Raw genomic sequence first — 115,343 nt, 5'->3', positions numbered from 1 at the left:
TGTGATCGAGGCGCTGGACCGTCATCGGGGGCGCCGCGACGTTTACGTCGTAGGTGCGACCAATGTAGGCAAATCCACTTTGATCAACAGGCTGATTCGCGACTATAGCGATATGGAGCGTGAATTGACGACCTCCAGATATCCGGGCACGACGCTTGACGCCGTTAATATTCCGCTTGAAGACGGCAAAGCGATTATCGATACGCCGGGAATCGTGTATTCAAGCCGGATGACGGAAGTGGTGCCGCGCAGCTTCCTTGGCTCGCTGTTGCCGGACAAGCCGATCAAGCCGCTTGTTTATCAGCTCAATGAAAAACAAACGTTGTTTATTGGCAGTCTAGTCCGCTTCGATTTTGTCGAAGGAGATCGCCAATCGTTTACGCTTTACCTTTCCAACGCGCTTAACGTGCATCGGACGAAGCTGGAGAGAGCGGATGATTTGTACGCCAATCATCGCGGAGAGCTGCTGGGCGCTCCGACGCTTGCGGAGCTTACGGAAATTCCGGAATGGACGAGGCATTCGCTTCGCATTCGGCAAGGTGAGCGGCAGGACATTTTTATTTCGGGCTTAGGCTGGATTCAAGCAAACGGCATGCGCGGCGCCATGGTTGACGTCTATGCGCCAAAAGGCGTTAAAGTGATGCTGCGGGAATCCATGATTTAATTTCGAATAAAGAAACGCTAACGTTCGAGGGGGAACGATCTTGGCACTCACGTCGGCTATTCAAAAAATAGACAGCCATACCGTCTTGTATGGCGTAATCGGCGATCCAATCCGCCAATCGAAATCGCCTATCATGATGAACCGCGCATTTCGGGAGACGGGCGTGAACGGAGCATACGCCGCTTTTCATATTGCGGGGGACGCTTTGCCTTCCTTTATCGGCGGAGTTCGCGCTATGGGCATTCGCGGAGTAAATGTGACCATTCCGCATAAGCAGCGGGTCATGGAGCTTCTCGATGAGATCGATCCCGGCGCGCGAGTGATCGGAGCCGTCAATACGATCGTAAACGAAAACGGCCGATTGATTGGCTACAACACCGATGGGATCGGTTATGTCCGTTCTTTAAAGGAAGAAGCGGCTCCGGAGCTTGGGGGCAAAAGGATCGTCGTTATCGGAGCTGGAGGCGCGGCACGGGGGATCGTTTACGCGCTGCTCGGCGAGAATCCGGCCAGCATTGCGATTGCCAACCGCACCGTTGACCGTGCGGAGGAACTGGCCGCTTCTTTTGACAGCGGCGCCGCTGTCTTGACGGCAGCATCGGTCGATCAGCTTGCGGCATTATGTCAAGACGCCGATATCGTCATCAATACGACTTCGGTGGGTATGTTCCCCCATGCGGGCGACAGTCCGATGCCGGGACATTGGCTAAAGCCTGGAGCTATCGCAAGCGATTTGATCTACAATCCGCTCAAGACGGAGTTTTTGCGGCAGGCGGAAGCTCATGGCTGCAAGGCTCATGGCGGACTCGGCATGTTCATTTATCAAGGGGCTTACGCTTTTGAATATTGGACGGGCCGCCCCGCGCCGGTTTCCGCGATGAGGGAAGAAGTGTTGGCGGCCATGCAGGCCTAAAGGATTGGCTATTCATGCTTAGCTATGCTAATCCAAAGTTGTCCCGTTGCGGGGCACGCCAGCAAATATATAAGTTTTACGTACAATTGACGCATACGAAAGAAGGATGTTTATTTATGTTGACTGGTAAACAAAAAAGATATTTGCGCTCGCTCGCCCATCATTTGCAACCTGTGTTCCAAGTAGGCAAAGGCGGAACGAACGATCATTTGGTACGCCATATTGTAGAGGTAATCGAAAAGCGCGAGCTGATCAAGGTTTCCGTTTTGAACAATTGCTTGGACGATCCGAAGGAAATCGGCATCGAAGTGGCGGAAGCGGCGAATGCGGAGCTGGTTCAAGTAATCGGCAAAACGATTGTGCTTTACAAAGAGTCAAAAGACTACAAAACGATCGAGCTTCCAAGAAAATAAAGCTGGCGCGCCTTCAAAGCAAGGGAGGCGTGATGGCCGGTTCAGCCTAAGACCGGGGAGGCCTGTTGTGGGATGAAAAAAATCGGTATTATGGGCGGCACCTTCGATCCGATCCATATCGGCCATCTGACGGCTGCGGAGTCGGCTAGGGAAGCCTGCCGTCTGGATGAGGTTTGGTTTATTCCGGCTGCGGCTCCTCCTTTAAAAAATAAGACTCCGGGCGCAAGCGCAAGGAATCGGTACGAGATGACGCAGCTTGCAACCGAGGGCAATCCTTTTTTTAAAGCGCTCGATATGGAACTGCGCCGTGAGGGAGTCAGTTACTCCATAGATACGGTTCAGCAGCTTAAGGACGAGCATCCCGGTTGTTCATTTTCTTTCATTATAGGTTCCGACCGTGTGAACGATCTTCCAAAATGGCACCGGATTCGGGAGCTTGCGGACAGCGTCGACTTTATCGGGCTGGAGAGACCTTCCGATCCGTTGTCGACGGAGGGGCTCCCTTCTTATTTGAAAGAGCGGCTTCGATTGATCGATATGCCGCCTATTGGCATTTCTTCAACGGAGCTAAGGGAATGTCTCGCAACGGGAACATCGGTCCGGTACCTTGTACCGGATAGCGTCTACGCTTATATAAGGAGGAATCGCTTATATGGATCGGCAACAAATGATTGAACGCGTCAAGTCCGAAATGCCGGAGCGAAGATGGCGGCATACGGAAGGGGTCATGGCGACTTCGAGGGAACTCGCCGTTCGTTTTGGCGAAGATGCCGACCGCGCCGAGCTCGCGGCTATTTTGCATGATGTGGCCAAGTTTTGGCCGATTGCGCGTCAGGAGAGCATCATAACAGACAACGGGCTGGATCAGGATGTGCTGCGGTACGATAAAGAATTGTGGCATGCGCCTGTGGGGGCTTGGGTCGCCGAACACGAATACGGTGTCTCGGATGAAGGCGTACTGGATGCGATCCGGTTTCATACATCGGGGCGGCTGGGAATGTCGAAGCTGGAGAAAATCGTCTGGCTCGCGGATTATATCGAGCCCGGCCGCGATTTTCCGGGAGTAGACGCGATCCGCAAGCTTGCAGCCGAAAACTTGGATGAGGCGGTTGTTGCGGGTCTGACCGGGACCATCAGTTATTTGCTGACTAAAGGGCTGCGGATTTATCCGCTTTCGGTTGAGGCGCGCAACGGATTAATTGAAGAAATTAGAGGAAAATAAAGCTAAGAAAAATAGCAACGTAGATTCGTTTGCATTCGCAGACGTTTTAGGGAGGTTGGTCAAGAGATGGCAATTCAATCCGACGCATTAATGAAACTTGCGGTTACGGCCGCTGAAGATAAAAAAGCGATTGAGGTCGTGGCGTTAAATTTAAAAGAGGTATCGCTTGTTGCGGACTATTTTATTATTTGCAGCGGTAATTCCGACACCCAGGTACAGGCAATCGCCACCGAGGTGCGCAAGCAGGCGGAAATGAAAGGCGCGCGCGTTCGCGGCCTTGAAGGAATGGATACGGCTAGATGGGTGCTGATCGATTTGGGAGACGTTATCGTTCATGTTTTCCATAGGGAAGAACGCGAATATTACAATATTGAGCGTTTGTGGTCCGACGCTAAGGTTGTGGAATTGGCATGAGTTTGATCGCGGGGAAAACCTATACGCTCCAAGTAGCCAAGGAAGTGTCGCCTTACGGCTTCTTTTTGAGCGACGGCGAGTCGGAGGTATTGCTTCATTATACAGAGCTGGTAGGCTCGAAGCCTGGCGTCGGGAGCAAGGTCGACGTTTTTGTTTATTATGATTCGGAGGATCGGATAGCCGCAACGATGAAGGTTCCTCTTCTGCAGCTCGACGAGCTTGCGCGTTTGCGCGTCGTGGACGTTCATCCGAAGCTTGGCTGTTTTTTGGAAATGGGGCTAAGCCGTCATCTGCTTCTTCCTTTGTCGGAGCTGCCGGAGAGCATCGCTTATCGTCCGCTTGTCGGCGATGAGGTGTTCGTCATTATGAAGCATGACAAAATCGGCAGACTCGTTGCCAAAATCGCGTTTGAGGAAGAGCTTTCGCCGCTCGTATTCCCGGCGCCGGCTTCATGGCGCAACACATGGGTCGAGGGCTGGGTATCGAAGACGCTTCAAATCGGCTCGTTTGTCATTTTGGACGGCGGGGTAGTCGGCTTTGGCGTTTACGGTCTTATACCGAGCTCGGAAAGAACGAAACCGCTGAGGCTCGGAGAGCGGGTACGCGCCCGTGTGACGTATATGCGGGAAGACGGACGCGTCAATCTATCGATGGCCGAGCGCAAGGAAGTGGGTCGTGTGGAGGACGCCGACCGCATTTTAGCCTTTTTGAAGGAGCGTCCGGGCGGCGGTATGCCGTATTCCGACGAGACGGATGCCGATACGATCAAAAAGCGGTTCGGCATTAGCAAATCGGCGTTTAAGCGGGCAATCGGGAAGTTAATGAAGGAAGGGCTGGTCACGCAAAAGGGCAGCTGGACCTATTTGGCCAATCCTGAGGGAGCGGCAGGCGGCGCAGAAGGGACTGAAGCGGAGTGACCCAGTCATACGGACAATTCGCTCTGGTCTACGATCAGCTGATGGAGGAAATGCCTTATGCGGACTGGCTTTGTTTCGCCAGAGAAAGCTGGTCCACATACGGGATGCCATCAACCGTCGTCGACTTGGGCTGCGGCACTGGCAGCTTGTCCATTCCGCTGGCTCGATCCGGCTTTCACGTCTATGGCATCGATCTATCGGCGGATATGCTGTCCGTAGCGAGAAGCAAATGGGATGAGACGCCGCAGCAGGCCATCCGCCCGGGGGCGGGCTCGATCCGCTGGCTTCAGCAGGATATGCGGGGCTGGGAGCTTTCCGAGCCGGTAGACGCCGTCATATCGTTTTGCGATTGCTTCAATTATTTAACCGAGGAGAGCGATATCGAGGCGGCGTTTCGGGCTACGTTCGCAGCGCTTAAGGCGGGAGGCTCTTTTTTGTTCGATATGCATCCGCCCTCTCAGTTGATCCGCTATTCGGAGGAACAGCCTTTTGTGCTCGACGAGAAGGATATCGCTTACATTTGGACTTGCGACTTTGAGGAGGAGCGATGCCAAATCGAGCATCAGCTGACGATTTTTGCGCGGGGCTCTGAGGCTTTGTTTGGCAGGTTTGAAGAAGTTCATACGCAGCGGGCTTACGATCCCGACTGGATCGAAGAGGCGCTTCGCCGCGCCGGCTTCTCTACCGTAGACCGCTACGCCGATTTCCAACTGAAGGCGCCAGGAGCGGATAGCGAGCGGCTGTTTTTTGCGGCAATCAAATGATAATAGTGCGGAGGCTGTTATTTGCGATGAGTGTGGGTCGCGGATAAGAGCCTTTTTTTGTGCCTCGAAAAAAATAGATTTTTGCAGAAATGCGTTGAACCTTTGGCGGAGCGGGCCCTTTCTTCCTTCGGAGAGCATAATGCTCGCGCCTCGGTCAATAGGCTTTGCTGTCTATTCTCTAAGCGCATCCTTCAGACGGCTGTTCATCCCTGATGCTGCCGATATTCTTTTGGCTGCGGCGCTCTTCAGTTTCCTAATTTCTTCCTCTTGCAATAGGTTGTTCGACTCAAGTTTTTCAATATACTGCCTCAGTTCTGGAAGCTCATAACCTGCATCTTGAAACAGGCGAAGCAGCACTTCCCGAGCCTCGAAAGCTGTCATATTTTCCTTCATTTGGTCCTCCAATATATCAATAAAATGTCACTATCCCATCATAGCCTTATCTGTTAAAATAGTCGAGTGCGCCAAAAATATAGATTCATCGCATCCCCATATTTTTCATTGACGAGAACTATATCTTGATGTAAAATCAAGAACATCAACTACATATTGATGGATATAGTGGTTTCGAGCAATGGACATAGGATATTGTGATAAAGCGCGTCTGCCTGCTAGCAGCGGTCAGTAGCGCTTTTTGATTGCTAAAATTCAGTAGGGGAGCGGGCGTGCGGTGCTAGTTGTTTACGATTCAAAAACGGGCAATGTCAAACGTTTCATCAATAAACTGAATATGCGTGCAGTGCCGATTGACGAGAGGGCTGAGATGGACGAGCCCTTTGTTTTGGTGACTTACACAACAGGATTCGGACAAGTGCCGGAGAAGGTCAATTCCTTCCTCCAGACGAATCACGAGATGCTGCGCGGAGTGTCCGCAAGCGGCAACCGAAATTGGGGACAAGGCTTCGCGAAAAGCGCGGATACGATTGCCAAACAATACGACGTGCCCGTTATTTTAAAATTTGAATTGTCGGGTACGAATCAAGATACGGAACATTTTGTTGAGAGGGTGCGGGCCATTGAAGCATATTGAATTAAACAACGAGTTGATGCAGCGCGGGGCAGATGGTTTTTATCAACTGGAGAAAGACAAAGAGGCGGTACAAGCCTTTATGGCGGAAGTCGAAGAAAAAAGCGTCAAGTTCGCTTCCCTTCGCGAGAAGTTGGATTACCTCATTTCAAACGATTACTACGATAACGTCTTCGATAAATATACATACGATCAGGTTGAAGCGGTATTTAATCTGACGTTGAACAGCGACTTTCAGTTCCAGTCCTACATGGCAGCTTCCAAGTTTTACAAGGATTATGCGATGAAGACGAACAACAAGGCGCAATATTTGGAGCAATACGGGGATCGCGTAGCGATCGTAGCGCTTAATCTTGGCGAAGGAGACGCGGAGCGTGCGCTTCGCATCGCGGACGCGATGATCGAGCAGCGGCTGCAGCCGGCGACTCCGACGTTCCTGAACGCGGGCAAAAGCCGCCGCGGCGAGATGGTTTCCTGCTTCTTGCTGGAGATGGACGATTCTTTGAACTCCATCAACTACGTGCTCGGAACATGTATGCAGCTTTCGAAAATCGGCGGCGGCGTAGCCGTCAACCTGTCCAAGCTGCGCGGGCGCGGCGAGCCGATCAAAGGCGTGGAAGGCGCGGCAAAGGGCATTATGCCGGTACTGAAGCTGATGGAGGACGCGTTCTCCTATGCCGACCAAATGGGTCAGCGCAAAGGCTCCGGAGCAGGCTACTACAACATTTTTGGCTGGGATATTCTCGAGTTTTTGGATTGTAAAAAAATTAACGCCGACGAAAAGTCCCGGATTAAGACGTTGTCGATCGGCCTTATTATACCGAACAAATTTTATGAGCTGGCCGCAGGAAATAAGCCGCTTATGGTATTTGGACCGCATTCCGTTCATAAGGCGTACGGCATTCATTTGGACGACATGGACATGGACGCTATGTACGACGAGCTCGTTGCCAACGAGCAGGTAACGAAAAAAGCGGTTATGAACGCGCGCGATATGCTGACCAAAATCGCTTCGATTCAGCTGGAATCCGGTTATCCGTACATTATGAACAAATCGAACGCCAACAACGTTCACGCTTTGAAGGACATCGGCAATATCAAAATGTCCAACTTGTGTACGGAAATTTTCCAAATTCAAGAAACGTCCGAAATTAACGATTACGGCTTTGACGATGTGATCCGCCGCGACATTAGCTGCAATCTGGCTTCGCTGAACATTGTCAACGTCATGGAGCGCAAAAAGGTGAAGGACTCCGTCCATGTCGGCATCGAAGCGCTGACGACGGTTAGCGACCTGTCGAAAATCGACAACGCTCCGGGCGTGCGCAAAGCGAACGAGGAGCTTCATTCTGTCGGCCTTGGCGCGATGAACCTGAACGGCTACCTTGCGAAAAACAAAATCGCTTACGAAAGCGACGAAGCAAAAGATTTCGCCAATGCCTTCTTTATGATGATGAACTTCTACTCTCTTGAGAAGAGTATGGAAATCGCCAAGGAGCGCGGCGCGACGTTCAAAGACTTTGACCGTTCCGAATATGCGAAGGGCACTTACTTCACGCGTTACATCGAGACGGATTACCGTCCGGCAACAGACCGTGTGAAGGAGCTGTTCGAAGGCATTGACATTCCGTCCCCTCAGGACTGGGCGGAGTTGAAGGAAAAGGTACAGACTTACGGCTTGTACCATGCATACCGTCTGGCCATCGCGCCAACGCAAAGCATTTCCTACATTCAAAATGCGACTTCCAGCGTGATGCCGATTGTCGAGCATATCGAGACTCGGACCTATGCGAACTCGACCACTTATTATCCGATGCCTTACCTGTCGCAGGATAATTTCTTCTATTACAAGTCGGCGTACAATATTAACCAGTTCAAGCTGATTGATCTGATTGCCGAAATCGGACAGCATGTGGACCAAGGCATTTCCACTGTTCTGCACGTCAACAGCAACGTGACGACTCGTGAACTTGCACGCTTTTACGTCTACGCGGCTCAGAAAGGGCTTAAGTCTCTCTACTACACGAGAACAAAACGCCTTTCCGTTGAAGAATGTACGAGCTGCGCCGTTTAATAACGATACAATTTCGAAGAGATGTAGTGAAGAAGGAGCATGCCTACTATGAAAGCAGTTAACTGGAATCGCCCGGATGACGATTTTACGCTAACGTTCTGGCAGCAGAACGTGATGCAGTTTTGGACGGACGAAGAAATTCCGTTATCCGATGATAAAATGGACTGGATGCAAATGTCCGACGCCGAGCGCACGCTTTACAAAAACGTGCTTGGCGGTCTGACTTTGCTTGATACGATACAGGGCGGCGTCGGCATGCCGAAAATTTTGGAGCATGTAGACGGCTTGCAGCGCAAAGCGGTGCTCTCCTTCATGTCGATGATGGAGCAAATTCACGCCAAGTCTTACAGCAGTATTTTTACAACGCTTGCTTCGGGCGAAGAGATTGACGAAATTTTTAAATGGGTGGAAGAGAACCCGCAATTGCAGAAAAAAGCGTCGCTTATTTCCTCCTGGTATACCGGCATCAGCACGCCTAAAGAGCTGTATAAAGCGATGGCGGCGTCCGTTTTCCTGGAAAGCTATTTGTTCTACAGCGGCTTCTTCTATCCGCTTTATTTAGCCGGACAAGGCAAAATGACAAGCAGCGGTGAAATTATCGACCTCATTTTGCGCGACGAGAGCATTCACGGCTTGTATGTGGGCGTGCTCGCTCAGGAGCTGTTTGCAACTTTCAGCACGGAGGAGCAGGAACAGCTTAAAGTGGAGATTTACGCTCTGCTGATCGAGCTGTACGAAAACGAAGTGGCTTACACCGACCATCTATACAGCCCAATCGGGCTGGAAGAGGAAGTGAAGGCTTACGTTCGCTACAATGCCAACAAGGCGCTCATGAACCTTGGCCTCGACGCTCATTTCCCGGAGGAGCCGGTCAACCCGATCGTCTTCAACGGCATCAGCACTCATACGAAGCAGCATGACTTTTTCTCCAAAAAAGGCAACGGCTACGTTCGTACCATTCACGTGGAGCCGCTTAACGACGACGATTTTGTTTTCAACTTCTAAATCGACGGCTTGGTTCATACATTCAAACATGATCGCTCTCGACTATGCCTTGCGGCAAGGCCGGGGGCGATTTTTGCGAGTGGTGATGAACCGGCAGCCGATCGTAAGCTATATGTAGAGAGGATGGCATGCCATGAAGTCGATTGCGGTGAAAGAGCTGGCGGAGCGGTTCAAACTGGAAGTGCTGGCGGGAGCGGAGCATTTGGACAGGGAAATTGAAAAGGCGCGGGCGTATCGTCCGGGTCTGGAGTTTGTCGGGTTTTTCGACTTTTTTCCTCAGAAGCATGTACAGCTGCTCGGAAAAAAGGAAATCGCTTATCTTCACGGACGGTCGGAGGAGGAGCGCAACGCCCAAATTGGAAACCTTGTGAAATATCATCCGCCCTGTTTTATTGTCGCCTCCGGTCAGGAGGGGCTTGATATTTTGACTAGGCATTGCGAGGCGGAAGGCATCCCGCTGTTGCGGACGCAAGAGCCGACGATGTCCTTTCTCGCTATGCTGGACGGCTATCTCATCAAGGCGCTGGCGCCGGAAATCGCCGTTCACGGCGTTTGTTTGAATGTATCCGGCATCGGCATTTTGCTGCGTGGCAAATCCGGCGTCGGGAAAAGCGAAACCGCCCATACGCTGATCCGGCGGGGGCACCGGCTTGTCGCCGACGATATTATCGTCATTAAGAAGCTAAGCGCCCAGACGCTGCTTGGCAGCCACAACGAAAAAACAAAAGAGTTTTTGGCGCTGCGGAGCGTCGGCCTCATTAACGTTGTCCGCTTGTACGGACGGAAAGCTTTTCAAGATGAAACGCGGATCGCGCTGGATATCGAGCTGACGAAATGGCGCGACAACGACTTGAACAATGATTTGGAAATGGAGCCAACCTTCATCGATTATATGGGCGTCCAAATTCCGCATTTTGAAATTCAGCTCCAGCCGGGTCGCGACGTGGCCGGATTGATCGAAGCGGCGGCGAACAACTGGTATTTGAAACAGCAAGGCTACAGCGCAGTCGAAGATTTTATGAAGCGGCTGGAATGCGACTAAAGCGACTCCCCCCTGTGCAAGGACTACCTTTTTTATGGGAAAACATGTTACACTAAGAGCAGCAAGGCTCATCCTAACGTCTATCCATGCTTCCAATGCCAGTTTTGCGAGACAAAACGTTAAGGAGGACTAACCGATGGAAAATTGCTCAATTGTGACAAAGCCTGCTTTGCAGCTCGTTGGCATCAGTTATTGCGGCCCGTACTCGTCATTCCCGGACGAAGCGATTCGGCTTCAAACGGAATTTCTGGCCCGCAAGCACGAACTGAACGGTGCAGCCAGATCGACCGTCCTTTACAGCCCTTACTTTGGCAACGAGGCATTTGCAACCTATTGGGCCTGTTATGAGGTTCAGCATATTGAGGAGCTTCCGCAAGGAATGGTTCAATTGACGATCCCCGCGCATCGTTATGCGATGGTCGCCTGCTCCAACAAACGGATTGGCGAAGGCTATGAGCAGCTTAAAACGTGGATGAACGAACAGAAATTGCAGAAACATGATCAAGCGGTTTCCATTGAGCTTTTTTATATTGATGGGCAGCATTGGGAAGAGGAGCCGGTAGAGCTTCTTATTCCGCTTAAAGAATAGAGATGGAAAGAGCCTGGCGGAAGCGGGTTCTTTTTCTTTTGAAGGAGTCGGTTTCGACATGGAGCTTTATATAGTAGACGCTTTTACAAAAACGAGATTCAGCGGCAATCCCGCCGCCGTTTGCTTTGTCGAAGAAGACATAAGCGATCGTCATATGGCGCAAATCGCGGCGGAAATGAATTTGTCGGAAACGGCATTTCTGCAAAGGGAGCAGGATCACTACCGTCTAAGATGGTTTACGCCAAAAGTGGAGGTCGATCTTTGCGGCCACGCGACGCTAGGAGCGGCACATGCCTTATATGAAAGCGGAAGGCTGCGGCTACAGGACCGTGCGGAATTCATGACGAGAAGCGGGCTATTGACCGTCGTCCAGGGCGGAGAATGGTACACGATGGATTTTCCTTCGGAACCGCCTGCTGCTGTATCCGCTCCGAAGGAGCTGATTGAAGCGCTGGGCCTCATTCCGCGATATACGGGACGCAACCGGATGGACTTTTTGGTCGAGGTGGACAGTGTGGAGACGGTGCAAACGTTAAAGCCGGATTTTGCTTTGCTGAAGGGGCTTCAGGCGAGGGGCGTCATTGTAACGAGTGCAGCGGATCGAAAAGAAGCAGCGGACGAAGGCTTTGATTTTGTTTCCCGCGCCTTTTTCCCTGCGGTTGGCATAGATGAAGATCCCGTGACCGGCTCTGCGCATTGCGCGCTGGCTCCGTATTGGGGCAAGAGGCTGAGAAAGGATGAGCTGCAAGGCTATCAGGCTTCCAGCCGCGGGGGAACGGTTAAGATGAAGCTGGCTGGCGAGCGGGTCTACCTTTCTGGACAAGCTGTAACGGTGCTGAAAGGCAAGCTTGAAAGTTAACCGCTCGAAGGCAATCGGCTCATAATAGAGCGTGAAGCGTTCATCTTCTTTTTGCGCATATCGAAATACGGCAGCCCCAAAAAAGCTCCCTTCCAGCAGCAGGCGATCATGTTTCTTCTCGCCTAACTGTTAAGAGGGAGCTTTCTAGGTAAGTCAGTTGTGTGCGGTCTCCGGCAAACTTACCTTCGCAACATGTGAAGGTAATTAGCCCATTCCTTTCATGGAGGCGGGGATGGCTTTGTAGGATGTGACTTTGTTTTTTCCGGTTGTTTTGGAAAAATACATCGCTTCGTCAGCCTTTTTGATCATTTCCTGGACGGATGAGCAATCCTTTGTTGTACTGAAGCCTACGCTTATCGTTACAATCGTCTCTGTTTCGACGCGGCGCCTGATCGATTCCGCAACGATGTCGGGCTTCACCCGGTCCGTTCCGATACAAGCAAGCAGCTCCTCGCCGCCGTAGCGGCCTGCGGCGCCAATGCCGCTGGACTCTTCTTTAATAATTTCCGCTACCCGTTTCAGAACGCCATCCGCCTTATGATGTCCCTGCGTATCGTTTAATCGCTTGAAATTGTCTATGTCGCAAAAAATGACGGCGATGCCTTTGCTTCTCTCCAGCAGCCCTTCCGCCTTCAGATTGAAATGCCTGCGGTTGTACAAGCCGGTAAGTCCGTCGACGATGGACGATTGATAGGTGGACATAAGCCGCTCGATGACCCATTCAAACAAAAGCATAAACAAAAGGAAAAAATAAACGATCGGCAGCAGCACCGACAGCATCAACAGCCAAGATTGCGATCCATGGAACACGTAAGCATCTGCAATACGGACGAGCTCATACACAATAAAGACGATTAGACTGGCATAATATTTTGAATTCATGTCGGCGCTTCTTGTTGCCAGCAATATAATGAGAGTAACGACGATGGAATACACATCGAGAAGCGGGAACGCAAAGGCGCCGGGGTGCGTCCCGCCACTGTCAAACGGCTGAATGCCCACTTGAATAATAGCGAGCGCCACCGTCAGGAACGACATAATGGCGAACGGAACGATTCGAAGCCGGGCAGACCCGTACGTATACAATTTCATAAAAACAAAGTTTATAATAATAAAGGAAACGATATGCAGCACATTGGAAAATAAATAAATCCACGGCGAGAGGCTCCATCCCGGAAAGGCGAGCGCCACTAGCGCGCATTGTCTGGCAAAGACGAGCGAAATGCCCGTAATGAGCAGCCGGTACGTTTGTTTATTTCGATAGCTCACATAAAGCTTAATGGACATAAACAGCATCAGCGCAAGCACGACGATGACGGAGGAAGAAGAAAAAAGTTGTCCGTTTGGACCCGTTAACCATTGTATAATTGTCATAGGTTGACCACCAATATGTAGAAGTAGGGTTAAGCTTTACAGAAACATACGTTCTATTATATCATATTTCAGTGGAGAAGAAAGTTGAAATTACTTGCAAATCAAAGCGAATGACGCTTTAGAATCTTTCAGGAGTTGGGACGAATGAATATATTGCAAGCCTTGTTTTTTCCTCCGGACCAGCCGGGGGGCGTGTCGTCCATGGTCCCGTACATTCAAGAGCGTTTCCAAAAGATGGGCTGGGGGATGGAGCTGTTTTCCCTTCCCAAGCGCGTAAGGAACAAAGGTCAAGAAGAGGTTGTATTCCAAACCTTCGATCATAATGAATATATCGGCAATCCGCTCGTGGATAAGTATATACAAACTTATAAAGATTACGTTTGGTGGACGCGGATGCGTCTTCAGAAGCCTTACGATATTATTCACGCTCATCATCCGATCGCGGCTTTAGTGATGAAGCAGTTGTTCCCGGATACGCCGCTTGTCGTAACGGTGCATTCCAGTTACGAGCGCGAATTGATTTTGAACGGGAAAATAGAGGAGGGAGGGCCGGAACACCGTTTCCTCATCTCTATTTACAAGGAGCTAGAGGTCAAGGCCGATCGGATGATGACGGTGTCGGAATCGTTCCGGACTTACCTTGCGCCTTATATTCAATATCCTGAGAGCATCAAGGTCATTCCGAACGGCTTTGACGAAAAGCGATTTAAACCGATCGCACATGAAAACGAAGTCGCTCAGCTCATTTCCGTATGCCGGCTCGTGCCGGCAAAAGGCCTTGACGTGCTGCTCCATGCTTGCGCGGAGCTGAAGCAGCGGGGATACCCGTTTGTGCTTCATATGATAGGCGACGGCCCTATCCGCAAGGAGCTGGAGGAGCTCGCTCAAGAGCTGGGCTTGTATGATGATATTATTTTTTACGGCTATATGCTTCATCCCGAAGAGTTTATGCCCTTTTTTGATGTGTTCGTCCTGCCTTCGCGGGCGGAGGCGTTCGGTTCCGTATTTGCAGAGGCGGCACTTTGCTGGCTGGCGCTTGTCGGCACCAATGTAGGCGGCATCGCGGAGCAGATTGACGACGGAGTCAACGGACTGCTCGTACCGCCGGACGATGCTTTGGCGCTTGCGGACGCTTTGGAGAAAGTCGTATCCGACCCAACCTTTCGTTATCATTTGGCGCGTGCCGGCTGGGACAAAGCCAAAAAGGTTTATTCCTTGCAAAGAGTCATTTCCCAGCTGAAGAAGGTATACCAGGAGGCAAATGCCGGACGGAATGCCGAGTAATCGAATTTTGAAGGAGAGCGGGTGCCTTAGGTGAGTGTCTCATTTCGATTTATACACGCCGCCGACCTCCATTTGGACAGTCCGTTCCGGGGACTTGCGAAAGCGCCTGAAATTGTGAGAAAAGGACTCGCGGACGCCACCTTTGCGGCTTTGAACCGACTTACCGATATGGCCATTTTGCAAAGGGTAGATTTTATCGTCATAGCGGGTGATTTGTTTGATGAGGCGGACCGTTCGCTAAAAGCTCAAATTGCGCTGGTCAAGGAGTGGGAACGGCTGGCCGCCGCAGGAATAGCGGTTTTTGCCATCCACGGCAATCATGATCATTTGGGAGGGAGGAGAGCCCGGCTGGAGCTCCCTCCATCTGTACATATTTTCGGGGCGGCGGAGGTGTCTTCCTGCCCAGCCTTTACAAAAAGCGGCGAGCTGGCCGCATATATTTATGGAGTATCGTACGGGGAGCGCGCTGTGTCCCGCAATTTGGCTGCGGAATATATCACTTCGCCGGGGGGCCCTTACCATATTGCGCTGCTGCATGGCAATGTGGGCGGCCATCCGTCTCATGATCCGTATGCTCCATGTACGCTGGAGGAGCTGGTCAAAAGCGGCTTTCAGTATTGGGCATTAGGCCATATCCACAAACGAGAAGTTTTGCATGAATATCCTCATGTCGTCTATTCGGGCAATTTGCAAGGGAGGCATCCTAAGGAAACGGGAGCGAAAGGCTGCTATTTAGTCGATGTAGACCGCTCTGGAGCAACGAAGCTGCGTTTTTGCCCGCTCGATACGATTCGCTGGGAGGAAGAGACGATCTCGATAGACGGAATCGAGACGGAGCAGCAGCTTCTTCGCCATATGGACCGAGCGGTCGCCTTGAGGCTGCAAGCGGAGGAAGGCTGCTCCGTCATGCTCCGCATCCGCCTTGTTGGAAGAGGCGCATTGCATGAGGCGCTTCGGCAGACGGCGACGATCACAGCGCTGCTGGAAGGCTTGCAGCTGGAACACGAGCTGGCGGAGGGGCGCAATTGGATTTTTGTGTACGAGCTGCTAACGGAAACGGGTGCCGAAATCGATTGGGTTGGGCTCGCCGGAGAAGAAAGCTTCACCGGTGAATTGCTCAGAATGAGCTATAAGCTGGAGCAAGACGAAGAGGCGTGGCGGGGCTTTGCCCGGGAAGCTTTGCAAGATGCGATTGAACATGCGAGGGCAGGGCTGATCGGCAGGGAGAAGTGGGAGGAGCTACCCGAAAGGTGGCTGGAACAAGCAAGAGAGCTTACCATCAGTCTGCTTGCAAAAGAAGAACATACAGGCCGTCGGCCTTGAGTAGGGAGGCTATAGCGATGAAGCTGATGGAAGCTCATATAGACGGCTTTGGATCCATAAGTAACCGGCGCCTTGATTTGGACGCGCCGGTTATTGTCGTTTTTGGACCGAATGAAGCGGGAAAAAGCACTTTGTTCGGCTTTTTGCGAACGATGCTGTACGGTTTTGCAAGGCGCGCGAGCTCGGCGGATCGGCAGGAGCCTTTATATGGCGGCAGGCACGGAGGCAGTTTGATTTTAAAGGGGGCGGACGGAGCTTGTTTTGTGCTGCTTAGACATGCCGATGAAGCTGGAGGCAAGCCGCGAATTAGAAGGGTGTCGGAGGGAAGCGCCGAATTTGGGGCGGAAATGCCGCTTGAGCAGAGCAATTGGGAGCTGCGCTTCCTTGGCGGGATGAATGAGCGGCTGTTCCGGACGCTGTTTGCCATTACGCTGACGGATTTGCAAGAGGCAAGCGCTTTGTCGGGCGCAGAGCTCGGGAACCATCTTTATCAGGCGGGATGGGACGGCGGCAGAAGCATTGCAAAAGCGGAGAAGGAAATTTCGCAGGGGCTCGAAGCTATGTTTAAGCCGCGAGGAACGAACCAGACCATTAATTTGCAAATGAAAGAATTGGATTCGCTGGAGGCGGAGCTGCGGAAGCTTGGGGACGACATTGACGGCTATAACGAGCTGAAGAGAAAAGAAGAGATGGCGGAGCAGGCTTTAGCTCAAGTAAATGAACGGCTTCCCGAAACGCGGCGTCTGGCGGCATTGCTGCGGAAAGCGATTTTATTGCGTTCCGCATGGCTGAGAAGAGCTGTTTTGCTGGCCGAAAGAGAATCTATCGGGTATGCGGAACGTTTGCCGGCTGGGGCGGAGAGCATTTGGGCGGATGCCATTCGGCTCCGCGGGGAAATGAGCGAGCGTATAGATGTTTTGCTCGCGGAACGGCATCTTCTACAAAGGCAAAGAAATGACGTAAACGGAGACAGCGGTCTGATTGCGCTTGAGGCCGAGACGGAGTCTTTGCTGCTGGCATCGGAAAGAATGCGAGCCCTTCAAGATCAACGGCTGGAGTGGGAGAGTGAGCTTAGGGAGCTCGACGAGTCGATTGCATCGCTCATTACGGGAATTTCTCCGGAATGGACGGAACGCCAGCTTCGCGAGCTTGCGGTGACCATTGCCGACCGTGACTATGCCCGCCGGATGAAAGAAGAGGCATCGGCCGGGCGGAGCGCGGCTGACCGCCGTCAGGCGGAGCTTGAAGCCATTCGGGCTCAGGCGAAGGAATTGAAGCAGCGGCTGGAAGAAGCGGAGACGGCCTCACGGGAGTCGCAAGCGAGGTTCGAGAGCAGCCGCAGGGGACGAATGGGCTTCTTCATTCCGGAATCAAAAGCTTCGCTCTCCACTGCCTGGGATCTGCTGGACGAAGCATTAAGGCGGCTTGAGCTGGGACGAGCTGAGCGGGCAGCGCAAGGGGTAGCGGAAGGGGCGGCAAGCGATAGGGCGGCATCGTGGGCTATATGGGCTGGAATAGGCTTTGCCGGAGCCGCTGCTGCTCTGGGAACTGCCGCTATAGGCGGCTGGGCTGGCGATGCAGCGTCTATTTCCACCGCTGGCGCTATCTCCTTTGGCGGAGCTGCTGTCGTTTTTTTGGCGGCGGGGATTTGGAGGAGAGCTGCGGCGGATAAAGGAGCGGACAGAGCGACTAGAGGCAGAGGGAACGGACGTAGAAAAATGGGAGGGGCATCCTCCGAGCAATTTGGTGTAAGAGAGGCGTTAGAAGGCTTGCTTAGAGCGGATGAAAGCAAGCTGAGCGAGTGGCTGGAGTCGCTTCGGCGGGATGGAAACTCCGCTTCGGCATTAAGAGCGGTGCTTAGGACGGAAGTTCAAGAACGGCTGGAGGCTATGGCTTCTTATGAAGGATGCGAGGCTAGACGACTGGAATGCGAAAGCCGGTATTTCCGTATCCGCAAGGAGCTGGAGGAACGGCGCGAAATGGAAGGGGCTGAAGCGCTCAAGCGTGGGCTGGCTGCTGCGGATTGGGAGCATTGGCTTGCGGTACGAGCTCTTCCGGCGGGCATGTCCCCCGAATCCGCGCTAGAGTCGTTCGAGATCGCCGAAGCGGCTTTGGAAAAGCTTAAGCAGTACGACCGCATCAGCTTCCGATTGGAGGAGGCTAAGCGGGAGTGGACCGGGTACCGGGAGAAGACTGCGGAGCTTTGCGGGACATATGAGCAAGCCGTCCGGCTGTTAAATGATGATCCGGCGCTCGCTCTGCGATGGCTACAAGCTGAAATTCGGAGACATGCGGCGCTATTGGAAGAGGCCAAATCGATGGATGCCCGCCTTAACGTATTGACGTTGGAGCTAGAGTCTATGCAATTGCGCATGACGGAATGGAATCAAAAAATAAAAGGGATGATGGATGAAGCGCAAGTGACTGACGAAGGGCACTATTGGGAAGCGATTAAGCATCGCCGCCTGTTAACGGCTCTCGACCAAGAAAGGAATGCGCTGGACATTGAGCTGGCTGCCGGTACGGGAGAAGAAGGCGGATGGCTCCAGGTGGAAGCCTCGCTTCAGCGGTTTGACGGGGAGCAGTTGCAGGAACAATACGATAAGCGACTGGACGAGGAAACAGGGCTGATGGAGGAGCAGCGGGTGTTGCTGGAGCGCCGCGGAGAATTGCGGGGAGCACTCGAACGGTTGCAGCAAGAGGAGGCGCGGCGTGAACGGCTGATGAAGCGTGAATTAACGCTAGCCGGTCTGGATGCCTCCATGGAACGTTATGCCGTTCTCGCTATTGGCAAAGCACTCATCGATAAAACGAAGCGGATCTATGAAGAGGAGCGGCAGCCTGCCGTTTTGCGCAACGCTTCCCGCTATATACGCCATTTGACGCAAGGAAAATATATAAGGGTACACGCAAGCTCGAATCGTCAAGGGATCGAAGTGGAGAATAGGGACGGGCAATGGGTAGACAGCGGAAAGCTTAGTCGGGGAACGGCAGAGCAATTGTATTTGGCGATGCGGCTGGCGCTTGCAAAAGAATATAAGCCGGGAGCGAATATGCCTTTGCTTCTTGACGATCCTTTCGTAAATTTTGATGCAGACAGGCTAAAAGCCGCTATTAAATGGGTCGCGGAGCTGGCGGATGAGCGCCAAATCGTATTGTTTACTTGCCATGAGCATACTCGGGACATGCTGCTTGCCGCACGCGGCGATGCCAAGCTGGTCGACCTGAGCTCAGCCGCCGCGTTGTAGAGGAACAAATGAAAGAAGGCGAAATGGCTATAACCTGCGGTAAGCGACGCGTTTTCGAATCATAAGCACGAGCCAGCCAAGGCTGATCAGTCCAAACAACGGATAAAGCGTGGACAATAGCGGACCGAATCCAATTTGGCTCGCCAAATAGCAGATGACAAGCACGCCGAACGTCAGCAGCTCGCGCGACCATTTCAGCCGTTCTTGCAGCTGCAGGGTCAAGCCGTAAATGTCGGCGATTAGCGTTGTAAATATTTCTGCGAAAATAAGGAAGATGTAGATGAGCTGAACGTAATGTCCGAGCTGTCTGGCGATTCCGCCCATCGGAATGGCAAATTGCTGAATGCCCGGCATATGGACCGACAAAGCGATATGTCCGGCCAGCAGCATAAAACCGATGCCGATGCTGCCTACCCAAGAGCCGATTACGATCGTTTTTTTGTCGCGAATCTCGGCTCCTAGCGGTACAAGAACGGCTTGCGACAGCGAAAGGTTGAAGGCGGTATACAGAAAAGGGGACGCCCATGCGGCCCAAGGGGAAAAGTCGGTCGTAAGCGTAATAAATTTATTGGAACCCGGCGTTTGGAAAGTATCGATCATGACAAGCACGGTAAACAGCAGCATAACGGGGACGACGATGGCGTTGACGGCCAAAATCGATTTCATGCCTTTGCGCAGCAGAAAAAAGCTTGCGACAACGGTAATGAGGAGGCCTGTCTGATAGGAGATATTCCAATGCTCGTAAAAGATAGTGCCGGCACCCGCAAGCATGACGGCCGTTACTCCAAGCAAAATGACAAGCATAAAATGGCTGATAAGTCGGCCATATCGATCGCCAAACAGCGCTTTATTGAGATCCTCATATGACTTCGCACGAATTTCGCTTGCGATAAGCATCATTTTGGTACCAAGCCAAATGAACAGCACCGTAGACAAAGCGATCGTTGCGGTGCCCCAATAGCCGAATCTCGTAAAAAACTGCAAAATTTCCTGTCCGGTCGCAAAACCTGCGCCGACGATTGTGCCCATGTAGGTTGAAGCGATTTGAAATACCTGGCCTGTACGTTTTGACATCATACCGTCCTCCGATCCAACTGCCTTCTCTCTATGAAGGTATGTCGGGCGGAGGACAGGCATGACACAAATCTAGAAGTCAGCCATGAGCGAGCAGCTTCATGGACACGATTTCGTTTAATTCAGGATCGACATCCAGCTTTAACCTGGCCCCTTCCGCATCGTAGATTAGCAAGTATTCCGATTGTGAATCGGGCTTGCCGAGCTCGTCCACCGCTTTCTCCGGTTTATCCCCCACTTTCAGGCCGCTTAGGCCGGCTTTTATATGCGGATCGTACACTTCGACAAAATGAACGGCCCCCATTGAATTGATGCCAACTGCAAATCCTTTGTATTCCAACACTTGAATATTTCCTGTTTCTTCTTTTAGTGAATAGCGGTCAAGCTCTTTGCCAAATTCGGATTCGACATGATGATCGCTGTCCCCGATGGAAATGCCATGGAGCTGCGGTTCGCTTAAACTCCAACCGGTTTTGGCGCTACCCGGCTTTGCTGCGCCCTGCTTCTCCGGCTGACTGCTGGAATTTTCCGTAGAAGTGTCCTGCTCTCGGTCAATAGGGGGTGTGTGCGAGGGCAGCTCCTCCACATTCCCTTGGTCGATACTTTCCAAATAAGACTGCTGCGGGCTCCCCGGTTTTACTTCAGCTTTCTCATCCTCGATAGGATGGACGGAGTTGTCTTCTTTGCCGCATCCGGTCAATGCAATGGCCAGAAGAGCCGCTGCCGCCCAAAGCAGCATTTTGCCCCATACAGCTTTTGAACAGAGGTTCAAAGGATCGCCTCCAAATGAATTCATTCTATATAGTAGGACGCTTAGCTACAGTTAAAGTTGCTACCCTTTTTCCATTTTATTTTTATGTTTCCTTTTCTTTGATCTTCATCTGCCTAAAAAAGAATGTGGCAATATTCCGATAATTAGTGGGCCTGTTGCGCTTTTTGCCCGACCTATGGTACCTTATCGAAAAGGGATTTTTGGCGGAGGTTGTTTGAATGGAAAAGTTGAAGCAGCGCATATTGGAGCAATCGTCGGTCATATCTAGCGATGTTCTTCGAATGGATGCGATTATCAATCATCAGCTTGACCCGGCTCTTACGATGGAGATGGGCCATGAGTTTGCCAGCAGGTTCGCCGAACAATCCATCACAAAAGTGATTACGGTTGAATCTTCCGGCATTCCCGCAGCGTTTGCTACGGCTTATGTGCTAGGTGTGCCAATGGTGTTCGCACGGCGGAAGAAGACGCTCATCGCAGATCCTGATGTGTATGTGGAACGGGTGCCGTCTTTTACAAAAGGGATGGTCACGGATATTATGGTGTCCAAGCAATTTTTGACAAGCGAAGACCGCGTCCTATTTATCGACGATATTATTGCAAACGGCGATGCTGCGCGCGGGCTCATTAAAATTATTGAACGTTCTGGAGCGAAGCTTGAAGGCATCGGCATCGTGGTGGAGAAATCGTTCCAAGCCGGCGGCCGGACGCTGCGTGAACTGGGCATTCGGGTGGAGTCGCTCGTTAAAATTTCTTCGCTTGATAACGGGGAAATCGAATTTGAATAAGAAGTACCAGCAGGCTTTCTCTTTCCCGAGGCGAATTTATCGCTTATAATGGAGGAGAATTAGGCGAGGGGAGGCGTAAGGTCATGGAAAACTTGAACGCTGATTTTTTGAAAGCCAAACTAACCGACGCAAAAACTCATTTTGAGAGAGCGCTGGACTGCAAACATACGGAGTTTGATGACTTATACCCTTATATGATTGAACATCCGCAATTTTTCTGGTACAAACGTTACGTCGCTTGGTCCGAACTGCTCACCATTGTAAAATTGTGCGAAGAGCTATCTGCCGGATGGCAGGACGTCTTTACCGAAAAGCAAGCGGAATACATTGGAAAGCGCGTCATGTCTTCTCGTGTTTTGGATGAATGGTACGAGACAAATCGGGAGCATGTTGGAGGCTAATCGGCTTACATTCGATTATATGGGCATAGAAGAAGCCTCAATGAATCATGGAATGTGATCATTGAGGTTTTTTTGTATAATGGAGATTGGGACAATAAAAACAGAACGAAACTGCAAGGAGGTTTGGGCCGTAATGGTGACAGAGGAACAACTGGATCGTTTTCGCTTGTCGGGCGAAACGGTTAGAGTCGTGCGAGACGAGCTGGAGATCAATGACGTAGTCGGTATTGTCGTAGCTTGGGACGACGCTTCGGTCGTCATGCGCAAGCCGAGCAGGCGTGTCGTTAAGCTTAGCCGTACTTACCTTTATATGCCGGCTGCGGAAGAGCGGAAGCTTCCTCCGTCAGTCATCATTTCAATGGAGGAGTGACAGGATATGAAATGTCCAATTTGTAACGATGTGCGGATGAAAGCGGTTGTGAAGGACGGAGTCGAAATTGACTTGTGTCCGGAATGCAAGGGCGTATGGCTCGATAGAGGCGAACTGGAGAAGCTGCTGCAAGGGGTAAATGAAGTTCGTCAAGATTACGAGCGGATGGAACAGCACATGCAGCAAAATTCGGCTTTGTATGGCGGCGGGGCTCCTGCCTCCGGCACAGCATTTGGTCAAGCGCAGCCGTCCTCCGGCTACGGACAGCCGCCTTTTGGCAGCCAAGGATCGGGGCAGCAAGGTTATGGCAATCAAGGTTTTGGACAGCAGGGCCAAAGCAATCAGAGCTTCAGTCAGCCGGCACAGAATGGGCAAGCTTTCGGGCAGCCAAGCTATGGCCAGCCGCAGCAAGGCGGCTTTGGCGCTCCTCCGGCAAGCGGGCAAAACTATTCCCAGCCGCCTTCCGGATATAGCGGAAGCCAGTCGTCCAAGCCGGGCTATCCGCCCAACTATAATCAACCCGGCTACAACCAAAGCCATTCGCATTCGCAAAGCCACAATCAAGGCTATGGTTACAATAAACATCACAGCTCCTACAAGAAAAAGAAAACGGTTTTGGACATTTTCGGCGATTTATTCGAGTAAAGGTCGAATAAAGGAAAAAGCTCATTCGCAAAAGGCGATTTGCCTGCGGATGAGCTTTTTTCGTTCGGATGTTTTGGGCGAGAGAGGGGGCCGCTTAAGAGAACAGGCTGACGGCCCGTTTGCGCATGCCTTCCATCGGTCCCAGTTTGAATATGCCCAGCCATACGTTGGCGAACAGCAGTTGGACCATCGAGACGGCGATCCATACTCCAATAATTTGGATGGAATCCAGCTTTCCACCGAGACCGAGTCCCCAGCCGTAGAAAATAACGGTGCTCAGGATGTTTTGCAAGACGTAGCAGCTTAACGACATTTTGCCCGTTTGTTCCAGCCAGTTCCACAGTCTAAAATGCGGTTTCCATTCGAGGATGCGGGCAATGACAGCCAAATAGCCCATAGCGAGCAAAGGAGCAAACAGATAGCGTACAAATACGTCAAGCCCTGCAAGAGGAACAAAAGAAAGCAAAGTGAGCGGGAGCCCAAGTCCGATCCCCCATTTCATTAGCTTGCGGCGAATGCCACGCCCCTTTTCGTCATCGCCAAATGCCCCGTTTCTCATTAGCAGCACGCCGCACAGAAATAGCACAATGTTGAGCGGAAGGGCGAAAAACACTTCAAACCGCAGCACAAGGAAATTAGAAAGTCTAGCTTGAACCTGCTCGAACCAAGTTCCAGACGAATAAATGGCGCCAAAGTCGACTCCAGAGTCGTACGAAGCGTCTCCACCCGTATTGGCCAGCAAAAATATGCCCGCGAACAAGAGAGAAACAAGCAGCAGATGGATTCCTCCGACCCATTTGATCGTGCGGCGAATGGCCTTGTCACCCGCTCTTACAATAAACGCGACAATAATGGCCGCCAGCGCGTATCCCATCAAAATGTCGTATTCCATCACAAGCGTAAAGTGGATAAAGCCCTCCAGCATTAAAATAATCGATACCCATAAATAAGTGCCGGGCCACGGAGAGCCCTTTCGCAATGACTGCTGGTATTTCATTTCTAATCCAACACCGAACATGACCGACAGCAAGCCCAAAAATTTTCCGTTTACAAAAGTAAGGACTAGCGTTTGCAGGAATTTGTCCATCGATTCCCACCATTTGTTGACTTCGAACGCGACTACTTGGCTTGAATCCCCAATGTAAGCAAATATCCAGATGTTTGTACCGAGTGTGCCGAGAATTGCGAAGCCCCGTAAAATGTCCAACATACGAATACGGTTAACACTTCTCTCCATAATACTCTCTCCTTAGTATTTTCTCTCTTTTTTGGTACGTTGTATTAACAAAAACTAATTTAACACATTGTATTAAAAAAGACAATAGTCTATAATACAGCTATGCCAAAAATAGTTGATCACGAAAAACAACGCCAGCTCGTTGCTGAGGCTGCGCTTAGAGTTATTCAGAAGGGCGGACTCGATCAGGCGACCGTTCGCAATATTGCGGAGGAAGCCGGACTGTCGGTCGGTTCCATGCGTCATTATTTTTCCAGTCAGGCCGAGCTGTTCGGTTTTTGCATGAGGTTGTTTTTGAACCGGATTAACAAACGTGTGGAAGCGATGAACTACGACGGTCCTTTGCTGGATGTGCTGAAACATTTTATTTTGCAGTTTATGCCGGTGGACGAGGAACGTAGATTGGAAATGGAGGTTTGGTTTTCCTACAACATCAAGGTACTGCTTCATCCGGGTCTAAAGCCGTTAAGCGACGAAATGTACGATGGTTTGTTTAGAGCGGCGCAATTTGTGGTGGACATGCTGGATAGAAGGGGGCTGACAAAGTCCGGCCTTAATCTGGTAATGGAAACGGAGAAACTGTTTGCGCTTATTGACGGGCTTGCTCTTCATCATATTTTGCGTCCTGCGGATGTGACGGCCGCTTCAATAGAAGAAATCATCGCTCAACATTTGAAAGAGTTATGCGATCCGTCGAAGCTTTGAGTTATGGTGGAGCGCGACTGCTCCAAGCTGCGTTAGGGATAAGGGGAAGTGGGCACGGCGAGGCGATTCCCCCCTCGCGTCCTTTTTGAAAATAAAAGCATAAAAAAGAGGTTGCTCCGTCAGTCTAAAAGACTAAAGGAACAACCTCTTCTTTTGTTTGATGCGGTCGAGAGGACTCGAACCTCCACGGCTGTTACACCACTAGAACCTGAATCTAGCGCGTCTGCCAATTCCGCCACGACCGCAAATCAATTGTTGTGTCAACAAAAAATAATATATCACATGTTTCCATATTAGGTCAAGCTGAGTTTTGACGAAAGTGTAGGAGAAGTTTAATCGCTGCATCGTGCCCGTATAACGGATTAGATTTAATCCATCACTATTGCGTGGGAAATAAAGGATAGAAAAAGGCAGCTATGAAGATACTATCCCAATACTATTCTTAAACCGACAATGGAGGCCAAACGAATGAATACAAGAGACAACGGCGAATTAGAGAAAGGGAATGCCAAGCAACAACAATTGGACGCGTTCCGGGTTCCAAATGCCGGCGAGGCGTTGACGACCAATCAGGGGCTCAAGGTGGATGACGATGAGCATTCCTTAAAAGCAGGGGTTAGAGGCCCAACCATTATGGAAGATTTTCATTTCCGTGAAAAAATGACTCATTTCGATCACGAGCGAATTCCGGAGCGGGTTGTTCATGCGAGAGGATTTGGCGCTCACGGCGAGTTTCAATTATACGAATCGATGGCGGAATATACGAAGGCAAAATTTTTAACGGACACGTCGCTTGTCACGCCGGTATTTGTCCGATTTTCTACCGTGGCGGGCTCCCGCGGCTCAAGCGATACAGTACGCGACGTGCGGGGTTTTGCGGTCAAGTTTTATACAGAGGAAGGAAACTACGATTTGGTCGGCAACAATATGCCGGTATTTTTTATTCAGGATGCCGTCAAATTTCCTGACTTTATTCATGCTGTTAAGCCGGAGCCGCCAAACGAAATTCCGCAGGCATCTTCGGCGCATGATACGTTTTGGGATTTTGTTGGCGCAAATACAGAAAGCGCCCATATGATTATGTGGGTTATGTCGGGCCGGGCGCTGCCGCGAAGCTTCCGAATGATGGAGGGATTTGGCGTCCACACATTCCGTTTTATTAACGAAAAAGGGAAATCGCATTTTGTTAAATTCCATTGGAAGCCGAAGCTTGGCGTACATTCACTAGTTTGGGATGAAACGCAAAAGGTGGCGGGCAAAGACCCGGACTTTAACCGGCGCGACCTGTGGAATGCGATTGACCACGGAAATTACCCGGAGTATGAGCTTGGCGTGCAAATTTTGAAGGAAGAGGACGAGTTCAGCTTCGACTTTGACATTTTGGATGCGACCAAGCTGTGGCCCGAGGAGGTTGTTCCCGTTCGTATCATAGGCAAAATGACGCTGAACCGCAATACGGACAACTTTTTTGCGGAAACGGAGCAGGTTGCGTTCCACGTTGGCCACCTTGTGCCGGGGATCGATTTTACAAATGATCCGCTCCTGCAAGGAAGATTGTTTTCATATACCGATACGCAGCTGCTGCGCCTTGGGGGGCCGAACTTTACGGAAATTCCGATTAACCGGCCCATTGCTCCCGTTCATAACAACCAGCGCGACGGCATGCACCGGATGACGATCAATCCTGGACAAGTCAGCTATCATAAGAGCGGACTGGCGGGGAGCTATCCCGCTCCCGTATCCCAGCAGGAGGGCGCCTACCGCCATTACGAGGAGAAGGTCGAAGGCCGCAAAATTAAAGCAAGAAGCGCGAGCTTCGAGGATCATTTCAGCCAAGCGGCGATGTTCTGGCACAGCATGTCGGCGGCGGAGCAAAAGCAAATTGTCGACGCATTCCGGTTCGAGCTTGGCAAAGTGCTGTCTAAGGAAGTGCGGCAGCGGGTGGTCGATGTGTTCAGCCGGGTAGCGGAAGAGTTGGCCGAAGCGATTGCGGCCGGCATTGGGGCGACGGCAACGAAAGGGGTGGCGGCCCAGCCCAAGTTTCATTCTCCGGCTCTTAGCATGATGAATACCGTGAAGACGGCTGCCACTCGAAAAGCGGCCATTTTGCTAGGCAACGGATTTGCCGCGGTAGAGGTCAAAGCCCTGCAGCAATCGCTGAGCGAGGCAAAAGTGACGGCGGATATCGTTAGCATCACGCTTGTGCCGGTAAAAGGGGATGACGGATCTGTGCTGGAGCCGCAGCAATCGCTGCTTACTGCCGCATCCGTCCTATATGACGCAGTCTATATTCCAGGCGGACGGCAAAGTGTGGACGAGCTGCTCAGCGATGTGAAAGCGGCGGATTTTGTTAGGGAGGCATTCTTGCACTACAAAGCGATTGGCGCATCTGGTGAAGCAAGTCCATTGTTGGCTGCTGCGAAAATTATTGCTGCTTCGAGCGCAGGAGGCGATAGCGGAGTACAGCCTGGCGTTTTGCTTGCCGGAGGAGGCGGGCCGGACGCAGCTTTCGCCAAAACGTTTGTTGAGGCGATTGCCTCGCATCGATTCTGGGACCGAAATGTTCAACCCGTATAGTCCCTATTGTATAAAAAAGACGAGTAGTGTTCCTTTTACAAAGGGGCTGTGGCATAAGTAGGTGTGTTTGTTTGATGAGACCGCTCGCAAGCTTAAAACATATAAATCCGCAAGAAGGCCAGTTTTTTAAAAGTACCTATCTTCCGGGTCACCGTTTCGTTCATTCATCTCTGCATCGCCATTGCTGTTTTTGGTCTATGGCTACCTTCTTGAGCAGATGGATAGCAAGCGAAAGCCACTGACCTCAAGGCTTGCTTTCGCAACCCAATATCCAGAGGGGATCTGGGGTGCTCTAGTGGTTTCTGGAACAACTAAATGTTCAAAATGAGGCTCTGCGAGAGCTCTAATGGTTTCTGGAACAACTAAATGCTCAAAATGGGGCTCCGCGAGAGCTCTAGTGGTTTCTGGAACAACTAGATGCTCAAAACGGGGCTCCGCGAGAGCTCTAGTGGTTTCTGGAACAACTAAATGTTCAAAACGGGGCTCCGCGAGAGCTCTAGTGGTTTCTGGAACAACTAAATGTTCAAAAGGAGGCTCCGCGAGAGTTCTAGTGGTTTTTGGCACAACTAAATGTCCAAAAGGAGGCTCTGCGAGAGCTCTAGTGGTTTCTGGAACAACTAAATGTTCAAAACGGGGCTCCGCGAGAGCTCTAGTGGTTTCTGGAACAACTAAATGTTCAAAATGAGGTTCTGCGAGAGCTCTAGTGGTTTCTGGAACAACTAAATGCTCAAAACGGGGCTCCCCGAGAGTTCTAGTGGTTTTTGGCACAACTAAATGTTCAAAATGAGGCTCTGCGAGAGCTCTAGTGGTTTCTGGAACAACTAAATGTTCAAAACGGGGCTCCACGAGAGCTCTAGTGGTTTCTGGAACAACTAAATGTTCAAAATGAGGCTCTGCGAGAGCTCTAGTGGTTTCTGGAACAACTAAATGTTCAAAACGGGGCTCCACGAGAGCTCTAGTGGTTTCTGGAACAACTAAATGTCCAAAATGGGGCTCCGCGGAGCTCTAGTGGTTTCTGGAACAACTAAATGTTCAAAATGAGGCTCCGCGAGAGCTCTAGTGGTTTCTGGAACAACTAAATGTTCAAAATGAGGCTCTGCGAGAGCTCTAATGGTTTCTGGAACAACTAAATGTTCAAAAGGAGGCTCCGCGAGAGTTCTAGTGGTTTTTGGCACAACTAAATGCTCAAAATGGGACTCCGCGAGAGCTCTAGTGGTTTTTGGCACAACTATGGCTACCCTCAGTCATGGTTGTGCTTTTTCTCACCCAAAAGAGGAATTTGCAAGGGGTACCAAGTGACGAGCTAATCCCAAATTTAGAGCCAAAAAGCCTTCAAACCACCTCTATAGGTTTGAAGGCTTCTTTAAATAGGACACGAGGGAATAGAAAAACCAAAAAATGATTTTTGGGACAAACTCTTATTTTTAATTATCTCATAGACTCTTCTTTTTAAGTGTCTATTTATTGTTATTGCAATGGCTACGGTTAGAACTTGCGCTTTCGTCGCTTCTTATGTTTTTCGAATTTTGGGCTAATTAGCATCGTGGAAAATAATGCCCAGGCTATATCTGTTGCCGGAGTGAACGGTGCCAACACCATGTCTAAGCGTTGTCCGATAATACCCTCTTGCGCCTTGAACGGGACGATGTTGGGTTGGAAAGATAAGTCCTTCTCCTTGATTCAAAGCGATGACATGGCCTCTGCTTTGAGCACGCGGTTTTTGCTCGACGAGCAGAAATTCGCCGCCAGTATAATCCTTTTCTCGTTGATTCAGTGTAAACACGACTTGGAAAGGGAAATAAATGTCCCCATAGAGATCCCGGTGCAAACAATTGTAACCGTCCGAGCCATACTTTAGGATTAAAGGCGTAGAACGAGTTTGACCTGCCTGATGACATTGAAGCAAAAAATCAGATAAGGATTCCGGATATTTGGATGGTTGCCCCCATTGTTCTAACCACCGATTGGCTGCTTTGGCAAGCTCGGGATATAATTGATCACGCATTTGCCCAATCGAGGCGGGAAGCGGAGCATTGAAATACTTGTATTCCCCAATCCCGAATCCATACCGTTTCATATCGATCGTGCTGCGATAAAGCTGATCGTCTTCGTAACCGGCTATAAGTGATGAACATACATCGGGATCGATCAACCGGGGCAGCTTCGCATAGCCATTTTCATCAAGCGACTGATGCAAGGCTTGCCAATCCAATTGGGTCATAGACATGTTCCATTCTCCTTGAGCAAACGGGTGTCCCGTTCACTCCTCTGATTGCGATTTGACATGTTCAACAGCCTCCATTGTCATTTGTTTGTGCCATTGGCGATAGCCTTCCGGTGTAGTGCCTGTCATTTTTTTGAATAACGTAATGAAATAGGGCGCATTATTCAAACCAACGAGTTCCCCCACTTCTGGTATCGATTTCTCCGTTTCAATCAAAATTTGTTTAGCGTGATTGATCCGTACATGTTGAATAAACACAGTTGGCGTTACCCCTGCCACCTTCTTGAACGTCCGATGAAGATGATAAGGTGTGCCGTGACTTATTTCCGCGAGATGTTCCAAACTTAAATGATCGCGATAATTTCGAGTGATGTATTCCGTCACCGTTGCGATCCATTCCTCATGAGGCAAGCGCGTTCCGGTAGGCTTGCATCGTTTGCAAGGACGAAATTTCGTTAAGGCTTGCTCCGCTGATTTGTAAGTGCCAACATGCTCCCTTTTTGGAGGTCTGGACTTGCATGAAGGATAGCAAAAAATCCCTGTTGACCTGACTGCGTAAAAAAATTTGCCGTTGTAAGAAGCGTCGTTGTTAATAATGGCTTGCCATTGCTCCTCTGTCGCCGTTTCAGGCTCTTCCGGTTTTTTTCTAGAGCGGAGTATTGGCAAATCTAGCTCTTCATTTATATGGTTACGATGGGTCACGTTCGTTCACCTCTATCTATCAGTATATCCCGCCAAAAAGTGTCTGCGTTTTTTTGAGAACATAACAGCAAGATTGCAAAAGCCGCTTCATTAACGTTTCATGGCTCGAATCATTTCTTTTGCATGTTTGTCGACGCGATAGGATTCCAGCATTTTCTGCAACGCTTTATTGTAAGTCATGTCATCCAAATCGTTGTGATGCAAAAACGTTAGTGTTCGTTCGGGAAATTTTGTATAGGCGATTGAAATGGCCCACGCGACAGCCATTTTGGCATAATAGCCTTCATGACGAATGCGATTTAATAGTTGGAAAACTTTATCCAAATACGCTTCATCTAAATAATAATTAAGCAGCATCACTACACCGAAGCGTATATCGTATTCCTTTTCTGTTTCGAAGTAAGGCAATAGAAAGTCCCACACGCGCTGCTTATTTGAGCGAGTAAATTTTAATCCGGCACAAAAGCTGTCACAAAGGGACCAATTATCAATTTGCGGTACAAATTTTTCTATATAGTGCAATATCTCTTCGACATCGGTATTTACATAACCAATAATCATCCCCTGCAGCATGACTTCCTCAAAATAATCATTGATAGAGGGATCCAGATAAGCACGCCAATCGTCTTTGGCTATCTCTTTTGCCAGCTTTCGAAGCACGGGTAAACGAACTCCAAGCATATTATCGATATTTGGAATTAAAGCCGCGGAAAACGTTTTATAATTTTCATCTGCGAGTGCATGTAATTGTTCTCTGATCGATTTTTCCACGTATTCTCCTTTATAATTAACTGAATTTTAGTAAGGTTGATCGTAAGAATGCACTTTCCTAATGAAGCGGAGCCATTCTGCGATAATTTCTCGTTCATAATTTCAAGTATATTAATGTCGTTTGCTGAATGCACGATTTTGGAGATATAAGAGCAATATAACAAAATGGATCGAGATTATGGCTTGCTGGATGCACAAATTTGGAGAGAGGGAAGGGGATTTCACGGACCAATACTATGACGGTACATGCAAAAAAGCTCCCGAACTGTCGCAAGGACAAATTCGAGAGCTTGATATTTGTTAAGTTGGTGCGGTCGAGAGGACTCGAACCTCCACGGCTGTTACACCACTAGAACCTGAATCTAGCGCGTCTGCCAATTCCGCCACGACCGCACATCGAAGTGACGTTTCCTATAGTAGCATGCTGGGGACGCCAAGTCAAACGATCGGTTAAAGTTTTAATTTTCAGCCTATTTAACCCTCATAATATTGTCATTGTTTGGGAATAGTACTTGTGAATTCAAGAGGGAAAGCCTCGATTTCATTAGGAAATGGGTGTGAAAACAACGCTATGTTTAAGTTCACGAATGGTAAAATGCGACTCAAACCAGCCATCTTTGTTTTGTTTGCAATTGCTCTCTGGCTGGCTGGATCAATAGCGGCGCATGCCGAAGGTTCGGGGCGCACGCTTGCCATTGTCATCGACGATTTTGGCAACGGAATGACGGGAACGGAGGAAATGCTTAAGCTGCCGGTTCCCTTTACCGTGGCGGTTATGCCCTTTATGCCAACAACAAAAGAGGATGCCGAGGCGGCTTATCGGCTCGGTCACGATGTCATCGTCCATATGCCAATGGAGCCGAATAAAGGTTTGAAAAAATGGCTGGGGCCGGGAGCGCTGACCGCCGACCTGAGCGACGAAGAAATTCGGAAGCGAGTGGAAGCGGCCATCGACAACGTCCCGCATGCTATAGGGATGAATAATCATATGGGCTCCAAAATAACGGCGGACTCCCGAATTATGCGGATCGTGTTGACCGTGTGCAAAGAACGCGGCTTGTTTTATCTCGACAGCCGGACGACTCCACATTCAGTAGTTGCTGAGGTGTCGGCTGAAGTTGGCGTGCCGGCTCTTTACAACAATGTATTTTTAGACGATGTGTACACCGAACAGCATATTTCCAAACAAGTGGGGCTATTGCGCAAACATTTGGAAAAACACGAAAGCTGTATTACGATCGGCCATGTCGGGCCGCCCGGACTTAAGACGTCATCGGTGCTGAAGCAATCGATACCGGGGATGCAATCGGTGGCGAGCTTCGTCAAGCTGTCCGATATGGTGCGGTCATCAGCGGGCGATCCATTTATACTGCCGAATCCCTGAGGCAATCGCCCTGGCGATTTCGGTTTGCGAGGCCGGGTCGGTCAACATGGCCCGGTCATTTTCGTTGCTGATAAAACCCATTTCCACAATGACGGACGGTTCATCAACTCGTCTCAGCAAATAAAAAGGATTTCCAAGTCTCGGAAGCGCAAACGTATGCTGCTGCTGATTAAGGGCGTCTTGCAAGCAGAGCGCCAGCAGTGCGCTCTCTCCGGTATTTTGATGAAGGACAAGCGGCCCTCTTCTTGAGCTGTTTTTACCCCAGTTCACATGAAGGCTGACGAGCAGCTCGCTATTGATTTCTTCGGTAAGCTGGCCCCGCTGGGACAAGTCTTTGCGATGCCTCGATTTGGTTGCATGCCATCTGTTCTCTTCACTAAGCGCATAATCGCCTGTCCGGTTCATAACAGCCGGAATGCCGTAGCTTCTAAGCAATAAATAAAGCTTTCCGGCAATGGCCAGATTGATATCTTTCTCCAAAATCGTTCCATGCGTTGCTCCACCATCAATACCGCCGTGGCCTACGTCAATAATGACGGTTGTATGAGGGAGCGTCCAATTATGATCTTCTTCGTAGTAACCCTTTTGCCCAAATTGCTGGTCATGTGCGCTTTGTCGATTTATGCCTGAAGCCGAAGACTCTATAGCGGGCGAAGCTGCCGCAATTGTCGGCGCTGCCATCACTTCCGAAGCATTGCCAGAGCCTGTCGATGCCGACAGCACTAAAACCAGCATGGATGCAAACACATATCGTTTCAATAAAACCATAACCGCATCCTCCCGCAAAATAGTTGTTCGCCGAACTGCCAGCTTCCGTTAGCGTGGCTGTTTAGAGGAAAACTCATGCATGGTTACAGGCAAAAACATTGGGGAATGCTTATTGTACACAAGAAAAAACGGAGGTGTTCGGCAATGGCCGGAGGAAACGATTTGGTGAAATATATGACGGAGCAGCTTGTGCAATATATGGAAACCCCTTCTGAAATTCGGAAGAAGGCGCGCACGTCGGCCAAAGCCGCAAGGGAGCCTTGGCTGACGCGCTGGTTTGGATGGGGACCGGCAAGCTTTTTAATGTGGTGGAGAGGCAGAGGACGTACAACGCGTCAACGGTAAAACCGGCCCATTTCGACCAGCAGCTCAATGGGGATATAGCGGCGATCGGCGTTGTCCTCATCGGTATCCAGAGCTAGAAACAGCTCGCCGCTATCCCATTTGTCATACCCGACAACCGACCAAACTTGGGTCAAAGTGCCGCCGAAGCTGTCTACGGTGTAACGGATTTCTTTTTTGGATGAGATGGCTTGCAAAAGGGATGAATAATCGCCATTTTTAATAGATAAAGCGGGCTTAGTCAACCAAGGCATGCGTCCGTATGGATGGAATGAGGGTATCGTTTTGGATTGCAACAAACCGGCATGGAGGGAAGCGACTCCATGCTTATTTGCGCGAGGTTTGCCGCTAATAAGCCGGTTCCAATCGGGGGGCAAACCCTCCCCAGAATAGGCATCGGTATAAGTGACGCTTTTTTTGGATTCGATTTTCCAAGCGGCTTGCAAAGGATTCAAGTAGATGCGCTCGGCGCGGCTTGAGTCTTGTATCAGTTGAAGCTGCAGCAGGGACAGCTGCAGCGATTGTTCGTTGAACAAAGGATAGGCGCCAGTGCCGTATTCGCCCAAACGGTAGCCTCCGTCTTCTGCCGCATGAACGATTAAATAGCCGACGATCTTATCCCGCTGCTTAAGGAGAACAAGCCAGCTATGCGTTCCTGGTCCGAGCGGGGAGAGAGAAAGGTTAGCGGCTTTCCATTCCGCATAGGTGGATGAAGAGGATAGCTCGTCCACCCATAGTTTAGCTTGCCGCTCTACTTCGGACACGGCGGCTTCCACTTTGTCAGCTGCGGCATCTTGTACGGTTTTATCTTTCCGGGCTGTTTCTTCACTGTATGGCTTTGCTGCCGAGCTTGCATACGCCTCGTTTTGATGGGAGGCTGAACCGGCCCAAATGATAAGAGCGGCCAGCCCTGCTTTTACCCATATTCCCGTTCTCGAATTAAACATAAGCAATCACCTCAAAACAAGTGTAGCGGAGGGGCGGCAAAAAGGCTGTTGTTCCATGTCGCAAAGCATCCGTAGGACAAGCGCCTTTTTTGCCGTAAAGATGATTTTTTCGTCTAATGGTCTTCAATCGATGCCCTCTAGATGGAAAATGCCGCAATTAATGGCGGAAGCCGTCACACGAGGCTCGTATTGCCATCTGATTTCTTCTTTTCTTTGTTGATATTGCTCTTCAATGGCAGGTTTGTTTTCATCCGTGGCATGCTCCAGCAGCGGCGAGTAATATTGCTCTACCCGCTCAAGCTCATCTTGCAGCCTAGCAGCAGCTTCTTTGGCCCAACCGTAATCGTAGTTTTTAAGCTTGCGTTCCAAGGTGCTCTCCACGATGGTTTGCGCTTTTGCATACGATATGCCGTTTTTGGTCAAATGAATGTTGGAAGGCAGTCTTGGTGTCAGCTTCATAGCGAGCAGCCGGTCAAAAAAGCCGTCCACGCAATGTCCCGTTACAAGCGAAACGCCAAAGCTGAACAGTTCCTCCCGCTTCCGGTCGCATGCGAACTCCACTTTCATATTAACGCCGAGCCAGGCGGTGTAAGGGGTGGAGGCAAACGGATTGCTGCCGCGCTTATCCGGCTCTTGAAACAAATTGACAAATCCGCCTCTCGATTTGGCCGCACCAAACAGCTGATCCAGCTTGCGCGAGCCGAAGTATAAATCCTCTCTTGGAATTCGCGGCGCCTGGATGGAGCTGTTGATAAAACCGAAGGATCTGGAAAGCGCGGCATCGGCTGCCGCGGCTTGTCCGTCCTGCGGCACAGCGGCGGCTTGATTCAGACTGATCTCGTATTTCTCTTTGTCCGTTACGAGCAGATACGTCATCGTTTCCGGCTCCGTGCCGGCCCGGTCGACAAAGCTCCAATAGTAGGGCCGATTCGTCAGCTCCCTGTCTGCATCGGGCGATAATTTAACGGTAATATGGGCAGGAGACTTTTCCAAAATGGAGCATTCCGTCGCCTCCAAATATCGGCTTACATATTTATGCACTTGTTTCTCGTTCATGGTTTGTTCACCTCAACGGAATGGCCTAACCGATCCATCTTGACGAGAAGATCGGGCGCTGCGGAATAAGCGTTTGGTCCGTGCGATTGAACTGCGCTCCGGGCTTCGCTTAAGGAGCTGCCAAGGCGGCCGAGCTGCTGCTGCAAATCCTGTTCGCTGCCGGACTCCAGCATGGCGCGGGCAAGATGTTTCTCGAGCGATTCGCCGCCCTCGAATTTTTCCAAAATATGATCCAGCTCGCCGATGACCAGCTCAAACAAGTTGATTTTTTCATGAAGCAAATTAACGATATGCTCCTCAATCGTTCCAAGCGTGCACAGGTTGTAAATACGCACATCCTCCGTTTGTCCCAGCCGGTGAACGCGGCCAATCCGCTGCTCGACCCGCATTGGGTTCCACGGCAAATCAAAGTTGATCATATGGTGGCAAAATTGCAGATTAATGCCTTCGCCGCCCGCTTCCGTTGCGATCAGCACTTGCGCTCGTCCCCGGAACAGGTCCATCATCCAATCCTTTTTGCCGCGATTCATGCCGCCTCGATAGGGAACCGCTACAATATTGTGCGAACGGAAAAACTGCAGCAAATATTCTTGCGTAGCCCGATACTCGGTAAAGATGATGACTTTATCATCCATCTCGCGAATAAGCTCCATCGCTTTTTCGGCTTTCGTGTTCGCTTTGATGCCTTTAATTTTTTCGACGAGCCCCCAAATTTTCGCGCGGATGGGGGAATCCTCCTCTGTTTTTTTGAACAGATTGATCAGCGTCAAAAATACGGCGTCCCTGCTGCTGCAAACTTCCCGCTGCAGCGTAACGAGCGACAGCATGCTGCTGAAATCGCCGCCGCTTTCGTCGTACCGCTCCTTTACAAAGCCGGTAACGGCATCGTAAAGAGCTTTTTCCTCAGGCGACAGCGATAGGGGAATGTTTTTTACAAATCGTTTTGTAAAATGGATGCCGCCGTCCCCTCTGCGATTGCGAATCATAATAGTCGAGAGAGCCTCTTGCAGCTGGTCCTCGTTTTTCGGCAGCCGCTTGTCGACGACGAAGTTGGCCGCAAAGTCGCTTTGTCCGCCAAGCTGTCCCGGCTTGAGAAGCGTGATGAGGTTGTACAGCTCGTCTAGATCGTTTTGGATGGGAGTAGCCGTCAGCAGCAGGCAATATTTTTTGCGCAGCTGGGTGGCGAATTGATAGTTTGTCGTTTTTTTGTTTTTCAGCTTATGAGCCTCGTCGATAATGATCAGATCATAGTCCGTCCCAAGCACCCGTTCCCGGTGAGGATCGCGCTTGGCGGTATCTATGGAAGCGACGACGACATCGTAGCCCCATGTATATTCCTTTTTTTGCGCGACGGCGGAAATGCCGAATTTTTGATTCAGCTCGCGTACCCATTGCAAAACGAGGGAGGCCGGCACAAGAATAAGAGCCCGTTTCACAAGCCCTCTTATCATATATTCTTTCAGGACGAGTCCCGCTTCTATCGTTTTGCCAAGGCCAACCTCATCGGCGAGAATAGCTCTGCCGCCCATCTCATGCAGCACTTTGCTTGCGGTACTGATCTGATGGGGCATCGGTTCGATGGCGGGGAGCGTTTTGAGGCATTGCAATTGCTCGAAGCTTTCCACTCGCTTCGCTTCCTCCGCTTCCATCACGAGCTGATAGAGCGTCCAGTCGTCCCACGGACCGCCCCGGGACATTCGGTGCTGAAGCTCCTCGAACCAGGAGCGGTCGATTTGCAGATCGACATGAGGGTGAAGCTTGCGCAGGGCGAAAGGGGTTTCGGCAGCGGCTTGCGGCGTTTTGTCTCCTGTCATAAGTACGCTCCTTCCGGAAAAAAGGGATATGTTGTCATTAGTATTGCCCTATTGAACAATAATAATAAGATCGGACTTTACTACATATTAATAACTATATGTGGTGTGATATAATTTATATCAATACAATATATTGATTTCTATAATGAACTAGTGCAGCGGTTTCGAACCGTACAGCTGAAGTAGTTGAGGATATAAGCAGCGTAAATCCATAAGAGGAGGAAGGTAGAAATGAAGAGACTGGAGGGTTTAAGCGAAAAAATATTTTTGGACCGATACGCAAGGAAACATGCGGACGGAAGCCGGGTAAAAGCTGGAGATGTCGTTCTTGCTCTCGTAAAGGATGATGCCAAATTTCCGGTCAAAGAAACGGGGGAAGTGCTGTTCAGAGACGGAGAAGATGTCGAGGTTCGTCTTGCGAACGGAGAGGTAATCCGGACGACGATTCATCGCCTCACTCATCCCATTGAGCGGACGCCGGAGGCGATGTGGGATCGGCTGGCAGCGGCGATGTCGTCGGTGGAGGAGCGGCCGGCAAAAAGAGTGGAGTGGGAGCGGAAGTTTAGGACGATTTTGGACGATTGGAAGCTTGTGCCCGGGGGAAGAATCGCGGCTGGCGCCGGGGCTAGCGACGAATTGACTTTGTTCAACTGTTACGTTGTTCCTTCGCCGCATGATAGCCGGGGCGGCATTATGAAAACGTTAAAAGATATGACGGAAATTATGGCACGCGGCGGAGGCGTGGGCATGAATTTATCTTCGCTGCGTCCGCGCCGGGCAGTCGTTGCGGGCGTTAACGGTTCATCGAGCGGCTCCGTCTCGTGGGGCGGATTGTTCAGCTACGCTACCGGGTTGATTGAGCAAGGCGGCAGCAGGCGCGGAGCTTTAATGCTTATGCTGAACGACTGGCATCCCGACATTATGGAGTTTATTACGGTGAAGGAGAAGATGGGGGAAGTGACGAATGCCAACCTGTCGCTTTGCATTAGCGATGCCTTCATGGATGCCGTAAAGCGGGATTCGGATTGGGAGCTCGTATTCCCGAATACCAAAGATGCAGAGTATGACGAGCTTTGGACGGGCGACCTGAAAGGATGGAAGGCGCTTGGCAAAGAGGTTATTACTTACAAAACGGTAAAAGCAAAGGATATTTGGCATAGCATTATCGAATCGGCATGGAAATCTGCTGAGCCGGGCGTCGTGTTTATGGAGCGGTACAATACGATGTCGAACAGCTGGTATTTCAACCCTATCGTCTCGACCAATCCTTGCGGGGAGCAAGGGTTGCCGGGATGGGGCGTATGCAATTTGGCCGCTGTAAACTTATCTAAGTTTTACGATGCCGGGAGGAAGGAGGTTAATTGGAAGGAGCTTGGCGAGACGACCCGCTGGTCCGTTCGGTTCCTGGACAATGTCATTGACAAAACGCCGTATCATTTCCGCGAAAATGAAGAAAACCAGAAGCGCGAGAGGCGGATCGGCCTTGGCACAATGGGGCTCGCCGAACTAATGATCAAGCTCGGCATCCGGTACGGCAGCGAGGAGTCGCTTACCTTTTTGGATAAGCTGTACGGATTTATGGCGAAGGAAGCTTATTTGGCATCGGCCACGCTCGCTTCGGAGAAAGGTTCGTTCCCAGCGTTTGACCGGGAGAAATATGTGCAAAGCGGTTTTATGAAGGAGCTGCTGTCCGTTTATCCCGAGGTGGGGGAAGCGATTCGCAAATACGGCATGCGCAACGTCACGGTTATTACTCAAGCTCCAACGGGCAGCACGGGAACGATGGTGGGCACATCGACGGGCATTGAGCCTTACTTTGCTTTTGAATATTATCGTCAAAGCCGGCTTGGCTTCGACAAACAGCTCGTTCCCGTGGCGCAGCAGTGGAAGGACGCGCATCCCGGCGAGGAGCTTCCGGATTATTTTGTATCCGCCATGCAGTTGTCGGCGGAAAATCATATCCGTACACAGGCGGCTATTCAGCGCTGGGTCGACAGCTCCATTTCGAAAACGGCCAATTGTCCTGCCGATTTTACGGTGGAGGATACAAAGCGGCTATATGAGCTGGCTTATGACTTAGGCTGCAAAGGAGTGACGATCTACCGGGACGGAAGCCGGGACGTTCAAGTGTTGTCGGCGGCGGAGCCGGAGAGCGGAGGAAGCGATGCGGGTCAAGAGGTTGGCGGGGCGGAGTCGGGGGGCGGTAAAAGAGATGCGGGTCATGAGGCTGGCGGGGCGGAACAAGGGGGCGGCGAGCCGATTGATGGGTTAGCTGGCCAATCATTTGCGCTTGAGACGCGGAAGGATGCCGCTTTTGCAACGAATGAGCAATCGGAACTGGCAGAGAATGAACTTTCAGAATTAGCGATAGTGCAATCTCGTTCGCCTATTGCGGGTGAATCCTCCGACAAGCCGTACAAAAAACGGCCGCCTGTACTCCGCGGAGCGACGTATAAAATCAACACGCCGTTTGGCATGGCTTACATTACCATTAATGATCTGGATGGGGCGCCTGCGGAAATTTTTCTGAACGTCGGCAAAGCCGGCTCCGATGTATTTGCGATGGCGGAGGCTCTTGGCCGAGTGTGCTCCTTGTTTTTGCGATATGGCGATCACGGGGACAAAGTGTCCCTCCTTATTAAGCATTTAAAAGGAATCGGCGGGTCGGGAGCGATCGGCTTTGGGGCCAATCGGGTCGAGTCTATCGCGGATGCGGTGGCGAAGGCGCTTGAACTCCATGGTGGCGAAGAAGAGGAAGAGATCGTTGTTGCAGGGAGCCGTACGGCTGAGCGGGACTTGGATAAGGGGTTTGGCGAGGTGGACAAAGCTGTTTATTCAGAAGTTAGATCACCTACTGGAGTTGTAGATGAAATCGACCTTTGCCCATCTTGCGGCTCAGCCTCCCTTATAAATACGGAAGGCTGCAAACATTGCTCGAATTGCGGCTTTAGCAAATGTTAGGATGTCATATGAATCAAAGAAAGCACCCGCATCAACTGCCGGGTGCTTTCCGCTGTCTACGGATATTCAGTCAATCCAATTAATTAGTAAGAGACTGCTGGTATTGAGACCAAAGCGTGCTCACGCTAACTCCAGTAATGAGTTGGAACTGGCTTTCTTTGAGCGCTAAAATTTGAGTCTCGTTGAGACCGTAAGTATCCAGGTAGGTTGCATTCAATTGACGGATGAAGCCGGGATGCTTGGAATCTTCGATCCAGCGAATGAAGTTTGCCGTCCCGGTATTATACCAATTGCCGCCTGTGGACACGTTGTATCGATTGTGGTAGCCTGCTGCATACCGCAAGCTGTCTGTAACGGCTTCGATATCAAAGTTGCTGTATTGATAGGCATGTCCTAGCTCATGATAGAGCATTCCAATGATTTCATCACGAATGGTGTAGTGAAAGTTTGGATTGGCAGCTATTTGCTCAAGACGAGCGGAATTGAAAAATATCGTCATTTGCTCTTCATCGCCGCCAACTGAAGCTGCAGGTCCCTCAGGCCCAAACGTAACTAAAAATTTCTTTGTTTCGTGAGGCGCGTCTGTCGGTTTGTTATATAGCAGTTCATATACCTTGCGAAGAATGGCCAAAATGTCCTGTTCGGCATTTGGAAGAGCTTGGTCGAAAATAGCGGAGTTTGGACCGCGCTGTATTTCAATCGCAGGATTCAGCGCATGCCACAGATCGTTCGTGCGGGAAAACTCTACCTCGCTCAGTTGAACAGACCAACCGGTAGGATTTGAAACATTGTTCAGCTTGTAATAACGATAAGCGGTTGTATTGCTGTTCAACAAATAATGCTTGCGTTGATGACGCAATTTAAATTCTTGATTGCTTTTGGAATCGAGCGTCGTCCAATTGACATTGTCGTTGGAGCCTTGCAAAACCCAGCTCTTTGGATCGCCTTCCGAAGATTTATTATAGTTGGTTGCAGACGTTAGCGCATAACCATCGATGGTTACGGATTCGCCAAAATCGAACTGCAGCGTAGCCGTATTGTTATAAGTGATCCATTTCGTCGTGCTGTTGCCGTCTACTAAATTAGCAGGGTTTTCACCGCCGGCTGCCGTTACGGTTGGCTTGATCGTTTTGAACGTTTGAATCTCATTGCCGAACAGCTTAATTTCGGCTAACTGTATAATACCGCCGTCTTGGTATTGGTTAGCAAAGTTATCGAACTTTACATACTTGAACGGGGTTGAATTGGTAAAGGTGTAATTATTCGTTTGATGGCGCTTGGCAAAAGTTTGATTTTGTCTGCTGTCGAGAACCGTCCAGTTGATGCCGTCGTTTGAGCCTTGTAGAGACCAGTTTTTCGGATCGCGATAAGGCGCGTCTTCGGCGGAAGTAATGGAATACGAGGTGATGACTTTTGCCGTAGGAAGCTCATATTGCAGCCATGCCGGGCTGTTGAACGTGAGCCATTTGGTCCAAGTGGATTTGTCGAACGCCTTCGCTCTTCCTTGATGAGTACCATACTCGCCGCTGGCCGTCACCGTGCCGCCTACCGCCAAATTAACAGGCAGAATCGTCGTTGTCGATTGCGCTGCTTCCGCTGCCGGAAGAATAGGAGTGCTGCTCAAACCTAAACCGATTGCTGTTGCCAAAATGAGAACTTTTACTTTTTTCATGCTTGGTTTCTCTCCCTCTCTTTATACTAATGCGTGATTGTAATACTTAATACAGGTTGTCCACCAATCTCCTTTCTTGGAAAATCAATACTTTACCCGAAAAATCATAACATATTAAACCAAGTAACATAGTTACATATTTGTTAATATAATGTTACAGGAATATAAAAATATGGATACAAAAGTGTTCGCTTCCGTAAAAGAAGGTCATTTTACTAAAGGTATGTTCTGTTCATTTCTATATCTCTATCCCTATCTCGCATAGGAGGAAATTGTCATATTTTGTTGAATAAATAGAGCAACAAAACTATCGACACCAAAGGAAGAGATCGGATGAACAATGAAAAAACACTTTCTCAATTGGTAGACTATTTGCGGGACAACGAGCCAGAAAACATGCGGGACAGTGTAAACGGGTGGGCACAAGGGGTTGTAACCGCAGGGACAGTCGCGGCTATTATTATGTCTGCGAGCCCTGGAGCAGCTATAGCCGCGCTGTCAGCGGGCGTAGGCTTGCTCGCCATGAAGCCGGGAAATGCGCTCAATCATTTGCCGGACAGCCTCAATTTCAAAGATAAGAGCAGAGAGCTGACAGCGAGAGAGCAGGGAGATAAGCTGAGTCTGGCACATCTGATGCTCATTCATTTGGCTGCGCGCGATGCTTTTGAGGAAAAGCTGCTCCCTATTCTAAAAGCTTATGGGGACAATTTCATCGTCAATGAAGAGGACCGGGCAGAGCTGGAGCAATTGATGGAGGAAAGCAGCCGTTTTATTGCGGATGAGGGGGTAGGCTTGCCTAATCACGGAGACCAGTCCGGGGTAGACGCTTATTTGGATTTTATTTTTACACCGATGGTTGAAGTTATGTACGATTATATGCTAGAGGAAGATTCCGATGAGAATGATATGGTTCAAATGGCTGACGATTGCATCCTCTTAGCTAAACAATATTACAATGCATATTTGCTTAGCCTCGCTACCGAATTTCCGGAATTCGGATGGTGGGTCGATCTTTCCGAAAAAGAGCAGTTGATACGGATTTGGCAAACAAAGCTGCAGCAAACATTAGAGAAAACAAGTGGGATCGAGGCTAAACTGGATGTCCTGTTGGCTCAAATTGAACTGTTGCATGCGGACCAGTTTACAGGCCGCTTTGCTTTGCAGCCGCCGGAGCTGGCGGAAGCGACGTGGCTAACAAGGCATGCCTTGCCGCTATCGGAAACAGGAGACAATGAACGGCTGGACAAAATTTCGGCGCATCACAATATTTTGCGAAAATACATAAACAAGACGATTGTGGCAAACGAAGATTTAGCCGGAATGGAAAACCCGACCAATGAGCAAATGTATATTCCGCAGAGCTATTTGCTCACGCAATATTCAGCCAAAACCAAACATTATTTGTCTCCGGGATTTTGGGAAGAAACGAATACCGAAGTGCTGTATGGAGAAGACATTGGGCGGCAGCTGCATCGCTCGCTGATCGAACCAGCCAACTCCCATAAGCCCATTTTAATATTAGGGCATCCTGGAGCGGGAAAATCGATGTTAAGCCAAATGCTTGCCGCTCAACTATGCGATCATAAGGACTATGTCCCATTCTTTATTAAACTTAGAGATGTCAAAACGAGCAACAACGATGTAAAAGGCCATATCGACGAGGGGCTGCGGCAATCCATTGAGGCAAGCGCTGCGATTGATTGGTTCGATTGGGCAAGGGAGTGCAAAACCCGCATTCCTGTCGTCATTTTGGACGGATTCGATGAGCTGCTGCAAGTGTCCGCCACAGAGCTGAACGGCTATTTGACGAAAATTCAGCAGTTTCAGGAAAAAGCTTACGATATGTACCATTTATGCCTCCGGGTCATTATTACAAGCAGGCTTTCCATCATGCAAGAAGTAACGATTCCGGAAGGGACCACCATTATGAAGCTGAACAGCTTCGACCATAAGCGGAAGGAACAATGGGTGGAACGCTGGAATCGGTTTCAAAGCAAAGATGGCTATAAGCCGTTCCGTATTCCGGACAATGAGCATTTGGCCGAATTGTCGAAGGAGCCGCTTCTTTTGCTGCTGCTTGCTATTTACGATTATGAAAATTCCGACCTGCAAGAGGATGCCAAACATTTGGACTTCAATCGATCCAAACTATACGATAAGCTGTTCAGTAAATTTACGTTAAGGCAATTGAATAAGGACCGGGACTTTATCCATTGGGGCAAAGAGCGGCAGGAGGAAGAGATTCAGCAGTTTAGACTGCGGCTGGGCTTGATTGCTTTTATGATGTTTGTTCAAGATGAAACGAGTCACAGCGGACACGAATTGGCAAGAGAATTGAAAGCGTTTGGACTGGGGGATCGTGAGCTGGATGTAAAAAAGGTTTTTGGCGGATTTTTTTTCATCCATGAAAATAAAGCGACCGGCGAAACGGGAAATGAGTTGTACAACTATGAATTTCTTCACAAAACGTTCGGTGAGTTTCTGGCAGCCGACTTTCTGTTAAGAATGGCACGAAAGCGCGCGGAGCGGGAAGACGGAGTACTTGGCGATGAACAAACGTTCCGTTTTTGCTATGGGTATAACTGGCTGCACAAACATTCCAAAATCGTTGCCTTTTTTATGGAGCATGCCCCTAGTGTCGTTGAGACTACAGAAGGCGAATTGAAGAAATGGGTGAAGACCGAGTGCACCAGATCGATGCTTGGGACAAGTCAGCTTCCTTTTCCCGCTAATGCCATTAACCTCATCCCGCCGAAGCCGATTGTAGAGCATTTGGCGATTTACACGCAAAATTTAATTTTGCTGCTTTTGTCGCTGCATCATGATGCGGGCAAAGATATGGAACTGGATATATTTACGGATGCCGGTGAGGAAAATGGGAATAGCGCCGCAGGGGAAGCCAGCGGCCATATGACGCAAGACGAATGGCCGGGACCAGGAAATATCCTCTGGTGGAAGCAAATGGTTGCTTTATGGAACATGGCCGGTAACCATGCGGCCGCTGGCAAGCTAACCGAATGGGCCGATATCAAGGCTGTAGACGGGAAAATCCGATTGAGCAAAAAAAACCACCGCGAAACGAGCGATTATTTCGGCAGCTATTCAAACACTGCGTTAAACGATTTCCATACTCTGCTTCAATATTATTATTCGAATGATTTCAATGTGGAAAACGTCATTCGAATAGCCAGACAAAAAAATGGACTTATCTACTTAGCATTGGACGTTATCCATGCCCGCTATGATGATATCATTCGTCATCACGATATGAGTGAAGGGGAGTTGGTCAAAAGGCTGCAATCGGCATTCCATTTTGACAGCGATGAGTTTCTATCTAGCAAACTGGCGTACAAGGTGATCATGTATCTTGGCAGAAGAAAGTTTTCATCTAAGCTGATTGGAGACTGGATGGATCGAAGGCAAGAGAGGATAAGTCGTTATATCGATGTGGTAGAGATGCTGGATCGAAAGGGCGACCCTGGCTTTTGGGGGCTGGTCGGCAGTGTCATGCCTATGGTTTTGGGTGAGCCCTCCCCCCGTCATGTGCTTCGGCTTATGTCCCTTATTGTAGGGCACAACCCTGCGCTCAAAAGTTCGGAAAGGTATGCGCTGGAATTGATTGAAGGGCTGCTGAGAAATTATTCTATTGAGGATAGTGATGCCATAGAATTGCTTCAACTGATTGTTCGGATTCCAGTAGATCGGAATCATTTGTTGATCATGCATGCAGATAGACTGTTCAAAAAAATAGATTTGAGTGGGCTTGATGCAGATCTGTTGCTGGACGTATTTGAGCTTCTTTTGATGTATGACAACCAAGACCGCCATCATCCTGCGACGCCGTCCAATGCGATATTTGAATCCCGAAAATGCTACGACGCACTTTTCTGGATATTTAGAAGAGATTCTCGCCGTGTGAGAAGCATTTTCTTGTTGCGGTTTATCGAATTAAGCATAGCCTCGGGTACTTACGATACGCCGGAAATTACCGATTTACTCAAAAATTTTGCTCGGAGCTATTATGATGATAGAATCAAAAACGTCGATTCGAAACATGATTTTATAGAAGCTCGCATTAAATCTTTGGAGCTGCTTATTATCAAATTCGGAGACATTGAAGACAACCGTATATTAGCGGTAGAACTGATAGAATGGCTGGCGGACAGCTCGCGAAAAAATGTCGATAGTGAGGATATCTATCGAATCATGAAATGCATGTTCAGTTATGGGCGGGAATTGTCTAACTTTAAACAGTTGGTTGGCTTGTTGGTAAAGGGCTACAACTGGGACGTTCCGGGGCATTTTGCAGAGAAGGTCAGGCTGCTTGAATATATTCATCAATATGAAGAATCAATGACTCTTGCGGAGTTCAGCTTTTATTTGCAAATTATGCTGCGTCAGTATCCATTTACAGGAAAAGTGAGAACCAGTATGACGGAAGCTTATCATGCGAACACAAAGCTGCTTTATCTTGCAAGGCAGTATGATTTACCAATTAGATAATCGTTTTTAAAAATACCTAATTTAATTCGCTGCTAACCAAAAGTGCAACAACGCTCAAAACCATAATTCCGAAAATAGCGTAGCCGAAATATTGAAGCGGCTTTGGCAAAAGGCTCATATTCACTTTTTGAATGGGGCCTCCCCCTTCTATGCGCTGGATAGACTCGATATTGGGGTCCACATACCGATTTTCAGCGACCGATTCAAGAGTGGAATGTTTTTCAATGGATCCTGTTTCTGGTATACGCTTTTTGCTCATTTCAAACCACCTCTGTTTAGGATGTAAATGAAGCATGTGCGGAATCTGGTTGCCGAGTATCATATTTTCCAATAAAATCAAATGATAGAATGAATGTACTACATCCTATTTTGAATGGTCAACATTCGATTGCCATCGACGACGTGTATAAGGAGTGGAGCGCATTGAACCGTTATTCTCTTTATATTATGGCAAGCATTTTCGCCATTTTGTTTCCTATCGCTGTGTTGCTCTATGGCCTTTGGGATATGGACCGTCCTACTGTTGGAGTGGATAGGCCAAACAGAGGCTTAAGCGGTTTGTCTACCTTTCAGGTAGTGATTTTAGGTAGCTTATTTATTTCTGGAATACTTAATTTGATAATTGCAGTCAAAAGATTTAAAGACAATTATAAAAAATAGATACTTAGATTTTAGGAGTTAGGAGCAGCGTAGTTGAGCGGCTCCTTTTTGTTTCTTTTAAACCTTGCTGAACCTTCTCCATCTGCCAATGTCATGAAATCTACCCTAGTTCAAACCGAAAATATATCCTATAATCTGGACATAAGCAGGGAGGGGCTGCGGATGTTGCTTCGATCTTTTTGGCTATGGTTTTTGATGTTTTCAGTGAGCTGGACATGTGCCGTCACGGAGTCGTTTAAATGGAATAACGACAACGCCGTATGGTACATCTTTATGACCGCTGTTCTATTTTTGTTTTATTTTCTCGTCCCGGTCTTTCATTCCAAGCCGTATGTTCAGACGGGGATTCTCATAATCGTAACGTTGGTGGCCACAGTCGCTTTATGGACGCCGGATCAAGGCGAACCTAATTTGTATGCGCTGCTATTATATGCGCTCATTGGCGGAGAAGCAGTTTACCGATTGCCCATCAGGGGGGCTGTGGCGGTCGGTGTCTTCTTATGGGCTGGAGCATGCATGAATATCATTTTTATTCCCGAATCGTATTCAATTATGTACCTCGTTTTGGCTGGCTTGTTGATCACAATCGCCTTAACGGCTTTTCGAAGCTTCATGCAAAGGGAGGAAAGCGAGTCAGCCCGCAGCGAGGCGCTGCTGAGCGAATATCGGCGGCTGAAACGCCAGCTCGCATCAGCGGAGCTAGAGGCGCGGCAGGCTGAGCGAACCCAGGTTGCGCGCGACTTGCACGATTCGGTCGGGCATAAGCTGACGGCGCTGCTCATGCAGATTGAGGTGGTTCGGATGCAAGCGACGGAGCCGCAAACGGCGGAGCAACTGGCCCATTTAAAGCAGCTTGCGAAAGAAAGCTTGGAGGATACGCGCAGCGCGGTGAAGGAGCTGAAGCTCGGCGGCATGACGGGAGGACTATCCGGGGTGATGGCGCTCATCAAAAAGCTGGAGGCGGAGAGCTTGCTCCGGGTTAACTTCACGGTGAAGCACGGAGCGATGTCGGCGCCGCTTTCATCGGAGCAATCGGTGGCGGTTTACCGGGCGGTGCAGGAAGCGTTGACGAATATGATGCGGCATAGCGGGATGAAAGAAGCGGATGTTTTGTTTGAGTTTCCGGGCGGCGGCGCCTTTTGTTTTGAGGTGTCCAATCCCTTGTCGCAGTCCAAACCGTATCGAGAAGGCTTTGGGCTCAAAGCGATGCGCGAGCGTATGAGAGAAGCCGGGGGAGAGCTCGAAGTTTCACAAGAAGGGCAAACCTTCGTTGTACGCGGCAAAATCCCGCTTTATCCGAAAGGAATGAATGGACAATGATCCGTATTTTGCTGGCGGAAGACCAAGCGTTAGTTTTGCAAGGGTTAAAAATGATGATCGAAACCGACCCGGAAATGAAGGTGGCTGGCGAGGCGGCAAACGGAAGGGATGCGGTTGCACGCTGCGAAAGCGGCGTATTTGATATTGCCGTTCTCGATATTCGAATGCCGGTAATGAGCGGTCTTGATGCCGCGCGTATCATTCGAAGCCGCTGGCCTGCGATGAAGGTGCTCATGCTCACTACTTTTAATGACGACCAGTATGCGATGGAGGCGATGAAATGTGGCGCCAATGGCTACATGTTGAAAGACGCCGAGCCGGAGGCGCTGCATCGCGCCATCAGAAGCTGTATGGCGGGCGGATTGTCCCTTCAGGAGCAAGTGGCCGCCAAGTTAATCCCGAAGCTGCTGCAAAAAAATACGCATCCCGATATCGATCCTTCCATTACAGCCAGAGAGCTGGACATTATGAGGCTGATCGGAGAGGGATACAGCAACAGTGAAATTTCGCAAGCATTGTCTCTGTCAGTGGGGACTGTCAAAAATCATATTAGCGTCATTTTGGAAAAGCTGGACCTGCGCGACCGAACGCAGCTTGCCATTTATGCGATAAGACATCAGGTGATTGAATAGAGGCATGAAGGGGCGAAAATATGACGGAAGTCATGCCCGAAAAAAGAAAAAGTGACGGAAGACAGTGGGGACACTGTCTTTTTGTATATACGATGGAGCTACAACGTAAGAGGAGGCGGTAGCGAATGTTGGAAACGGTAGCACTCCGAAAAGTGTTTAAAGGGAAGGCCGTTGTAGACGATTTAAATTTATATATGGGCGAAGGGGAAGCCGTTGGGCTCCTTGGGCCGAATGGGGCGGGCAAATCGACGACGATTGCGATGATTTCTTCGTTGATGAAGCCGACCGGCGGAGATGTGCGGCTGCATGATAAAAGTGTGGTGAATGCGCCAAACGCCATTCGTTCGATGCTTGGAGTGGTGCCTCAAGAGATTGCGCTGTACGACCATTTGTCCGCCTATGAAAATCTGAAATTTTTCGGAAGGCTTTATAAGCTGAGAGGAGAGCAGCTGGAGCGTAAAATTAAAGAGCTTCTCGATTTGGTCGGGCTGACGGAGCGGAAAAAGGACCCCGTATTGGCTTATTCCGGCGGCATGAAAAGGCGAATCAATATAGCGGCAGCTCTCCTGCACGATCCGAAAATCGTCATTATGGACGAGCCGACCGTCGGCATCGATCCGCAGTCCAGAAATCATATTTTGGAAATGGTCAAAAGCTTGAACCGGCAAAAGGGTACCAGCGTGCTCTATACAAGCCACTACATGGAGGAAGTTGAGCAGCTTTGCGACCGGGTTTACATTATGGATCATGGCCGCATTATTGCTTCGGGTACAAAGGCGGAACTGCTTCGCATATTATCGGACGAACAAACGGTGCTGATGGAGCTTTCAGAACCAAGCGCTGAATTGGTTCAGGACTTGCGGGCCATGCCATCCATTAAATCTGTCACGGAAACGGATGAAGGTGTTAGGCTGATCGTCTCCAAGCACATAGGCATTCTCGGAGAAGCGGTGCTTGCCGCAGAGCGCCGGAGCGTCAAAATGAGCAATATCAACGTGCATACGCCTAGTCTAGAAGATGTGTTTCTTCATCTGACGGGTCGAAAGCTTCGGGATTGAGGGGGGAATAAGCCAATGCTGCCTTTTTTCCGAAAAGATTTGTTAATGTACTGGCGCGACCGCAAAGAAGTTATGTCTGTCATTATGATCCCGATTTTGCTTACTGTTGTACTCGGCTACGCTTTGCCGGGATGGATCGAGGGTACACCCTCCATAGACCGTATGACAGTAGCGCTTGTGAACGAGGATGACGAAGCTCAGTCGCTCGAACGGTTCCGTGAACGGCTGCTCTCTGCAGGATTGACTGAAGCGGAGCAAACCGCCTTGCTGGGTTCGGCTGAACGGCTCAATACCGCAAGTGAGCTGAAGCAGCTTTTAACGGATGGGAAAGTGAAGTCGTGGATCGACCTCCGCGAGATGGATGCCGGGCAAGCGTTAAAGGAGCTTAAGGACGGCGAGGTGACGGCGATTGTGACGATTCCGGAGCATTTTTCGTACAGCCTATACAGCTCGATGTTTCTAAAAGAGAAGAACGACGCGCAACTGGAGCTTATAGCGGAGAAAAGCACGCTTCAAGTCGATATGATTTCCAGCCTGCTTGATTCTTTCATTCGTTCGATGAACATTCAGCAAGCGATTCACCATGCTTGGGAGGAAGAGGGATTGCCGCCCCCAATAGGGACCGCCAACCCATTGGAGGAGCAGCCGGCAACGGATCGCCTTGAGCGGCCAGAAAGCGCTACACCGCTCAAAAGCTTCCAATATTACGGTATTTCGCTTTGTATTTTGAGCGCCTTGTTTATTTCCGGTACGGTGGCTATGCATTCCTCGATTGAACGGAGAAACCGGGTAATTGAACGGATTCGCTTAAGCGGAGCCAATCCTCTGGGCTATTTGTCAAGCAAAGCGGTTGCTGCATTTACCATTGCACTTATTCAACTAACGAGCGTTCTTCTGATCTGCCATCTTATTTTCGGAATGTTCCCGGATCGTTCCGCCGAATTTTGGTTAGGCCTAGTTGCGGCAATTACGGTGTACGCCTTACTGGTCGCTTCGCTTGCCGCTTTGTTTACGTCGATCATGTTCCGCGTTTCAGGCGATGTTTTTACGGGCCTGATGTATTTGCTCCTGATTGGCATGGGGACGGTTGGAGGGGGCTTCGTCCCTATTTATATGCTTCCGGAATGGATGAGGGCAATGGGGGAGTGGACTCCTAACGGACTGTCTTTAAGCACTCTTCTCCAATGGCTGCAATACGAGCAATCATCCGAGCTGATGCAATCTTTGACGGTTCTTATTGGAATGGGCGTCTGCTTGCTTGCTCTGGCCGCGATCAGCTTTCCGAAGAGGGGGCGGGCATAAATGTTATCTATATTTACAGCTCAGTGGCAGCGGGATAAACGGTCGCCGTTTTTAGTTTTGCTGTTTTTAATTTTAGGCGTCGTCGCTACCCCATTGTTTACATCAAACATGGGCGGAACGGTGAAAATAGCCGCTTTTATGGATGGAGGCATTAGCGCGGAGGAAAAAGAGCGCTGGCTGCAGCGGCTCCAAAGAGTAGAGGGCATCTCATTTAAGCTGATGGAGAAAGAGCGCGCCTTAACCGACGTTCGCGAAGGGAGGAAGCCGCTTGCCGTTCGGTTTATGAAGGGTGGCGATTATCGGATTGTAGCCTCAACCCCAGGCCTTGAGGCGACGACGGTGGATAAGCAATTGAGCACGATGCTTGCGGAAGAAGGCGTTATTGCCGGCATTGCTGAAGGAGCAAGCGACGGTGAGCAGTTTAAAGAGCGTGTATATGAAGGGATGGAGCAGCCGTCGCTGGCTCTAAGCAAACTTAACCCCGACCGCAAAAAGCTGACCGACCAAGAGATGACTTTTCAGCTGCTATATGGATTTACGCTGTTTACGGTCATGTTTACGATAGGCTTTAAAGTGAGTGCAGTGCTTGAGGAGAGGGTGTCCGGCGTATGGAACCGCGTCATTCTTTCCCCCGTTTCCAAAACCCGGATGTATATGGGCCATCTTATATACAGTCTTTTTATCGGATTTGTGCAAATCGTATGCGCTTTGCTCGTGCTGCATTTCCTGCTAGGTTACGATCTGGGAGATCGATTCGATCTGTTGTTTGCGGTAGTTGCTCTCTATTGCGCCACAACTGTCGCCATGAGCATGCTGTTTGCGGGCTTGGTAAAAACGCCTGAGCAGTTTAAAGCGCTTATTCCCGGCCTGTTCCCGCTTATGCCGCTGCTTGGAGGCATTTATTTCCCGCCGGGTATGGTGACGAATAAATTCATTTTGCTGGCGGGTGAGCTGCTTCCTATTACTCATGCGGTGGACGCCTTAAAACAAATTACGTTATACGGCGTGGACTGGGCCGAGCTGTCTCTGCCGCTTGCGAAGCTGCTCATTATTTGCGTCCTGTGCATGGGCATCGGCATTAATTTGGTTGAACGAAGAAGGTAGGTTCAAGCATTGTAACTTGGAAGCTGAGATAGTTAAGTTGGATAACTAGTAAAATAATTTTGCTTGTCATATGCGTATGAACAGACCCCGTAAATCGGTTGCGAGCCAGCCGAAAAAACGGGGTCTTTTTATTGAAACGAAATCAAAAATGGGCATGTCCGGTTGTTTTTTAATCCATGATTCTCTCAATGGAGCAATGCTCCCCAGCATACGTTTGTGGATAAGTGGTCTGCCATGCGCTTCCTTCTTCGGGTTTTGAAATCAAATTCACTAGGTCCCAAAGCTTTGTCTTTCATCGACTAAAGTCTAGGCCCAATATCGGACCTTTGCCCGTTCTTCTAAAAAATGTAATTTTATAAAATGAGATTGCTTTCCAATTCTAAATGAGAGGATGAGGAGAAACGATGCTGTCGCTTGCTAAACGAAAAAGAAAGAGGAGGGCGTGGCTGGCGGGCTGTATGGCTGCCGCGCTTGCTTTTACATTAGTTACGCCATATGGAGCAGGAGTGGAGGCGGCTGACGGTTCGAGAGGGCCGAAGGATGCCAAGGAGGTAGAGGCGTTCGCCGATCAATTTTTTAATCGACCCGATATTAAAGAAAATTTGGCTGGAGCTTCTTTTGTCGTAGTCAGCGGGGACGACGTACTGCTTAATAAGGGATACGGCTACGCCGATGTAGCGAGCAAAAAGCCGGTTAGCCCGGATGATACTTTGTTTCGAATAGCGTCCATTTCTAAAGTATTTACGGCCATTTCCGTTATGCAGCAGGTGGAGGAAGGAAAAATTGATTTGGACCAGGACGTTGAGCAATACATGGATGACTTGACCATTCCGAACCGGACGGATGAGAAGCTGACGATGCGCCATTTGTTGACGCATTCCAGCGGCTTTGACAAAACCGATGAGCTTGTAGCGCTGACGGAGTACCCGGTAAATTACTCTCTGGAGCAGTACTTGAAGGACAACACGCCGACAATCGTCAGAAAACCAGGCTCGGCTTACCGCTACGATAACTTGGCATCCAGTTTCCAAGGCTATATCGTTCAAGAGGTAACGGGGAAGCCGTTTGAGCAAATCGTAGATGAAAAGATTTTGACGCCGCTGCAAATGGAAGACAGCGATTTTGTAATGACGGATACAGTCAAGAAGCAGGCAGCGACAGGCTATATAACCAATGACAACCCTTTGCCGGCGTATCCCTCTCATCCGTCAATCGACCCTAGCGGAGGGATGTTTGCCAGCGGCAGCGATATGAGCAAATTATTGCGGGCGCTTCTAAATGGCGGCAAATTGGGCAACCAGCGCATATTGAAAGAGGAAAGCGTGAAGGAGATGCTGTCTACGCAGCTTGCCATTCATCCCGTGATGCCGAACATGACGTTTGGGCTGGAAATGTTTAAGAGCGAAAGCTATAACGGCGAGTTTGTCGTCGGCAAAGGCGGCGATTTGGAAGGCTATCATTCCTGGATGTGGCTCATTCCGGAACATAAAGTAGGCGGTTTTGTCGTCACCAACAGCGATGCCAGCGACGTGCGCGATGAATTGTTCGCTGCCTTTATGGACCGGTATTATCCAAGCAATGAGAAGGAACGTACTCCAATCAAGCTAAGCTCCGAGCAGTTGGAACCATTTGAAGGCAGCTATCGTTATTTACGGTTCCCGTTTATTTATTTTACCGTCGTGGCGGAGAACGGCCATTTAACCGTCGTTTTGCCGAACCAAAGACGCAAGCTGACGCCGGTTGGCGACTTGCTTTTCCAAGATGAAGACGGGAAGCTCGCGTCGTTTAAGAAAAACGACAAGGGAGAAGTGGATTATTTTTACTACATGCTTTCGGACGCTTGGTCGGAAAAAATAGAAGAGAAGCCTGATTTTAAGGATGTTCCGAAAAATGATCCATATGCGGAGAGTATATATACGTTCCGTACGATCGGAGCATTGTTGAGTCCGGACGCCGCCCATTTTGAACCGGACAAAGAGTTGACTCGTGCCGAACTTGCCGCTCAGTTTGTTCGAATGATGGGCGTTACTACAGCTAAAGGACCATCGCTGTTCTCCGACACGAAAGGACATAAGTACGAGGCGGAGATCAGAGCTTTGGAACAGATGGGCGGAACAAACGGAGTTAGCGGGGGGCAGTTTAAGCCTGATCGCATCGCGACTCGGGAAGAAGCGGCCGTCATGCTGTATCGTGTACTGCAGTTCATAGGCTTTCCTTCCGTGCCAGCGAAGCTGATTGGAGAAACGTCGCCATGGGCGGAGGAAGCGGTTCAAGCGATCGTCGGCCTTGGCTTCTATGGGCCGGATGTGGAAGCCGGGGACGAGGGAGCCGAGGGTGTCGATTATCGCTCCAAAGATGCGATTAAACATAAGGAAAACGCCGTTTTGCTGGCTAAATTTGTGAAGATGTTTACGGCCAGTATCTTTTAACAGTGAGATGTAGAGAGATTGGAACAGGGTCTCATTCACGCGGATATTCTTTCTTAATTTGCTAATAAAAAAACGAGACTGTCCTTCCCTGAACGGGAAGGGCAGTTTTTTGTTGATGGGACAAGAGAACCTAAAAAAACACTTAAACACCCAAGCGGTACAAAGCGTGTTTGCAATATGATGTATAAATTTTGCTTAGGAGAGTGATAGACTGCCATGTCACAGGCAAACATACCCAACATTACTCCAACTATCTCAGTAACAAGAGACGATGCTCTTAATTTGTTATTATCTTCGATTGCGATTGAAGAATTGGGCTTAGGGCATATCATCAACGCGGAAGCTGAGAAAATTCAGTACGCGGTTGGGACATTGCCGGGACTTACAGTTCCAGCAACAATAAGCGATTTGCTTGCCATTGACCAGAGCGTTAAGAACACTCTACAAGAAACGATTAAAAAAGAAATGCTTCTTCAATCGAAACTGGAAAGCATTTTGAACGCTCCTTCGTTTTCGGGACCTACAGGTCCAACAGGCCCAATCGGACCTTCGGGAGGACCGACTGGTCCGACAGGCGCAACCGGGGCGACTGGGGCTACAGGTGCAACGGGTACGACGGGAGCAACAGGAGCAACAGGCGCGACAGGTGCGACTGGCGATCCGGGAGTGACGGGGCCAACGGGTTCGACGGGGGCTACAGGTGTAACGGGAGCAACAGGAGCAACGGGCGCAACTGGTTTGACAGGAGCTACAGGCGCAACAGGTGCAACGGGTGCAACCGGGGTAGGAGCGACAGGCCCGACAGGTCCAACAGGCGCGACGGGAACTGCTGGAGCAACGGGAGCCACAGGCGCAACGGGGGCGACGGGAGCAACAGGAGTAGGAGCGACAGGTCCAACAGGTCCGACAGGTGCGACGGGAACTGCCGGAGCAACGGGTGCCACAGGCGCAACAGGCGCGACGGGAGCAACTGGTGCAGGGGCGACCGGTCCGACAGGTCCAACAGGCGCGACGGGAACTGCCGGAGCAACGGGTGCCACAGGCGCAACAGGAGCAACGGGTGCAACTGGGGTAGGAGCGACAGGACCAACAGGTGCAACAGGCGCGACGGGAGCTGCTGGAGCAACGGGCCCAACAGGAGCGACAGGCGCAACCGGTGTAGGTGTAACAGGCGCGACTGGTTCGACGGGAGCGACAGGTGCCACAGGTTTGACAGGAGCAACGGGAGCTTCGGGTGCAACGGGCCCAACAGGCCCAACAGGTCCTGCAGGGCCGGCAGGTCCAGCTGGAGCGACAGGAGCCACGGGATCAACCGGAGCGACAGGTGCCACAGGATCGACTGGAGCGACAGGCGACACGGGAGACCCGGGCGCAACGGGAGCGACAGGTGCAACGGGATCAACCGGAGCGACAGGACCAACGGGTGAAACTGGCGATCCAGGGGCTACAGGAGCAACAGGCTCGACGGGCGCAACCGGGGCAACCGGCGCAACGGGGGACCCAGGCGCAACGGGATCAACCGGAGCGACAGGAGCAACTGGTGCCACTGGCGCAACGGGATCCACTGGAGCGACAGGATCAACCGGAGCGACAGGGGCAACGGGTGCAACCGGCGTAGGAGCTACCGGACCTACAGGAGCAACGGGATCCACAGGAGCAACGGGAGCTACAGGTCCGACGGTTACTGCGAACAACGCATCCGTGTATAATCCTACAAACGTAGCTGTGGCAGGCAGCGCCAGTGTGCCTTTCAGCAACAACGACACGATTAACGGAACGGCCATTTCACACACGGCTGGATCCACAGACATCGTTCTGGCACCGAACCAAACGTATTATGCCATTTGGAACTCAAATGCAAATACACTTGCGGCTGGTCAATTGCGAGCTTTCGCCCTGTACCTGAACGGAACGATAATCAACTCGTCGCTGCAATCCGTTGCAAATACCGGAACCAATACGGCAATCCAACCTGCAGTTGGCGGCAGTGCCGTGTTTAATACAGGTGCAGGCTCAAATATTTTAACACTGCAAAACTTCTTTGGTACGGCAACAACGATTGCAGCACCGTCTGTTACGGTGATCAAACTTCAATAATGAAGAAGTAATGAAATAAGAGTATTAAGCGGCGGCCGCTTCCTCACATAAAATTGGGGAGCGGTCGTCTTATGTTTTGGAGCGGCATAAGGTTGCCGTATAGCTCCGCAAAAACGAGGAGCACCTTTAAAGCAAGAACCAAGCTCAAGACTCATATAGTAAAAGTTGAGTGGATTTGAAATTTTAACTTCCTAAGTTTTGTCTAAAAAGAGATGAAGGAGTGAGGATGATGTACCTCGTAAACAAAACGGATCGAATAAACGTGAAGTGGCTTTCCAATATGGAGGGGTACAGTTCGGAACTCCGTATCGAAGAAAATTCCAACTATATTGCGTACAGCTATTTAGTTTACTTCTCCAAGCATAGGCAAGACTCTGTGAAAGTACATACCCTTATAGCAAATAGAGTTTATCCATCTACCGCAGCCTTTGAAAATAAAGAGAGGAGCAGCTATGTTCATTTCATAGATGTTTCTGAATTTGTGAAGATGCACAACGAAACGGACTATAAAGTTGACTATGGAAGTACGCAAGATACCATCATTCGCCCATGGTATTTGCTTGTTGTATACGGCAGCCCGTTTCTGCCTATTCGCCACCTATCCATTTATTATCCTCATGGGGATGGAAGGCCGATGGATTGGGACTATTGGATCGAGCAACTGCCGGGTACGGTATCAGATTTGCCGTGGCTGGCTCAATTGCGCTTCATAAACGAAAGGGGCGAGCTATCCTCTGTCGAGTTTGTATGCAGCGTTACCGAAAATCGCATTGATCATGCCAATTATGAAAGTGTAAGAAAAACAAGCACTGACCCAGTGCTCCTTGTCCATCAAATCGATATTGCCGAGCCCCGAATGGACCTGCTTCACAGTGCGGACAAAACATCCATCGGCATAGGCGAGGAGATTGCATTTACTACTGAGATAAGAAATACCAGTGATGTTGGAACGGGGAACGTACAGTATCGATCCTGTTTTCCTGCAGGCACAGTATTCATTAAAGACAGCTTAACTCTCAATGATGCTCCTGTACCCATTCAAAGTGATCCATTTAATTGCATAACGGTTTATTTGCGGCCAATGCCTGCGGGAGATGTTATTACGGCCAGCTTTAAGCTTTTAATCAACAGTGCGACGAATTCCGTATTCGAATCAAGCGGGACGTTAGATTACAATATTCTCGTGACAAGCGGCAAATATTTGACAGGCAATCAAGCAAGCAATTTGGTGAAATTACAAATTGTCGAATAACGTTAAGCTTTGGTAGCTGCCAAAAGGTACTTTGCGGTTAGGGGCACTCAAAAAATATAAAAAGGGATAGTACAAACGCCCATTACAGGTTATATTTATTAATGGTCATTTTAACAATTTGTAAAGGGCCAATCGATTTTGAGTGCCGAACGGAGAGAACGTGGAAAAAATGAAAAAGAACATCGTAGAATTAAATGTTGTCAAAGCTATCGCGATACTAGCGGTTGTGCTTATTCATGTGACGGCCGATCCGCGAGGAGCGTTGAAGTGGGGAGAAGTGTCGGCTCCGTTTTATTTGATGGCGAATCAGCTCAGCATGTTTGCTGTCCCCGTATTTATTTTAATAAACGGGCTAGTGCTGTTTTACCGTTACCATGACGACTGGAGCTATAAACAGGCACTGACTTTTTATAAAAAACGGATTCAGTACATCGTGATCCCTTATTTGGTCTGGTCGGCCATCTATTACATGTATAGACCATTTTTGAATACAAAAACGATCTACTTCGATCTGAAGGAGTATTTAGCGCTGCTGCCTTGGGGAGAAGCGGGCTACCATACTTACTTTATGGTTATCGTTATTCAGCTTTACATTATGTTCCCGATTTTAATGACCATTGTCAAAAAGCTGAAGTTCAAGCCGTATCATATGGTCATTTTGGGCTTGGTTGTTAAGGGAATTTTTTACTACATCAATCGTTATGTAGACAGAATTGAGCATGCCGCAGCGCTGATCCCGAATTATTTTATCGTCTTTTGCGTCGGGGCGGCTATTGGCATGGCGTACCAATCATTTTCCGAGAAGTATATTCAAGTGTGGTGGACGTTTGGCCTTGCGATTACGGTTGGCTTTACGTACATTTTGGCTATTCTGTCTGCACAAAGCGGCGGCTATATCGGGTCGCTCGCTTATAACATTTTATACAATTCGTACGCTGTATTAATGGGCATCAGTTTGATCTGGATTGGCAAAATCGTGTGCGACCGTTCGCCATCCGCTTTTGTGACTAAAGGGTTGCTTGGACTAGGAGCCGCGTCTTTTGGCATCTACCTGATCCATCCCGCAATTCTCTCCACATGGGGGAAATTTATGAAGCCCGAGCTAGGCAGTCCATATTTCCACGTATACTACTTGGGGACGTTCCTGCTTGTACTGGCATTATCATGGCTGATCGTCCATTTCACGAAAAAGATCAAATTTTCTTGGCTGCTATGGGGCAGATAAACAGCTTCAGTCATCCATACAAAGAGGACGCTGCGATCGCAGCGTCCTCTTTATTTTCAGGCGGGCAGCTATATTTGAGCTTTGCCGCGCTATTCTCTGCGCATCGTCAAGTTCCCTTCATTTTCCACAATAACGTCGACCTTCAGTGTCAGGTCGATTTCAGGCAAATAGTTTTGCCGCCAATGTTCCAGTTGTTCGCGGGATAGCTTACCGCGAAACAGTTGTCCCATCGACAGCACATCCGCTTTTCGTTTTTTGATTTTGGCAACAATGCCGCTCATCCTTTGCGACAGCTGAGTTTCCAATTCGCGTTGTACCTGCTCAATAGAGGGATCGCCTTTCGTTTCCAGTATCGTCACTTTAAATCGAATTCGAGAGGTTAACATCGCTTTGTTATTCGTCACTTTGCTCTTATGAGAAATTTTATTGCTGACGATTTGAATGTCGGCATGATCCATAACCTCGATTTTCCCTTGTGTACTAAGTCCGTTAAAAGCATTGATCAACAGCGTTTCGCCCGGCGTAATCCGATCTACCATTCTGCCATTTTTAATGATGGCCGATCCTTTGCTTTCGATCAGCGTACTGCCGCCGGATTGAATAATCGGCACGATCGTATCGTGGGTGAACGAATAAATGCTGCGGAACATTTCCCACAAACGAGTTTGCGCCACCTGCGGATTCCAACCGGCATTTTTTTCGAAAAAATCGATCAGCACCGTCCCGTCTTTCGTATCATATTTATTTAAATTGGCGAAAAATTGCTCTAACGGTTCATCGCAGATGGCCATCATCGTTTTTGGCGAAATATCTTGCGCTCGGATAAAACTGTTGATGCTGTCGTTCATGCCTCCTTTTGCATAGGCTTTGTCCACCAAAAGCACTTTTAGATGCATGAGGTCTACGCGATTGTCCATATTCATGCTGATTTTATCGACGATTTGGCTGATGGTCTCCCCCGTTTCCTCTACGATGCGAAGCCTCGTTCTGTTGCTGGTCACTTCGGGGATTTGCAGGTACATTTTGTAATGATCATCGTATTTGGCGAGGCCCATGACGATTGGCAAGGAGCGGTGATTGATATCTTTATTGTCCCAGCAAGCGCTCAAAAGGAGCATCAGCGATGCCGTTGCGGCGGCGAGAAGCAAGCGCCTGTAAACACGGAACATAACTTAAGCTCCTTTCCTTTTGTAGCGGATGCCCAAAAACAGGGTGGCGGCTGGTATCAAAATGAGCACGTATAAACGAAAAATCGTATTCCACCAAAGCAAGGCGTCGACGTGGCTCCAGTCCGGAACTTGCAGACAGACGGCGAAAATCGATGCTCCCGCAATCGGAATGACAATTTTAGGGCTGACGGTGGAAGTGAAGCGAATAATTCGAACCGCCTTCCACATGACCATTGCGACAAACAGGATGGCGAATGTGATCATGCTGAGCAGAAAAAATAGCGAAATGCGGTCAAACATAAGCCAGTCTATACTGATGGTGTCGATCGTCATAATATACGGAAAGTGAAACAGCTGCACGGTATCCTGTCCGAAGGTCAAAATGGGTACATACACGGATATAAGAAAAAAGGGGAGCAGAACCAAGCTGGAAAAAACAACATAGCGCCGTTTAAACGTAAAATAAGGCTGAACAAACCCTAAAAACAAATAAGCTCCTCCGAAAGCGAACAAGCTTTTCAAAAATGGCCGCTTCAGTACAAAAGCGGTGGAAAGCGTATCTCTGTCCAGATGAGGGAGCATGTACATCCAGTCGGCATTTTGAAAGGAGGCTATTATGACAAAAAGAGCGAGCGGGATAAAAATAATAAACAGCAAAATGGCCGTCCGGAACATGGCTTCAATACCGAGCGTTGCCATGAAGGAGGATATCGTTAACACAAGCGCCATAATCGCCCAAAGCGGAGTGTTGGACAAAAAAACAATTGTAACGATGTCCGAATACGCTCTTACCGTGATGACGCATGCCAACAACAGGTAGATGGCGACCGGCAGCAGGAGAAGGATGGCTGCCCAATTGCCTGCGGTGCGCAGGGAGTCCACAAGATCGAGCTCCCCGAACAGGCTCATTCCTTTCATGAAGACGATAACGACGGTTAAATGAAACGCAAAGCCAAGAAGAATGGGATACCATTGGCCCTGATAGACGCTGTCGATAATGTCGGCGGGGTATAGAAAAAAGATCAAGCCCATATGCGTAATCAGATACATCACGACTGTTTGAACAGATTTATCCACGAGAATCACCTTTCGGCCTTAATAGCTGCGCATACGGAATTCCGAAGGAAGTAATGCTCGCTAAGTAGGCGCAAATCACAACGACGCCGGAAAGCAAGCCAAGCACTCCATACACAGCCGACAAAAACAGCAGCAAATATTTAAAGATGCGGATGGAAATCGAGTTTTGAAATCCGACGACGGTAGAGCTTGAAATCGTTGTGGCGGCCAAAATGATAATGAGCAGATTGCTGACTAGTTTCGCACTGACGACGGCCTGCCCCAAAATGATGCCGCCGACCATCGTTAAGGTGGGACCGATGCTTTTGGGCAGCCGGATGCTGGCTTCCAAAATCAGCTCCAGAATAGCAAGCAGCAGCAGCGTTTCGACGATGGCGGGATACGGCACATCACTTCGGCTTTTGGCAATGGACAAGGCCAGCTCGATTCGAAGCACGTCGGGATTGACGGAAATAAGCGCGACATACAAGCCTGGCACGATCACATTGATCAATACGCCGACGGCGCGCAGCAGCCTGACTAAATACATAAAGATATAAGGGAAGTTGCGGTCATTCTCGACAGTAAACAGATCCGCAAGCATGCTAGGAATAATAAGCGCAAACGGCATCCGGTCGAGAAAGATGACCACTTTGCCTTGATTTAGCCCGTACAGAGCATCCTGAGGCAGCTCGGAAGAGTTGAATTTAGAAACAAGTGTCCAGCGGGTAAAGCCAAGCAGAAGGGAGAGCTGCTGCAAGTTTTGCACTTCCCGGCCCAGTCCCGACTCCAATTTCTCTGTGATAGAGCGTATGAGCTCGGGCTTGGCGATCCCTTCCATATAAAGCAGCGATATTTGCTTCCGGCCGACGCTCCCGACGAGATAAGAGTTGACGCGAAGCTGGTCGGATGCGGCGTGTTTTTTGAGCATGCCGATATTGGTCTCGATCTCTTCCACAAAGGAGCTGATGCTCCCTCGCAGCACGTTTTCCGTTGTTGGAGCTTCAATCGCTCTTGTCAACACTTTGGCGACCGGCGATAGGCGGACAAAGGTTCGGGATTCTATGAAATAAACAATGAGATACCCTCTTGTAATATCGGCAAGAAAGGCACTTGCTTCCGGTTCGTCGACAACTTGTCCTATGCCGTTCATAAAATCGTGGCTGGATTGGTTGGCACTAAGGGCATTTTGCGCTTGCAGCTGCAAGCTGTCGAGCGTAGAGGGAAAATCAATAAGCGACGAATAACCGAGGAAAAGAACAGGGAAGCGGGACAGGTGCGTTTGCACACGGAGAAAATCGCTGTCTCCCTGAAGTTTGGCTTGGATGAGTTCTACTGTTTGCATTTGGGTCACCTCACATGTAGGTCGCTATTTTTTTATTCTTCTCTTCATTTCCTTTTTTTATGTTATTTAAAGAATAAGAAGCGGCAAAGTGTTATTTTGTCCGGTTTATAGAGATATTTCCCCTTCCACTGGAGGATTATCTCCTTTCTTTTCCTTTCATTTCCGCCGCACAATAGAGATAGCTTCCTGCAAGCGAAGCGTTTATCCCCGGTTGAACCCCATTCCCCATTCCGTACGCAGCAGCAGTCGACCATCATTTATTCCAGTGAACCCGGTATGTGCAAGAGCGCCTATTTCTTTCAAATGGAGGTGAGCTGTCCGTTTTGTCAGCGCTTCAAATGAAATCGCTTACATTATGCTTGGCAACCATTCTGTTCATTTCGAGAGGAGATATGGGAAGATGAGTGGACAATCACAATCGGTATCGCCTTTAGGGCGAGTTTGCATGGCCGTTTTGGCGCTGTTGCTTGTTTTGACGGGGATTCAGTTTGGAACCCTGAAAGCGGAAGCTGCCGGAACTGGAGGCAAAATAATAGTGGGCTATTGGCATAATTTTGATAATTATTCCACCAACATTAAGCTCCGCGACATTTCTCCCGATTATGACGTTATTCAGGTTGCTTTTGCCGAGCCGGTAGGCGGCTCGCAAACGGGGAATATGGCTTTTGTGCCGTACAACGCGACTGTCAGCGAATTTCAGGCGGACGTCGCTTTTCTGCAAGCGCGCGGACAAAAGGTGCTGATCTCTATTGGGGGCGCTAACGGAAAGGTAGAGCTGACGACAGCTGGGGCGAAACAAACGTTTGTAACCACAATGAAAAGCATCATCGACTTGTACGGCTTTAACGGTTTTGATATCGATCTGGAGGGCAGCTCTCTTGCGCTGAATGCGGGGGATACCGATTTTAAAAATCCGACTTCGCCCAAAATTACAAACCTAATCGCCGCATCCAGGGACATTTTGAGCGCTTACGGTCCCGATTTTCTACTTACTATGGCACCTGAGACGGCATACGTGCAGGGCGCCATTAGCGGCTACGGCGGTATATGGGGCGCTTATTTGCCCGTCATTTATGCGCTCAGGAATGACCTCGACTACTTACATGTCCAGCATTACAATTCCGGCTCCATGCTCGGGCTTGACGGCCGCTCTTATTCACAAGGGACGTCCGATTTTCAAGTCGCCATGGCGGAAATGCTTCTTCAAGGCTTCCCAATTGGCAACAACCCAAACAATATGTTTCCCGCCTTGCGCCAGGATCAGATTGTGATCGGGCTGCCCTCTTCGCCGCAAGCGGCGGGCGGCGGCTACACCACTCCGGCCAACGTGCAAAAGGCGCTTGATTATTTGATTAAAGGCCAATCTTACGGAGGAAGCTACGTGCTTCGAAATCCGGCTGGCTATCCCGATTTTAAAGGGCTGATGACCTGGTCGATCAACTGGGACAAATTTACCAACTATCAATTTTCAACGAGTCACCGCGCTTATTTGAATCAGTACGGGGGCGGAGGCAATCCCGATATTACACCGCCAACGGTGCCGGCAAACGTTCAAGTAACGGGTCAAACGTCTACCGGCATCAGCTTGTCTTGGCAAGCTTCCACAGATGATCGCGGCGTAACCGGCTATACCGTATATTACACTGGCGGACAGACAACGGTTAGCGGCACAAGCGCCACCGTTAGCGGACTTTTGCCTCAAACGACTTATACGTTTACCGTAAAAGCAAGAGATGCCGCAGGCAATTTATCGGCGTCAAGCGCATCTGTATCCGGAACGACGAATCCGCCGGCAAGAGACGATGTTGCCCCGACCGTTCCAGGAAATTTACGAGTGGTATCCAAAAGCAGCTATTCCGTTGCTCTCGCTTGGGATGCTTCTACCGACAACGTAGGTGTTGCAAGCTATGCGGTTACTTATGGAAACACAAGTTTAAATACGACGGCTACGAATTTGACCGTATCCTCGTTGTCGCCTAATACCACTTATACATTTAACGTAAAAGCGATCGATACTTCCGGCAACCAGTCCGCCGCAAGCTCTCCTTTAACGGTAATTACGGAGATGGTCAACTCTTGCATCTACCAGCCGTACAATGCGACGACAGCTTATTCAGGAGGAATGCGGATTATTTATGACGGCAACATTTACGAAGCAAAGTGGTGGACGAGAGGCGAAATTCCGAATCCAAACAGCACTTTAGGTCCTTGGAAACTGATTGGGCCATGCGGCGATACGGATATGACTCCTCCAACGGCTCCGGCCAATTTATCTGTAACCGCCGTTTATGCCAGAGCGATCTATTTATCTTGGAGTCCGGCCACTGATAACGTAGGCGTAACTGGCTATACCGTATCTTATGGAACGAACAGCGTGAACGTAACGGGGACTACTGCGATGATTATGGGTCTTGCTCCAAATACCGAATATACGTTTACCGTAAAAGCGAAGGATCAGGCAGGCAATGTCTCTGCGGCGAGCAACGCCGTAACACAAAGAACGACGATGGAACTCGATGTTAATCCGCCAACGGTGCCGTCCAATTTGCAAGCCACTTCGGTAACGAGCAACAGCGTGACGCTTTCATGGGGACCGTCCAGCGACAATGTGGCAGTTATCGGGTACTTGGTGAATAACGGATCGACAACGGTTACTTCCCAAGGGACATCGTTTGTTGTATCCGGACTTGCGGCAGGGACGACTTATACGTTTAGCGTCAAAGCGTTTGATGCTGCAGGCAACGAGTCGAATGCGGCAACGGTTCAGGCAACAACGTCCACCTCTACAGGGCCGGCGGCATGGGCTGCGAACGTCAGTTATAAAGTAGGAGACGTGGTCAGTTACGGCGGGAAAACATACAGCTGCCGCCAGCCGCACACTTCGCTTACAGGCTGGGAGCCGACCAACGTTCCCGCTCTGTGGAATTTGGTGTAAGGGGGAGTCATGATGATGATCGCCGCTCGAAACAAGCGTCTTAGTTCTCCTTTGTTCGTACTGCTTGCTCTACTGTTGCTTGTATCCGGAATAGCCTGGAGTCCTCAGAAGGCGAATGCGCAAATACCGGCTGACAAAAAACTTCTGATCGGCTATTGGCACAATTTTGACAACGGCTCGGGTTATATTAGGCTTCGCGATGTGTCTCCAAGCTTCGATGTCATCAATGTTTCGTTTGCGGAGCCGACGAACGGCCCACAAGGGGGAACTATCGGGTTTACGCCGTTTAATGCTACCGATGCCGAATTTATTTCCGATGTTCAATATTTGCAAAGCCAAGGGAAAAAAGTGATTATTTCCATCGGAGGGGCAAACGGCCAAGTTCAGCTCGCTAGCGCCTCTGCTAGAAACAATTTTGTCAACTCGATGAAAACGATTATTTCGAAATACGGCTTTAACGGCCTCGATATCGATTTTGAAGGCCACTCTCTCTACTTAAACAGCGGGGACAGCGACTTCCGCAGTCCAACGACGCCTGTTATTACAAACCTCATCTCCGCTGTGCGCGAGCTTCACGATTTTTACGGCAACGATTTTTTGCTGACGATGGCGCCAGAGACGTTTTTTGTGCAAGTAGGGTATAGCTTCTACGGTGGAAGCTGCATCTCTTGCGACAATCGCGCCGGAGCTTATTTGCCAGTCATTTATGCATTGAGAGATATTTTGGATTGGCTGCAGGTGCAGCATTACAATTCCGGTCCGATTACCGCGCTCGACAATCAGTATTATACGATGGGCAACGCTGATTTTCATGTGGCGATGGCGGATATGGTGTTGACCGGTTTCCCGGTTGCGCGCAACAACAATTTGATGTTTCCCGCACTAAGGCCCGATCAAGTGGTAATTGGTCTGCCTGCCAATGTGAATGCGGGCGGAGGATTTACAGCCGTTGCCGAGGTGCAGAAAGCGTTGAATTATTTAATGAAAGGGCAAACCTTTGGAGGTTCCTATCAGCTGAGAGCGGGTCATCACCCCGGTATGCGCGGACTGATGACCTGGTCGGTCAATTGGGATAAGTACAACAACTTCCAATTTTCATCCAATCATCGCGCATATCTCGACCAACTAGGCGGCGGGGGAGGAGCCGATACAAATCCGCCTTCGGCGCCAACCAATCTGATTTCGACGGCCAAATCGACGGGCAGCGTATCCTTGTCTTGGGGGGCATCCCAAGATGATCGGGGTGTAACGGGCTACGTCGTCTATTATGGCGACAGGCAAATGTCGGTGACAGGCACAGGGGCCTGGGTTGTAGGGCTAAACTCCGACACCTCTTATTCGTTTACGGTAAAAGCGAGGGACGCGGCAGGCAATTTATCCCCCGCGAGCAATTCGATTACGGTGAAAACCGATCCCATTATAATCGATATTGCTCCGCCAACGATACCGGGCAACTTCCAATGGACGGGCAAGACGTCAACAAGCGTCAGCTTTTCCTGGAGCCCGTCTACAGACAATATTGGCGTAGTCAGCTACTTGATCAGCTATGGCACGACAGACTTTATAGTCGGAACGCCGCAAACGTTTGGAACCGTGACGGGATTGACCCCAAATACAAGCTACACCTTTACGGTAAAAGCGTTTGACCAAGCGGGCAATGCATCCGGAGCGAGTCTTCCGGTTACGGTCACAACCAATGCGGGCGCGGTTTGCTCCGTTCCGCCATGGAACGAAAATACGGTTTATACCGGCGGGCAGCGCGTATCGTATGGGGGGCAGGAATACGAGGCCAAATGGTGGACTCGCGGAGACCGCCCGGATCTAAGCGGGCAATGGGGAGTATGGAAGCTGATCGGGCCTTGCGGCAGCCCCGACACGATAGCGCCGACTACGCCTACCGGACTGCAAGCATCCAACCACACATCGAGTACCATCACGATAATGTGGACGGCTTCCACCGACAACGTGGGAGTAACAGGATATACGGTTTATTACGGAACGTCCAGCGTCAATGTGACGGGAACAATGGCTGTTATTACACTGCCTTCTCCCAATGTGACGTATTCGTTTACTGTAAAAGCAAGAGATGCCGCCGGTAATTATTCTTTGGCGAGCAACCCGCTGCAAATTGTAACACCCGTAGGCGGTACGGGCGGCGCATCTACATGGGCCGCACAAGTCGGCTATGTAGCGGGAAATACGGTTACGCATGGGGGCAACACCTATGTTTGCTTACAGCCGCATACATCGATTGCGGGCTGGGAACCGCCCAACGCTTCGGCGCTTTGGAAGCTTCAGTGAAGTACACTGTAGTAAAGTTTAGTAAAGTCCAATAAAGCGAATAAAAGACGCCCCAAAACCGCAGTGTGCAGCTGCTTTGGAGGCGTCTTTTTACGTACATAGGTGTAGACGGGTTACTTTTTTAATTTGAAATGCACGATGGCGGAAAAATGCATCTTTTCCGTGCGCGGATTAAAAGCAGCCTGATGAGATACCGAATGAACGTCTAGCAGGAGCGCTTTGTTTATATCGATCGCTTTTTCGATGAGCGACTCCAACGTTTTGAGATCGGAGGCCTCGTAACATTCGATTTTGGTTTCAATAAGCTCTATTCGAAAATCCATTTTCATTCCTCCTAATCATTGTATTTTTTATGAATCAGCCGATAATTCCGCAAATGTTTACAATTTGTCAAGGGATTGTATGCTATTCCTTTTCAAATTCGTGTACAATAAGGGGGACAAGGAAGGAGGTACAGCGATGGCAGATGTTCCAGCATCGGTATGGATTTTTTCGGCAATTATTATCGCGATCATTACCTGGGTAACGCTCTGGGTAACGAAGAAAGCGTACTCCAAAAAGTGGGACGAATCCGATAAATAACTTTCAATTAATCCGAAGCGCAATAGCGCATTAAAGCGGCGGTCGCCGGCGAAAGCCGAACCCGTCGTTTTTAGTTAGGTCTAAATGATGCAAAAGAGCGCCCCGCATAAAGGATGCGAAGCGCCCGGATAAGTTATGTATGCCAGTCTTTCATGGTCGGGACGACACGATTTGAACATGCGACCCCCTGGTCCCAAACCAGGTGCTCTACCAAGCTGAGCTACGTCCCGGAAAAAAATGGTGCCGCCGAGAGGACTTGAACCCCCAACCTACTGATTACAAGTCAGTTGCTCTACCAGTTGAGCTACAGCGGCATGTATTTTTTCTCGAACACAAGATGTATTATTACATATACCCGAATAGTTTTGCAAGCCCTTTTTTAAAGTTTAAATTTTCAAATAATTACTTATTGCAACCAAGCGATTTGAAGCCTTTTGATTCCCTCCTCCAGCTGTCCCTCCGTCATCCCTCCAAACCCCAGCATGACATACCGTCCGGAGCTTTCGATCCCGTTGTTCCAATGTTTGGCGGGCGAATATACTTTGCAGCCATGTTGTGCCGCTAGAGCGATCAGCTCATCGGCGCGTTTCCCGTTAATCGCAAGCAGGAGATGCATGCCGGAGCAATCTCCTACGATTGAGGCGTTTGAGCCGAAGCAAGCGCGGATGGCATCCGTAAGCGCTTTGTGCCTCGTTTGATACACCCTTCTCATTCGTCTCACATGCCTTGCAAAATGCCCCTTTTTCATAAAAAGCCAAATGGCATATTGAATCATAGGGGAGACGGCTTGGCTGTAAACCTCCAGCCCCTCTTTGACCTCTGACATAAGTCCGCTTGGCAAAATAACATAGCTTAACCGGGCCGCAGGAAGAAAAGATTTGGATAGTGTGCCTAAATAAATGACTCTCTCCGCAGTGTCGAGCGCTTTTAAAGCGGGAATAGGGGCGCTGTTGTAACGAAACTCGCTGTCGTAATCGTCTTCCAAAATGTAGCCGTTTTGCTCCATTGCCCAGCCCAGCAGTCGCAGCCGTTTTTGGATAGGCATGACCATGCCTAGCGGAAACTGATGGGACGGCGTTACATAAACTAGCCTTGCCGCGGTTTCGCTAAGCTGCTCAAAACTGATTCCATCGGGCTCTACCGAGACGGGCAACAGGTCGCAGCCCATGTTGCGCAAAACCGACTTGACGCCATTGTAACCCGGCTCTTCCATGGCAATCGGCCGTTTGCCGAGCTGAAGCAATTGCACGAGCATCGCAACCGCGTGCTGCGTACCTGCGGCAATAAAAATTTGGTCCGGTTCGCAAACGACTCCTCTGGACTGGTATACGTATTCGGCCAATTCTTTTCTCAATTCAAACATGCCATAAGGATCTCCATAGCCTAAAATGCGTGCGGGATCGCTCCCGAGCGCTTCTATAACGCATGATTTCCATATCGCATGGGGAAAACGGTCTAAAGCAATTTCTCCGTATTGAAAATCGAATTCTATTTTTATCTGCTGTTGCGGGGGATTACACGCAGTAGTTGCAGTGCGACGGTTTTGGCCTTGAGCTGGTGCCTCTCCCGGCGACTTCGGCGTTATCGGAGTCCACTTTTCAATGGGGAGGATAGCATAGCCGCCGCGTTCTTTGCTTTCGACATAACCTTCCGCGAGCAGTTGGCCGTACGCCGATTCTACCGTATTTTTGCTGATGCTAAGATGCTGGGCCAATTGCCGGATGGAAGGGAGGCGGCCGCCTGCGGCCATAGTACCATTTTCGATGCCGCTTCTTATGTACTGATAAATTTGAATGTAAATTGGCGTTTGGCCTTGTTTGTTGAGCAGCGGAGTAAACGAAAGTATGGGCATGAACAATCTGTCCCCTTTATATAATCGATTTCTGTCACTTTTGAAGGTTACAAATTCCATTTATAGTGACAATATCATAGGAGCAGATAGTTGAAAAGGGGATGACCGATATGTTTTCAGTGAGGATGAAGAAGCGTGAATGTACAGACGAGGCGAAAATCGAAACTTTTCTGAAGTCAGCGCAAACGGGCTTTTTGGGATTGTCGGATGGGGAGGGACCTTATGTCGTGCCGCTTAATTTTGTGTGGAGCAAAGACCGGAACGCTTTTTATTTCCATGGGGCGGAAGAAGGACGGAAAATGACGATGATGCAAAACAATTCGCAAGCTTGCCTTACGCTCGCAGAAGCTTACGGCACGATTCCGCATCCCGTGCCCGCGCACACGGATACCGCTTATATGAGTGTAATCGTTTTTGGGAAAATGGAGGAAGTGAACGATTTGGACGAAGCGACAGACGCGATGCAGGCGATGCTGGACAAATATGTGCCGGGCTATTACAATACGCCGCTTGCTAAATCGCATGTGGAGCGTTACCGTTCATCGATGGGAAGCCGGACAGCCGTATTTAAGCTGATAGCGGAGTCTCGTACGGCGAAAGAGAACGAAGATCAAACGATTTGAGCTTGCGGGGTATTTGGAATAATTTTAGTTTTGGAATTGCAGGGATTCGGAAGCAAACAGCGAATAAGTCAGGGGAAATGGGTCGAACAAATTACTTTTAACAGGTGAAATAAACATGATATTTATATTCGCTTATTTAACCCCTATTGTTGCTATTATCTTCTTTGTCAATTGCGTTGCTCTTGCAAAGAAAATAAAGAGCGGAAAAGGAGATACAGCTAATCATACCGGGTGGGGCGCTTTAATGTTCGGCTTTATTATTTTTTCAATAATATGGTCTTCATTAGTAAGCAAATAGATGTGTGAGTTTTATTTAAAGCGAATAGTTTGAAAAGGCCGGCCAGTTGAGGACGGCTTTTTTTGTTTTATAAACGAGTATACGTTATACACTCGGCTTCTCAATTGATTTTTGGCGCAAAAAAATAGTGGTTTATTAAAAACCACTATTTCGTCAACGAGAGACCCCAGCCGGAGCACAAATATTAAATTATAGACTAAGCCGTTTCGCCCTCAAGCTCAGGCTGTTCGATTTGCATTTCGATTTTGCGAATTCGGTTTTTGCTTGTTTCGCGAATAATAAATTTAAGATGGCCGTATCGATGTTCTTTTCCTGGCTTTGGATCGACTAGTTTGCTGTACAGCCAGCCGCCGATCGTATCGACGTCTTCTTCTTCAAAGTTCATGCCTGTCATTGAGCCAAGCTCATCCAACAGCACTTTGCCGTCCAGCAAATAGCAGTTTTCTTCAAGCTGTTCGATTTCTTTGCGTTCGTCGGCGTCGAATTCGTCCCGGATTTCCCCTACGATTTCTTCCAAAATGTCTTCAATCGTTATGAGGCCGGATGTTCCGCCGTATTCATCCACCAAGATAGCAATGTGAACACGTTCCTGCTGCATACGTTTCAAGAGCATTTTGACCGGAGTTACTTCGGATACGCTCAAAACGGGATGGATCAGCTTTTTGAGATCAAACGCCTTGTCGGCGTCATATTCCAGAAACAGCTGCTTCGTATTGATCATGCCGACAATATTGTCTTTGCTCTCCAGCGCGACGGGGAAGCGGGTATATTGTTCTTTTTTAATAATTTCCAAATTATCTTTTAACGAATAGTTGGTGTACAAACAAATCATGTCCGTACGCGGTACCATAATTTCTTTCGCAAGCAGTTCGTCAAATGCGAAAATGCGGCTTACGTAACCATACTCGGTGTTGTTAATTTTTCCGCTTTGGAAGCTTTCATTCAAAATTAACTGAATTTCTTCTTCGGAATGGGCTTCCTCGTGCTCGGTCATCGGCTTGAGGCCAAACATGCGGACCAAAGCGTTAGCGGAGCCGTTCAAAAGCCAAATAAACGGATACATTAATCTATGGAAGAAGATGATGGGTTTCGCCGTTAGAAACGAAATAAATTCCGCTTTTTGAATAGCCCAAGACTTTGGTGCAAGCTCGCCAACGACGACATGCAAAAAGGTGATGAAAATAAACGCGATACCGATGGATAATGCATGGCTTACGGTACTGCTTATTTCCAATCCGTCAAATACGGGTAAAAGTAATTTTTCTACTGTCGGTTCTCCCAGAAAGCCGAGTCCGAGAGCGGTAATCGTAATACCGAGTTGACATGCCGACAAGTAGGCATCCAGATTGCTCGTAACCTTCTGAACGGCGAGCGCGTTCTTCCGGCCCTCCTGCACCAACTGTTCAATCCGGCTTGCCCGCAGCTTGACGATGGCAAACTCCGTCGCAACGAAAAAAGCAGTTAGAAAAATTAGAAGAGCAATCATGATTAAATTGAGTCCTATACCCATTTTCGATTCTCACTACCCTTTATCTTTATAGTTTTTTAATTACTTATGCTTTACTATATCGAAAGATTACAGGTAATGACAACTGCCAAAAGGAACGCTGTGAGCCTTTGAGACTCTGTTATGAGCATTCAGGAGGATAAGGAGCGTCGTTCTCATCGTTTTTCGAGTCTTTACAAGGTGAATTCGCAGGCTTAAGATGAGTTCATATGAACGGATTGGTTCTAAAAGGGTTGTTTTAAACGGAGGTGCGGCAATGGACGCCTTTACGCTTACACGAGAAGAACTTGCTCATTTGCTTGGAGCGCTTGGCGGCCGATATGACGAAAAACCGTCTGAAATCCTCCGAAAAGCATGGGGCAAAACCTGTACGACTGGGAGGAAAGCTCCCGGCGAGCCGAACTCGCCGCTTCCGCCGATCGTACTTAAGCTTATGCGATCCAGCGATCGAAGAGGTTTTTCCTTGCATGAAATAGCGGAGCTTGGCAGTCTGCTGGAAGGCTCCACTTTATCGGTCACATCGATGCAAAATTGGGTGAAGCGCGATTTCAAACCTTATTTTCAGTGCCCGATGGCCGGCAAAAAATATTCGCTTGATCAGACGGCCATGCTGCTTATGATCGACGATTTGAAATCCAGCCTTGATTTTGAAACGATCCGAAGGCTGTTTGCGTTGTTGTTCGTGAGCTGCGAAGACGCTGCCGCAGCGCGGCCGGAGGGTCTATCGCCGCTTTCGATGCTGGATTGCTACGCAGCCTTGTATCAAAAGCTGTATCACGAGTGGGAATCAGTCAATATGGAGCGGACCGAGCAGGCTGTACGGGCGGAGGCGGACAAGGCGGCAATGAAAATGCTTCATATAGATGAAGAACAAAAAACAGCACTGGGCAACCTATTGCTTGTAGCCGTCATTTCGATTCAGGCCGGCAGGTTGCAAGCGATGGCCAGACGGTATTCACAAGAGATCCTCTTTTTGGGGAAGGCGTAATTACATCAATGAGAAAAGAGGTCGTGCAAAACGATGGTCAAGCCGTTTTTAAAGGCTTCCCGGTTTAGAGTCATTCCGGTGATGCTCATACCTGTAGCGCTCGGAGCGCTTGGGGCATACGTATGGGACGGGCAATTCCATCCTTTTTTGTTTGCCGTAACGATAATTGGAGCGGGTGCCGCCCATTTGTTTTCCAATATGATCAATGACTTATGGGATTATTACAATGGGACGGATGCTGTCGCTAAAGGGACGGAAGGGGCCATTTCTACCAATTCGGGCTTTTTGACAAGCGGAACGTGGAGCATCGGACTGTTCAGAACGATCACATGGCTGCTGTTTCTGATCGCCGCAGCATGCGGTGCCGTTTTGGCTTATTTTAGTGGCGTAGCGGTTCTAGCCTTTAGTTTGGCTGGCGCGCTTATCGCATACTTTTATGTAGCTCCGCCTATTCGCTTCGGTTACCGGGGCAAAGGGTACAGCGAAATAGCCATTTTGCTTGCGTTTGGCATTTTGCCCGTGATGGGATCGTATTATGTGCAGGTGTCCGAGGTTGATTACCGGGCGCTGCTGCTTTCTTTGCCTATCGGGCTGATGACGACGCTTATTTTGTTCAATCATCATTTTTTGCATTGGCAGGCCGATCGTGCGGCGGGCAAAAAAACGCTGGTCGTCGTATGGGGGGAGCGTCGAGCGCTGCGGTTTTCCAAAATGCTGCTCTTGCTTGCGTATGCCTCTCTCATTGCATGTGTGCTGGCCGGGGCGCTACCGATCTACGCGCTGCTTGCTCTTCCGACTGCGATTCCGATATATTTGGTGTATGGCCGGTTAAATGAAAGCAATCCATCCGCCGCTTATTTGCCTTTAATGGGGGCTTCGCTTCAGGCGACTATCCGCTGCGGCGTGATCTTAATTGCGGTTTTGATCGTGCAAGGCACCGTTTCATAAATTGACAGCATAGAAAGAAGGTACCATAGATGAGCAAAACATGGACATTAGGCGATTTTCATACGATTTTAAACGAGGGCGAGGTTTGGAAGCAGGGCGGATTCCCGCTCCCGGACGGCTCTTTCTGGCAATATCGCGAGCCGGAGGCTGTCGTCATTGTCCGCAACGGCATTCTTTATGTCCGGGCATCGATTAGCAGATCCAATAATCAGATTCAAATTTTGGACAATGCCAAACATATGTATTATTCCGCCGAAACGGTGAAGGTGCCGGAAAACGGGGAAATCAGCTTTGAGCTGAACATTCGGGCGAGAACGTCGGGGACGGCTCCGGGCGATCTGTACGACGGATTTGTGTCCTTAAATTTGCTCGACTTTACAACGGGCGGAGCGCTTGACTTTTTTGCTGGCAATGATCAATTCGCGAGCGTATACGCTGTGCTGCCTTTCCCGGGCGTTCAAGTGCCGGATACGGACGGAACCAAATATTTTTGCGTATTTAAAGAAGAACAAGCCGGTTTTCAGCCGCGGGAATTCAATACGTACAACATTACGTACAACCGTCCAAACGACGAAGTCGTCTTTTATGTAAATGGCGTTGAAGTTCGGAGAGAGCGCAATGTGCCGGTTAAATTCAACGAATTTACAGTTGCGCTAGGCATTATGACGGAGAAGGATCTTACTCCAGGAGGAAGCGTCTCGGCACATGGACAAACGGTCATTGCGGAATGGTCGCCGATTACGATTGAAGTAAAAGAATAACGAAACCAAAAGGGGTTTAAGCATGGTATTCGTCTTCATCGCTTTATGGTCGATTGCGGCCATCGTCTGGCTGTCCGAACCAGGCTCCGCCGTCAACAGACGGCTTGGAGCTCTGGCGTTCAGCGGCGGGATGGGGGCGCTTGCGGCCAATTTGGATTACAAGTGGCTTCCCTATGCAATAAAAGCGGGCGCTAGTCCCAAAGTTCAGGAGCTGCTGTACCAATTGCAAGCGTTCTCATCTTTAGTTGGCTATTATGCCGTTCCGTATTTCTTCTTGCTTTTCGCTATTTCCTATCGGGGATATCCGTCCGGACGGATAGCAGCATGGCTGCCGTGGCTGCTTCTGCTTCCGATCGTTTATTGTGTTTTATTTACCCCTCCGTATAATGAGAGATACCCGATTACGTACGACATCGTCGTTTGGTGGGCAGCGCCCTATATTTTAATCGGCACTTATTTGGTTTTGTCGAGACGAGTGCCGCCTACCGTCTTCGCTCGAACGCACTGGGTTGTATGTCTTGCGGTGCTGCCTACCGTCTTGTTTGCCATGGCGATGAATTATTTGCTGCCGAGCATAGGCATGCTGAAAATGTGGATTTACAATACATGGTTTGTCGGGCTGGGCGCTTTCGTCTTCGTCGTTGGTTTATTTACATATGGATTTATGGGGATTCGCATTTTAATCGACCGCAGAAGATACGATTCCACGCTGCGCGCCGTGACAACCGGGACGGCAATGCTCAATCATGCGATCAAAAACGATGCGGGCAAGCTAAGGCTGTTTGCCGAAAAGATGAAGCGGTATGCCGCTGCCACGGAACAAAACGAGCTGCTGGCGGATGTAGAAGCGGTGCTGTCGGCCTCCAGACATATGGAAGAGATGGTGGCTAAGGTGCATCGCCGTACGGAAGATTTGATGCTGGAGCTAGGACGCGTTCAATTGACCGAACTTGTAAAGGAAACGATGGATGCCTTGCGGCCTTCTCTTAGGGAAGTGGAGCTGGACGTGAACGTGGAAGGCAGCTGGACTTGCCTGCTGGACAAGGCACAGACGGCGGAGGCGATTACGAATATAGCGATCAATGCCGTTGAGGCGATGGAAGGCAAAGGGAAGCTCCGGCTTTTGCTGACGGAAACCAAGCGGGAGCTCGTGCTTGAAATTTCGGATACGGGACCTGGCATGGAGCGGTCGCTTCGCTCAAGCGCGTTCGAGCCTTTTTATACGACAAAGCGGACAAGCAACAACTTCGGGCTGGGACTGCCTTATGCGTACCATGTGATGCGCAAGCATAAAGGCTCGCTTCATGTGCGAAGCAAGGTGGGCGAAGGGACGACGTTTTATATGGCTTTCCCCAAAAAATCATTGAAGGCGGAGCACAGCAGCGTTCAGCCTCAACATGGAGGTGCCGATAGTGGAGCAGATACGGATTGGTCTGGTGGAGGATGATCCCGATTGGCTGAGGGGATTGTCGCATTTTTTGCAAAGCGAACCCGATTTCAAGTTGGTCTGGACGGCCTCGACGGGGGCAAAGGTGAGAGAAACGATTGCGCATAGCGATGGGAACGTCGATGTGGTCCTCATGGATATTATGATTGATGGAGTTCCGGAAGGAATTGCGCTCGCGGAAGAAACCGCTTTGGCTACCGGAGCGAGAGTAATTATGCTGACCTCCATGGAAGAGAAGGAACTTATTTTCCGCTCGTTTCAAGCGGGAGCGATCGATTATCAGCTCAAGACGAACTTCGAGAAAATCCCGGACGCGATCAGGCAAGCTTACAGGAAGCAGGCATCTATCAGTCCTGCCGCCGCAGAACAGCTGCGCGAGGAATTCCGCAGATTAAAGGGACTGGAGAAGGAGTTTGAGACGAAAAAGCTGTCCGATCTCATTACCCCGTCCGAGCTTCAACTGCTTGGTCTAATCCATGAAGGCTACTCTCAGCCGCAAATTGCGGACAAATTGTATATTACGCTCCGTACCGTCAAAAACCACGTCAACCACATTTTGAAAAAGCTCGGGATGACGGGTTCCAAAGAGGCCGCCGCCAGACTTAAAGAAATGGGGCTGCTGGATAAAGAGAAGGAGCAGAGATAGTACCATACTTTTTTGGTACTATTTTTTTTATGGAAAAAAAGTACAATGGCATTACAGTCAGCAACAAACAATAGGTCGAAAGGGGGGGGCGTTATCGCTTTTGAACTGTTTTCAACCCAGCATATGGCGGCGCTCGTGGTTTCAGTTATCGTTTTTTCATGCGTGGTATTGTTCAGACGGCAGATTAGGATAGGGAAAATAGACCGAATATTCCGTCTTTTACTCGCTTCATTTCTTCTGATATGCGAACTTTCGTTGCAGTTGTCTTTTTTAACGGAAGGTAGCTGGGGAGCGGCCTCGCTTCCCCTCCAGCTCTGCAGTCTGACACTGCTGCTGTCGGTTGTTTTGCTTGCTTTCCGGGCAAAGGCGCTGTACGGACTCGTCTTTTTTCTAGGTACTGCTGGCGCGCTGCAGGCTCTGGCTACGCCTAACTTAGGAGAGGCCTTTCCGCATTTCAGATTTTTTCAGTTTTTCGCCGCGCATATTGGCATTATTTTAGCCGCATTGTATGTGTTCGTTGTGGAGCGTTATCGCCCTACGCTGAAATCTGCTTTTGCCGCGCTGGCTTGGCTGCATGTTCTAGCCGTACCTGCCGCAATTGCGAACATGGCGTTTGGCACCAACTTTATGTTTTTGGCCCGCAAGCCGGAAACGGCGTCTTTGCTTGACGCGTTGGCTCCGTGGCCGTGGTATTTGCTTCAACTGGAATTCGTAGCATTGGCGTCTTGCCTGCTGCTGCTTGTAGGATCAAAGCTTGTATACGCTATTTTCAGGGGGAAAAAGAGATGAAAGAGATGCTGAAGAGTCATTGGACTTCACTGCTCGGAGCTTTGTTTGTAATAGCGGCATTTATTACGTTGTTTCAGTATTCGGTAGATCAAGGCTGGATTAGCGATTCGGCCAAAATCGGCATCGGGCTGCTTGCCGGAATTGGCATCGGCATGGCTGGCGTCAAGGTAGCGCAGAAACCGAATCGAGTATGGACGGGGCAAATTATGCTCGGCATCGGAGTATGCGTTTTGTATGCCACGCTAACTTTTGCAGGCGTTTATTATGCAATATGGGAACCGACGCCTATTTTGATCGCCATGACGGCGATTACGGCCGGGTTAACTTTTTACGCGAGCCGGTTTCAGTCCCGATTGCTCATGAACATCGCGGTTTTAGGAGCTTTGCTGGCACCTCTTCTGATGCGGCCGGAATCCGATCAAAACTTTACATTGTTTCTATATTTGCTCGTCTTAAATTGTGCGTTTATTTATTTAAGCGTGGTCAAAGGATGGCTTGAGCTTCGCATCGTCAGCTTTGCAGGCACTTGGCTCATGTATCTTGTCTATTTCATCCATTTCGCTCCACCGCTGGATGGGGTATGGAGCTTGCCGATTCGCTACGCGCTGTCCGCATTTATCTTCTACACAATCGCATTGCTGCTCTCGTCTTGGAAAAGTAAATTAAGTTTTGACGGGGTTGATCTATATCTAAATGCGGCTAACGGTGTTTTCTTCGGCATTTGGGCTTTGAACATTTGGGAAGGAGACGTTGACTACGGCATCGTTCTTCTACTTATCGCGGCTGTTTACTTGGCGGCTGGGTTTGCCGTATACAAATTGAAAGGCAGCACCTCTGTCGCATCAGCTTCGTTTGCCCTTACCGCGGTTCTGCTGGCTTGTATTGCAATCAACAGCTTTGGCGAAGGCGTGTTGTTCAACATTTTGATGTGGGTGCTATACGCTTACTTGCTAACGGCGCTAGGCCATCTAAAACGTTGGAAAGTGGCGACCGTGCTTGGAGCCGCCGTTTGGTTTTTTCTCGGATTTTTCTGGTTTATCGTTACATGGAGTACAGAGAGAGGCGATTGGTTTGACGTCTACATTCCGTTTCTCAGCTGGGGGGCAGCGTCTTGGATTCTTCTTGCGGCACTCGGATTTTATTATGCAAGAACGTTAACATTTAACGATCTTCCTCCGACTCTCAATCGAATTTTCTCCCGATTTTTTGCCCTGATGTCCCATTTTATAATCGGTGGCCTCATGTCAAAACAAATCAAATTGGTGTTTGAAGTCTATTTTCAGGACGCGCCGCAAATTTACATGGACTTAACCCTTTCCGTCGTCTGGGCCCTTTACGCTTTGACTCTTATGCTGTGGGGCGCCTATTACCGGGAAAGAACGTTTACTTGGTTTGGCGCAGCTGTGCTCATCCTTGTAGCGATTAAAGCGATTTTTATGGATTTAAGCGATGAGATTGCTTTGTTTAAAATGGTTGTGTTGCTCCTGCTAGGAGGCATTTCGTTCCTGATGACATGGATTAACGGCAAGTGGAAGGGGGAAAGGCGGGAAAGCGCTGGAGGGGCAGAACAGTCGCAAGCTGCTGCAAATGATCAATCATGACGCGCTGGCCCTTCCGTATATTAATCTCTGATCTATGCCTAAGGGCCATGATCCTTGGGTGGTATTTGCTTCAATTCGATAGGGAAGCTTTGTTTTTTGCTTGCTGCTCCTTGGAGCCGCAATGCTTACATATGCAATAATGGGGGAGACATAAAGGTGAAAGAGATAAAGACGCACATGGCGGGCACTACAAAAGCGCAAAAGCGGAATCACGTATGGACAGGACAAGTTATGATCGGTATCGGAGCATGCATTTTATATGTGGCACTTGCATTGGTTTATTATTCGATTTGGGAACCGACACCCATTTTAATCGGCATGACGGCAATCACCGTTGCATTAACTCTATATGCCAGTAAGTTTAAGTCCCGGCTACTTATGAACATTGCAGTTGCAGCTGCTTTGCTGGCGCCGCTTTTTGTGAGACCAGAATTAGATCAAAGTTTTCCGGTGTATCTCTATTTGCTCGTATTAAATTGCGCTTTCATTTATTTAAGTTACGTAAAGAAATGGATGGAGGTTCGCTTCTTCAGCTACGCGGGCACTTGGTTGCTGTATCTCTTTTATTTCATTTATCCTACCCCTCCTATGGTAGGGGGATGGAGCTTGCCAATCAGCTACGCGCTTAGTGCATTATTTTCTTTGCTGTAACGTTGCTTGCCTCGTTTTGAAAAGCAAATTGAGCTTTGAAGAAGGCATGCTGCTTAACATTTTGAAGTGGGTACTTTGAAAAGAACCTCCATTTTATGCCTCTTCGGACGTAATGGGAGGTTCTTTTTTTCGGCCGGATACCGAGACACTAGCCCTTAGGGCTAAAAACATGTACAATGGAAACCGATATAGCTCATGTACGCTTTTTTCTATTTCATAGGGGGCATCGCTCATGGGTATCGATCCGCGCACAATGAAGACTTTGCTGCAAGCGCAGCTTTCTCCAAGTCTGTCTTTTGCAAATATGACCAAAAAAAATACAAGCCAGCCGAGCAATGACGGCTCGGCATCATTCGATACGATTTTGTCCGCGCAGCTTTCGGGAGGGAAGAGTACTACAGGCGGTCTTTCCGAGAGTGGCGATCCCGTCTGGGGAAATGAGCTGTGGGCGCAAGTAGCCTCGTTTGGCATCACCGAAGCAGCTCCCGTCAGTCAAGCTGAATGGGAAACCGCCGAATGGGCGGGAGCGGGAGACTTTGCCGGTATTATCCAGCAAGCCGCTGCCAAATACGGCGTTTCACCTGCCTTAATTAGCGCCGTGATTGCTACGGAGTCGGGCTTCAATCCGCTTGCGGAGTCGCATGCCGGTGCCAAGGGGCTTATGCAGCTGATGGACGGAACGGCAAGAGGGCTTGGCGTCACAGACTCTTTCGATCCCGTACAAAATGTAGAGGGCGGAACTCGCTATTTGGCGATGCTGCTTCGCAAATACAACGGCAACGAAGCTGTTGCGCTTGCGGCCTACAATGCAGGCCCGGGAAGAATCGACCGGCTTGGGATCAGCACCGACGAAGAGCTATGGGCGAAACTGCATGAGCTGCCGCAAGAAACGCAGCGTTATGTGGCCAAAGTGCAGGGGGCCAAATCTTAAACGTATCGAGATCACGACAGGTTTTCCGCTAATTGTGCGGACGAGGCCCGTGGTCTCTTTCTTTTTTAGCGAAAGGATGAACTGAGATGTTATATTTCGACCATTGCGCTTCAACCCCGCCCTACGAAGAGGTCATCCAAACGATGTCGGAAGTGATGCGCAAACATTACGCAAACCCGTCTTCGCTGCATGCCCAGGGAACGGATGCGGCGAAGCTGATTGTCCGGTCCAGAGAGGTGATCGCTTCCATGCTTGGCACTTCTCAAGGCAAGTGGCTGTTCACTTCAGGCGGGACGGAATCCAACAATTTGGCTATCAAAGGCGTCGCTGGGCAATACCGCTCGCGAGGCAATCATATTATTGCGTCCGGCATCGAGCATGCTTCCGTTGTTGAAGCGCTTAAGCAGTTGGAGGCGGAAGGATTCCGGGTCACTTATTTGCCCGTCGAAACAAGCGGGCATGTCAGCATTGAGACGCTGAAACACGCGCTGACGAAAGAAACCATTTTGGTAACGGTCATGCATGTCAACAATGAAATTGGAACGGTTCAACCAATCCGGGAAATCGGGGAACTGCTGCGGAGCTATCCGCAGACATTGTTTCATGTCGACGCTGTGCAAAGCATGGGCAAGGTCGAATTGAGACCGGAGGAGTGGGGGATCGACTTGGTGAGCGGCTCCGCTCACAAGCTGCGCGGTCCTAGAGGAGCAGGTTTTCTTTATGTCCGCGATGGCGTCGTTTTAAAACCTCTTGCTTCGGGAGGCTCGCATGAATTTGGCTTTCGTGCAGGGACGGAAAATGTTGCGGCGATTGTCGCTTCCGCCAAAGCGGTCCGTTTATCAGTAGAAAGAATGGAGAAAAGAAACGTGAGGATGGAAGTTTACAGCCGGAAGCTGCGCGACTATGTGGCGACCAGGCCGGAACTTAAGCTGAGCGGGGAGCAGCCGTTTGCTCCGCACATCGTTCATTTTTCTTATCCCGGCATGAAGCCGGAAGTGATCGTCCATATGCTGGAGCAGAACGGCATTATCGCATCGACCAAGTCGGCCTGTTCCTCCAAGGAAAACAAGCCGAGCCGGGTATTGCTCGCGATCGGTGCGAATGCCGCACAAGCTTCGGGTGGAATTCGAATCAGCTTTGGGGACGAGCATGAGGATAAAGATGTAGATCAATTAATCGGCGCGCTGGATCGCGTCGTTAACCAATTAAAGCCGCTTGAGAGGAGAACGACCCATTGATATACGATCAAATCGTTTTGCGTTACGGCGATTTAGTGATGAAAGGGAGAAACCGCAATCAATTTGAAAAGCGGATGCTGAGGCAAGTTAAAAACGCGCTTTCTTCGTTCGAAGGCATCGAATATTGGAAAACATTCGGCCGCTTGTATGTCAAGCTGAACGGCCATCCCTACGAGCCGGTTGCCGACCGCCTCAAAGACTTGTTCGGCATCGTGTCGCTAAGTCCCGTGATTAGTACAGATTCGGAGCTTGAGAAGATTCGGGAGACGGCTTTGACGTTGATGAACTCGCTGAAGCAGCCGCCAAAAACGTTTAAAGTGAGCGCCAAGCGTGCGTGGAAAGGGTTCCCGCATAACTCGCAAGAGATGAATCATCTTGTTGGCGCCCCTGTTTTGAGGGCGTTTCCAGAACTAAGCGTAGACGTGCGCAAGCCGGAAATCGAACTGAAGGTCGATATTCAGGAAGAAGCGACTTATTTGTTCTGCGAGGTCATCCCCGCAGCGGGAGGATTTCCTTTCGGCTCCAACGGGAAGTCGATGCTGCTGCTGTCGGGAGGAATAGACAGCCCAGTTGCGGGATGGATGGGTATGAGAAAAGGGCTTGAGCTGGAAGCCGTCCATTTCCACAGCTATCCCTTTACGAGCCAGCAGGCGAAGGACAAAGTGATTGAGCTTGCGCGGAGGCTGTCCTATTATAGCGGAGCTCCGTTTAAGCTGCATATGGTTCCGTTTACTGATATTCAGACGAGGCTTGCGCAAAGCGGTCAAGAAAATTTAATTATTACGCTTATGAGAAGAGCGATGCTTCGCATAACGGAAGGGCTTGCAGAGCTAAATGGAGCTACAGGCATTGTTACCGGAGAAAGTCTCGGACAGGTAGCCAGCCAAACGCTGCAAAGCATGAATGTAATTGGAAGAGCAACGCAGCAGCCGCTCCTTAAGCCGCTTCTTATGATGGACAAAGCGGAAATTATTGAGGTGGCGCAGCGGATCGGAACGTTTCAAACGTCTATTTTGCCTTATGAGGATTGTTGTACTTTGTTTTTGCCGAAGTCGCCGAGCATCAATCCTAATCTAAAAATTGTGGAACGGGTAGAAGCGGGAATAACGGGGCTGCCTGATATGATCCAAGAAGCCATTCGCGGCACGGAAGTGCTGGTTCTTACCCCAGACAGCGAAAAGCCGGAAAACGCGGCAGGAGAAGACGATTGGTTCTAAATGAAACGGTATATAAAAAGAAGCCCAAACCGGTTGTATTGCAACCCGGCTTGGGCTTCTTTTCTTATGTGATTTGGGCATCCAGTGGGCCATTACGAACGACTAATCGTTATTAATGAGCCTCGGAGCTTGTTGGATTGGCGGCTTGCTTGCGCTTGTTGGCCCAGTAGCCAATGCCGACCGTAAGTACTACAACGCCTAGAACGAATGCCCAATAAATGAGCTTGTTGTCTTCCAGCGCCCCGTTAAACTTCTTCTCGTGTGTAATCATCTTCGCAGCTGTATAAGCCAGTACAGCGGAACCGAGGTAAACGATCCAGCTAAACTTATTGATCAGCTTGATGAACAAGGTGCTTCCCCATACAACTACCGGCACGCTGATAATCAGGCCGAGAATGACAAGAATCATCTCATGCTCTGCATGCGAGGAGCCTTTTGCAGCGCCTGCAACGGCAAGCACGTTGTCAATGCCCATTGCGGCATCGGCAATAATGATTGTGCGGATAGACTGCCATAGCGTGTTGCCGGCCGTGATGTTGTCATGCGCATCATCTTGGACTAGAAGCTTGTATGCAATCCAAATGAGCAGCAAACCGCCTACCAGGTTCAGCCACGGTACTGCAAGCAACTGAACAACAAGCAAGGTTGCGATAACACGAATACCGACGGCGCCAACCGTACCCCAAATGACCGCTTGCTTTTGTTGATGAGGAGGGAGCTTGCGAGCTGCTAGTCCGATAACAATAGCGTTATCCCCGGCCAAGATGAGGTCGATAAAGACGATTGTCGCAAGGGCGGTGAAAAATTCGGCTGTGAAAAAATCCATATAACGTATCCTCCTTTCTTTAACTGTGCATATTGAAGTCTACAATAAATACGTCCATTCGGGAAGATGTGTTCATATTATTTATGGACATATTCTCCACGGCTTGTTCATACCTCTGGTAATAGAGGGGGAGATGGTTTGGACAGCATCTTTATTTTTCTTCAAATTGCGTTAATTAATGTATTGCTTAGCGGGGACAATGCGATCGTCATTGCAATGGCAAGCCAGCATCTTCCTGTCAAGCAGCGAAAGAAGGCAATCTGGTGGGGGGCATTCGCCGCCGTGGCGCTTCGTTGCGTCATGACGGTCGTCGCGCTTAAGCTGCTGCAAATTCCCTATTTGCAGGCGGCAGGCGCGATAATGCTGCTTTATATCGCTTTCAAGCTGTTGTCAGACGCCGGAGGCGATCATCATCCGCAGCATATGAAAAGGGCGGCTACGCTTGGGATGGCGATTTGGACGATCGTCACAGCCGACTTTATCATGAGCTTGGACAACGTGCTTGCCATCGCGGCTGTTGCCGAAGGCGATATCGTCCTTATTTTGCTCGGGATTGCGCTAAGCATTCCTATGATCATTTGGGGCAGCCAAATGTTGGGAACTTTGCTCGTCAAATTTCCTGCACTTGGCTATATCGGAGCGGCTTTGCTCGCTTATGCGGCAGGGGGGATGCTCATGCACGATCCGGGATTGGATAAGGCTTTATTCCATGGATCCTCTACGCTTACGGGGCTCATCCCGCTCCTGTGCGTTCCATTTGTCATTATGTTGGCGATCCTTCGAAAAAGGGCGAATTAAAGCGAAAGAGGCGGGCCTCACACGGCACGGCCTCTTTTTTTTGTTAAAGTGTCGACAGGTTACTGGTTTTTTTGCCGCAGTTCCTATAAACTAAGAAAAGAAAAAAACTGGCGTCTTTCGTCTGTCTATACGATCGATGTGGTAAGGAGCGGGATGAATATGCCTGCAAACAAATATTCCGCTGGAATTATTTTGCTGTTAGCCGGGGTCGTTATCTTGTTGGGCAAATTAGGGGTATTTAGCTTCTTGGGGGCTATTTTTTGGCCGTTGCTCGTTTTGATTCCGGGAGTGCTGCTGCATGTGCTCTATTTCGGCAGAGTGGTTCCGGCAGTTGCGCTTGTGCCTGGCGGAATGCTCGTTGTTTACGCATTGCTGTTTGTGATTTGCATCATTTTCGGTTGGGAGAGCATGAGATATTTGTGGCCGCTGTTTATATTCGGGGTGGCTGCGGGTCTTTATGAATATCACTTGTTCGGCTCCTCGGTACCGAAGATCGTATTCAAAATGGCGATTGCGCTCGCAGCCGCTTCCGTGCTGATGCTTGTCCTTATTTTGCTGTGGAGCTGGGGTATTTATCTGGTCGCGCTGCTCTGTATGGCGGCAGGGGCATGGATGATGTTCGGCACTCGCAAGCGCTGGTAAAAAAAGAGTAAAGCGATAAACGCTGCCGCCTTCGTTTCGAAGGCGCAGATTCGTTTATCGGACAAATATAAGCGAAATGATGCAGTTTGAATGTTTGAATCTGGATCGTTCCTTTTATTTAAATTCAAAATTGGAGTGGATTATTTCTTATGCAAGCAAGAGAGAACTTACGGAACATCGCTATTATTGCTCACGTTGACCACGGCAAAACAACTTTGGTTGACAAGCTGCTTCAACAATCGGGAACATTCAGAGAACATGAAGCGGTTCAAGAGCGCGCAATGGATTCCAACGATCTTGAACGTGAGCGCGGAATTACGATTCTCGCGAAAAATACGGCCATCACGTACAAAAACTATTTGATCAATATCGTGGATACGCCTGGACACGCCGATTTCGGCGGCGAAGTGGAACGGATTATGAAAATGGTTGACGGCGTTCTGCTTGTCGTTGACGCTTTTGAAGGCTGCATGCCGCAAACAAAATTTGTTTTGCGCAAGGCGCTTGAGCATCAGCTTACGCCAATTGTTGTCGTGAACAAAATCGACCGTCCTAACGCAAGACCGGTTGAAGTCATCGACGAAGTGCTCGATCTTTTCATCGAGCTTGGCGCAAACGACGAGCAGCTTGAATTCCCGGTTGTTTACGCATCGGCACTGATGGGCACATCGAGCCTTGACCCGGAAAAACAAGACGACAATATGATGGCTCTTTACGATACGATCGTAAGCCATATTCCTTCGCCAACTGAAAATGTAGAAGAGCCGCTTCAATTTTTGGTTACTTTGCTCGACTACAACGAATATTTGGGCCGGATCGCGATTGGCCGTGTAAACCGCGGTACGATCAAGCAAGGCCAACCTGTAGCGGTAATCGACCGTGACGGCAAAACAAAGCAAGCCCGTATCGAGAAGCTGTTTGGCTTCCAGGGCCTGAAGCGCGTTGAAATTCCAGAAGCCGGAGCGGGTGACATCGTCGCTATTGCGGGCATCCGTGAAATCAACATCGGCGAAACGATCGCTGATCCACAAAATCCAGAAGCGCTTCCTGTTCTGAAAATCGACGAGCCGACGCTGCAAATGACATTCCTAGTCAACAACAGCCCGTTCGCTGGCCGCGAAGGCAAGTGGGTCACTTCCCGCAAATTGCGCGAGCGTCTGTTCAAGGAGCTGGAAACGGACGTAGCGCTTCGCGTTGACGAAACGGAAAGCCCGGACGCTTTTGTCGTATCCGGCCGCGGCGAGCTTCACCTTGGCATTTTGATCGAAAATATGCGCCGTGAAGGTTATGAGCTGCAAGTATCCAAACCGGAAGTTATCGTTAAAGAAATCGATGGAATTAGACAAGAGCCGTATGAGCGCTTGCTAATCGATGTTCCGGAAGAGAGCATGGGCTCCGTTATGGAGAGCCTTGGAACGCGCAAAGCCGAAATGGTCAACATGATCAACAACGGCAACGGACAAGTGCGTCTGGAGTTTATTATTCCTGCGCGCGGCCTTATTGGCTACCGGACTTCGTTCTTGACGCTGACTCGCGGCTATGGCATTATGAACCACGCATTCGACAGCTACGGCCCGCTTGCGGGAACAGGTGTTGGCGGACGCCATCAGGGCGTGCTTGTTGCCAGCGAAAACGGCACATCGACTTTCTACGGCATGCTGGGAGTAGAGGATCGTGGTCTTATGTTCTTGGAGCCAGGTGCTGAAATTTACGAAGGCATGATCGTCGGCGAGCATAACCGCGACAACGACATCATTGTAAACATTTGTAAAGAGAAGCAGCTTTCCAACGTTCGTTCGGCAGGCAAAGACGATACTGTCAAGCTGAAAACGCCGGTAATCTTCTCCTTGGAGCAGGCGCTTGAATATTTGAACGACGATGAATACTGTGAAATTACGCCAAAATCGATTCGTCTCCGCAAGAAAATTTTGGTGAAGAGCGAGCGCGAGCGTGCGGAGAAACACCGCAAAATGTCTCAAGCAAACGCTTAAGCAAAACATCTCTTAGCTGTGCCGCAAGTTTCAAACTTGCGCTAGGGAGGTAAGCATTATGCAAGAATGGTTTAGCGAAAATATGCTCGTTTCATACCTTGTGATTTTAGGTTTTACGATCTTTATTTTCAATTCGGTATTTCGTCCGCAGCAGAAGCTTCCGTTGTTGAAGGAAGTGCTGGTCTACGTCTGTATGGCGATTGGCTGCTTTGTCATTACGATATTGCAGCTGATGGGACTGCCGATCATTCAATGTATGGCCATCGCCGTTTTTATGATGATGTTGCTTCGCGGCCGTCAATTGTACGATAAGTGGAAGAAAGGAAGAGCCATCAGAACCGAAACTCGCAACGCGGAAAACGGCAAATGAGGCTCGAAGACGCTCTCTTCAATTGGCTACAAATCAAAATAGTAGCGGAAGCGAGGCCCGGAGACGGAGCCGCGACCGATACACTGCTATTTTTTGAACAAGTGTTGCGGGAGGATCATGGTCTGGATTCGTTTGAACTACTGAAAACGGACGATACGATGATTCACGTCAGGTACGTCAAGGAAGCCCGCGCCAAGTTGCAGATGTATCCCCGGGAAACCGGGGAGCAGCTGCTGCAAGACATTATAAATAATCCCAAATACAATTGAGCTTGAAGGTGAAAGACATGAGCCAAGGTCCGACAGCATTGCCTCCTCGTTCACAAGGTCGCAGACCGGCAGGGACCGGCCACAACAGCGAAAAAAAACCTAAAAAACCGAAGAAAAAACGTTCGGCGCTTAAGGTGTTTTTTAGTTTATTGGTCGGATTGCTGCTTATTGCGGCAGGTTTGGTTGCTTATCTCTACTTTAAGACGTCAGACGCTATTGGAACGATTGGTCTCGACGAATCTCAAGCTACCGAAGTGCCGATTTCGGAATCCGTAAAGCAGAAGCCTGTGGCGTTTGTTCTTATGGGACTCGATTCGCGGGAAAAGGGCGGAAGCTTGAATACGGACGTGATGATGGTTGCGGCATTTAATCCCGTAACCAAAACAGCGACGGTCGTTTCCATTCCGCGCGATACATATGTAGAGGTTGACGGATACCGCGGTCGCAAGGCGAACCGGTTTTACGCCGATTTTTATACGGTGGCAAGACGGGATAAGGATATGGAGCAGCAAGCGGCAGAGCTTGAAGGCAAAAAATCCGTTAAAGATGTAATGGGCAAGCTGTTTGGCATCGACGTCAAATATGCGGGCATCATTAATTTCAAAGGGTTTATCGATGTCGTCGACAAGCTTGGCGGCGTTAAAGTGAATGTGGACATGCGGATGAAATACAAGGATTCGGCAGACGGAACCGATATTGACCTGCATGAAGGGGTACAGGTGTTGAAGGGCGAAGATGCGTTAGATTTTGTCCGTTACCGCAAATCGAATGACGGTACCAATATGTCCAGCGACTTTGACCGCAACCGCAGACAAAGCGAAGTAGTCGGAGCTATTGTGGACAAGATGCTGAGCATCGGAGGCATTACGAAAGTGGGCTCCGTCATCGACTCTGTCAGCAGCAATATTTCGATGGATATGCCGCAGAAAGAAATTAAGCGGATGATTGATCAGTATTTGTCCGTTCGCAGCAATGATATTGAGTTTATTTCACTTGAAGGCAAATGGAGAAGCCCTAATGTTTATGTGGATGAAGCCAGCCTTGAAAAAGCGCGCAGCGCCCTACAGGCAAAAATGGCTGAATGACCGTAGACCTCGGGTAATATAATAGCTATAATAAAGCTGAGAAGCTGCTTCTGAACAAACCTTTAGAAGGAGGTTATGCGGATGAGCAAAGAGAAACCGATCATGGTTGATCCGTTAGGCCCGGCGGGGCCGGTGGCCCATGCCGCGTACCTTATTGAGCTTCTTGAAATCGACCCGTTTAGCGGACAAGTGTGGCGTGAAGATTGCCTTCTTTATATGGGGAAAGCCTAGTGAGCATTCACTAGGCTTTTTGCGTCTTTAGGACAACTTTACCGTTTCTTAACGTTTGCGCGAAAGACTGGACGGTGTAGAGGCCTCACCTGCCACTCCGCCGGTTTCGTTATTTGCCGCTGGAGGAACAACATCGCGCGGCAGCTGAGGAACGATACGTCCCATGATGTCTGCCAATTCTTCGGCGAATCCGGCAACTGGACGGCCGTTGCGAACATCGGTACCGATTTCCTCCAATCGTTTGGAAAGGTCAAGGTCCGCCGTAACGTAAGCATCTATCCCGTAAGGGTCGTTACGGAACGCTTCCGCTACAGAATATTTAATCGTTCCGACGCGCGAGCGCTCCAAGGAGCCTTCAACATCGATGCCGACGATAGCGGTATGGCCTACTATGACGCAATGGGCGTTTTGTACACCGTCGATGCCTTTGGCCAGCGATTCCAGATGCGCTTCTACCTCGGCGCGATTTTCAATCAGCTTTTTGCCGCCTTCGTTATGCGTTTGCACTTGACCATTATTTTGCGGAGAGGGTGATGTCTCGTAACGGGTTCCGCAGCCTGTTGCTACAACCGCAATCATCGTTGCCGCTATTAGCCATTTGTACATGTGTATCACCTCGTAGTGGTATGAGTCGCGCAGTATCGCTTATTGGATAGTCTGTCCGCTGTTAGCGGCGGCTATGTATGAAAGGGTATATCCGACGCCGGGAGGGTTCTCATGAAAAAAATATTCGTGCTCGATACCAACGTTTTGCTTCATGATCCGCAATCGCTCTTCTCATTTGACGACAACGAGGTCATCATCCCTGCGGTAGTGCTGGAAGAGATCGATTCCAAAAAACGATTGGCCGATGAGCTAGGCCGCAATGCGCGGTCTGTTTCGAGAATCCTTGACCAAATGAGAGAGCAAGGCCACTTGCACAAGGGGATTTCGCTTCCGGGAGGCGGAATTTTGAAGGTGGAGCTGAACCATCGGAGTTTTGTCCGGGTGCAGGAAATGTTTGGAGAAATGTCGAACGACAATCGGATTTTGGCTGTGGCTCTTAATTACAGCAATGAGCAGGAATCGGTGGAGGAAGCGCTGAGACGAAGCGTTGTCCTTGTTAGCAAGGATGTTCTAGTCCGAATTAAAGCGGATGTGCTTGGCTTGCAAGCTCAAGACTATTTATCGGACCGCGTGCTCGACAATTCGGAGTTTTATGCTGGAAATTTAACGCTTCATGTACATCCGTCGGTCATCGACGAATTTTATTCCTACCGCTTTTTAAGCGTAAATCATTTACAGCTCAAAAATAGGCTGAACCCTAACGAATTTGTCATTTTGCGGGATGAGATGGGAACGTCCAAATCGGCTCTGCTTAAGGTGAGCTCCGACGGCAACAGGTTGGAGCCGCTGTTTCTTAGCAACGATCCTGTGTGGGGAATAACGGCGCGCAACGCTCAGCAGCGCATGGCGCTTGAGCTATTGCTGAACGACGACATTCCGCTCGTTACCTTGTCGGGGAAGGCGGGGACAGGCAAAACGTTGCTTGCACTCGCCGCCGGCCTTCTTAAGGTAGAAGATGAGCATAAATATAAAAAACTGCTGATTGCAAGGCCAGTTGTGCCAATGGGGAAAGATATCGGATATTTGCCGGGGGAGAAGGAAGAGAAGCTGCGGCCTTGGATGCAGCCTATTTACGACAACTTGGAGTTTTTGTTCGATACGAAAAAAGCGGGGGATATTGAAAAAATATTAATGGGCATGGGCAGCATTCAAGTCGAGGCGTTGACCTATATTAGAGGCCGGTCTATTCCCGGTCAGTTTATTATTATCGACGAAGCGCAAAACTTAACGAAGCATGAAGTCAAAACGATCGTTTCCCGTGTAGGCGAAGGCAGCAAAATTGTACTAATGGGCGATCCCGGCCAAATCGACCATCCTTATTTGGACTCGATCAGCAACGGCTTGACCCATATTGTAGAGAAGTTTAAGCGAGAGCCGATTAGCGGCCATGTCACCTTGGAAAAAGGAGAGCGGTCTAAATTGGCGCAGTTTGCCGCAGATTTGTTGTAATAGCTATTTTATCGAATCATCATTCCAATAACATTTAAGCTAAACCTAGCTTGAATGTTATTTTTTTGCTATTCTATTCCCATAACTAGGTAGGCGGAAAGGAAGAAGGCCGTGTCTCCCCGCAAAAATACACCTTTGCTTATCGGCGCATTGCTTTTAGCCGCATTGCTGCTTTTTTATTTTTACCGAACAGTAGATCCTGTTTGGAGTCCTGTTCGTTCCACAGGTGAAGTTCAGCTCAAACAGTCTGTAAGCGGAGAGCCTAAATCTAGTGGGCAGATCGATATTAATGTAACCGTTTCCTTGCCAAATTATTCCTTTTCAAAACTATGGGAGCAAACGGAAAGATTTATGGACAAATATCCCCATATTAAAGTGCATCTGGCTAACGAGTTTCAGTTAGAGGATCGTTACGATCATGTATCGGCGCAGCTCGGACAAGGGGTAGCACCCGACGTGCTGTTGCTCGACAATAGCTGGATTGTCCCTTTCGCCGTTAAAGGGTATTTAAAGCCAAATGACAGCTTAATGACGGGCGATGTATTATCCGATCAATTGATAGGCTTGATTGAGCCGCTTAAGTGGAACGGCTATTTGTGGGGCACTCCATTTTCTATCAATCCTTACGTTATCGTTTGGAACAAAGAGCTATTGGCTGAGGCTGGTCTTGCCGAACCGCCGAGCAATTGGGAGAGCTGCTTAGCTTTATGGGAGAAACTTCACAATTCTCAAGATGGGCAAGATACAAGTCGCTTGCTTACTCATTTTAGTCCCGGAGATTTGCTTCAGCTGCTGGTCTTTTTGTCGCGATTCGATACAGAACAAAGCGGTTTCATGGATTTAAAAGCATTTTCCCCGAGCCAGCGGGAGCGATTGATGGGGCTGCAAGCTTTATCTACCGGGATTTCTTCCGTCTCTATGGATAGAAAAGAGCAGCTGAACGAGCTTATTGCCCAGAACAGGCTGCTGGTGCTTGCGCTCCCGTGGGGGGACTTGAATGCGTTGTCCGAGCCTGCTCAGGACAAGCTGCTCATTGAAAAAAATACGATTTATTATCCGTGGATGAACGGGAGCAGCTTCGTTATTTATTCCGGAAGCCGCTCAGAAACGGAATCGATGTTATGGATTCAAGAAATGACGAGCGATTACGCAAGCGGGATGAGAGATTCCGGGTATAAGGGGGAGCTGCCAGTGAGGGCATCCTCTTATTTGGAGCATGTTCAGTGGGCGAACTCCTCTGGCGATTTGCCCCCGACCTGGTGGTATGAAGCGCTTCATCAAAAGGAGGAAGAAGGAAAGACGATTACCTCCGATCCCATTTGGCCGGAAAGATGGCAGAGATGGGCAACGGCATGGCGGATTCACTCCTCCGCAGCTTCTCCGCATTTCGAGGCTTTTATGGAGGCGATACAGCCAGATGATCCATCATAAAAAAAGCCGGCCCGCGCCTCAGTGGCGCGAGCCGATCTAATATTAAAGCTTTATAAGGACAAAGCCAGTTTGATGATTAATTCCCCTTCATTTACGTCTACTTCTTTTGCTTTCAGGAAGGCTAATATGAGTCCGGGATAAAAGCCGAGGTCAAAATCTTTTTCCAAAGCTTTACGTGTAGTGTCTGGAAGAGAAAATCCGTTAAACAGCAACTCGTCGACATGAAAAATAATGCCGTTTTTCGGTTCCTCTTGCACGCTGTAATGACCGGAAATGCTAATTTCCATATCGTCCCGCTTGCCAGACGCGATAATTTTGTCTTCCTGAAAGCTGAACGTAAAGTTTTCAAACATTTGATCTTGTTCTCTTAAAAATTCATTCAACTTCTCTTCGGGAACACGAATCGTATATTGCAAGCCCTTTGTCTCCAGCATCTCTTTATTGTCCTGAACCCATGCGGGCAGCTCGCGCATAGCTTTGGAAAGGGCTTTGAAATAGCTTCGCACTTCCGTCATCCCGGCCGTTTCCCAAAAGCTCGTCAGCTCGTCGATCATCAGCTTGATTCTTTCGCCGTCCGATCGACTTTTCAGCTCCTCGTCTAGCTGAGCTTCCAGTGCCAGTACCCGTTCCTTTTGCGCATATAACTTTTGCTCTGTGGCGGCAAGCGCCGCTTGTTTGACTTCCAATTGTTTGTACTGTTCCTGTAAATCCCGATATTGCCCGATATAACCGTTTAAGATCCGTTTGTCTTTCGAAACGATAAGATCGATATAGTCCCATATTTCAAAGAAGTTAGTAATGGACTTGGCCGATAAAAGAGCGGAGTAGAGCATGTCCCTCTCTCCCATGTAATAAGCCTTCAAAACTTTCCCTGCTTTCTTTTGTTCCTTCGCGATGGTCAGCTCTTGTTTGTCCAACTGCTCCTCAGCATCCGCCATCGTCAGCAGCAGCGCTTCCTTTTGCTCCCCGATCCGAAGTATTTCTTTATCGATTTCGACTACGGACAAGCTTTTTTCCAGAAGGGAATGAATATCCTCTGAGGACTCCGGCTGCTGCTCGGCAAATACGGGAAGATGGAGCAATATAAGGGCGCAGGCTGCGATTGCCGCAATAGCGGTTGCCAAGCGGCCGCGGGTAGTCGTTTCAGTCAACGTCATCCTCCCTCCTCAGGGACTAGTTTATGCGGAAGCCTATTCTATTATATCTTACAATTGGAAAAGGGTGAACGTCCTATGGCAGAGCCGGATACGCCGCTGCTTACGCTTCTGCGGGAGCGGATCGCAAATTCTCCTCTTAAAGGCGAGTATACATTGAAATCAGGAGTCAAAGGAACGGTTCCTTGTTTGACCTTCCGGGATTACATGGAGGCTTGTTTATATGAACCCGAATATGGCTATTATCGCTCAGGACCTCTCCGAGTCGGCAAAGACGGCGATTTTTATACAAGCTCCGCCGTTGGGGATGTGATGGGCGAGGTGTTGGCCAGATACACGCTCGCTAATGCCAATGCCGCAAGAACAAATGGCCCGTCTTCAATTGTAGAATGGGGAGCGGGGACGGGAAAGCTATCGGCTGCTACTGCATCTGCTGGAATGAAACTGACCCCCGCTTGGGAGAAGCTTTACTCTATTTTGCTGATTGAGGATCATCCTGCCCATGCGGCGGCGATAGAGCAGTCTTTTCGTCAGGGGGGCCTCGACAACATGCCGGTTGTGATGCCGTCCAGCGCGGTTTGGGCCGGCAAAGCTGCGGATTGGTTTTCAAAAGGGCCTTCGCTATTGATCGCAAATGAGTTGCTCGATGCGTTTCCCGTTCACCGCATTGCCCGAAGGGGCGGCAAGCTTGTGGAACTTGGAGTAGCGATTTCTCCTTCAGACGAATTGGTCGATGTGGAAATGACTTTGAGGGACGGGCATATCGAGAGCTGGCTTGAGCGGGATGGAATTCGGCTGCTGGAAGGTCAAACGACAGAGGTGTGCGCGGATGCGAGGGATTGGCTGCTTCGGGTGGGTGGACTGCTCATAAGCGGCAGTCAAATGATGCTTATCGATTATGGGCATGAAGCGGAGGAATATGCGGCCAATCACCGAATGAACGGGACGCTGATGGCCTATTGGAATCACCGCGCAGGGGACGAGCCGCTTCTGTTTCCCGGACAGCGCGACATTACGGCTCATGTTTCATTTACGTTTATTCGCGCTTCTGCGGAAGAAGCAGGCTTCCGAGTTGTTTATTTCAATACGCAAAAGCAATTTTTGGCCGATTTTGGAGCGTTCGAACTGCTGCAAAATCATGACGGTCAAGATCCGTTTAGCGCCGCAGCCAAAAGAAACCGGGCTGTGCGGCAGCTGCTGCTTAGCGATGGCATGAGCGAAAGCTTTAAAGTGATGATTTTGGAAAAGGATTAAAAAAGGCTGTCTCTTAGATGAGCTGCCTCCCTTCAAGCGGAATGGATCCGGCTTAAAGGGAGGCAGCTTATCAGAGACAGCCTTTGTTGTTTCGGTGGAAAAAATTAGAATGGCAAGTCCATCTTGAAGACCGACCAATAGGTGAATCCAATGAAGGAAACCGCCATATATCCCCAAAACATCAATATGTACGTTCTTTCGGAGAAATTCAAGTAGCCTAAAAATACGAAAGCTACGGCTTGTGCAAAGAACAAGAGCGCAAACTCCGTCATGTGACCGGCAAAAGCCATAAGTCCGATGACTAAGCACCAAAAACCAAGTACCCGATACATGCGTGCCATGATACATCCCCCTTTATTCCAGACCCGATTTTCTAAATTTCATTATAACGTTTGCATTTGTCAGTGTAAACCTGAAACATTGACGAATTGGCAAATTTTTTGAGTTATATTAAAGTGTCTTTCGTTAGTTTGCTCAACATTCCTCCGAATCATGTATGAGTCCGCAAAAAAATGGTTATACAAATTAGTATCCAATAGATTCTATGAACTCTACCAAGGGCATAGAGATAAGTAAGCGCTTTTTACGTTAGGAGGTTTTGATTGCATGACAGCAGTTAGACAAGATGCGTGGAGTCCGGACGATGATCTTATTCTCGCCGAGGTGACTCTACGCCATATTCGCGAAGGAAGTACGCAGCTCTCCGCGTTTGAAGAAGTGGGAGAGAGAATAGGACGCACATCGGCGGCCTGTGGATTCAGATGGAATAGTTGCGTTCGCAAACGCTATGAGGATGCTATTCAAATTGCAAAGCAGCAGCGTCAAAAACGAAATTATTTAAAAAAGCAAACCGTTACGGCAACGTCGCAAGTTTCTTCGCTGGCAGTTTTTGAGGTGGAGGATCGGATTTACAAGGGGGATGTTGCAACGCTTGATGAAGGATTGTCGGTAGACGCCGTCATTCGATTCCTGCGTGGCTTTAAAACAACCTATCAAGATTTATCGCGGCAAATCAAATTGTTTGAAAAAGACTTGAAAGAAAAAGAAGAAGAGCTTTACCGCCTCAGGAACGAAAATGAAAGATTAGCAAAAGAAGCGAGCAGCGCTCAAACCGACTATCGCACCGTCAATGACGATTACAAAACGTTGATTCAAATTATGGATCGGGCTCGCAGACTGACGGTTTTATCGAGTGAAGAGGAAGCAAAACCTCGGTTCAAAATGGACGCCAATGGAAACTTGGAGCGAATTGAATAAGCTTTCGTCAAAGCGACTAAAGCCCGCCGTTGTTCAAAACGGCGGGCTTTTCAATGGGAAAGAGCCCGGTGTATAATACGACTCATAATGGAAAGACATGGGGCGGGAGGACAATACATGCAAGTCGAAGTGATCGGCGGGGGAGCCATCGGACTGTTGCTTGCCTCAAAGCTGGCGCTAGCCGGATGCAGGGCAACCGTATGGACGAGGTCGGAGGAGCAAAGCGCCGCGATTCAGGCTGAAGGCATCCAGTTGGTTAGTGAAGATGGCCTGAGGCAAAGCGTGACGGCTAATGTCTCAGCTCTTTCCTTTCATGAAAGCAACATAGGGAAGGTTCATTTAACCGGGACAAGCTGCATTTTGTTATGTGTGAAGCAAACGGCCGTGGATGATCTATTTATTTCGCTTTTGCAAAAGCTTGTTGCCCGAACACCTAATGGGACATCGATAATCGCCTTGCAAAACGGAATCGGGCATATGGAGCGGCTAGCTTCTGCACTTGCCCCCTTCCCGGTTTATGCGGCTGTTACTGCGGCGGGGGCAAAGCGGGAAAGTGGAACGACGGTTCGCCATACGGGGGAAGGGCCCATTTTTATAAGTGAAGAGGCTCATCACCAATGCCGCAATAGAGGTGAAAAGGACGCAATATCTCAAAAAATGTTGCTTGAAGCGCTGGAAAAGGCAGGATTTCAAGCATTTCTGTCGAATGATATGAAAAATCGCATTTTCCAAAAATTGCTCGTAAACGCCGTCATCAATCCGCTGACAGCGATTTTTGATGTCCAAAACGGGGAGCTGCCGCTACATTCCAGTCGGTTGAAGTGGATGCGGGAGCTGCATGACGAAACGAAATCGATATTAGTACAAGCAGGCATGGCTGATCATGCGGGAAGCTGGGAGCAAATCCTTGACGTATGCAGGAAGACAAGCGGCAACGTTTCTTCCATGCTCGGGGATGTGCGGGCGGGCCGGCAAACGGAAATTCGTTCCATTAACGGGGCAGTTGCGGAGCTAGCAGCAAGGAATAAAGGGTATGCGCCGCTGAATGGAGCGGTTGTTGCATTAATTGAAGCATTGGGACGCGACTTTACGGGAGAGGGGATACGGAATGGGCGCGATATGGGATAGCATCAAGCTGGTTTATACGGCACTTGCGGTTATACCGGTGCTGCCCTTTGCCATTGTGTTGTTCGGATACGGCGCTTATATTCAAAACCGAAAAAAAGCGCTTATTATGGCGATGGACGTATCGACCGTGTTTTTTATTTTATGCGTATCGGCGTTATTGAATATATTGTTCGACAGCGCTTTTGGCCTGTACGGCATTTTGCTTTTTATGCTGCTTGGCGGGGGACTGCTCGGCAACGCGCAATTCCGCAAGCGCGGCAATGTCGATGTGAAGCGGGTGTTCCGGGCCATTTGGAGAATCAGTTTTTTTGCAATGAGTACGCTATATGTTTTGCTTATGATTATTTTGCTCGGAAGGATCGTTTTTACAGTGGCCTAAATACGACGTTTTTGCATGGGGCAAAAACGTTTTTCTTTTTGACGGGCAGCTTCCACATTGTGTACAATGGCTACATACTTAAAGCGGGAGGTTGAGGCTGCGATATGCCGACACAAACATACCAGCTTCCCATTGCACAGCCTTTGGCGGAAGCTTACATAAATAGGACGGATCACCGTCTTGCCGAAATATACGGTTATGATGCCGGGAATGAGCTGGATTGGAACAAAAGGCTGGATTCCTTGAACAGCCGGAAGGAAACGAGAGCGGCTGCGGCGGATATCGCCAGCGTTCTTCGCATTTATAATGAAGCTTTGGGCGCGTCGCCTCAGACGATGCTTTCGATCGGAGCCATTGCCGAAGGAGCGCCGGTTGTTGTCGGAGGGCAGCAAGCCGGGTTATGGACAGGTCCTCTGCTAGTAATTCATAAAGCGGTATCGATCATCGGTGCGGCCAAATCGGCCAGCAAGCAGCTTGGCGTGCCCGTTGTGCCTGTATTTTGGATCGCCGGAGAAGATCATGATTGGGATGAAGCGAATCATGCTTACGTCATATCGGCGGAGCAAGAGCTCAAAAAATTAGCCGTGCCGCGCCCGGAAGGGCCTAGAACTTCCGTCAGCCGGACGAAGCTTGCTCCTGAAACGTGGGAGCATCTTTTAGGAGAGCTGGAGCAGTCGCTCCCTCATTCCGAGTTTAAACCTCAGATGCTGGAGAAGCTGACCGGCATGTGCAGCGAGTCCGGCAGTTTATCGGAGCTATTCGCGCGAGTGCTGAGTCATTTGTTCGGCGAGGAAGGTCTCGTTCTTCTTGATGCGGATGATGAGGGAGTCAGACGGCTGGAGTCGCCCATGTTCGAGAAGGTTCTGCGCCGCAACGACGAACTTGAAGCCGCTTATACCGCTTCTGCGCAAAGATTGAAAGACATGGGCTACACCCTGCAAGCGGATGTTGTTCCAGGCAGCGCCAATTTGTTCCTTTTCCATCCGGATCGGGGAGAGGAGCGGATTCTCCTTCATAAGAAGGATGGATATTTCCGCGACCGCAAGGACCAAGACGAATGGACGCTGGAACAGCTGCTTGTACTAGCGGAGCGCGAGCCCCGGCTATTCAGCAATAACGTGTTGACGCGTCCGCTAATGCAAGACTATTTGTTCCCTGTTCTCGCTGCTGTGCTTGGTCCCGGAGAAATTGCTTATTGGGGAATGACGGGAGAGGCGTTCCGAACGCTCGGCATGGAAATGCCGATTCTAGTCCCGCGTATGTCTTTTACACTGGTGGAGGGCATCATTGCCAAAAATATGGCGAAATACGAGCTCACCTTTGGCGATGTGATGGATTCCTTCGAAATACGGAAGGAACAATGGCTGAAAGCGCAGGACACCCTTGCCATCGAGGAGAAGTTTGGGGCGGTGAAGGATGTTTTCCAAAGCATGTACGGGCCGCTCATTGAGCTAGCCGGTTCTATCCAGCCTGGACTGACGAAGCTGGGCGAAACGAACATGGCCAAAATTTTGGAGCAGATCGGTTATATGGAAGCAAAAACATCCGATGCGCACAATAAGCAATTCGAAGCTGCAACTAGACAACTGGACCGGATCGCGCTAACTTTGCGCCCAAGCGGCAAACCGCAGGAGCGGGTGCTTTCTATGGTCGCTTATTGGAACCGTTATGGCGAGGCTTGGCTGACGAAGCTGCTAGAGACGCCTTACAGCCGTGTTGGCGGTCATGAAATCGTGTATTTATAAAATATTAAAATAGATTATTTCATGGAGGGAACAAAATTGACGAATGCATTGCAAAACAGCATTATTGCCGATCCGTCGCTTGCGCCGGAAGGACATTTGAAAATCGATTGGGCCAGCGCTCATATGCCGGTGCTTAACTCCATTAAAGAGCAGTTCCAAAAGGAACAGCCGTTTAAAGGGCTGAAAGTGACGATCTCGCTCCATTTGGAAGCAAAAACGGCTTATTTGGCTAAAGTTGTACAAGCGGGCGGAGCCGAAGTGACCATTACGGGCAGCAATCCGCTTTCCACTCAAGATGATGTTTGCGCAGCGCTTGTAGAAGACGGCATTACCGTATTTGCGAAATACAATCCATCGCCTGCTGAGTTTAAAGCACTTAATGTAAAAGCGTTGGAGAGCAAGCCTGACTTAATCATCGATGACGGCGGCGATTTGGTTACGCTGCTGCACTCGGATTATAAGGAACTGGGCGTCAACGTGCGCGGCGGCGCGGAAGAAACAACGACGGGCATTATCCGGCTAAGAGCGATTGAAAAAGAAGGTACGCTGACATTCCCGATGGTTGCCGTTAATGATGCGTTCTGCAAATATTTGTTCGACAATCGTTATGGAACGGGCCAATCCGTATTTGACGGCATTAACCGGACAACAAACCTTGTCGTTGCGGGCAAAACGGTTGTTGTTGTTGGGTATGGCTGGTGCGGCAAAGGGGTTGCGATGCGGGCGAAGGGGCTTGGAGCAACCGTTATCGTAACGGAAATTGACGCCATTAAAGCGGTTGAAGCTTACATGGACGGATTTGCCGTTATGCCGATGGAGGAAGCGGCGAAGCACGGTGACATCTTTGTTACAGTGACCGGCAATCGCGACGTTATTCGCGGAGAACACTACAAAGTGATGAAAAATGGCGCTATCTTGTCCAATGCCGGTCATTTCGATGTAGAAGTTAACGTCGTTGAGCTTACAGCGATGGCGACGAGCAAACGTACAGTGCGCCGCAATATCGAAGAATTCAAGATGGAAGACGGGCGCAGCATTTATTTGCTGGCTGAAGGAAGATTGGTCAATTTGGCGGCTGGCGACGGCCATCCTGCGGAAATAATGGACATGACCTTTGCGCTTCAAGCCTTGTCCCTGAAATATGTTAACGATCAGTACCAATCGATCGGGAGCAAAGTAGTGAACGTCCCATATGAGCTGGACGAGCAGGTTGCCCGCCTTAAGCTGGAATCGCTCGGATTTAGCATCGACAAGCTGTCGCAAGAGCAGATCGCTTATTTGGGCAGCTGGACGGAATAAAATAGAAATAGCTAGAAACGCCTTTCGTTTTGCCGGCAGCGGTAAAACGAAAGGCGTTTTTTTGTGCGGGGCGGTCGCAAATCCCCCTAGAAAGTATAAAAAATCGATTTTACTTCCTGTATATTCCATAAAGTAATTATGTTAAGTTAGGAGAAAATCGATAGGGGATGAAAAATTGACCATGAATAAGCTCTTTATTGGTTTGGTTACGATTATACTGGCTGCTTTTCTTATAACGGGATGCAGTGACGGGGTATTAGCTCCCGAGTCGCAGCAGAGTCCAAAGACGACCGAATCGGCACAGCCTTCGGGGACTGCAAACGTCTCCCCGTCCCCAAAGGCGGAAGCCCCGGCTAACAAGCTGGAGGAAATGCACGAAACGATCGTCAAGAGCAAGCCGCAAATCCATAGTGTGCTCGTATCTCGCGACAACGAGCTCCTTTTTGAAAAATACTATAACGACAATTCGGACAAAACGCTGCATCAAATCAGATCCGTTACGAAAAGCTTTACATCCGCTTTAATAGGTATCGCTATACAAGAAGGCTTCATTAAAGACATCGATCAAAAGGCTGCCGATTATTTTCCAGATTATATAACGGAAGAAACCGATCCAGCGGTGAGGGACATTACCATCCGGCATTTATTGACGATGACTTCCGGCATCCCGTATCAATATACTAAATATAACGAATGGATATCCGTAGCCAATCCGATTGAACGAGCGTTTGGACTAGGGACGGTTTCGAGTCCTGGAGAACGTTTCACCTACAACGATCCGGCTACTCATATATTGTCGGGCATATTAACAGCTGCCACCGGCATGCAGGCGAGTGATTTTGCCGACCGATACCTGTTTCAGCCCCTTCAAATCAGCTCCTATGATTGGCCGACCGACCCGCAAGGCAACAATATCGGGGCCGCCGAGCTGACGTTGACGTCGAGGGATATGCTGAAGTTTGGGCAGCTTTACTTAAACAGAGGAGAGTGGGAAGGAAAACAGGTCGTTCCAGCATCATGGGTAGACGAATCCGTCTCTGCAAAGACGGATGGGGGCATGCCTTCCGGAGGGAAATACGGCTATTTGTGGTGGGTATCGAACATCGGTGATTATGAGAGCTTTTATGCGATGGGATATGGCGGGCAGTTTATTTATGTTGTCCCTGATCTTAAGCTTGTTGCCGTCATCACATCCGGTCTGAGCAGGCATTATGAAGAAAATAAAGGATTGGTGGAAGCGTATATCGTTCCTTTTTTCGAACAATAATTGGTTGAATGATTAGAGAGATTAGCATTAGTCCATTAGACCCTATTCCAAATAAAGGGTATTAAATTAAGACTGTGGAACTACTTGTATATAAATAATTAGTCTCAGATTATTAATATGCTAAATTAATTTTTTAAAATCCTGCTCCCGGAGCAGGATTTTTATTTTAGGTGGCGAACTACTGTATCCTAGTGGGGGAAAGTGGGGCAAAGTGGAGCAATTAGGGGAAGGAGTGGAGCGGAATCATGTTTATGGGGGAATACCAACATAGCATTGATGAGAAAGGGCGTATCATTATCCCTTCGAAATTCCGCGATTCGCTCGGGTCCGCTTTTATTGCGACAAGAGGTCTCGATCATTGTTTGTTTGTTTATCCGATGAGCGAATGGAGCTTGCTTGAGCAGAAGCTGAAAACATTGCCGCTCATGAAATCGGACGCCCGCGCGTTTACCCGGTTTTTTTTCTCAGGGGCGACGGAATGCGAGCTGGACAAACAGGGAAGGGTAAATTTACCCGCTCATCTGCGCGAATATGCCAAGCTGGACAAGGATTGTATGGTGCTTGGCGTCTCTAACAGGGTGGAAATTTGGAGCAAGGGAACTTGGGACGGCTATTATGAGCAGTCCGAACAGGCGTTTAACGAAATTGCCGAAAAGCTGGTTGATTTCGACTTCAACTTCTAGCGCAACACTTAAATATAGCAAGGATTGGCATCAGGAATGGGAGGACTTAAGCGTGTTTCAGCATACGACGGTTTTATTGGAGGAAGCGGTTGACGGTTTGGCGATCAAGCCGAACGGCATATATGTGGATTGCACCCTTGGAGGAGCGGGACATAGCGAGCTTATTGCATCCCGCTTGGGAGAGGGAGGACGTTTAATCGCATTCGACCAGGACGACTGGGCGCATGAGAACGCACGCAAGAGGCTTTCGCCATTTATGGACAAAGTGACGCTGGTTAAGAGCAACTTCCGCTACTTGGAACAGGAGCTTCGAGGCTGCGGAGTGCCGATGTCCGGAGGAGTTCCGCAAGTAGACGGTATTTTGTTTGACCTTGGCGTATCAAGCCCGCAGCTGGATGAGGCGGAAAGAGGCTTTAGCTACAATCACGATGCGCCTCTTGATATGCGGATGGACCGCGAAAGCGATCTTACCGCTCATGAAATCGTGAATACTTGGGAAGAACGCGACATTTCGCGCATTTTGGACCGTTACGGCGAGGAGAAATTTGCCCGCAACATTGCCAAAAACATAGTGAAACAAAGAGCGGTTGCCCCGATCGAACAAACGGGAGAGCTAGCGGAACTTATTAAGCTGTCTATCCCCGCCGCAACGAGAAGAACCGGCGGTCATCCCGCCAAACGTTCCTTCCAAGCGCTGCGTATCGCGGTGAACGACGAGTTGGGAGCTGAAGAGGAAGCGCTGGAACAAAGCATCAGATGTTTGGCGCCGGGCGGCAGAGTGTCCGTCATTACGTTCCACTCCTTGGAGGATCGGATTTGCAAGCAGCTTTTTGTAAAAAATGTAGAAAAGTGCACATGCCCGCCTGATTTCCCGCTATGCGTGTGCGGCAGCAAAGGCATCTTGAAACTTGTAACCCGCAAGCCGATTCTCCCTAGCGAGAACGAGCTTGAGATGAATCCTAGAGCAAGATCCGCAAAATTAAGAGTAGCCGAAAAATTGTAAGAGGGGGATATCTAGTGGCATACGTAAATGGCAATCTTGCGCTTCAGCCGAAGCGCAAACCGCAGCAGAAGCAAGTTATCCGCGAAACAAAAAAAGTCGTAGTCAAACGCAAGTCCTTGCCGGTTCAGGAGAAGTTGCTTTACCTGTTTACGGTTTTGATATGCGTTGTCGTTGCCGGCGTTATTATTTTTCGTTACGCCCAAATCTATGATATGAACCTTCAGATTAAAAAGATGAATACCGAGCATCAAACGATGAACATCGAGCTGGAAGAGTTGAAAAAACAAGTAGAGATGTTGAGAGACCCGGAGCGCATCCGGAAAATGGCAGAGACGCAAGGAATGGTCAGCAGCTTTGAAAACAGCATCACGGTAAAAAAAGGCCCTGTCGATCCCAGTACGGCAATGCGTGAGTAAGGTGGGACAAAATGATTAAACGGATAAAGCTTCGCACGCTGTTATTTGGAGGGGTTATGACCCTCCTTTTTCTCATTCTAATCGGCAGAATCTATTATGTTCAGGTACTAGACGGAGAAAAATATTATAAGATGGCCAAGCAGCGATGGTCTGCGGCGGAGACGCTGCCCGCCAAGAGGGGAACGATTACCGACAGAAACGATAACGTGCTGGCGATGGACACCATTGCTTACAACGTATCCGTAAATCCGCAAATCATTCATGATGCGGGAGTGACAGAGGAGGTCATTGAAGGACTGCATTCTTCGCTTGGCGTTTCAAAGGATGAACTGAGAAGCGTAGTAACGGCCAAAAAGAAGGATGGAACGTTTTATGTTCACCGCGAGCTTAGAGGCGGCGGCTGGCAGATCGAAAAGACGGTAGCCGACAAGCTGGTCGCTTTCCGGGACGATTTGAAAAAAACAATGATCGAGCAGAAAAAAGGCACCGACACGGGCATTTATATTCAAGAGACGCTAAAGCGCACTTATCCTCGCAAGACGCTGGCTTCGCAGTTGGTAGGTTACGTCAGTTTGGACCGGGAAAAGATGACCGGCGTAGAGGCCTATTTCAATGATGAGCTAAGCGGCGAAGACGGATATATGCGCTATGAAAAGGACGGGAAGCGGGTTCAGCTCTCCCAAGGCGAAATGGAATATCAGCCGCCTAAACATGGCAGTCAAATTAAGCTGACCATTGACAACGATATCCAGCATTATACGGAGGAAGCGCTTCGGGAAATCGTCAAAAAATATAATCCGAAAAGCGCAACGGCGATTGCGGCCGATCCCAATACGATGGAAATATTGGCGATGGCCAATATGCCGGAATTTAATCCAAATGAATATTGGAAAGCGGATTACGCCCATATGTACAATCATGCGGTAGGCTCGCTCTATGAGCCCGGCTCCACGTTCAAAATTGCGACGCTGGCGGCTGCCGTAGAAGAGGGTCTGTTTAATCCCGAAGAAGAATATAAATCTGGCAGCATTAAGGTTCCCGGCGATACGAAAATCATTCGGGACCATAATTTGGACGGATGGGGCAACATCACTTTTTTGGAGGGTCTTAAACGTTCAAGTAACGTAGCTTTTGTCAAGCTGGGCCTTGAGCGCTTAGGCGCCGAGAAGCTCCGCGAATATTTTACCAAATTCGGCTTTGGCCAAAAGACGGGCATCGAGCTGACGAACGAAGCGACGGGCTCGATGCGATTCCAATACAACAGCGAAGTGGCGACGGCCTCCTTTGGACAAGGCGTTTCAACAACGGCGATTCAGCAGGTTGCGGCAGTAGCGGCTGTAGCAAACGGCGGCAAGCTGATGGAGCCGCATATTATTAAAAGCATTACGGATCCTTCTACCAAAACAACAACGGTAACGGAGCCGAAAGTGGTTAGACAGGTCATTTCGGAGGAGACTTCGCGCCAAGTAGGCGAATATTTGGAGCAAGTCGTCTCCGACCAGCAGAACGGTACCGGCAAAAACGCATATATCGAAGGGTACCGGGTAGCGGGCAAAACGGGGACGGCTCAGAAAGTTGTGAACGGGAAATATTCCGAAACCAAATTTATGGTGTCCTTTATCGGCTACGCTCCCGTTGACAATCCGAAAATCGTCTTGTACATCGCGGTCGACGAACCGAATGACCGTTATGCGGGCGGCGGTACCGTCGCAGCTCCCGCTTTCCGTGAAATCGTGCTGAAGAGCTTGCGCAAGATGGGTGTAGCGCCGAACTGGGAACCGAACGAAGATTCTGAGGAAAAAGAAATCTATGTGACGGTTCCCGATTTGAAAGAGCTGAAAGTGGCGCAAGCCAAAGCCGAGCTGAAAGCGCAGGCGATGACGGCAGAACTTGTCGGCAACGGCGGCACGGTGCTCGGTCAAATTCCGGCGGCGGGCTCCATCGTTCATCCAACCCAAAAAATTTATTTGATCACGGAGAAAAAAGACAAGCTGGCGATCCCGGATTTAACGGGGGTATCGCTTCGAGACGCGCTTGAGCTTACCTCGCTCATCGGCGTCCGTCTCGTTACAGAGGGAACGGGATATGTCGTATCCCAGACCGTACAGGAAAAGGACGGCGTGCGAACGGTGCATGTCAAGCTTTCCCCGCCGGTTGGTTCGGACGAATATGTACAACCGGAAGAGCCGGAGTCTACTGAGACGGAAGGTGAAACGGAAGCCGGAGGAAATGAGGGGACCGGCAGCGGGACCGGGGACGGCACTTCCGACAACGGTTCCGGTCAAACCGGCGGGACGGCCGAACCTCCAGCGTCAGAAGGCACGGAGAGACGAGAAACAAACATCGAGCATGTAGGTGAGAATTAGCAGTACAACAATATAGCTTGTTCTATCCCCCCCTTGTCCCGAATAAGCTGGGAGTGAGCGTCAGTGTACGTTCTTTGCGAAGCTCGGGCCTAAGGGGGACTTGGAATGAAAGTTTCGAACGTAACGGTTAGAAGGCGGCTGTTCATTGTTTTGGTTTTGGCCGGCATAGCGTTTGTTGCACTCAGTATCCGGTTAGGATACGTCCAATTGTGGAAAGGCGCGGAGCTGGCGCAAAAGGCCGAAAATTCTTGGCGCCGTGAAATCCCTTACGTGGCGAAGCGAGGGGAAATTTGGGACCGCAACGGTGTGCAGCTTGCTTACAACGTAAGCTCGCCGACGGTGTGGGCCATACCCGTTCAAGTGAAAAATAAAGAAGAGACAGCAGCGGCCTTGTCCCGCTTGCTGGATATGACGCAGGAGACGATTCTGAAAAAGCTGAACACAAAAGCGATGATAGTGAAGCTGGGCCCCGGCGGGCGCAAAATTACGCTGGAGAAAGCGGAAGAAATTCATGCGCTTGGCTTGCCGGGAATCGTGGTGGCGGAGGACAACAAGCGGTATTACCCATACGGCAGCCTGGCCGCTCACTTGCTTGGCTTCACCGGGATTGACAATCAAGGACTGACTGGCGTGGAGTCCAAATATAATGAGCTTCTTAGCGGCATTCAAGGCAACGTGTCTTTCCTGTCGGATGCGGCGGGACGGCAAATGCCAAACTCCTCGGATACGTACAACGAACCGAAGGAAGGATTGACTCTTCAACTGACGATTGATCAGGAAGTCCAATCCATTATGGAGCGCGAGTTGGATCAAGCGATGACCTCCCTCCAAGCGGACAGCATTATTGCGATCGCGATGGACCCTGACAATGGGGAGATTTTAGGGATGGCAAGCCGTCCTACCTACGAGCCGGACAAATACAAGGAAGTAGCCTCAGAAGTTTACAACCGGAATTTGCCGATATGGATGACTTACGAGCCGGGGTCTACCTTTAAGATCATAACGCTCGCTGCGGCGCTGGAAGAAAAGAAAGTCGATTTGAACAACGAGCGTTTTTTTGATCCGGGTGCCGTTGAAATCGGAGGGGCCAGACTGCGCTGCTGGAAAAAAGGCGGCCATGGCAGCCAAACGTTTTTGGAGGTTGTGGAAAATTCCTGCAACCCGGGATTTGTAGCGCTTGGCAATCGGCTGGGCAAAGATACTTTGTTTAATTATATTAAAAACTTTGGCTTCGGCACCAAAACGGGCATCGATATCGGCGGCGAAGAAAACGGCATCTTGTTTAAGCTGAGCCAAGTCGGCCCGGTGGAACTGGCAACTACGGCATTCGGCCAAGGGGTTTCCGTCACTCCGATTCAGCAAATAACAGCGGTGTCCGCTGCCATTAACGGAGGCACCTTGTATAAGCCGCATGTGGCTAAGGCGCTGATCAACCGGGAAACCGGGCAAACGGTACAGACGATAGAACCGGAAGCGGTCAGGACCGTGATCTCCGAGGAAACGTCGAAACGGGTGCGCGAGGCTTTGGAAAGCGTTGTCGCCAAAGGAACGGGCCGCAACGCATTTATAGACGGATATCGGGTTGGCGGCAAGACGGGTACCGCGCAAAAAGTGGTGAACGGCCGCTATTCCGCCAATGAGCATATCGTTTCGTTTATTGGCTTCGCGCCCGCCGACGATCCCGAAATCGTCGTTTACGTCGCGGTCGACAATCCGCAAGGCATTCAGTTCGGGGGTGTCGTCGCCGCGCCTATCGTACGCAACATTATGGAGGATGCGTTGACGATTCTTGATATTCCTCCGCGCGAGAAGCAGATTGACCGCCTCTACAAATATGGAGATACGCCGATCGTCACGGTGCCGAATTTGGTCGGCAAAAGCGTATCGGATTTATATGAGGATTTGAATATGAATTTCAACTTAACGTCGGCCGGCTCCGGCAAAGTGGTCATTAAGCAGGCGCCCGCGGCGGGAGCTCGTGTTGACAGAGGTTCGACGATCCGGATTTATTTGGGCGACGAAGAAGACGTTCCGCATTCACACTGACCGTACGAGTTATTGGCTTAGTACTACGAGTCATTAACGCAGATCAACCAGACATGAACGCAGATCAACGAGTCATTAACGCGATTGCTTTGGGCGGCATATAGTATTCCGTCAGAGCGATCGAGGGAGGCTTGATGGTTATGCGTTTGTGCGATCTGGCTGAAACGCTGATTACCGCCCGGCTTGTTGGAGACGGGGAAACGGAATTTACCGATGTGGAAGTGGATTCGAGAAAGGTGCGGCCCGGAGCCCTGTTTCTATGCGTGCCGGGTCATACGGTGGACGGCCACGATTATGCCGCCGATGCTGTTAAGAGAGGGGCGGCCGCCGTTGTGGCGGAGAGGCTGCTGGCGCTTAACGTACCGCAGCTGATCGTGAAGGACAGCCGGCTCGCTAGCGCGATTATTGCGGATTGCGTCTTTGCTCACCCTAGCGAAAAGGTTCGTTTAATCGGGGTGACGGGCACAAACGGGAAGACGACTACGACTTATTTAATAGAGAGAATCTTGAATGACGCGCGTAAGGCGGCAGGTGTGATCGGTACAATCGGCTGGAGATATGGCGGACGCCAGTTCCATACGGACGGGACGACGCCGGATAGCCATGAGCTGCAAAGGCAGCTGGCGGAAATGCGGGATGCCGGCGTTGAATATTGCGCCATGGAGGTGTCCTCGCACGCCCTTGAGCAAGGAAGGGTGAAGGGCTGTCGCTTCCGAACCGCCATTTTTACCAACTTAACGCAGGATCATTTAGATTATCATGGAACGATGCAGCAGTATGCGGATGCCAAAGGGTTATTTTTTTCCAGACTAGGAAATGCTTACCCAGAAGCTCTGCACGAGCGTTCCTATGCGGTTTTGAATGCGGATGACGCCGCCTCGGCCCGGTTTAAATTGTTGACATCGGCAGAGATTGTATCGTTCGGAATCGAAAACGAAGCGGATGTAAAAGCGGACAACATTTCCATCACGCCGCAAGGAACATTTTTCCGGGTTTCGACCTTTAAGGGCGAAGCCGATATCGGGCTTAAGATGGCTGGCAAGTTTAATGTGTACAACGCGCTCGCCGCCATTGCCGCCGCTTTAATTGAAGGGATTGGCTTGCCGGATATTAAACGTTCGCTGGAGTCGATTCCCGGAGTGCCGGGCCGGGTCGAAAGCGTAGACGAAGGTCAGCCGTTCGCCGTTATTGTCGACTATGCCCATACGCCCGACGGCCTCGATAACGTGTTGCGCGCCGTTCGGGAGTTTGCACAGCGCAAGGTCATTTGCGTCTTCGGTTGCGGAGGCGACCGGGATCGGAGCAAGCGGCCGCTTATGGGCCGGATAGCCGCGAAGCATTCCGATTATGTGATCGTCACCTCGGACAATCCGCGGAGCGAGAGCCCGGAACGCATTATCGAGGATATCGCCGTAGGGGTTGTGGAAGCAGGAATAAACTCTTCGGATTTCCAAATGATACCGGATCGACGCGCCGCAATTGAAAAAGCGGTTGAAATGGCAAGCCCAGGCGATGTAGTATTGATTGCGGGGAAAGGTCATGAAACCTATCAAATAATCGGAAGAGAAGTATTTCCTTTCGATGATCGAATAGCGGCAAAAGAAGCCATAAGGGGATTGTTACATTGATTAAACGGACTATTGGTCAAATCGCAGCCATGTGCGGCGCCATACACAAGGGAGGACGGGGTGACGAGCCGATTGCCGGCGTCATGACGGACTCCCGTCTTGCGGGCAGCGGGGAGCTGTTCGTTCCGATCGTCGGAGACCGCTTCGACGGACATGAATTTGCTGCGGCGGCTGTCGCCAGCGGTGCCAAAGCGATGCTGTGGCAGAAGGGACGGGACATTCCTGAAGGCATGCAGGATATCGCTTTTCTGCTGGTGAAAGATACGCTTGCGGCGCTCCAGCGCCTATCGTCTGCTTACCGCAGCGAGCTGATGGTGCGGGTGGTCGGCATTACGGGCAGCAACGGAAAAACGACAACAAAAGATATGGCGGCGGCGCTGCTTGGCACGAAATACCGCGTCCTGAAAACGGAAGGAAATCTGAACAACCATATCGGATTGCCGCTTACGCTTCTTAGCATGGACGAGGATACGGAAGTGGCGGTACTCGAAATGGGAATGAGCGGCTTTGGAGAAATCGAGCTTTTGACGAAGCTTGCACAGCCCGATGTCGCTATTATTACGAACATAGGCGACGCCCACTTGCTGCAGCTTGGCTCCAGAAGCGGAATCGCCAAAGCGAAGCTGGAAATTGCGCTTGGACTCGGCGAGGGAGGCACTTTGCTGTACAACGGCGATGAGCCGCTGCTGACCGAAGGGCTGCAAGAGCTGAGCTTGTCCGAAGAGATCGCTTTGCGGACGTTTGGGCTTGAAGAGGACAATGAATGGTCGGCCCAGCAAGTGGAGCTTGAGCCGTACGGGAGCAGCTTTGTAGCTCTGTACAAAGGCGCTGCAACCGGCCTTGGCCGACTCCACATTCCAGTGCCTGGCCGTCACAACATAAGCAATGCGCTTGCAGCCATTGCGGTAGCTCGCCTGTTCGGCGTACAGCCGGGAGATATCGCTGCCGGGTTCGGCGGCCTTAAGCTGACCGGCATGAGAATTGAGCCCGGCAAAGCTTTTAACGGCGCTGTCGTTCTTAACGATGCCTATAACGCCAATCCGACCGCTGTCAGGGCGGCCATCGATTTGGTCGCGGGACTTTCGGGCTTCGGCCGGAGGTGGATCGTGCTTGGCGATATGCTGGAGCTAGGCCCGGACGAGAATGAGTTGCACCGCGGAATCGGGCAATACATTTCGGAGGGCAAAGCCGAAGGCGTACTTACTTACGGACCTCTTTCCGCCTATACGGCCGAAGGAGCGCTTGCGAGCTTGAAATCGGCGGCGGATGAGGGGCTGGTTCGTCATTTTGACGACAAGGAACAATTGGCCCAGTGGCTGAAGGAGAGGCTAGCGCCATCTGATCTTGTACTGGTGAAAGGTTCTAGAGGCATGAGAATGGAACAGGTTGTCAACGCTTTGGAGAAGGGGTGATAGAGATGGACATGATGGTCATATTATTTTCAATCGGCGCTTCCTTTTTGCTAGCGGTTCTGCTCGGGCCACTGTTCATCCCGTTGCTTCGGAGACTGAAGTTCGGTCAGCAAATTCGTCAGGTAGGGCCGCAAAGCCATTTGAAAAAAAGCGGCACTCCGACGATGGGCGGCATTATTATTATGATTGCGCTTATGATTGCGTTTTTGCGCTTTTCCGATAAAACATCCGAGTTTTGGGTGCTGCTGACAGCTTCGCTTGGCTTTGGGCTCGTCGGCTTTTTGGATGATTACATTAAAATTGTATTTAAAAGATCGCTAGGTTTGACGGCTAGGCAAAAGCTGTTCGGCCAGCTTCTGTTTTCCATCATCGTTTGCGCTTTGCTCTACAATATGAATCACAGCACGGAAATTTCCGTACCGGGGACGGGCTGGGGGTTTGACCTTGGCTGGTTCTATTATCCGTTTGTGGTTATCATTATGTTTGCCGCCAGCAACTCCGTCAACTTTACCGACGGGCTGGACGGCTTGCTTGCAGGCACAAGCGCTATTGCTTTCGGAGCGTTTACGATCGTGGCGCTGCAAACCTCCTCTCATGAGTCGGCCGTATTTTCCGCTGCTATGGTAGGGGCGGTGCTCGGCTTTCTCGTGTACAACGCGCATCCTGCCAAAGTGTTTATGGGCGACATGGGGTCGCTCGGCATTGGCGGGGGCATAGCGGCTGTTGCGATTTTGACCAAAACGGAGCTGCTTCTCATCGTCATCGGCGGAGTTTTCGTTTTGGAAATGCTGTCGGTTATTATTCAAGTGACCTCCTTCAAGCTGAGAGGGAAGCGTATTTTCAAAATGAGCCCGATCCATCATCATTTTGAGCTTGTCGGCTGGTCGGAATGGAAAGTCGTGACCGTCTTCTGGTCGGTCGGCTTGCTGCTGGCCGCAGTTGGCTTATTGTTCGTTATTTAAACCAAACTACTATTGTGTTTGCGGTTCTCCTAAAGCGAGAGCCGCTTCACGTATCCATAGGAAGGAATGTCGCTATGAACCATCCGTCAACTTATAATGGCAAAAGAGTCGTTGTGCTCGGACTTGCCAGAAGCGGCGTCAGCGTGGCAAAGCTGTTCCACCGGCTTGGAGCCGACGTCATCGTCAACGACAAAAAAGAACGCGAATCATGTCCCGAAGCGGATGAACTGGCCGCTTTGGGCATTTCTGTGCTATGCGGCTATCATCCGGACGATCTGGTAGACGGCAATACGGCACTGCTTGTCAAAAATCCGGGCATCCCGTATTCCGCGCCCCCTGTTCGCCAAGCGCTTCAGCATGGCGTTGAAGTCATTACGGAGGTGGAAGCGGCTTATTGGCTTTCACCGGCTCCGATTATCGGCATTACAGGCTCCAACGGAAAAACGACGACAACTACTTTAATCGGCAAGCTGCTAGAAGAGGCGGGACTGAGGCCAATCGTTGCGGGCAATATCGGTTTGCCGCTATGCGATGCTGTAGAGGAAGCGGCGGCAGACGGCTGGATTGTAGCGGAGCTTAGCAGCTTCCAGCTAAAAGGCACATCGGCGTTCCGTCCAAAAATTGCGCTTTTGCTTAATTTGGCGGAGACGCATTTGGATTACCATGGAGATATGGCGGATTATATCGCTTCCAAGCGGAAGCTGTTCGCCAATCAAAGGAGCCAAGATATCGCGGTGCTCAATTGGGACGATGCGGCATGCCGGCAAGTCGCCGAAGAAGGGCTTGCCGCTCGGCTGCTCCCCTTTTCGCTTTATGAATCTTTGGAATCCGGCATTT

Annotated in this window: 102 protein-coding genes and 4 tRNA genes (2 of these 106 only partly in view); 77 read left to right on the top strand and 29 right to left on the bottom strand. The window is 49.7% G+C overall.

Annotation, left to right across the window (positions count from 1 at the left end; genetic code table 11):
* The 8 genes from yqeH to ACFQZE_RS09065 all read left to right on the top strand — a co-directional run.
* A protein-coding gene (yqeH, locus tag ACFQZE_RS09100) for a ribosome biogenesis GTPase YqeH (RefSeq protein WP_379355986.1) crosses the window boundary here: on the top strand, positions 1-664 show its 3' portion. 461 nt of this gene lie to the left of the window's left edge; 664 of the gene's 1,125 nt are visible here — the last part of the coding sequence; its start codon lies beyond the left edge, outside the window; the stop codon is at positions 662-664.
* Positions 665-704: 40 nt separating this feature from the next.
* Positions 705-1,577 (top strand): shikimate dehydrogenase, encoded by an 873-nt coding sequence (locus ACFQZE_RS09095; protein ID WP_379355984.1) that lies wholly within the window; start codon positions 705-707, stop codon positions 1,575-1,577.
* A gap of 116 nt (positions 1,578-1,693) precedes the next feature.
* On the top strand, positions 1,694-1,990 hold the full coding sequence (yhbY, locus tag ACFQZE_RS09090) for a ribosome assembly RNA-binding protein YhbY (RefSeq protein WP_379355982.1): 297 nt from the start codon (positions 1,694-1,696) through the stop codon (positions 1,988-1,990).
* Between the two features lie 72 nt (positions 1,991-2,062).
* Positions 2,063-2,665 carry a nicotinate-nucleotide adenylyltransferase gene (nadD, locus tag ACFQZE_RS09085; RefSeq protein WP_379355980.1) on the top strand — a complete coding sequence of 201 codons (603 nt, stop codon included), beginning with the start codon at positions 2,063-2,065 and terminating at the stop codon, positions 2,663-2,665.
* On the top strand, positions 2,643-3,212 hold the full coding sequence (gene yqeK / locus ACFQZE_RS09080; protein WP_379355978.1) for a bis(5'-nucleosyl)-tetraphosphatase (symmetrical) YqeK: 570 nt from the start codon (positions 2,643-2,645) through the stop codon (positions 3,210-3,212). The genes nadD and yqeK overlap by 23 nt, the downstream gene beginning before the upstream one ends.
* 66 nt (positions 3,213-3,278) lie before the next feature.
* Positions 3,279-3,626: a ribosome silencing factor gene (rsfS, locus tag ACFQZE_RS09075; RefSeq protein ID WP_379355976.1), complete on the top strand. Its 348-nt coding sequence runs from the start codon at positions 3,279-3,281 to the stop codon at positions 3,624-3,626.
* Positions 3,623-4,543, top strand: a complete 921-nt coding sequence (locus tag ACFQZE_RS09070; RefSeq protein WP_379355974.1) for a CvfB family protein — start codon at positions 3,623-3,625, stop codon at positions 4,541-4,543. The genes rsfS and ACFQZE_RS09070 overlap by 4 nt, the downstream gene beginning before the upstream one ends.
* 41 nt (positions 4,544-4,584) lie before the next feature.
* Positions 4,585-5,307 (top strand): class I SAM-dependent DNA methyltransferase, encoded by a 723-nt coding sequence (locus ACFQZE_RS09065; protein ID WP_379356992.1) that lies wholly within the window; start codon positions 4,585-4,587, stop codon positions 5,305-5,307.
* A gap of 171 nt (positions 5,308-5,478) precedes the next feature.
* On the opposite strand, the gene ACFQZE_RS09060 is transcribed toward ACFQZE_RS09065, so the two are convergent.
* Positions 5,479-5,700: a hypothetical protein gene (locus ACFQZE_RS09060; RefSeq protein WP_379355972.1), complete on the bottom strand. Its 222-nt coding sequence runs from the start codon at positions 5,698-5,700 to the stop codon at positions 5,479-5,481.
* A gap of 277 nt (positions 5,701-5,977) precedes the next feature.
* Here ACFQZE_RS09060 and nrdI point away from each other — a divergent pair, with 277 nt between their 5' ends.
* From nrdI to ACFQZE_RS09030, 6 genes are all read left to right on the top strand, one after another.
* On the top strand, positions 5,978-6,337 hold the full coding sequence (nrdI, locus tag ACFQZE_RS09055; protein ID WP_379355970.1) for a class Ib ribonucleoside-diphosphate reductase assembly flavoprotein NrdI: 360 nt from the start codon (positions 5,978-5,980) through the stop codon (positions 6,335-6,337).
* Complete coding sequence (gene nrdE / locus ACFQZE_RS09050) at positions 6,324-8,408, top strand: class 1b ribonucleoside-diphosphate reductase subunit alpha (protein ID WP_379355968.1); 2,085 nt, start codon at positions 6,324-6,326, stop codon at positions 8,406-8,408. Before nrdI ends, nrdE begins: the two co-directional genes overlap by 14 nt.
* Positions 8,409-8,456: 48 nt before the next feature.
* A complete protein-coding gene (gene nrdF, locus ACFQZE_RS09045; protein WP_379355966.1) occupies positions 8,457-9,413 on the top strand; it encodes a class 1b ribonucleoside-diphosphate reductase subunit beta in 957 nt (318 codons plus the stop codon).
* A 133-nt stretch (positions 9,414-9,546) separates the two neighbouring features.
* Positions 9,547-10,455, top strand: coding sequence for an HPr(Ser) kinase/phosphatase (gene hprK / locus ACFQZE_RS09040; protein WP_379355964.1), 909 nt, complete (start codon positions 9,547-9,549; stop codon positions 10,453-10,455).
* Positions 10,456-10,591: 136 nt separating this feature from the next.
* Positions 10,592-11,044, top strand: coding sequence for a GyrI-like domain-containing protein (locus ACFQZE_RS09035; protein ID WP_379355962.1), 453 nt, complete (start codon positions 10,592-10,594; stop codon positions 11,042-11,044).
* 58 nt (positions 11,045-11,102) lie between these two features.
* Positions 11,103-11,903, top strand: coding sequence for a PhzF family phenazine biosynthesis protein (locus tag ACFQZE_RS09030; RefSeq protein ID WP_379355960.1), 801 nt, complete (start codon positions 11,103-11,105; stop codon positions 11,901-11,903).
* A gap of 204 nt (positions 11,904-12,107) precedes the next feature.
* On the opposite strand, the gene ACFQZE_RS09025 is transcribed toward ACFQZE_RS09030, so the two are convergent.
* Positions 12,108-13,277 (bottom strand): GGDEF domain-containing protein, encoded by a 1,170-nt coding sequence (locus ACFQZE_RS09025; protein WP_379355958.1) that lies wholly within the window; start codon positions 13,275-13,277, stop codon positions 12,108-12,110.
* 144 nt (positions 13,278-13,421) lie between these two features.
* Here ACFQZE_RS09025 and ACFQZE_RS09020 point away from each other — a divergent pair, with 144 nt between their 5' ends.
* Genes ACFQZE_RS09020 through ACFQZE_RS09010 form a run of 3 tightly spaced genes read left to right on the top strand, consistent with a single transcriptional unit; the run spans position 13,422 to position 19,132 of the window.
* Positions 13,422-14,561, top strand: coding sequence for a glycosyltransferase family 4 protein (locus ACFQZE_RS09020; protein ID WP_379355956.1), 1,140 nt, complete (start codon positions 13,422-13,424; stop codon positions 14,559-14,561).
* 30 nt (positions 14,562-14,591) lie between these two features.
* Positions 14,592-15,884 carry a metallophosphoesterase family protein gene (locus ACFQZE_RS09015; RefSeq protein WP_379355954.1) on the top strand — a complete coding sequence of 431 codons (1,293 nt, stop codon included), beginning with the start codon at positions 14,592-14,594 and terminating at the stop codon, positions 15,882-15,884.
* 17 nt (positions 15,885-15,901) lie between these two features.
* The gene (locus ACFQZE_RS09010) at positions 15,902-19,132 is read left to right on the top strand and encodes an AAA family ATPase (protein ID WP_379355952.1); all 3,231 of its coding nucleotides are present in this window, start codon (positions 15,902-15,904) and stop codon (positions 19,130-19,132) included.
* A gap of 27 nt (positions 19,133-19,159) precedes the next feature.
* On the opposite strand, the gene ACFQZE_RS09005 is transcribed toward ACFQZE_RS09010, so the two are convergent.
* Positions 19,160-20,206: a YkvI family membrane protein gene (locus ACFQZE_RS09005; RefSeq protein ID WP_379356990.1), complete on the bottom strand. Its 1,047-nt coding sequence runs from the start codon at positions 20,204-20,206 to the stop codon at positions 19,160-19,162.
* A 79-nt stretch (positions 20,207-20,285) separates the two neighbouring features.
* Positions 20,286-20,978, bottom strand: coding sequence for a hypothetical protein (locus ACFQZE_RS09000; protein WP_379355950.1), 693 nt, complete (start codon positions 20,976-20,978; stop codon positions 20,286-20,288).
* 218 nt (positions 20,979-21,196) lie between these two features.
* On the opposite strand from ACFQZE_RS09000, the gene ACFQZE_RS08995 reads away from it, so the two are divergent.
* The 4 genes from ACFQZE_RS08995 to ACFQZE_RS08980 all read left to right on the top strand — a co-directional run bounded on the left by ACFQZE_RS08995 (position 21,197) and on the right by ACFQZE_RS08980 (position 23,182).
* Entirely contained in the window at positions 21,197-21,766 is a 570-nt protein-coding gene (locus ACFQZE_RS08995; RefSeq protein WP_379355948.1) for a xanthine phosphoribosyltransferase, read from the top strand.
* 83 nt (positions 21,767-21,849) lie between these two features.
* Positions 21,850-22,167 (top strand): hypothetical protein, encoded by a 318-nt coding sequence (locus tag ACFQZE_RS08990; RefSeq protein WP_379355946.1) that lies wholly within the window; start codon positions 21,850-21,852, stop codon positions 22,165-22,167.
* Between the two features lie 133 nt (positions 22,168-22,300).
* Entirely contained in the window at positions 22,301-22,537 is a 237-nt protein-coding gene (locus ACFQZE_RS08985) for a hypothetical protein (protein WP_379355944.1), read from the top strand.
* Positions 22,538-22,543: 6 nt separating this feature from the next.
* Entirely contained in the window at positions 22,544-23,182 is a 639-nt protein-coding gene (locus ACFQZE_RS08980; protein ID WP_379355942.1) for a TFIIB-type zinc ribbon-containing protein, read from the top strand.
* A gap of 94 nt (positions 23,183-23,276) precedes the next feature.
* Here the strand turns inward: ACFQZE_RS08980 and ACFQZE_RS08975 are convergent, their stop codons facing one another.
* Complete coding sequence (locus ACFQZE_RS08975) at positions 23,277-24,419, bottom strand: DUF418 domain-containing protein (protein WP_379355940.1); 1,143 nt, start codon at positions 24,417-24,419, stop codon at positions 23,277-23,279.
* Between the two features lie 102 nt (positions 24,420-24,521).
* On the opposite strand from ACFQZE_RS08975, the gene ACFQZE_RS08970 reads away from it, so the two are divergent.
* A complete protein-coding gene (locus ACFQZE_RS08970) occupies positions 24,522-25,124 on the top strand; it encodes a TetR/AcrR family transcriptional regulator (RefSeq protein WP_379355938.1) in 603 nt (200 codons plus the stop codon).
* 161 nt (positions 25,125-25,285) lie between these two features.
* Here the strand turns inward: ACFQZE_RS08970 and ACFQZE_RS08965 are convergent.
* Positions 25,286-25,369, bottom strand: a tRNA-Leu gene (locus ACFQZE_RS08965).
* Between the two features lie 223 nt (positions 25,370-25,592).
* On the opposite strand from ACFQZE_RS08965, the gene ACFQZE_RS08960 reads away from it, so the two are divergent.
* Positions 25,593-27,701: a catalase gene (locus ACFQZE_RS08960; protein ID WP_379355936.1), complete on the top strand. Its 2,109-nt coding sequence runs from the start codon at positions 25,593-25,595 to the stop codon at positions 27,699-27,701.
* A 201-nt stretch (positions 27,702-27,902) separates the two neighbouring features.
* On the opposite strand, the gene ACFQZE_RS08955 is transcribed toward ACFQZE_RS08960, so the two are convergent.
* The 5 genes from ACFQZE_RS08955 to ACFQZE_RS08935 form a co-directional block, all read right to left on the bottom strand.
* Positions 27,903-28,649, bottom strand: a complete 747-nt coding sequence (locus ACFQZE_RS08955; protein ID WP_379355934.1) for a hypothetical protein — start codon at positions 28,647-28,649, stop codon at positions 27,903-27,905.
* A gap of 583 nt (positions 28,650-29,232) precedes the next feature.
* The gene (locus ACFQZE_RS08950; protein ID WP_379355932.1) at positions 29,233-29,928 is read right to left on the bottom strand and encodes a 2OG-Fe(II) oxygenase; all 696 of its coding nucleotides are present in this window, start codon (positions 29,926-29,928) and stop codon (positions 29,233-29,235) included.
* Between the two features lie 33 nt (positions 29,929-29,961).
* Positions 29,962-30,591 (bottom strand): bifunctional transcriptional activator/DNA repair enzyme AdaA, encoded by a 630-nt coding sequence (locus ACFQZE_RS08945; protein ID WP_379356988.1) that lies wholly within the window; start codon positions 30,589-30,591, stop codon positions 29,962-29,964.
* A 126-nt stretch (positions 30,592-30,717) separates the two neighbouring features.
* Positions 30,718-31,398, bottom strand: a complete 681-nt coding sequence (locus tag ACFQZE_RS08940; protein WP_379355930.1) for a DNA alkylation repair protein — start codon at positions 31,396-31,398, stop codon at positions 30,718-30,720.
* 306 nt (positions 31,399-31,704) lie between these two features.
* Positions 31,705-31,791, bottom strand: a tRNA-Leu gene (locus ACFQZE_RS08935).
* Positions 31,792-31,969: 178 nt separating this feature from the next.
* On the opposite strand from ACFQZE_RS08935, the gene ACFQZE_RS08930 reads away from it, so the two are divergent.
* Positions 31,970-32,782: a divergent polysaccharide deacetylase family protein gene (locus ACFQZE_RS08930; RefSeq protein ID WP_379355928.1), complete on the top strand. Its 813-nt coding sequence runs from the start codon at positions 31,970-31,972 to the stop codon at positions 32,780-32,782.
* Here the strand turns inward: ACFQZE_RS08930 and ACFQZE_RS08925 are convergent.
* Entirely contained in the window at positions 32,747-33,550 is an 804-nt protein-coding gene (locus ACFQZE_RS08925; protein ID WP_379355926.1) for an N-acetylmuramoyl-L-alanine amidase family protein, read from the bottom strand. The genes ACFQZE_RS08930 and ACFQZE_RS08925 overlap by 36 nt on opposite strands.
* Before the next feature lie 144 nt (positions 33,551-33,694).
* On the opposite strand from ACFQZE_RS08925, the gene ACFQZE_RS08920 reads away from it, so the two are divergent.
* Positions 33,695-33,895 carry a YqzE family protein gene (locus ACFQZE_RS08920; RefSeq protein WP_379355924.1) on the top strand — a complete coding sequence of 67 codons (201 nt, stop codon included), beginning with the start codon at positions 33,695-33,697 and terminating at the stop codon, positions 33,893-33,895.
* Here the strand turns inward: ACFQZE_RS08920 and ACFQZE_RS08915 are convergent.
* The 3 genes from ACFQZE_RS08915 to ACFQZE_RS08905 all read right to left on the bottom strand — a co-directional run bounded on the left by ACFQZE_RS08915 (position 33,886) and on the right by ACFQZE_RS08905 (position 37,709).
* The gene (locus tag ACFQZE_RS08915) at positions 33,886-34,839 is read right to left on the bottom strand and encodes a hypothetical protein (protein ID WP_379355922.1); all 954 of its coding nucleotides are present in this window, start codon (positions 34,837-34,839) and stop codon (positions 33,886-33,888) included. The two genes, ACFQZE_RS08920 and ACFQZE_RS08915, sit on opposite strands and share 10 nt — an antisense overlap.
* 123 nt (positions 34,840-34,962) lie before the next feature.
* Positions 34,963-35,895 (bottom strand): YqhG family protein, encoded by a 933-nt coding sequence (locus tag ACFQZE_RS08910; protein ID WP_379355920.1) that lies wholly within the window; start codon positions 35,893-35,895, stop codon positions 34,963-34,965.
* A complete protein-coding gene (locus tag ACFQZE_RS08905) occupies positions 35,892-37,709 on the bottom strand; it encodes a DEAD/DEAH box helicase (RefSeq protein ID WP_379355918.1) in 1,818 nt (605 codons plus the stop codon). Before ACFQZE_RS08905 ends, ACFQZE_RS08910 begins: the two co-directional genes overlap by 4 nt.
* Before the next feature lie 231 nt (positions 37,710-37,940).
* On the opposite strand from ACFQZE_RS08905, the gene ACFQZE_RS08900 reads away from it, so the two are divergent.
* Positions 37,941-40,670 carry an adenosylcobalamin-dependent ribonucleoside-diphosphate reductase gene (locus ACFQZE_RS08900; RefSeq protein WP_379355916.1) on the top strand — a complete coding sequence of 910 codons (2,730 nt, stop codon included), beginning with the start codon at positions 37,941-37,943 and terminating at the stop codon, positions 40,668-40,670.
* A 79-nt stretch (positions 40,671-40,749) separates the two neighbouring features.
* Here the strand turns inward: ACFQZE_RS08900 and ACFQZE_RS08895 are convergent, their stop codons facing one another.
* Positions 40,750-42,342: a discoidin domain-containing protein gene (locus ACFQZE_RS08895; RefSeq protein ID WP_379355914.1), complete on the bottom strand. Its 1,593-nt coding sequence runs from the start codon at positions 42,340-42,342 to the stop codon at positions 40,750-40,752.
* Between the two features lie 333 nt (positions 42,343-42,675).
* Here ACFQZE_RS08895 and ACFQZE_RS08890 point away from each other — a divergent pair, with 333 nt between their 5' ends.
* Complete coding sequence (locus tag ACFQZE_RS08890; protein WP_379355912.1) at positions 42,676-46,845, top strand: NACHT domain-containing protein; 4,170 nt, start codon at positions 42,676-42,678, stop codon at positions 46,843-46,845.
* A gap of 16 nt (positions 46,846-46,861) precedes the next feature.
* On the opposite strand, the gene ACFQZE_RS08885 is transcribed toward ACFQZE_RS08890, so the two are convergent.
* Entirely contained in the window at positions 46,862-47,104 is a 243-nt protein-coding gene (locus ACFQZE_RS08885; RefSeq protein WP_379355910.1) for a hypothetical protein, read from the bottom strand.
* A gap of 164 nt (positions 47,105-47,268) precedes the next feature.
* Here ACFQZE_RS08885 and ACFQZE_RS08880 point away from each other — a divergent pair, with 164 nt between their 5' ends.
* The 10 genes from ACFQZE_RS08880 to ACFQZE_RS08835 all read left to right on the top strand — a co-directional run bounded on the left by ACFQZE_RS08880 (position 47,269) and on the right by ACFQZE_RS08835 (position 59,924).
* Entirely contained in the window at positions 47,269-47,505 is a 237-nt protein-coding gene (locus tag ACFQZE_RS08880) for a hypothetical protein (RefSeq protein ID WP_379355908.1), read from the top strand.
* Between the two features lie 162 nt (positions 47,506-47,667).
* The gene (locus ACFQZE_RS08875; RefSeq protein WP_379355906.1) at positions 47,668-48,825 is read left to right on the top strand and encodes a sensor histidine kinase; all 1,158 of its coding nucleotides are present in this window, start codon (positions 47,668-47,670) and stop codon (positions 48,823-48,825) included.
* Positions 48,822-49,457, top strand: a complete 636-nt coding sequence (locus ACFQZE_RS08870; protein ID WP_379355904.1) for a response regulator — start codon at positions 48,822-48,824, stop codon at positions 49,455-49,457. Before ACFQZE_RS08875 ends, ACFQZE_RS08870 begins: the two co-directional genes overlap by 4 nt.
* A 125-nt stretch (positions 49,458-49,582) precedes the next feature.
* Positions 49,583-50,515 carry an ABC transporter ATP-binding protein gene (locus ACFQZE_RS08865; RefSeq protein ID WP_379355902.1) on the top strand — a complete coding sequence of 311 codons (933 nt, stop codon included), beginning with the start codon at positions 49,583-49,585 and terminating at the stop codon, positions 50,513-50,515.
* 15 nt (positions 50,516-50,530) lie between these two features.
* A complete protein-coding gene (locus ACFQZE_RS08860) occupies positions 50,531-51,817 on the top strand; it encodes an ABC transporter permease (protein ID WP_379355900.1) in 1,287 nt (428 codons plus the stop codon).
* Positions 51,818-52,921: an ABC transporter permease gene (locus ACFQZE_RS08855; RefSeq protein WP_379355898.1), complete on the top strand. Its 1,104-nt coding sequence runs from the start codon at positions 51,818-51,820 to the stop codon at positions 52,919-52,921. It abuts the gene before it with no gap.
* A gap of 404 nt (positions 52,922-53,325) precedes the next feature.
* Complete coding sequence (locus ACFQZE_RS08850; protein ID WP_379355896.1) at positions 53,326-55,350, top strand: serine hydrolase domain-containing protein; 2,025 nt, start codon at positions 53,326-53,328, stop codon at positions 55,348-55,350.
* A gap of 216 nt (positions 55,351-55,566) precedes the next feature.
* Entirely contained in the window at positions 55,567-57,447 is a 1,881-nt protein-coding gene (locus tag ACFQZE_RS08845; protein WP_379355894.1) for an alpha-helical endospore appendage domain-containing protein, read from the top strand.
* Between the two features lie 226 nt (positions 57,448-57,673).
* Positions 57,674-58,699 carry a DUF11 domain-containing protein gene (locus ACFQZE_RS08840; protein ID WP_379355892.1) on the top strand — a complete coding sequence of 342 codons (1,026 nt, stop codon included), beginning with the start codon at positions 57,674-57,676 and terminating at the stop codon, positions 58,697-58,699.
* A 169-nt stretch (positions 58,700-58,868) separates the two neighbouring features.
* Positions 58,869-59,924 carry an acyltransferase gene (locus ACFQZE_RS08835; protein WP_379355890.1) on the top strand — a complete coding sequence of 352 codons (1,056 nt, stop codon included), beginning with the start codon at positions 58,869-58,871 and terminating at the stop codon, positions 59,922-59,924.
* Between the two features lie 89 nt (positions 59,925-60,013).
* Here the strand turns inward: ACFQZE_RS08835 and ACFQZE_RS08830 are convergent, their stop codons facing one another.
* From ACFQZE_RS08830 to ACFQZE_RS08820, 3 genes are read right to left on the bottom strand one after another with little or no spacing between them, the layout of a single operon-like run.
* Positions 60,014-61,093 (bottom strand): Ger(x)C family spore germination protein, encoded by a 1,080-nt coding sequence (locus ACFQZE_RS08830; protein WP_379355888.1) that lies wholly within the window; start codon positions 61,091-61,093, stop codon positions 60,014-60,016.
* Between the two features lie 3 nt (positions 61,094-61,096).
* Positions 61,097-62,170 carry a GerAB/ArcD/ProY family transporter gene (locus tag ACFQZE_RS08825; protein ID WP_379355886.1) on the bottom strand — a complete coding sequence of 358 codons (1,074 nt, stop codon included), beginning with the start codon at positions 62,168-62,170 and terminating at the stop codon, positions 61,097-61,099.
* The gene (locus ACFQZE_RS08820; protein WP_379355884.1) at positions 62,163-63,494 is read right to left on the bottom strand and encodes a spore germination protein; all 1,332 of its coding nucleotides are present in this window, start codon (positions 63,492-63,494) and stop codon (positions 62,163-62,165) included. The genes ACFQZE_RS08825 and ACFQZE_RS08820 overlap by 8 nt, the downstream gene beginning before the upstream one ends.
* 400 nt (positions 63,495-63,894) lie before the next feature.
* Here ACFQZE_RS08820 and ACFQZE_RS08815 point away from each other — a divergent pair, with 400 nt between their 5' ends.
* Positions 63,895-66,429, top strand: coding sequence for a fibronectin type III domain-containing protein (locus ACFQZE_RS08815; RefSeq protein WP_379355882.1), 2,535 nt, complete (start codon positions 63,895-63,897; stop codon positions 66,427-66,429).
* A 9-nt stretch (positions 66,430-66,438) separates the two neighbouring features.
* Positions 66,439-68,730 (top strand): fibronectin type III domain-containing protein, encoded by a 2,292-nt coding sequence (locus ACFQZE_RS08810; RefSeq protein ID WP_379355880.1) that lies wholly within the window; start codon positions 66,439-66,441, stop codon positions 68,728-68,730.
* 113 nt (positions 68,731-68,843) lie between these two features.
* Here the strand turns inward: ACFQZE_RS08810 and ACFQZE_RS08805 are convergent, their stop codons facing one another.
* Positions 68,844-69,053: a DUF2536 family protein gene (locus ACFQZE_RS08805; protein ID WP_379355878.1), complete on the bottom strand. Its 210-nt coding sequence runs from the start codon at positions 69,051-69,053 to the stop codon at positions 68,844-68,846.
* A gap of 136 nt (positions 69,054-69,189) precedes the next feature.
* Here ACFQZE_RS08805 and ACFQZE_RS08800 point away from each other — a divergent pair, with 136 nt between their 5' ends.
* On the top strand, positions 69,190-69,312 hold the full coding sequence (locus tag ACFQZE_RS08800; RefSeq protein WP_379355876.1) for a hypothetical protein: 123 nt from the start codon (positions 69,190-69,192) through the stop codon (positions 69,310-69,312).
* Between the two features lie 153 nt (positions 69,313-69,465).
* Here the strand turns inward: ACFQZE_RS08800 and ACFQZE_RS08795 are convergent.
* From ACFQZE_RS08795 to pdxR, 3 genes are all read right to left on the bottom strand, one after another.
* Positions 69,466-69,542 (bottom strand) — tRNA-Pro (locus ACFQZE_RS08795).
* An 8-nt stretch (positions 69,543-69,550) separates the two neighbouring features.
* Positions 69,551-69,626, bottom strand: a tRNA-Thr gene (locus ACFQZE_RS08790).
* A gap of 92 nt (positions 69,627-69,718) precedes the next feature.
* A complete protein-coding gene (gene pdxR / locus ACFQZE_RS08785) occupies positions 69,719-71,164 on the bottom strand; it encodes a MocR-like pyridoxine biosynthesis transcription factor PdxR (RefSeq protein WP_379355874.1) in 1,446 nt (481 codons plus the stop codon).
* Positions 71,165-71,274: 110 nt separating this feature from the next.
* Here pdxR and ACFQZE_RS08780 point away from each other — a divergent pair, with 110 nt between their 5' ends.
* Entirely contained in the window at positions 71,275-71,787 is a 513-nt protein-coding gene (locus tag ACFQZE_RS08780) for a pyridoxamine 5'-phosphate oxidase family protein (protein ID WP_379355872.1), read from the top strand.
* A 494-nt stretch (positions 71,788-72,281) separates the two neighbouring features.
* Here ACFQZE_RS08780 and ACFQZE_RS08775 read toward each other — a convergent pair whose 3' ends face one another.
* Entirely contained in the window at positions 72,282-73,595 is a 1,314-nt protein-coding gene (locus ACFQZE_RS08775) for a hemolysin family protein (RefSeq protein WP_379355870.1), read from the bottom strand.
* A 253-nt stretch (positions 73,596-73,848) separates the two neighbouring features.
* Between ACFQZE_RS08775 and ACFQZE_RS08770 the strand changes: the two genes are divergently transcribed.
* From ACFQZE_RS08770 to thiI, 11 genes are all read left to right on the top strand, one after another.
* On the top strand, positions 73,849-74,580 hold the full coding sequence (locus tag ACFQZE_RS08770; protein ID WP_379355868.1) for a DUF1836 domain-containing protein: 732 nt from the start codon (positions 73,849-73,851) through the stop codon (positions 74,578-74,580).
* A gap of 33 nt (positions 74,581-74,613) precedes the next feature.
* Positions 74,614-75,528 carry a prenyltransferase gene (locus ACFQZE_RS08765; protein ID WP_379355866.1) on the top strand — a complete coding sequence of 305 codons (915 nt, stop codon included), beginning with the start codon at positions 74,614-74,616 and terminating at the stop codon, positions 75,526-75,528.
* A gap of 29 nt (positions 75,529-75,557) precedes the next feature.
* Positions 75,558-76,289, top strand: coding sequence for a DUF6081 family protein (locus tag ACFQZE_RS08760; RefSeq protein ID WP_379355864.1), 732 nt, complete (start codon positions 75,558-75,560; stop codon positions 76,287-76,289).
* A gap of 22 nt (positions 76,290-76,311) precedes the next feature.
* Entirely contained in the window at positions 76,312-77,736 is a 1,425-nt protein-coding gene (locus ACFQZE_RS08755) for a sensor histidine kinase (protein ID WP_379355862.1), read from the top strand.
* Complete coding sequence (locus ACFQZE_RS08750) at positions 77,702-78,382, top strand: response regulator (RefSeq protein WP_379355860.1); 681 nt, start codon at positions 77,702-77,704, stop codon at positions 78,380-78,382. Before ACFQZE_RS08755 ends, ACFQZE_RS08750 begins: the two co-directional genes overlap by 35 nt.
* A 45-nt stretch (positions 78,383-78,427) precedes the next feature.
* Positions 78,428-79,171 (top strand): YwaF family protein, encoded by a 744-nt coding sequence (locus ACFQZE_RS08745; protein ID WP_379355858.1) that lies wholly within the window; start codon positions 78,428-78,430, stop codon positions 79,169-79,171.
* Positions 79,168-80,772 (top strand): DUF2339 domain-containing protein, encoded by a 1,605-nt coding sequence (locus ACFQZE_RS08740; RefSeq protein WP_379355856.1) that lies wholly within the window; start codon positions 79,168-79,170, stop codon positions 80,770-80,772. Before ACFQZE_RS08745 ends, ACFQZE_RS08740 begins: the two co-directional genes overlap by 4 nt.
* 156 nt (positions 80,773-80,928) lie before the next feature.
* A complete protein-coding gene (locus ACFQZE_RS08735; RefSeq protein ID WP_379355854.1) occupies positions 80,929-81,423 on the top strand; it encodes a DUF2339 domain-containing protein in 495 nt (164 codons plus the stop codon).
* Positions 81,424-81,655: 232 nt separating this feature from the next.
* Positions 81,656-82,354 (top strand): lytic transglycosylase domain-containing protein, encoded by a 699-nt coding sequence (locus ACFQZE_RS08730; protein WP_379355852.1) that lies wholly within the window; start codon positions 81,656-81,658, stop codon positions 82,352-82,354.
* A gap of 86 nt (positions 82,355-82,440) precedes the next feature.
* Positions 82,441-83,592 (top strand): cysteine desulfurase family protein, encoded by a 1,152-nt coding sequence (locus ACFQZE_RS08725; RefSeq protein ID WP_379355850.1) that lies wholly within the window; start codon positions 82,441-82,443, stop codon positions 83,590-83,592.
* Entirely contained in the window at positions 83,589-84,809 is a 1,221-nt protein-coding gene (gene thiI / locus ACFQZE_RS08720) for a tRNA uracil 4-sulfurtransferase ThiI (RefSeq protein WP_379355848.1), read from the top strand. The genes ACFQZE_RS08725 and thiI overlap by 4 nt, the downstream gene beginning before the upstream one ends.
* Positions 84,810-84,921: 112 nt before the next feature.
* Here thiI and ACFQZE_RS08715 read toward each other — a convergent pair whose 3' ends face one another.
* The gene (locus ACFQZE_RS08715) at positions 84,922-85,635 is read right to left on the bottom strand and encodes a TerC family protein (protein WP_379355846.1); all 714 of its coding nucleotides are present in this window, start codon (positions 85,633-85,635) and stop codon (positions 84,922-84,924) included.
* Positions 85,636-85,773: 138 nt separating this feature from the next.
* Between ACFQZE_RS08715 and ACFQZE_RS08710 the strand changes: the two genes are divergently transcribed.
* The 7 genes from ACFQZE_RS08710 to ACFQZE_RS08680 all read left to right on the top strand — a co-directional run bounded on the left by ACFQZE_RS08710 (position 85,774) and on the right by ACFQZE_RS08680 (position 91,021).
* Positions 85,774-86,433 (top strand): TerC family protein, encoded by a 660-nt coding sequence (locus ACFQZE_RS08710; RefSeq protein WP_379355844.1) that lies wholly within the window; start codon positions 85,774-85,776, stop codon positions 86,431-86,433.
* Between the two features lie 159 nt (positions 86,434-86,592).
* Positions 86,593-87,075, top strand: a complete 483-nt coding sequence (locus ACFQZE_RS08705; protein ID WP_379355842.1) for a hypothetical protein — start codon at positions 86,593-86,595, stop codon at positions 87,073-87,075.
* A 149-nt stretch (positions 87,076-87,224) separates the two neighbouring features.
* Positions 87,225-89,066: a translational GTPase TypA gene (gene typA, locus ACFQZE_RS08700; RefSeq protein WP_379355840.1), complete on the top strand. Its 1,842-nt coding sequence runs from the start codon at positions 87,225-87,227 to the stop codon at positions 89,064-89,066.
* A 58-nt stretch (positions 89,067-89,124) separates the two neighbouring features.
* Positions 89,125-89,436 carry a YlaH-like family protein gene (locus ACFQZE_RS08695; protein ID WP_379355838.1) on the top strand — a complete coding sequence of 104 codons (312 nt, stop codon included), beginning with the start codon at positions 89,125-89,127 and terminating at the stop codon, positions 89,434-89,436.
* Complete coding sequence (locus ACFQZE_RS08690) at positions 89,433-89,705, top strand: hypothetical protein (protein WP_379355836.1); 273 nt, start codon at positions 89,433-89,435, stop codon at positions 89,703-89,705. Before ACFQZE_RS08695 ends, ACFQZE_RS08690 begins: the two co-directional genes overlap by 4 nt.
* Before the next feature lie 17 nt (positions 89,706-89,722).
* Positions 89,723-90,790, top strand: coding sequence for an LCP family protein (locus ACFQZE_RS08685; RefSeq protein ID WP_379355834.1), 1,068 nt, complete (start codon positions 89,723-89,725; stop codon positions 90,788-90,790).
* An 81-nt stretch (positions 90,791-90,871) separates the two neighbouring features.
* On the top strand, positions 90,872-91,021 hold the full coding sequence (locus tag ACFQZE_RS08680; protein WP_379355832.1) for a hypothetical protein: 150 nt from the start codon (positions 90,872-90,874) through the stop codon (positions 91,019-91,021).
* A 48-nt stretch (positions 91,022-91,069) separates the two neighbouring features.
* Here ACFQZE_RS08680 and ACFQZE_RS08675 read toward each other — a convergent pair whose 3' ends face one another.
* Positions 91,070-91,627, bottom strand: coding sequence for a YhcN/YlaJ family sporulation lipoprotein (locus tag ACFQZE_RS08675; protein ID WP_379355830.1), 558 nt, complete (start codon positions 91,625-91,627; stop codon positions 91,070-91,072).
* Positions 91,628-91,738: 111 nt separating this feature from the next.
* Here ACFQZE_RS08675 and ACFQZE_RS08670 point away from each other — a divergent pair, with 111 nt between their 5' ends.
* Both ACFQZE_RS08670 and ACFQZE_RS08665 read left to right on the top strand, forming a co-directional pair.
* Positions 91,739-93,076 carry a PhoH family protein gene (locus ACFQZE_RS08670; RefSeq protein ID WP_379355828.1) on the top strand — a complete coding sequence of 446 codons (1,338 nt, stop codon included), beginning with the start codon at positions 91,739-91,741 and terminating at the stop codon, positions 93,074-93,076.
* A 111-nt stretch (positions 93,077-93,187) separates the two neighbouring features.
* Positions 93,188-94,507 (top strand): ABC transporter substrate-binding protein, encoded by a 1,320-nt coding sequence (locus ACFQZE_RS08665; RefSeq protein WP_379355826.1) that lies wholly within the window; start codon positions 93,188-93,190, stop codon positions 94,505-94,507.
* 50 nt (positions 94,508-94,557) lie between these two features.
* Here the strand turns inward: ACFQZE_RS08665 and ACFQZE_RS08660 are convergent, their stop codons facing one another.
* Entirely contained in the window at positions 94,558-95,658 is a 1,101-nt protein-coding gene (locus tag ACFQZE_RS08660; protein WP_379355824.1) for a coiled-coil domain-containing protein, read from the bottom strand.
* An 81-nt stretch (positions 95,659-95,739) separates the two neighbouring features.
* Between ACFQZE_RS08660 and ACFQZE_RS08655 the strand changes: the two genes are divergently transcribed.
* Positions 95,740-96,915 (top strand): class I SAM-dependent methyltransferase, encoded by a 1,176-nt coding sequence (locus ACFQZE_RS08655; protein WP_379355822.1) that lies wholly within the window; start codon positions 95,740-95,742, stop codon positions 96,913-96,915.
* A 104-nt stretch (positions 96,916-97,019) separates the two neighbouring features.
* Here the strand turns inward: ACFQZE_RS08655 and ACFQZE_RS08650 are convergent, their stop codons facing one another.
* Positions 97,020-97,256, bottom strand: coding sequence for a DUF2626 domain-containing protein (locus tag ACFQZE_RS08650; protein WP_379355820.1), 237 nt, complete (start codon positions 97,254-97,256; stop codon positions 97,020-97,022).
* Between the two features lie 265 nt (positions 97,257-97,521).
* On the opposite strand from ACFQZE_RS08650, the gene ACFQZE_RS08645 reads away from it, so the two are divergent.
* The 15 genes from ACFQZE_RS08645 to murD form a co-directional block, all read left to right on the top strand.
* Positions 97,522-98,172 carry an RsfA family transcriptional regulator gene (locus ACFQZE_RS08645; RefSeq protein WP_379355818.1) on the top strand — a complete coding sequence of 217 codons (651 nt, stop codon included), beginning with the start codon at positions 97,522-97,524 and terminating at the stop codon, positions 98,170-98,172.
* Between the two features lie 117 nt (positions 98,173-98,289).
* A complete protein-coding gene (locus tag ACFQZE_RS08640) occupies positions 98,290-99,300 on the top strand; it encodes a ketopantoate reductase family protein (protein WP_379355816.1) in 1,011 nt (336 codons plus the stop codon).
* A complete protein-coding gene (locus ACFQZE_RS08635) occupies positions 99,281-99,679 on the top strand; it encodes a DUF3397 domain-containing protein (RefSeq protein ID WP_379355814.1) in 399 nt (132 codons plus the stop codon). The genes ACFQZE_RS08640 and ACFQZE_RS08635 overlap by 20 nt, the downstream gene beginning before the upstream one ends.
* 104 nt (positions 99,680-99,783) lie before the next feature.
* Positions 99,784-101,424 carry a bacillithiol biosynthesis cysteine-adding enzyme BshC gene (bshC, locus tag ACFQZE_RS08630; protein WP_379355812.1) on the top strand — a complete coding sequence of 547 codons (1,641 nt, stop codon included), beginning with the start codon at positions 99,784-99,786 and terminating at the stop codon, positions 101,422-101,424.
* Between the two features lie 21 nt (positions 101,425-101,445).
* Positions 101,446-102,723 carry an adenosylhomocysteinase gene (locus ACFQZE_RS08625; RefSeq protein ID WP_379355810.1) on the top strand — a complete coding sequence of 426 codons (1,278 nt, stop codon included), beginning with the start codon at positions 101,446-101,448 and terminating at the stop codon, positions 102,721-102,723.
* 181 nt (positions 102,724-102,904) lie between these two features.
* Entirely contained in the window at positions 102,905-103,990 is a 1,086-nt protein-coding gene (locus ACFQZE_RS08620; RefSeq protein ID WP_379355808.1) for a serine hydrolase domain-containing protein, read from the top strand.
* A gap of 245 nt (positions 103,991-104,235) precedes the next feature.
* Positions 104,236-104,673: a division/cell wall cluster transcriptional repressor MraZ gene (gene mraZ, locus ACFQZE_RS08615; protein ID WP_379355806.1), complete on the top strand. Its 438-nt coding sequence runs from the start codon at positions 104,236-104,238 to the stop codon at positions 104,671-104,673.
* Positions 104,674-104,725: 52 nt separating this feature from the next.
* The gene (gene rsmH / locus ACFQZE_RS08610; RefSeq protein WP_379355804.1) at positions 104,726-105,676 is read left to right on the top strand and encodes a 16S rRNA (cytosine(1402)-N(4))-methyltransferase RsmH; all 951 of its coding nucleotides are present in this window, start codon (positions 104,726-104,728) and stop codon (positions 105,674-105,676) included.
* A gap of 14 nt (positions 105,677-105,690) precedes the next feature.
* Positions 105,691-106,092, top strand: coding sequence for a cell division protein FtsL (gene ftsL, locus ACFQZE_RS08605; RefSeq protein WP_379355802.1), 402 nt, complete (start codon positions 105,691-105,693; stop codon positions 106,090-106,092).
* Positions 106,093-106,103: 11 nt separating this feature from the next.
* Positions 106,104-108,458 (top strand): penicillin-binding transpeptidase domain-containing protein, encoded by a 2,355-nt coding sequence (locus ACFQZE_RS08600; RefSeq protein ID WP_379355800.1) that lies wholly within the window; start codon positions 106,104-106,106, stop codon positions 108,456-108,458.
* Positions 108,459-108,563: 105 nt separating this feature from the next.
* Positions 108,564-110,504, top strand: coding sequence for a stage V sporulation protein D (locus ACFQZE_RS08595; RefSeq protein ID WP_379355798.1), 1,941 nt, complete (start codon positions 108,564-108,566; stop codon positions 110,502-110,504).
* A 140-nt stretch (positions 110,505-110,644) separates the two neighbouring features.
* Complete coding sequence (locus tag ACFQZE_RS08590) at positions 110,645-112,132, top strand: UDP-N-acetylmuramoyl-L-alanyl-D-glutamate--2,6-diaminopimelate ligase (RefSeq protein ID WP_379355796.1); 1,488 nt, start codon at positions 110,645-110,647, stop codon at positions 112,130-112,132.
* A complete protein-coding gene (locus tag ACFQZE_RS08585) occupies positions 112,129-113,544 on the top strand; it encodes a UDP-N-acetylmuramoyl-tripeptide--D-alanyl-D-alanine ligase (RefSeq protein WP_379355794.1) in 1,416 nt (471 codons plus the stop codon). The genes ACFQZE_RS08590 and ACFQZE_RS08585 overlap by 4 nt, the downstream gene beginning before the upstream one ends.
* A 5-nt stretch (positions 113,545-113,549) precedes the next feature.
* Positions 113,550-114,506, top strand: a complete 957-nt coding sequence (gene mraY, locus ACFQZE_RS08580; RefSeq protein ID WP_379355792.1) for a phospho-N-acetylmuramoyl-pentapeptide-transferase — start codon at positions 113,550-113,552, stop codon at positions 114,504-114,506.
* A gap of 74 nt (positions 114,507-114,580) precedes the next feature.
* A protein-coding gene (murD, locus tag ACFQZE_RS08575; protein WP_379355790.1) for a UDP-N-acetylmuramoyl-L-alanine--D-glutamate ligase crosses the window boundary here: on the top strand, positions 114,581-115,343 show its 5' portion. The gene runs 677 nt beyond the window's last position; 763 of the gene's 1,440 nt are visible here — the first part of the coding sequence; its start codon is at positions 114,581-114,583; its stop codon lies beyond the right edge, outside the window.

The organism is Paenibacillus sp. GCM10027627 (assembly GCF_042675505.1).
Classification (GTDB): Bacteria; Bacillota; Bacilli; order Paenibacillales; family Paenibacillaceae; genus Pristimantibacillus.
This window is presented reverse-complemented; position numbering and strand designations above follow the sequence as displayed.

Coding starts and splice junctions, on each gene's coding strand:
- yhbY (WP_379355982.1), top strand. CDS start 1,694: ATGTTGACTGGTAAACAAAAAAGATATTTGCGCTCGCTCGCCCATCAT.
- nadD (WP_379355980.1), top strand. CDS start 2,063: ATGAAAAAAATCGGTATTATGGGCGGCACCTTCGATCCGATCCATATC.
- yqeK (WP_379355978.1), top strand. CDS start 2,643: ATGGATCGGCAACAAATGATTGAACGCGTCAAGTCCGAAATGCCGGAG.
- rsfS (WP_379355976.1), top strand. CDS start 3,279: ATGGCAATTCAATCCGACGCATTAATGAAACTTGCGGTTACGGCCGCT.
- ACFQZE_RS09070 (WP_379355974.1), top strand. CDS start 3,623: ATGAGTTTGATCGCGGGGAAAACCTATACGCTCCAAGTAGCCAAGGAA.
- ACFQZE_RS09065 (WP_379356992.1), top strand. CDS start 4,585: ATGGAGGAAATGCCTTATGCGGACTGGCTTTGTTTCGCCAGAGAAAGC.
- ACFQZE_RS09060 (WP_379355972.1), bottom strand. CDS start 5,700: ATGAAGGAAAATATGACAGCTTTCGAGGCTCGGGAAGTGCTGCTTCGC.
- nrdF (WP_379355966.1), top strand. CDS start 8,457: ATGAAAGCAGTTAACTGGAATCGCCCGGATGACGATTTTACGCTAACG.
- hprK (WP_379355964.1), top strand. CDS start 9,547: ATGAAGTCGATTGCGGTGAAAGAGCTGGCGGAGCGGTTCAAACTGGAA.
- ACFQZE_RS09035 (WP_379355962.1), top strand. CDS start 10,592: ATGGAAAATTGCTCAATTGTGACAAAGCCTGCTTTGCAGCTCGTTGGC.
- ACFQZE_RS09030 (WP_379355960.1), top strand. CDS start 11,103: ATGGAGCTTTATATAGTAGACGCTTTTACAAAAACGAGATTCAGCGGC.
- ACFQZE_RS09025 (WP_379355958.1), bottom strand. CDS start 13,277: ATGACAATTATACAATGGTTAACGGGTCCAAACGGACAACTTTTTTCT.
- ACFQZE_RS09020 (WP_379355956.1), top strand. CDS start 13,422: ATGAATATATTGCAAGCCTTGTTTTTTCCTCCGGACCAGCCGGGGGGC.
- ACFQZE_RS09010 (WP_379355952.1), top strand. CDS start 15,902: ATGAAGCTGATGGAAGCTCATATAGACGGCTTTGGATCCATAAGTAAC.
- ACFQZE_RS09005 (WP_379356990.1), bottom strand. CDS start 20,206: ATGTCAAAACGTACAGGCCAGGTATTTCAAATCGCTTCAACCTACATG.
- ACFQZE_RS08995 (WP_379355948.1), top strand. CDS start 21,197: ATGGAAAAGTTGAAGCAGCGCATATTGGAGCAATCGTCGGTCATATCT.
- ACFQZE_RS08990 (WP_379355946.1), top strand. CDS start 21,850: ATGGAAAACTTGAACGCTGATTTTTTGAAAGCCAAACTAACCGACGCA.
- ACFQZE_RS08985 (WP_379355944.1), top strand. CDS start 22,301: ATGGTGACAGAGGAACAACTGGATCGTTTTCGCTTGTCGGGCGAAACG.
- ACFQZE_RS08980 (WP_379355942.1), top strand. CDS start 22,544: ATGAAATGTCCAATTTGTAACGATGTGCGGATGAAAGCGGTTGTGAAG.
- ACFQZE_RS08975 (WP_379355940.1), bottom strand. CDS start 24,419: ATGGAGAGAAGTGTTAACCGTATTCGTATGTTGGACATTTTACGGGGC.
- ACFQZE_RS08970 (WP_379355938.1), top strand. CDS start 24,522: ATGCCAAAAATAGTTGATCACGAAAAACAACGCCAGCTCGTTGCTGAG.
- ACFQZE_RS08960 (WP_379355936.1), top strand. CDS start 25,593: ATGAATACAAGAGACAACGGCGAATTAGAGAAAGGGAATGCCAAGCAA.
- ACFQZE_RS08950 (WP_379355932.1), bottom strand. CDS start 29,928: ATGTCTATGACCCAATTGGATTGGCAAGCCTTGCATCAGTCGCTTGAT.
- ACFQZE_RS08930 (WP_379355928.1), top strand. CDS start 31,970: ATGTTTAAGTTCACGAATGGTAAAATGCGACTCAAACCAGCCATCTTT.
- ACFQZE_RS08925 (WP_379355926.1), bottom strand. CDS start 33,550: ATGGTTTTATTGAAACGATATGTGTTTGCATCCATGCTGGTTTTAGTG.
- ACFQZE_RS08920 (WP_379355924.1), top strand. CDS start 33,695: ATGGCCGGAGGAAACGATTTGGTGAAATATATGACGGAGCAGCTTGTG.
- ACFQZE_RS08915 (WP_379355922.1), bottom strand. CDS start 34,839: ATGTTTAATTCGAGAACGGGAATATGGGTAAAAGCAGGGCTGGCCGCT.
- ACFQZE_RS08910 (WP_379355920.1), bottom strand. CDS start 35,895: ATGAACGAGAAACAAGTGCATAAATATGTAAGCCGATATTTGGAGGCG.
- ACFQZE_RS08905 (WP_379355918.1), bottom strand. CDS start 37,709: ATGACAGGAGACAAAACGCCGCAAGCCGCTGCCGAAACCCCTTTCGCC.
- ACFQZE_RS08900 (WP_379355916.1), top strand. CDS start 37,941: ATGAAGAGACTGGAGGGTTTAAGCGAAAAAATATTTTTGGACCGATAC.
- ACFQZE_RS08895 (WP_379355914.1), bottom strand. CDS start 42,342: ATGAAAAAAGTAAAAGTTCTCATTTTGGCAACAGCAATCGGTTTAGGT.
- ACFQZE_RS08890 (WP_379355912.1), top strand. CDS start 42,676: ATGAACAATGAAAAAACACTTTCTCAATTGGTAGACTATTTGCGGGAC.
- ACFQZE_RS08885 (WP_379355910.1), bottom strand. CDS start 47,104: ATGAGCAAAAAGCGTATACCAGAAACAGGATCCATTGAAAAACATTCC.
- ACFQZE_RS08875 (WP_379355906.1), top strand. CDS start 47,668: ATGTTGCTTCGATCTTTTTGGCTATGGTTTTTGATGTTTTCAGTGAGC.
- ACFQZE_RS08870 (WP_379355904.1), top strand. CDS start 48,822: ATGATCCGTATTTTGCTGGCGGAAGACCAAGCGTTAGTTTTGCAAGGG.
- ACFQZE_RS08865 (WP_379355902.1), top strand. CDS start 49,583: ATGTTGGAAACGGTAGCACTCCGAAAAGTGTTTAAAGGGAAGGCCGTT.
- ACFQZE_RS08860 (WP_379355900.1), top strand. CDS start 50,531: ATGCTGCCTTTTTTCCGAAAAGATTTGTTAATGTACTGGCGCGACCGC.
- ACFQZE_RS08855 (WP_379355898.1), top strand. CDS start 51,818: ATGTTATCTATATTTACAGCTCAGTGGCAGCGGGATAAACGGTCGCCG.
- ACFQZE_RS08850 (WP_379355896.1), top strand. CDS start 53,326: ATGCTGTCGCTTGCTAAACGAAAAAGAAAGAGGAGGGCGTGGCTGGCG.
- ACFQZE_RS08845 (WP_379355894.1), top strand. CDS start 55,567: ATGTCACAGGCAAACATACCCAACATTACTCCAACTATCTCAGTAACA.
- ACFQZE_RS08840 (WP_379355892.1), top strand. CDS start 57,674: ATGATGTACCTCGTAAACAAAACGGATCGAATAAACGTGAAGTGGCTT.
- ACFQZE_RS08835 (WP_379355890.1), top strand. CDS start 58,869: ATGAAAAAGAACATCGTAGAATTAAATGTTGTCAAAGCTATCGCGATA.
- ACFQZE_RS08830 (WP_379355888.1), bottom strand. CDS start 61,093: ATGTTCCGTGTTTACAGGCGCTTGCTTCTCGCCGCCGCAACGGCATCG.
- ACFQZE_RS08820 (WP_379355884.1), bottom strand. CDS start 63,494: ATGCAAACAGTAGAACTCATCCAAGCCAAACTTCAGGGAGACAGCGAT.
- ACFQZE_RS08815 (WP_379355882.1), top strand. CDS start 63,895: ATGAGTGGACAATCACAATCGGTATCGCCTTTAGGGCGAGTTTGCATG.
- ACFQZE_RS08810 (WP_379355880.1), top strand. CDS start 66,439: ATGATGATGATCGCCGCTCGAAACAAGCGTCTTAGTTCTCCTTTGTTC.
- ACFQZE_RS08805 (WP_379355878.1), bottom strand. CDS start 69,053: ATGGATTTTCGAATAGAGCTTATTGAAACCAAAATCGAATGTTACGAG.
- ACFQZE_RS08800 (WP_379355876.1), top strand. CDS start 69,190: ATGGCAGATGTTCCAGCATCGGTATGGATTTTTTCGGCAATTATTATC.
- pdxR (WP_379355874.1), bottom strand. CDS start 71,164: ATGCCCATACTTTCGTTTACTCCGCTGCTCAACAAACAAGGCCAAACG.
- ACFQZE_RS08780 (WP_379355872.1), top strand. CDS start 71,275: ATGTTTTCAGTGAGGATGAAGAAGCGTGAATGTACAGACGAGGCGAAA.
- ACFQZE_RS08775 (WP_379355870.1), bottom strand. CDS start 73,595: ATGGGTATAGGACTCAATTTAATCATGATTGCTCTTCTAATTTTTCTA.
- ACFQZE_RS08770 (WP_379355868.1), top strand. CDS start 73,849: ATGGACGCCTTTACGCTTACACGAGAAGAACTTGCTCATTTGCTTGGA.
- ACFQZE_RS08765 (WP_379355866.1), top strand. CDS start 74,614: ATGGTCAAGCCGTTTTTAAAGGCTTCCCGGTTTAGAGTCATTCCGGTG.
- ACFQZE_RS08760 (WP_379355864.1), top strand. CDS start 75,558: ATGAGCAAAACATGGACATTAGGCGATTTTCATACGATTTTAAACGAG.
- ACFQZE_RS08755 (WP_379355862.1), top strand. CDS start 76,312: ATGGTATTCGTCTTCATCGCTTTATGGTCGATTGCGGCCATCGTCTGG.
- ACFQZE_RS08745 (WP_379355858.1), top strand. CDS start 78,428: ATGGCATTACAGTCAGCAACAAACAATAGGTCGAAAGGGGGGGGCGTT.
- ACFQZE_RS08740 (WP_379355856.1), top strand. CDS start 79,168: ATGAAAGAGATGCTGAAGAGTCATTGGACTTCACTGCTCGGAGCTTTG.
- ACFQZE_RS08730 (WP_379355852.1), top strand. CDS start 81,656: ATGGGTATCGATCCGCGCACAATGAAGACTTTGCTGCAAGCGCAGCTT.
- ACFQZE_RS08725 (WP_379355850.1), top strand. CDS start 82,441: ATGTTATATTTCGACCATTGCGCTTCAACCCCGCCCTACGAAGAGGTC.
- ACFQZE_RS08715 (WP_379355846.1), bottom strand. CDS start 85,635: ATGGATTTTTTCACAGCCGAATTTTTCACCGCCCTTGCGACAATCGTC.
- ACFQZE_RS08705 (WP_379355842.1), top strand. CDS start 86,593: ATGCCTGCAAACAAATATTCCGCTGGAATTATTTTGCTGTTAGCCGGG.
- typA (WP_379355840.1), top strand. CDS start 87,225: ATGCAAGCAAGAGAGAACTTACGGAACATCGCTATTATTGCTCACGTT.
- ACFQZE_RS08695 (WP_379355838.1), top strand. CDS start 89,125: ATGCAAGAATGGTTTAGCGAAAATATGCTCGTTTCATACCTTGTGATT.
- ACFQZE_RS08690 (WP_379355836.1), top strand. CDS start 89,433: ATGAGGCTCGAAGACGCTCTCTTCAATTGGCTACAAATCAAAATAGTA.
- ACFQZE_RS08685 (WP_379355834.1), top strand. CDS start 89,723: ATGAGCCAAGGTCCGACAGCATTGCCTCCTCGTTCACAAGGTCGCAGA.
- ACFQZE_RS08680 (WP_379355832.1), top strand. CDS start 90,872: ATGAGCAAAGAGAAACCGATCATGGTTGATCCGTTAGGCCCGGCGGGG.
- ACFQZE_RS08675 (WP_379355830.1), bottom strand. CDS start 91,627: ATGTACAAATGGCTAATAGCGGCAACGATGATTGCGGTTGTAGCAACA.
- ACFQZE_RS08670 (WP_379355828.1), top strand. CDS start 91,739: ATGAAAAAAATATTCGTGCTCGATACCAACGTTTTGCTTCATGATCCG.
- ACFQZE_RS08655 (WP_379355822.1), top strand. CDS start 95,740: ATGGCAGAGCCGGATACGCCGCTGCTTACGCTTCTGCGGGAGCGGATC.
- ACFQZE_RS08650 (WP_379355820.1), bottom strand. CDS start 97,256: ATGGCACGCATGTATCGGGTACTTGGTTTTTGGTGCTTAGTCATCGGA.
- ACFQZE_RS08645 (WP_379355818.1), top strand. CDS start 97,522: ATGACAGCAGTTAGACAAGATGCGTGGAGTCCGGACGATGATCTTATT.
- ACFQZE_RS08640 (WP_379355816.1), top strand. CDS start 98,290: ATGCAAGTCGAAGTGATCGGCGGGGGAGCCATCGGACTGTTGCTTGCC.
- ACFQZE_RS08635 (WP_379355814.1), top strand. CDS start 99,281: ATGGGCGCGATATGGGATAGCATCAAGCTGGTTTATACGGCACTTGCG.
- bshC (WP_379355812.1), top strand. CDS start 99,784: ATGCCGACACAAACATACCAGCTTCCCATTGCACAGCCTTTGGCGGAA.
- ACFQZE_RS08625 (WP_379355810.1), top strand. CDS start 101,446: ATGGAGGGAACAAAATTGACGAATGCATTGCAAAACAGCATTATTGCC.
- ACFQZE_RS08620 (WP_379355808.1), top strand. CDS start 102,905: ATGAATAAGCTCTTTATTGGTTTGGTTACGATTATACTGGCTGCTTTT.
- mraZ (WP_379355806.1), top strand. CDS start 104,236: ATGTTTATGGGGGAATACCAACATAGCATTGATGAGAAAGGGCGTATC.
- ACFQZE_RS08600 (WP_379355800.1), top strand. CDS start 106,104: ATGATTAAACGGATAAAGCTTCGCACGCTGTTATTTGGAGGGGTTATG.
- ACFQZE_RS08595 (WP_379355798.1), top strand. CDS start 108,564: ATGAAAGTTTCGAACGTAACGGTTAGAAGGCGGCTGTTCATTGTTTTG.
- ACFQZE_RS08590 (WP_379355796.1), top strand. CDS start 110,645: ATGCGTTTGTGCGATCTGGCTGAAACGCTGATTACCGCCCGGCTTGTT.
- mraY (WP_379355792.1), top strand. CDS start 113,550: ATGGACATGATGGTCATATTATTTTCAATCGGCGCTTCCTTTTTGCTA.